Below are 115,343 nucleotides of genomic sequence, written 5' to 3' on the forward strand. Positions count from 1 at the left end.
CGCAGCAACCGGGCTGGCCACCGAGGACATGCCGTTCGCCGGTGAGCTTGTGGATATTGGAAGTAGGCACGGCGCATGGCGTCCCGCAGCCGAAAAGGTCCTGCGCTCTCTCGCCACAACGTTGCTCATCCGCAGTGATGATCTTGCGGCCGTCACCGCCGCCATTGACGGCCTGGAAGGCCTCGGCAAGCTGCGTTGGATCAACCTCGGCGTTCCGGCGCGCCCGGCCAAGGCCGGGAAGGGCCACCTTGTCAACAAGCTTGATTTCCATGATTCCGACGCCGGTGGCTGGCTGCGCGAGAAGATCACCGGAGATTTTGCCTACACCTGCGTTGAGAGCGACGCTGCTCTCCACGATCATGGAAAGGCACTCTCACTTGCGGGCACGGTCAAACTGAGCTCGGCAGTCTTTGAACGCGATACACGCACCATCAATCCGGCCGACTACCTGCTCGGATTCAACAACGTGGCCAAGATTGCGCAGCTGGAAGAACAGGCCCAGGCGCTAGCGGCAAAGCATGCCGAATCAGAGTCCTTGGCTACCCAAAGCAGTCTGGCCAAGGACCAATCCGCGCGGAGGTTGACGGCGCTGAAGCGAATTGCCGCTGACACCCGAATCTTCGAGAACTTGGATTCAGCGGCACTGTCCGCACAACTGTCCACACTTGCGGCCACGCTGGAACAAACCATTGCCGGCAGCGCCACCTTGGCACAGCTCAGGGATTCCTTGGCCCAAGCGAACGCGGACCTTGAAGCCGCAGTGGGCCGTGTTGCCGTGCTGCACCACGATCACTCCAGCATCGAGAAGGATCTGGCTCAAGTCCAGACCGTCCTGGCGGGCAACGAGAATGCGGTTCCCGCGGAGGACTGGGCCTTGGAAGCCTTTGGGCCCTACCTGATAGACGCCGGCGAACCCACCACCCTTGACGAGCTGGAAGTCCTGTTGGGCCACGTTGCCGTGGATCTTGGTGAGCGCATTGCCACAATCAAGGAACGCCAATTTCGCGCGGAAGGCGCCCTGAGCGAGATATTCAAGGCTTTCGCTCGTCAGTTTGGTCCCACCATGAGTGCAAGTCACGGAACAGGCGCGGACGCTGCAGAGCACTATGAGGAGCTGTTCTCGCGCATCGTTTCCGACGGCTTGCCGCAGCGTCAGGAGGAGTTCAAGGAGTACTTCAACAACCGCTCCTACGAACGCTTCTCGGACCTACTCCAACTCCTGGAAGAGGAACGCCGTTCCATTGAGGAACGCATCCTGCCGCTCAATCAAATCCTGGCCGATGTGCCGTTTGAAAAGGGCAGCCGGCTTCGCTTGGAGGTGCGGACCACCATTCCAGAGGAGGCTCGGGCTTTCCGTCTGGAACTGAAGGAAGCCCTTGGAAACGCCTACGCCAAGGCCTCCGAGGAAAGTATGGCCGCCAGCTATCAACAGCTGGAAGGTCTCGTCAACGCCCTGCAGGACCCTGCCCTGGCACATTGGGCCGATACCGTGCTGGACGTGCGCCAGCATGTCACCATCAGCTGCAATGAGCATCGCCCCAATGGCGAAGTGGAGATTGGGCTGGAACCGGGCACACTCTCCGGTGGTGAGGGCCAGCGTTTCACCTCGTTCATTATGGGCGCCGCACTTGCCTACCAGCTAGGCATTGACGTGCAGGGTTACAGCACCTACGGAACTGTCATGATTGACGAGGCGTTTATTCAAGCCAACTCCGAATATGCCGGCGCTGGAATCAACGCACTCCAGGAGTTCGGATTCCAGCTACTCCTGGCAGCTCCGGAGGACAAGGTGGATCTCTCCCGCCACCTCGGCTCTGTCACGGACATTATCAAGCACCCGCAGGCGAACGTCTCCGGCTTTGTTTCCACGGGCCAGTCCCCGGCAACGGCCACGGACATTATTCTGGGGTAGTACCACCATGGCCCCTGGGCAGCCGCTACCCGGCTGCTGGGGTGGCCATGGTGTGGTGTGGTGCGGGAAGGCTGCACCGTCCTGCCCTGTCCCAGCAGCGGTGCCCTGCGCGGTGCTGGTGATGGGGTGCCGTGCTGCTGCGCCGTGCTGGTGGTGGGGTGGCGGGATGTAGGTCTTTAAGCATGTGTGGCCACCTGGTGGGGTGGCCGTTGGGTGGTGGTGGGTTTGGTGTTTTGTTTGTTAAGTGAGGGAGGCCCCGCACCATTGCTGGTGTGGGGCCTCGACCTTCTTTTTACGTGTTGTCCGGCGGTGTCCTACTCTCCCACATCCTCACGAATGCAGTACCATCGGCGCTGTGGGTCTTAGCTTCCGGGTTCGGAATGGGACCGGGCGTTTCCCCCACGCTATGACCACCGTAACTCGTTCCCCTGAACCGTCAGCTGTTGCTGGGGTTGGGTGGCTTGTTGGGTGTTCTTGTTATGGAACAACAGTATTTTATTGTACAGGGTCCTGGTGATGGTCCTTCACCACTGATGTGGTGGGGGTTCTCACAGGGGTACCCTGTTTTTTTGGTTTCAACGAACAAACGCCTGGGTTTGTTGGTTGGGAACCACATAGTGAACGCGAGCAATCTTTGTGTATAAAGATGTGTGTGTTGTGTAAGTTATCGGCCTATTAGTACCGGTCAGCTTCACGAGTCTTTAGTCCTCGCTTCCACATCCGGCCTATCAACCCAGTGGTCTAGCTGGGGGCCTCTCACACTTACGTGTATGGAAATCTCATCTTGAAGCGGGCTTCCCGCTTAGATGCTTTCAGCGGTTATCCCATCCGAACGTAGCTAATCAGCGATGCACTTGGCAGTACAACTGACACACCAGAGGTTCGTCCGTCCCGGTCCTCTCGTACTAAGGACAGCCCTTCTCAAATTTCCTGCGCGCGCAGCGGATAGGGACCGAACTGTCTCACGACGTTCTAAACCCAGCTCGCGTACCGCTTTAATGGGCGAACAGCCCAACCCTTGGGACCTACTCCAGCCCCAGGATGCGACGAGCCGACATCGAGGTGCCAAACCATGCCGTCGATATGGACTCTTGGGCAAGATCAGCCTGTTATCCCCGAGGTACCTTTTATCCGTTGAGCGACGGCCATTCCACAATGTGCCGCCGGATCACTAGTCCCGACTTTCGTCCCTGCTTGAGGTGTCCCTCTCACAGTCAAGCTCCCTTGTGCACTTACACTCGATACCTGATTGCCAACCAGGCTGAGGGAACCTTTGGGCGCCTCCGTTACTTTTTAGGAGGCAACCGCCCCAGTTAAACTACCCATCAGGCACTGTCCCTGACCCGGATTACGGGCCGAAGTTAGATGTCCAAAGTGACCAGAGTGGTATTTCAACGATGACTCCATCACAACTAGCGTCGTGACTTCACAGTCTCCCACCTATCCTACACAAGCCACTCCGAACACCAATACCAAACTATAGTAAAGGTCTCGGGGTCTTTCCGTCCTGCTGCGCGTAACGAGCATCTTTACTCGTACTGCAATTTCGCCGAGTTTATGGTTGAGACAGCGGGGAAGTCGTTACTCCATTCGTGCAGGTCGGAACTTACCCGACAAGGAATTTCGCTACCTTAGGATGGTTATAGTTACCACCGCCGTTTACTGGGGCTTAAATTCTCAGCTTCGCTCAACAAGTTGAGCTAACCGGTCCTCTTAACCTTCCAGCACCGGGCAGGAGTCAGTCCGTATACATCGTCTTGCGACTTCGCACGGACCTGTGTTTTTAGTAAACAGTCGCTTCCCCCTGGTCTCTGCGGCCCACACCCGCTCATGAAGAGTAAATCTTCTTCACGGGGCAGGCCCCCCTTCTCCCGAAGTTACGGGGGCATTTTGCCGAGTTCCTTAACCATAATTCTCTCGATCGCCTTAGTATTCTCTACCTGATCACCTGTGTCGGTTTGGGGTACGGGCAGTTTGAACCTCACGTCGATGCTTTTCTAGGCAGCATAGGATCACCGAATTCCCCCCTACGGGGGTCCCATCAGATCTCAGAATCGTCATTGAAGACAACACGACGGATTTGCCTATCGTGTTTCCTACGTCCTTAGACCGGGACAACCATCGCCCGGCTCGGCTACCTTCCTGCGTCACACCTGTTAATACGTTTACCTCCCTAAGTCAGGTCCCACGCTCCCCACACAATCCTGGCCCGAAGGCACGCAATTAGTGGTTTGGGTGGTTAGTATCCTTAGTTCAATATGGGCGGTTCTTCACCGGTACGGGAATATCAACCCGTTGTCCATCGACTACGCCTGTCGGCCTCGCCTTAGGTCCCGACTTACCCAGGGCAGATTAGCTTGACCCTGGAACCCTTGATCATTCGGCGGACGGGTTTCTCACCCGTCTTTCGCTACTCATGCCTGCATTCTCACTCGTGTAGGCTCCACCGCTAGTTCACACTGCGACTTCAATGCCTACACGACGCTCCCCTACCACTCCAAACCCCTGAACCACAGGACGAACCTAATGGCTAGGGCAATGTTTGAAATCCACAACTTCGGCGGTGTACTTGAGCCCCGCTACATTGTCGGCGCGGAATCACTTGACCAGTGAGCTATTACGCACTCTTTTAAGGATGGCTGCTTCTAAGCCAACCTCCTGGTTGTCTAAGCAATCCCACATCCTTTCCCACTTAGCACACGCTTAGGGGCCTTAGTTGGTGGTCTGGGCTGTTTCCCTCTCGACTATGAAGCTTATCCCCCACAGTCTCACTGCTACGCTCTGACTTACCGGCATTCGGAGTTTGGCTGACGTCAGTAACCTTGTAGGGCCCATTAGCCATCCAGTAGCTCTACCTCCGGTAAGAAACACGCAACGCTGCACCTAAATGCATTTCGGGGAGAACCAGCTATCACGAAGTTTGATTGGCCTTTCACCCCTACCCACAGCTCATCCCCTCCATTTTCAACTGAAGTGGGTTCGGTCCTCCACGCGCTCTTACACGCGCTTCAACCTGGCCATGGGTAGATCACTTCGCTTCGGGTCTAGATCACGCCACTACACTCGCCCTATTCAGACTCGCTTTCGCTACGGCTTCCCCACACGGGTTAACCTCGCGACGTAACACTAACTCGCAGGCTCATTCTTCAAAAGGCACGCCATCACAAGAACAACTACACCAAGGTGCACGCTTGCTCTGACGGATTGTAAGCACACGGTTTCAGGTACTATTTCACTCCCCTCCCGGGGTACTTTTCACCTTTCCCTCACGGTACTTGTCCGCTATCGGTCATTAGGTAGTATTTAGGCTTATCAGGTGGTCCTGACAGATTCACACGGGATTTCTCGGGCCCCGTGCTACTTGGGATACTCACCTAAGGGAGTGCACTGCATTTCAGTTACGGGACTCTCACCCTCTACGGTCGGCCATTCAAAACCGTTCACCTATACATGCACCATTCCCCTCAACGAACCGGCAGATCCGTCACGGTAAGTCCCACAACCCCGCACCATGCAACGCCCGCCGGCTATCACACATGACACGGTTTAGCCTGTTCCGCGTTCGCTCGCCACTACTAACGGAATCACTTTTGTTTTCTCTTCCTGTGGGTACTGAGATGTTTCACTTCCCCACGTTCCCTCCACACATCCTATATATTCAGATGCGGGTCACCACCTGGTCTTGCAACCGGTGGCGGGGTTCCCCCATTCGGACACCCTCGGATCAAAGTTTGGTTATCAACTCCCCGAGGCTTATCGCAGATTCCTACGTCCTTCTTCGGCTCCTAATGCCAAGGCATTCACCGTGTGCCCTTAAAAACTTGACAACACACAAGTTGTCACTCTTACTTATCGAGAGAACCATGAAAACCGCTACCACCACACCCAAAAGGTGTACCAGCATCAGATCCAGGTTCTAATTATCTCAAAGAAATTGCTTCTTTATAAAGATGCTCGCGTTCACTATGTAGTTCTCAAACAACAACCCCACCACACACATCCCCACCCAACAACACGCAAAAGTGTTTCATCGGTGGATCCGTTGTGTGCGGGAAACCAGAAACACACCAACCCCTTCAACCACACACCCCACAGGGGTGCGGATCGAAACAGTTGTTGTTTCAGGACCCAACAGTGTGCCAAACACATAACAACCAGAAAACCCTCAACCCGAAAGGTTCGTTCCTCACACCCCCAAAAGAGGTGTTGTACTTGAACCAGGCTAAGCGTGACCGATCATCGGCTATTTTATTGATATTCCACCCTTGAGCAACTCACCCAGAAACATACGTTCTGGCAATGAGTCTTTACTCCTCACACCACCAACACAACCCATGCGGGCCATCTCGTGGCGTTTGGTGCTCCTTAGAAAGGAGGTGATCCAGCCGCACCTTCCGGTACGGCTACCTTGTTACGACTTAGTCCCAATCGCCAGTCCCACCTTCGACAGCTCCCTCCCCACAAGGGGGTTAGGCCACCGGCTTCGGGTGTTACCAACTTTCGTGACTTGACGGGCGGTGTGTACAAGGCCCGGGAACGTATTCACCGCAGCGTTGCTGATCTGCGATTACTAGCGACTCCGACTTCATGGGGTCGAGTTGCAGACCCCAATCCGAACTGAGACCGGCTTTTTGGGATTAGCTCCACCTCACAGTATCGCAACCCATTGTACCGGCCATTGTAGCATGCGTGAAGCCCAAGACATAAGGGGCATGATGATTTGACGTCGTCCTCACCTTCCTCCGAGTTGACCCCGGCAGTCTCCTATGAGTCCCCACCATTACGTGCTGGCAACATAGAACGAGGGTTGCGCTCGTTGCGGGACTTAACCCAACATCTCACGACACGAGCTGACGACAACCATGCACCACCTGTAAACCGACCGCAAGCGGGGCACTTGTTTCCAAGCGTTTCCAGTTCATGTCAAGCCTTGGTAAGGTTCTTCGCGTTGCATCGAATTAATCCGCATGCTCCGCCGCTTGTGCGGGCCCCCGTCAATTCCTTTGAGTTTTAGCCTTGCGGCCGTACTCCCCAGGCGGGGCACTTAATGCGTTAGCTACGGCGCGGAAAACGTGGAATGTCCCCCACACCTAGTGCCCAACGTTTACGGCATGGACTACCAGGGTATCTAATCCTGTTCGCTCCCCATGCTTTCGCTCCTCAGCGTCAGTTAATGCCCAGAGACCTGCCTTCGCCATCGGTGTTCCTCCTGATATCTGCGCATTTCACCGCTACACCAGGAATTCCAGTCTCCCCTACATCACTCTAGTCTGCCCGTACCCACCGCAGATCCGGAGTTGAGCCCCGGACTTTCACGGCAGACGCGACAAACCGCCTACGAGCTCTTTACGCCCAATAATTCCGGATAACGCTTGCGCCCTACGTATTACCGCGGCTGCTGGCACGTAGTTAGCCGGCGCTTCTTCTGCAAGTACCCTCAACCAGACAACGTCTGGCCTTGTTCCCTACTGAAAGAGGTTTACAACCCGAAGGCCGTCATCCCTCACGCGGCGTCGCTGCATCAGGCTTTCGCCCATTGTGCAATATTCCCCACTGCTGCCTCCCGTAGGAGTCTGGGCCGTGTCTCAGTCCCAGTGTGGCCGGTCACCCTCTCAGGCCGGCTACCCGTCGTCGCCTTGGTGAGCCATTACCTCACCAACAAGCTGATAGGCCGCGAGTCCATCCAAAACCAATAAATCTTTCAACCAATCCCCATGCGAGGAAAAGTCAATATCCAGTATTAGACCTCGTTTCCAAGGCTTATCCCAGAGTTAAGGGCAGGTTACTCACGTGTTACTCACCCGTTCGCCACTAATCCCCAGTGCAAGCACCGGTTCATCGTTCGACTTGCATGTGTTAAGCACGCCGCCAGCGTTCATCCTGAGCCAGGATCAAACTCTCCGTTAATAACTAAACAGACACACACATTCACACCGGAAAAAGGTAATGAACACATGCACTAAATTCGAAACCAGCTAAACGATCAGCCATCACCACAGGGGCGGCAACAACCAATCAAATAACCAATTCAATATAAATAAATTGGTATCAATAAAACTTGGCACACTATTGAGTTCTCAAACAACAACCACACCCAGCCACACACCAACAACAACCCGTAAACAACAGGTAAATCCTTGACGATCAGCACCAGGGCAACTTTGCAAGCTTACCGAACCAGCTTTCAAAAAGCAAATCCATAAACCCGCCGGCATTCACCCCATAAAGAGTAAAACAACCACCCAAGACATGAAAAACAACCGGAATAAACCGGCCGAAACAAACTCAGGATTTTCACACCCGCACCAAGCGGGGCAACTCAGAAAACAATACACACCTTTTCTCCACATATCCAATTGGTAGCCTGTGACCCCGAACACCTACTAAAGAATGCTGGCAACCACGGGATCAGTCGCTGTTTTTCGCCCCTGAACGGCAAGTATTTCGGCCTCCTGCTCGGAGCCAGTAGTGGACTGATCATGGCGACCGCATGGATACCCAGGCCAGCAACCTAGTATTTCCTGCGACCGGGCTATTGGACGTCAATGCCATCAACATATGGATTCGCCCCAACCTGCCATCAGAGGTCTACCTGGCTCCGGGGCATCTCCCAGGCCAAGCCAGACGAACATGAGGCACGGTCATGCTACCCGAGGCCGGTGTGGCCGTCACTGAAAGTTGGACATGGATACGTTTCCTGACCGGGATGCCCCGCATGGGAAGCAAATAGGTGCGCTAAAGGCTTCAGCCGCTTGGATTTGGTTGCCTTCTGGATTTGAGCATCCGCAGAGTCTCGGAAATTGGGATGGTTGCCATCTACGTTTTGGACTTGAACAGGATCCCGCATCTCAAACGAGCCTACGGTTTTCGCGGTCGGTGCTGCCGCCGCACGTTTCCGTGTGCCCGAATGCCGCCTCATCCCAATGACTGCATCCGCCGACGGACGCCGTCAAGACATTGCCAAAAGTAAACGGCCATTAGGAGGACCCAACCAGGGTCCGACAGCCGCACGCAGAAAGATGCCCGGTTCGTCAGATCCGAGGTTGTCACCGCCGCCGTGAGGATCGAGGTGCTGCGGCGAAAGGAGAGTTGGCATTTCCACGAGCTGGCGTGTGAACGGCAGCAATTCCTCGAGTCCAACCCTGGCGCCGGATCCTATGCCCAAGATCCCTGACCGCCACCATCCCGGCACCGCTCGTGGAGCCGGCATGATCACACGGCCTCCCCCTCTGACCAGGCCGGGCGCCCCCAGGGCTGTCGGGGAGATCCACGAGCGGGCTGACGCGGGGGGTGCACGAGCGGGTTAAACAGCGGTGCCCTACGCGGTGCTGGTGTTGGGGTGCAGTGCTGCTGCGCGCTGCTGGTGTTGGGGTGCCGTGCCGGTGGTGGGGTGTGGGTGTCTATTAGACAAGTGTGGCCACCTGGTGGGGTGGCCGTTGCGTGGTGGGTATGTCTTAGTGGTGGCGGGTGGTGCTGGCCGTTGCGTTGGGTGGTGGTGGGTTTGGTGTTTTGTTTGTTAAGTGAGGGAGGCCCCGCACCATTGCTGGTGTGGGGCCTCGACCTTCTTTTTACGTGTTGTCCGGCGGTGTCCTACTCTCCCACATCCTCACGAATGCAGTACCATCGGCGCTGTGGGTCTTAGCTTCCGGGTTCGGAATGGGACCGGGCGTTTCCCCCACGCTATGACCACCGTAACTCGTTCCCCTGAACCGTCAGCTGTTGCTGGGGTTGGGTGGCTTGTTGGGTGTTCTTGTTATGGAACAACAGTATTTTATTGTACAGGGTCCTGGTGATGGTCCTTCACCACTGATGTGGTGGGGGTTCTCACAGGGGTACCCTGTTTTTTTGGTTTCAACGAACAAACGCCTGGGTTTGTTGGTTGGGAACCACATAGTGAACGCGAGCAATCTTTGTGTATAAAGATGTGTGTGTTGTGTAAGTTATCGGCCTATTAGTACCGGTCAGCTTCACGAGTCTTTAGTCCTCGCTTCCACATCCGGCCTATCAACCCAGTGGTCTAGCTGGGGGCCTCTCACACTTACGTGTATGGAAATCTCATCTTGAAGCGGGCTTCCCGCTTAGATGCTTTCAGCGGTTATCCCATCCGAACGTAGCTAATCAGCGATGCACTTGGCAGTACAACTGACACACCAGAGGTTCGTCCGTCCCGGTCCTCTCGTACTAAGGACAGCCCTTCTCAAATTTCCTGCGCGCGCAGCGGATAGGGACCGAACTGTCTCACGACGTTCTAAACCCAGCTCGCGTACCGCTTTAATGGGCGAACAGCCCAACCCTTGGGACCTACTCCAGCCCCAGGATGCGACGAGCCGACATCGAGGTGCCAAACCATGCCGTCGATATGGACTCTTGGGCAAGATCAGCCTGTTATCCCCGAGGTACCTTTTATCCGTTGAGCGACGGCCATTCCACAATGTGCCGCCGGATCACTAGTCCCGACTTTCGTCCCTGCTTGAGGTGTCCCTCTCACAGTCAAGCTCCCTTGTGCACTTACACTCGATACCTGATTGCCAACCAGGCTGAGGGAACCTTTGGGCGCCTCCGTTACTTTTTAGGAGGCAACCGCCCCAGTTAAACTACCCATCAGGCACTGTCCCTGACCCGGATTACGGGCCGAAGTTAGATGTCCAAAGTGACCAGAGTGGTATTTCAACGATGACTCCATCACAACTAGCGTCGTGACTTCACAGTCTCCCACCTATCCTACACAAGCCACTCCGAACACCAATACCAAACTATAGTAAAGGTCTCGGGGTCTTTCCGTCCTGCTGCGCGTAACGAGCATCTTTACTCGTACTGCAATTTCGCCGAGTTTATGGTTGAGACAGCGGGGAAGTCGTTACTCCATTCGTGCAGGTCGGAACTTACCCGACAAGGAATTTCGCTACCTTAGGATGGTTATAGTTACCACCGCCGTTTACTGGGGCTTAAATTCTCAGCTTCGCTCAACAAGTTGAGCTAACCGGTCCTCTTAACCTTCCAGCACCGGGCAGGAGTCAGTCCGTATACATCGTCTTGCGACTTCGCACGGACCTGTGTTTTTAGTAAACAGTCGCTTCCCCCTGGTCTCTGCGGCCCACACCCGCTCATGAAGAGTAAATCTTCTTCACGGGGCAGGCCCCCCTTCTCCCGAAGTTACGGGGGCATTTTGCCGAGTTCCTTAACCATAATTCTCTCGATCGCCTTAGTATTCTCTACCTGATCACCTGTGTCGGTTTGGGGTACGGGCAGTTTGAACCTCACGTCGATGCTTTTCTAGGCAGCATAGGATCACCGAATTCCCCCCTACGGGGGTCCCATCAGATCTCAGAATCGTCATTGAAGACAACACGACGGATTTGCCTATCGTGTTTCCTACGTCCTTAGACCGGGACAACCATCGCCCGGCTCGGCTACCTTCCTGCGTCACACCTGTTAATACGTTTACCTCCCTAAGTCAGGTCCCACGCTCCCCACACAATCCTGGCCCGAAGGCACGCAATTAGTGGTTTGGGTGGTTAGTATCCTTAGTTCAATATGGGCGGTTCTTCACCGGTACGGGAATATCAACCCGTTGTCCATCGACTACGCCTGTCGGCCTCGCCTTAGGTCCCGACTTACCCAGGGCAGATTAGCTTGACCCTGGAACCCTTGATCATTCGGCGGACGGGTTTCTCACCCGTCTTTCGCTACTCATGCCTGCATTCTCACTCGTGTAGGCTCCACCGCTAGTTCACACTGCGACTTCAATGCCTACACGACGCTCCCCTACCACTCCAAACCCCTGAACCACAGGACGAACCTAATGGCTAGGGCAATGTTTGAAATCCACAACTTCGGCGGTGTACTTGAGCCCCGCTACATTGTCGGCGCGGAATCACTTGACCAGTGAGCTATTACGCACTCTTTTAAGGATGGCTGCTTCTAAGCCAACCTCCTGGTTGTCTAAGCAATCCCACATCCTTTCCCACTTAGCACACGCTTAGGGGCCTTAGTTGGTGGTCTGGGCTGTTTCCCTCTCGACTATGAAGCTTATCCCCCACAGTCTCACTGCTACGCTCTGACTTACCGGCATTCGGAGTTTGGCTGACGTCAGTAACCTTGTAGGGCCCATTAGCCATCCAGTAGCTCTACCTCCGGTAAGAAACACGCAACGCTGCACCTAAATGCATTTCGGGGAGAACCAGCTATCACGAAGTTTGATTGGCCTTTCACCCCTACCCACAGCTCATCCCCTCCATTTTCAACTGAAGTGGGTTCGGTCCTCCACGCGCTCTTACACGCGCTTCAACCTGGCCATGGGTAGATCACTTCGCTTCGGGTCTAGATCACGCCACTACACTCGCCCTATTCAGACTCGCTTTCGCTACGGCTTCCCCACACGGGTTAACCTCGCGACGTAACACTAACTCGCAGGCTCATTCTTCAAAAGGCACGCCATCACAAGAACAACTACACCAAGGTGCACGCTTGCTCTGACGGATTGTAAGCACACGGTTTCAGGTACTATTTCACTCCCCTCCCGGGGTACTTTTCACCTTTCCCTCACGGTACTTGTCCGCTATCGGTCATTAGGTAGTATTTAGGCTTATCAGGTGGTCCTGACAGATTCACACGGGATTTCTCGGGCCCCGTGCTACTTGGGATACTCACCTAAGGGAGTGCACTGCATTTCAGTTACGGGACTCTCACCCTCTACGGTCGGCCATTCAAAACCGTTCACCTATACATGCACCATTCCCCTCAACGAACCGGCAGATCCGTCACGGTAAGTCCCACAACCCCGCACCATGCAACGCCCGCCGGCTATCACACATGACACGGTTTAGCCTGTTCCGCGTTCGCTCGCCACTACTAACGGAATCACTTTTGTTTTCTCTTCCTGTGGGTACTGAGATGTTTCACTTCCCCACGTTCCCTCCACACATCCTATATATTCAGATGCGGGTCACCACCTGGTCTTGCAACCGGTGGCGGGGTTCCCCCATTCGGACACCCTCGGATCAAAGTTTGGTTATCAACTCCCCGAGGCTTATCGCAGATTCCTACGTCCTTCTTCGGCTCCTAATGCCAAGGCATTCACCGTGTGCCCTTAAAAACTTGACAACACACAAGTTGTCACTCTTACTTATCGAGAGAACCATGAAAACCGCTACCACCACACCCAAAAGGTGTACCAGCATCAGATCCAGGTTCTAATTATCTCAAAGAAATTGCTTCTTTATAAAGATGCTCGCGTTCACTATGTAGTTCTCAAACAACAACCCCACCACACACATCCCCACCCAACAACACGCAAAAGTGTTTCATCGGTGGATCCGTTGTGTGCGGGAAACCAGAAACACACCAACCCCTTCAACCACACACCCCACAGGGGTGCGGATCGAAACAGTTGTTGTTTCAGGACCCAACAGTGTGCCAAACACATAACAACCAGAAAACCCTCAACCCGAAAGGTTCGTTCCTCACACCCCAAAAGAGGTGTTGTACTTGAACCAGGCTAAGCGTGACCGATCATCGGCTATTTTATTGATATTCCACCCTTGAGCAACTCACCCAGAAACATACGTTCTGGCAATGAGTCTTTACTCCTCACACCACCAACACAACCCATGCGGGCCATCTCGTGGCGTTTGGTGCTCCTTAGAAAGGAGGTGATCCAGCCGCACCTTCCGGTACGGCTACCTTGTTACGACTTAGTCCCAATCGCCAGTCCCACCTTCGACAGCTCCCTCCCCACAAGGGGGTTAGGCCACCGGCTTCGGGTGTTACCAACTTTCGTGACTTGACGGGCGGTGTGTACAAGGCCCGGGAACGTATTCACCGCAGCGTTGCTGATCTGCGATTACTAGCGACTCCGACTTCATGGGGTCGAGTTGCAGACCCCAATCCGAACTGAGACCGGCTTTTTGGGATTAGCTCCACCTCACAGTATCGCAACCCATTGTACCGGCCATTGTAGCATGCGTGAAGCCCAAGACATAAGGGGCATGATGATTTGACGTCGTCCTCACCTTCCTCCGAGTTGACCCCGGCAGTCTCCTATGAGTCCCCACCATTACGTGCTGGCAACATAGAACGAGGGTTGCGCTCGTTGCGGGACTTAACCCAACATCTCACGACACGAGCTGACGACAACCATGCACCACCTGTAAACCGACCGCAAGCGGGGCACTTGTTTCCAAGCGTTTCCAGTTCATGTCAAGCCTTGGTAAGGTTCTTCGCGTTGCATCGAATTAATCCGCATGCTCCGCCGCTTGTGCGGGCCCCCGTCAATTCCTTTGAGTTTTAGCCTTGCGGCCGTACTCCCCAGGCGGGGCACTTAATGCGTTAGCTACGGCGCGGAAAACGTGGAATGTCCCCCACACCTAGTGCCCAACGTTTACGGCATGGACTACCAGGGTATCTAATCCTGTTCGCTCCCCATGCTTTCGCTCCTCAGCGTCAGTTAATGCCCAGAGACCTGCCTTCGCCATCGGTGTTCCTCCTGATATCTGCGCATTTCACCGCTACACCAGGAATTCCAGTCTCCCCTACATCACTCTAGTCTGCCCGTACCCACCGCAGATCCGGAGTTGAGCCCCGGACTTTCACGGCAGACGCGACAAACCGCCTACGAGCTCTTTACGCCCAATAATTCCGGATAACGCTTGCGCCCTACGTATTACCGCGGCTGCTGGCACGTAGTTAGCCGGCGCTTCTTCTGCAAGTACCCTCAACCAGACAACGTCTGGCCTTGTTCCCTACTGAAAGAGGTTTACAACCCGAAGGCCGTCATCCCTCACGCGGCGTCGCTGCATCAGGCTTTCGCCCATTGTGCAATATTCCCCACTGCTGCCTCCCGTAGGAGTCTGGGCCGTGTCTCAGTCCCAGTGTGGCCGGTCACCCTCTCAGGCCGGCTACCCGTCGTCGCCTTGGTGAGCCATTACCTCACCAACAAGCTGATAGGCCGCGAGTCCATCCAAAACCAATAAATCTTTCAACCAATCCCCATGCGAGGAAAAGTCAATATCCAGTATTAGACCTCGTTTCCAAGGCTTATCCCAGAGTTAAGGGCAGGTTACTCACGTGTTACTCACCCGTTCGCCACTAATCCCCAGTGCAAGCACCGGTTCATCGTTCGACTTGCATGTGTTAAGCACGCCGCCAGCGTTCATCCTGAGCCAGGATCAAACTCTCCGTTAATAACTAAACAGACACACACATTCACACCGGAAAAAGGTAATGAACACATGCACTAAATTCGAAACCAGCTAAACGATCAGCCATCACCACAGGGGCGGCAACAACCAATCAAATAACCAATTCAATATAAATAAATTGGTATCAATAAAACTTGGCACACTATTGAGTTCTCAAACAACAACCACACCCAGCCACACACCAACAACAACCCGTAAACAACAGGTAAATCCTTGACGATCAGCACCAGGGCAACTTTGCAAGCTTACCGAACCAGCTTTCAAAAAGCAAATCCATAAACCCGCCGGCATTCACCCCATAAAGAGTAAAACAACCACCCAAGACATGAAAAACAACCGGAATAAACCGGCCGAAACAAACTCAGGATTTTCACACCCGCACCAAGCGGGGCAACTCAGAAAACAATACACACCTTTTCTCGGACATGCAAATCCACAGGGCCCACAAGTGGGCTCGTGCAGAGGTGGTCCACCAGCAGACTTAACTGCCGGCGTTCTTGAGCAAGTACTTGGGTGCCAGGGTTGCGCAGAGTCCGGTAATGACCCACACAATAAGGGCTGCTAGAAGCCAGGTCACAAAGCCATGGATCCTGATGCCACCGAAGGGCAAGTTTGCAATGATCAAAGCCAGCAAGGTGGAGACCAATGAGGCTAGGCCCGCGAATGCCGGTACGTGCTTGCTTGCCAGCCTGGCCACCGCACCAGCTAAGAGTGACTGGGCAATCGTGAATATGACTACGGCCGTAAGGAACCCACCAATTCCCAGGCTGAACCGTGGAAGCAGTAGTGCAGCCACAATGATTGCAACCGCTGAGCTACCAAGCTGGACACCAACACCAATCAAGAGTTTCTTCATGCCTTGATCCTATGCTGCAGCTGGTCGTTTGGCTCAGAAAACGTGGTTCGACGACACTCACATAACTGCACCTATATATAGGGACGCATCCATCCCTCTATATAGGTGCAGTTGGGACCCAAATGCACCTGCGCTGCGAATCGCAGAGAAAGGGGGCAGCCCACGTTGAAAGGGAGACCTTGTACCGGTCGAGCATGTCGATTTCGTGGGTGCAAAGATGCACTCAGAAATAAAGAGGCTCCCAAGAATCAGAACCCCGCAGAAGGAGCGATCGGATTCCTCTGTACTGGAGAAGAGTACTAGCGTCACGGGAGCACCCGCCGGGGAAGTGCTTGCGGGCAACACTCACCGCCACATCCCGTGCCAGGCTCATTCTTCGTCCTACAAGCCGGGCCAAGACTTAAACCAAAAAATCCCCGGCAAACCAATGGTTTGCCGGGGAAATTTCAAAACGTGCGCGAGGGGGGATTTGAACCCCCACGCCCTTTCGGACACTGGCACCTGAAGCCAGCGCGTCTGCCGTTCCGCCACTCGCGCGTTTTTTTGCAATCCACCGATGCGTTGAGTTGTTTTCAACATTCAGTGGAACAGCGAGATCAAGCATATAGGACATTGTGCCAATTAACCAAAACGAGGTGTCCTGGGCCCCTGTTGGCCACCATTAAAGGCCCAAATTCCGCTAGAACATGCAGTTTTTTACTCAGCACATCCCACCAGTACACTCCCCTACCCTGGTAGGAAATTTGCCACATCGGTACCCACTGATAGGTATATTCAAAGACTCCGGCAGTAGTATCGACCTTGAACAGGGTTGCCCGCGGCGTGGACAACTTACAGGCTGTGCCCTCGGTTAGGGCAGTCGACACCGAGATCTAGCACAGCCTAATAACTGCTGCAGCCGAAGGAGAGGAGAGCATATGGGATTGTTTGACAACGTTGAGAAAGGCATTGAAAAGGCAGTCCGAGGCGCCTTCTCTTTGGGTTCAAAGACCCTGCAACCGGTGGAGATGGCCAGCGCCCTTCGCCGGGAGCTCGATGACAAAGCCATGACCTTGGATGCCGGGCGCACATTGGCTCCCAATGTCTTCAATGTAGATTTGGGCGACGCAGACTTTGAGCGGGCCCGCTCGTGGGGCGTCACCCTGGCTGAAGAGCTTTGCGATGTGGTGATTAACCATTCCCGCAGCCAGGGCTACGTACTTCAAGGTCCTGTCCGCGTTGCCTTCAACCATGACCAGAGCCTGCGTCCTGGCCAATTTGAGGTCCGCTCCGCCACGGAGAGGGAGAATGGCATGCCCGCACAGAACTTGCGCCCGAAGCCTCCCGTAAACCCGCCGGCCAAGCCAAGTCAGAACCCTGGCGCCGCACAGGCTCCCGCCCCTGTGTACAAAAGGCAAGCCACCCCTGCCGCAGTTAATGGACAGCCTGTTCTAGACATCGACGGACAGCGGTACTCTTTGAACGCCTCAACAATCGTTCTTGGCCGCTCATCTGAGGCCGATATCCTCATCGACGACACCGGCGTCTCACGTAAGCACTTGGAGATTCGCACGGCCGACGGCATCAGCACGGCGGTTGATCTTGGTTCAACCAACGGTAGTTATGTTGATGGCCGCCGAGTTCAAGGAACTGCAGATCTGCATGACGGGTCAAATATCACCATGGGACGCACCCAAATAGTTTTCCGCATTGTTCCCGCGCGCAACGGAGGCTCCCGATGAATGATCTAAGCCTTGTTGTAACCATTTTGCGCTTCGGATTCCTGGTTCTCATGTGGATCATGGTCTTCAGCGTTGTCGCGGCAATGCGCCGAGACCTAGTGATCGGCCGTAAGGCAAAGGTGGGTGAACCGACAGCCCGTCAGGCCCGTAAGCACCCGGAGCTGGTTGAAGAGGCGCCGCCCGCAAAGGTTCAGGCTCGAGCTTTGGTTGTCACAGAAGGCCCGCTTGCTGGCACCACGCTGGAGCTATCCGGCGTACCCATTCTGTTGGGCCGCGCCCAGGATGCCACCTTGGTGCTTGAGGATGACTATGCTTCAGGTCGGCACGCTCGTCTATTTCCGCAGGGCACCCGCTGGTTTGTTGAAGATTTGGGTTCCACGAACGGAACATTCCTAGGTGGTAGCCCATTGACGCGCGCCCTCCCCGTGGAACTCGGGGTCCCTGTGCGGATCGGCAAAACGGTCATTGAATTGAGGCCGTAACCATGGCCGAGTACCCGCTCATTCTGCGCTACGCAGCCCGCTCACATGTGGGGTTAGTCAGGGCGAAGAACGACGATTCAGCATACGCCGGTCGATATTTGGCAGTGGTTGCTGACGGTATGGGCGGGCACGCTGGCGGTGATGTCGCCAGCGCATCGACGGTCCTTGACTTGATTCACCTGGATCACAATCGGCATAAGGAGGACGCCGGAACCCATCTTGCAGACGAGATTCAAAGCGCAAATTCCCTCCTGTCAGAATTGGTCCATGTAAACCCTAAATTGGCTGGCATGGGCACCACCGTCACAGCCTTGCTGCTTTCCGGTAATAAGCTTGCCTACGCTCATATTGGTGACTCGCGAGCATATAGATTGCGTGACGGTGTCTTTGAACAACTGAGTACTGACCACACCTTTGTCCAGCGCATGATCGATGAAGGGCGAATGACCGAGGCTGAGGCTGAAGTTCATCCCCACAAGAATGTACTGATGCGTGTGTTGGGTGACGTTGATGCCTCGCCTGAACTTGATCTGAAGTATTTTGACGCCATCCCGGGGGATCGCTGGCTACTTTGCTCGGATGGCCTGAACTTTGTCCGCCATGCGATGGTGGAAGAGGTCATTCGCAACACCAAATCTCTGGCCACCTCCGCCGAAACATTGATTGATCTGACCCTAGCGGCCGGTTCACCAGACAATGTCACGGTGGTGGTTTTCGATATTGCTGAAGACGTCCCGGACCAGACAGCTGCACTCGAGACCGTTCCAGCCGCTGCTTTGGACGCTGAGGCCCCAGTCCTGACAATAGAAGACGAGGTGCCCGACGTCGGTGACCCGGCACGGTCTGAAGTTGAGACTTCCACAGATCCTGATTCAGCTGTTACAGCTGATGATGCGGACGCAGATGCAGAAGCCGACAATGAACCTGAAGCCCTCGATTCGTATGTTCGGGCGGACGCCGTCCGCCTGGAACTCGCTTCACGCGAACATGAGTTAGTCGGCGCTGCCGTAACGGCCAACGCCGAAGGTAAAATCCCTCAGCTGGCCCGGCAACCCGCCATTCCGCGGGCGGCCACGGTGCTGACTCACAAACCGGCAACTGAAGCACCCACAATTGTGGAAGACACTGAGGTCTCCCTGCCTCGCCTGCGTCGCCGTCCATGGTTGCTCACCATCATCAGTGTGCTTGTTGCCTTGCTGCTCATTGCAGGATCCTGGGCCGCCTACGCGTGGACCCAGACTCAGTATTTTGTGGGTGCTGCGGACGGAAATGTGGCTATTTACAAGGGTGTTTCCCAATCACTTGGTCCCATATCCTTGTCGCGCCTGCAACGGGAAACAAACGTCAGGGTCGACTCTTTGCCAGCATATTCCCAACAGCTCGTTGCCAATACGGTGCCCGCACCAACGCTGGGTGACGCTGAACAAATTATCAGCGACTTGCAGTTGGGAACCGGCACAAGCCTGCCTCCGTGCGAACTGCTCCCGACTGCTCCGAGCAGCACGCCGTCCACAGCAAAACCGTCCGCGACAACAGCACCCTCTACAAAAGCCACTGCGACAGCGTCAGGCACGGCTACGCCTTCAGTGAGCAGCACAGCACAGGCAAGCTGTACACCCGGAGGTGGAAAATGAGCCAGTTACTAACAGTGGCAAAGCCACGCCGCAATACCGAGTTTCTCCTGCTCGTCTTGGCCCTGGGTATGTCAGCTATGGCCAACGCGTTGGTGAATCTTAATCTGGGGCGTAGTTTCGACAATGACTTCTATACTCAGATCGCCATCTTGGCGGGGCTTTCGTTTGGCTTCCATGTAGTGTTGCGCCTTCGAGCAAAATATGCCGATCCGGTTATATTGCCAGTTGTTGTTGCATTGAACGGCCTTGGCCTCGCGGTCATTCACCGCCTGGACATCACCTCGGGGGACACTGCAGCAACCCGCCAGTGGATGTGGACCACCTTGGCTGTTGTTGCAGCCATTGTTGTGATGTGGTTCCTGCGGGATCATCGCATCCTGCGCCGGTATACCTACATTTCCCTCGTCCTTTCCGTGGTCCTTTTGATCCTTCCGCTGGTTCCTGGCATCTCAGCTGGAAGCGTCTACGGCGCCACGGTCTGGATTTCCATTGGGCCTTTCACCTTTCAGCCAGGCGAAATCGCCAAGATTACACTGGCTGTATTCTTCGCAGGGTACTTATCTTCCAATAGGGATCTGATCCTGCTCGCGGGGAAAAAGATCGGCCCCCTGCAGCTCCCCCGAACCCGAGATCTTGCTCCGATGATCGTGGCGTGGCTTGCCAGCGTTGGCGTGCTGGTGTTCCAGCGAGATTTGGGTTCCTCAATCCTGTTCTTTGGTTTGTTCATGGTCATGATCTATGTGGCCACCAGCCGGGTCAGCTGGATCTTCATCGGTGTGGGTCTTATTGCCGTGGGCGGCGTTGCCGCATACCAAATATTCCCGCATGTCGCTCGACGCATCGACGTTTGGGTGAACGCATTTGACCCCGAATATATTGGCGCCGCATTTGGCAGCTTCCAGGTCGTTGAAGGATTGTTTGGTCTAGCCAACGGTGGGTTGTTTGGCACGGGTCTGGGCCAAGGGACCTCTGAAAAACTTCCTGTGGCAAACAGCGACATGATCATCGCCGTGATTGGCGAGGAATTGGGCTTAATCGGGCTCTTCGCGATCTTGTGCCTCTATGCCATTTTGGTGGCGCGAGGATTCCGGGCAGCCCTGGGTACCCGGGATGCCTTCGGTAAACTTCTGGCGGTGGGCTTGTCCTTCGCGGTCGCACTGCAGTGCTTCATCATCATCGGCGGAGTCACCCGGCTCATTCCCTTGACGGGACTAACCACACCATTCTTGGCCGCCGGTGGTTCATCGTTGCTGGCAAACTGGATAATCGTGGCCCTGATCTTGAAGATCTCCGATGCTGCAAGGCGTCCCATAAATGTCAGCGGCCCGGAAGCCAACGGCGACTCCAAGCCCCATATCGAGCAAACGCCTAAGGAGGTGCCTTCACCATGAATCAAGCGATCAGAAATTCGTGGATTGTGGCCATTGCCTTGTTCGCGCTGCTCTTTGGTGCAGTTTCATATGTCCAGTTCTTTGCCGTCGATTCACTCAATGCGAACCCGCAGAATGATCGCCAACTTGTTGCCAGCTTCTGCAGTAACCGGGGCCCCATTCTTGTTGACGGTCAGGCCATTGCAGAATCCGTGCCCAGTGGCACCGACTGCAAGTATCAGCGCACCTACAACGATCCGGAACTGTACGCCGGGCTGACCGGGTTCTTTAGCAAGTTCTCCGGGCAGTATGGTTTAGAAGCACAGATGCGGGACGAATTGACCGGAAATTCCGATTCGGCCCTCTTCGACCGAATTGCCCAGGCATTCACTGGGGAGCAACAGCAGGGACGTTCGGTCGAGCTGACCATCGACTCCACAATTCAAAAAATGGCCTACGACATGATCCCGGATGATGTTGGCGGCTCCATCGTGGCCATGAATCCGAAGACGGGAGCCATTATTGCCATGGTCTCCAAACCTTCCTATGACACCAATTTGATGGCCACCCACAACAAGGCCGATTTTGACGCCTCTATGGCGAAGTTGGTGGATGTCCCGGGTATTAACTTGTTCGGCTCTCCTGCCTATACGAAGCTCTACGCGCCTGGGTCGGTCTTCAAGATCATCGATACCGCGGCCGCTCTGGAATCCGGGAAATACAACAAAGACAGCGTCCTGCCTAATCCTGCTGAACTGGCTTTCCCCGGCATCAACTACGCCCTGCCTAACTACGCGAACGGGCAGTGTTACACCAAGGACAAAGCCACTTTTGCCTTCGCTTTGGAAAATTCGTGCAACACTCCCTTCGCAAGCATTGCCCTGGATCTTGGACAGGACGCCATTACCGCCCAAGCTGAGAAGTTTGGCTTTAATGACAACTCCTTGAAGTTCCCGGACCGGGTTGTTGACAGCCGATTCCCTGGCAGCGACGGCACCCTGGACGATCCGTCTCTGGCGCAAAGTGCAATTGGGCAGAAGGACGTCTTGGCGTCGCCACTGCAAATCGCCATGATGACGGCAGCTATTGCCAATGGCGGCGAACAGATGGCACCAAACCTGGTGAAGACCATCCGGACACCGGATCTCAAAACCGTTTCCTCACTTACACCCGAAGTTCTCAGGCAGTCAACAACACCGGAAATCGCAGCCCAGATCAAGGAATGGATGGTCAGCGTTGTTGATAACGGAATCGGATCGGCCGCGGCTGTTCCAGGTGTCCAGGTAGCTGCCAAGACGGGGACGGCAGAACTCGGCCTGAACGAAAGTGGCGTAATGATGAATAACGCATGGTTTACGGGCTTCGCTCCGGCGAATGACCCGGAAGTGGTGGTCACCATCGTCATGCCGAAGGTTGACGTGGCCACCGGAGCACAATTGACAAGTCCCAACGCAAGTAAACTCTTCAAGGCGGTGTTGAACAAGTGAGGCCTATTTCTGGTATCACCTTAGGCGGCAGGTTCCAACTCACATCACGCATTGCCATCGGCGGCATGGGCGAGGTGTGGCGGGCTCAGGACCAGGTTCTGGGGCGCATAGTTGCCATCAAGATCCTCAAGGACGAATACACGGGAGACCCCGGTTTCCGGGCGCGTTTCCGTGCCGAAGCCAAACACACCGCATTGCTCAACCACGAGGGAATCGCCAACGTCTTTGACTACGGCGAAGAAGATGGTTCGGCGTATTTGGTCATGGAACTAGTTCCCGGCGAGCCGCTATCAACCTTGATCGAGCGTGAGCGCATACTCTCGGCCGATTGGACTCTGTCCATGATCGCCCAGACCGCCCGCGCCCTCGCTGTTGCCCACGCTCAGGGTCTTGTTCACCGCGACGTCAAGCCCGGCAATCTGCTCATCACGCCGGAAGACAAGGTCAAGATCACCGACTTTGGCATTGCCCGTCTAGCTGATCAGGTTCCGTTGACCCAGACCGGCCAAGTTATGGGCACGGCGCAGTACCTAGCGCCAGAACAGGCCACCGGACAGATCGCAACAGGATCCAGCGATATATATTCCCTGGGCGTTATAGGTTATGAATGCATAACGGGCCACCGGCCTTTCTCGGGCGAATCCCAGATTGCCATTGCCTTGGCTCAGGTCAACGACGCTCCGCCGCCGCTGCCTGACACTTTGCCCACACCCGTGCGCGCGCTGTTGATGTCAATGCTGTCCAAGGATCCGGCCAATCGTCCGGCAAATGCCTTGAAGTTGGCTGAAGCGGCCGAGGCCATCCGTGAAGGTGACATCAAGGCCGCTCATGCGGCCGTCCCCGGCATGCTGTTGTTCGAAGCAACCACAGGACCCATCACCGCTCCCGTGGACATCAACGCAACGGCTTCGACGTCGGTTGTTGGCAACGTTGCCGAGCCCACCACCACAGCACTCCCCGCCGTGACCGAAGATACCCAAGGGCAGAGTCCCACGCGCGCTGAAATTCTCGGTGCCGAACGTGCATGGCAGGCTGAGAATGAGCAGCCTGCATTGTTCGGCGCGGACGACGACGAAGCTGTGGAAGAGCCTGCCAAGAAGGGCCGCAGTCCCTGGACCTGGCCGCTGATCGGACTCCTGATTTTGTTGGTCTTTGCGGTTGGTGCTCTGCTTCTTCAAGGTGCTGGAGTTCTTGGAAACAAGGATTCTCCGGCGCCCACGACGTCCACCTCGCCCACCGCCAGCGTGCGACCCAGCACGGCGCCTCCGACGACGTCCGAGGCCCCTACGCCCACCGAAACGCCCGAGCCCACCACCGAGGCTCCCAAGCAATTCGATGTCATCAGCAACATGCTCGTCGGCAAGACCTTTGATGAGGTCAATGGGGTTCTGACCGGTGCAGAACTAGTAGTCAACCGAGTTGATGAGTTCAGTGCCTCGGTACCCGACGGCAACGTCGTGTCTGTGACGCCGACAGGACTGCAGACTGCCGGCTCCACCATCACCGTGACTGTTTCCAAGGGCACGGAAACAGCGCCGGTTCCCTCCTCCGCAGGCCAGGAGGGCAATGCCTACGATGCCGCTTTGGTCGCTGCCGGATTTATGCCGGCCCGTGTCGAAGAACCGTCGTCGACAGTTGCTAAGGGTCTGGTCATCCGCACCAACCCGGCTGCTGGCACCCAGACACCGAAAGGCTCGGTAGTTACCTACTACGTCTCCACCGGTCCTGCTGATGAGCCCGCACCAACGGCTTCGGCCACAGCTGGAGCCCCGTAATCTCGCCGGACGCCAACCATCTCACCATCTCCCTCCGATTGAAAGGACAAGCAGGTTCCCATGAATGTTCCGCGCGTTCTTAATGACCGGTATGAGATCGGTGAGTTGCTTGGCCGCGGCGGCATGGCTGACGTATATAAGGCTCAGGACCTGCGTCTTGGCCGGGCAGTGGCCATTAAGCTGCTCCGTGCCGACGTTGCAAGGGATTCACAGCTACAGGCCCGCTTTCGCCGCGAGGCGCAAGCTGTGGCAGGCCTGAACCATCCCTCCATCGTCGCGGTTTACGACACGGGCGAACATGTCATGGACGATCAGTTGCGTGACAGCGCGCACCTGCCCTACATTGTCATGGAGTACGTCCACGGGAAGACACTGCGCGAATTAATCCGCAGCAAGGACATGTCAACTGACCAGGCCATTGAATACACCCTGGGCGTCTTGTCCGCCCTGGACTATAGTCATCGCGCCGGCATCGTGCACCGGGATATCAAGCCGGCCAACGTCATGGTCACACTGGATGAACACGGCGTTCTGGGCCAGGTCAAGGTGATGGACTTTGGGATCGCAAGGACCATTTCCGACGCTGCGGCTACCATGACCCAAACTCAGACCGTTATGGGCACGGCCCAATACCTCTCGCCCGAGCAGGCGCTCGGTGAGAGCGTGGATGCTCGCAGCGACCTGTATTCGGCTGCCTGTTTGTTGTTTGAAATGTTGGCCGGGCGCCCGCCGTTTACGGGCGATTCGCCTGTCTCCGTGGCTTACCAACACGTTCGTGAACAACCTCCGGCGCCCAGCACTTTCAATTCAGAGCTTTCCCCTGCCCTTGACGCGTTGTTGAAGCATGCCTTGGAAAAGGACCGCGGGCAGCGGTTTCAAAACGCGGCATCCTTCCGCCGCGCGCTTCGGGCTGCAGGCACGGGCGTAATGCCCACCCTTGCCGCGGCGCCTGTCCCCGTTCCGCTTGTCGCTGTGCCTGAGACCCCGACTGATGCGATCCCCGTCACCGACGACGGCGGACCCTCCACTCGTGCGATGGCGAAGGTTTTGGCTGGCGGTGCGTTGACCACGGTCGACGGCGAACCAGAGGACTTGGGGGCCGTCCAGCCAGCCCAGAAACGCCGCCGCAGGGCTTGGATGGTGTCCTTGTTCGTGCTGTTGGCACTTATCTTGGGTGGTGGAGGCGTGTTGGGCTACAACCTGATCAACAGCAAACCACCGGCCGTGCAGCAAATCTCCGTACCGGCACTTTCCGGCCTCAGCGTTGACATGGCGATGTCGCAATTGCGGGACCTTGGCATGGTCCCGCATAGCACCGAGGAGTTTTCCGCCGAGCCCAAGGGCCAGGTCATTCGCTCTTTCCCCCAGGCAGGCGCCTCGGTAGATCCCGGCGCAGAGGTGGAGGTATTTATCTCCAAGGGCCCGTCAGAAGTTCAGATTCCCAGAGATATTGCGGGGAGAACCGACGGCGAGGTGCGCTCCATACTCACCGGTCTGGGACTGGTCCTGAATCTCAATGACATGGTCAATGATGGTCAGATCGGTGCCAACCTTGTGGTCACCTCCGATCCTGCTCCGGGTGAGACAGTGCCTGCTGGCACTGCTGTTACGTTGAAAATCTCCACTGGTCGGGTCCAGATCCCGTCCTTGTTTGACCTGACCAAGGACCCGGCAGGCGTCCAGGAAACGGTGACTGCGGCGCTCAAGAAGGTTTCACCTTTCCTGGAGGTGACCTTTGAGGAGGCGGAGAACTCCGTTGTCACGCCCGGCATGGTCACAAATCAATCGATTTCCGCCGGCACTCTCGTGGAACAACATACAAGCATTGTTGTGACTTTAGCCAAGGCGCCACCTTCCCCCCAGCCCACGGCCACCCCTACGCCGTCGGCAGATCCAACAGAGGAAGCGACCACACCACCTAAAAAGAGCAGGGGGCAGGACTAACCGCCAGTAAGCACTGGCCGTTACTCCTGCGAGAATTCCCTGCTAGCTGTTGATGAGCGGGCTTAGGGTTGCAGCCTTGGCGGCTGCGCCAGCCAAGCCCACGGATTCAAGCCAGTTACCCAACATTGTGTATCCGCCCTCGGTAAGGACGGATTCGGGGTGGAACTGGACACCGCACAGGGGTGCGCTCTTGTGCGCCAGACCCATGATCACGCCGTCGGACGTTTCCGCAGTCACTTCCAGAACCTCTGGAATACTGTCTGGAACGGCTGAAAGAGAATGGTAGCGGGTGGCAGTCACCGGGCTGGGCAGGCCCGCAAAAACGCTCGTACCGCGGTGGTGAACCTCGCTGGTCTTTCCGTGCATGAGCTGTTCGGCATGGGTAACCACACCGCCATAGGCTTCGGCCAGGGCCTGGTGACCAAGGCACACACCCAGCATGGGCTTGGCGTTCTCGCCACACCACTTGATTAGGTCGATGCACACACCTGCCTCTGCAGGGGTGCCCGGCCCGGGGGAGACTAGAACGCCGTCGCGCCCGGTGGCAAGTTCAATGGCTTCTTCAAGCGTGACGTCGTCGTTACGCACAACAGTTGTCTCGGCACCGAGCTGCTGCAAGTAGCCAACCAGGGTGTAGACAAAGCTGTCGTAGTTATCAATGACAAGAATCCGAACTGACATGTCAGACTCCACCGCCAATCGTTGAATCGGTAAGGGGGTTGAACTGGCTCAACCAAGGGAAAACAAACTGCATCAACACCAGAACCGCGGCAACGACGAAGAGGATGGCGGTGACGATGCGGAACCACAAGGGCCCTGGTAGATGCCTAAAGATCCAGCCGTACATGCTCAGCCTTTCTGATTCGCTGCGACTTGGTTCGCAATGGCGGCCGGGGGACCGGCACTGGCTGGCTGCCAGGATTCCATCACAGAGTAAGCAATGATGCGTTCCTCGGCGCCAAAGCGGGGATTGCAGCTGGTCATGGTCATGAACCGTTCCGTGGGCGTCACACCGGCTTGTGTGGGCACGGGCAGCAGAACGTCGCCGCGATTGGGCAATACGATCTGGTTGTTGCGGAACACATACGTGTAATAGCCATCCTTGGTTTGGACGTAAATCTTGTCCCCCGGAACCAGTGTGTGAATGGCATCGAGGACAGCGCCGTGAGTCTGTCGGTGGCCCGCCACGGCGAAGTTCCCAACACCTCCGGGCATGGTGGAACTGTCATAGCGCCCCAGCCCCAAAGTATCGAGTTGAGCCTGCTGGACGCCTTCAACGAGGGGGCGGCTGTAGGTGGGACCGAAGCGCGGGATGTAAACAACACCAAAAACGGAGCTGAGTTCCGTGGGTTCGTCCATAACAATCGGCGGTCCGAAATCCGCCGGGACATCCGGCGCGGGTGGAGTTATCGGCCCCTGGAACTCATGGGCAAATTGCGAAACGGCAGCCTGTTGCGCGGTATTGGCTTCGATATTTGTCCACCACAGTTCCCACACAACGAAGAGTAGCAAGATGACACCGGCGGTGATAAGAAGCTCGCCCATGACTTGAATTAGGGTGCGAAAGAAGCCCTGCTTGGGTTGTGCAGCGCGTCTACGCCGTTCAGACCGCTTGCGCTGGGTGCGAACCCTTGTATTCCCGGAGATCAACTCATCGACGCCCACAGCTTTTTCGGCACTGCTCGGCGAGTGAACCACGCGGGTCTCCTGACTGAAGTTGGGCGGTAAAGTCATGCGATCTGTGGCTGCGTTAAATACAGCTAGAATTACGTCAACAATAGCGTCAGTTCACTAGCCGGGAACAATTCGCTCAGCAATGACACAGCTAATGAACCGTCAGCCAACCCACCGAGTGGATCGTTGTGATCGGTCCCAATGTCAAGGAGCCCTTGTGCCCGAGTCAAAACCGCGTCGCCGCCCCACGAAGGCCCCGGTTCAAACACCGTCCGCAAAAACTCAGCAGCCCAACGCTGTTTGGTTCCTTCCCGTCATGGTCAGCTTGATGCTGATTGGCTTGGTCTGGATCATCACTTACTACATCTCCGATGGTAAGTTCCCGATTCCCAACATCAGCAACTGGAACATCGGCATTGGTTTCGGTATTGCCTTGGCCGGTTTCATGATGACCACGCGCTGGCGCAGCTAAGCCTCAGGGCTCACTTATCTTTTTTGCCTGAATTTTTCGGCTTCACCGAGGCGCTCTCAACGTAGCGGCCTTCGGCACCCCGAGCGGCGTGGCCCGGCACATCACCGGCCGTCCCATAGTCGGCTTCAACAAAAGTGCCGCTCTCGGCGTCCGTGAGGGGATCCTCGGTGCCGGCTGGGCCATAGTCACCTTCGATGTAGCGGCCCACCGGGTCACCGGGCTTACGACTGTCTTGAGTTCCGGCGCTCCCGTACTTCCCCTGCACATAACGTCCCCGGGCAGCATTTTCCTGCTGGGTATTCTCTGGGTTGGATTCATCCTTGTTGGACATTGCGCCGCCCTGCTCTCCATTTCAGCAAAATCGTCCGCCAATTTGGCCGACGAAGGTCCCCGTGTTTTCAGTCTAGCCACCCCTCGGTTTCGCGGACAGGGCAAGGTTGTTTCGATACCGACGGTGTTGGTGCCAAGAATGACCACACATGGGCTTCCTCCTAAAAGTGAGGCCGCTAACAGGTTCCGTGCATCATCAGGACAGCGAGGTCTTTGTGGGCACGACTCGCGTGGTGACTACCGATTTTTTGGCGTGCACGACCCTACCTGTGTTCATTCCGGCAGCTCACTACTTATGAGTGGTTAACCCTGACGCCGTCTTTTTCACCTTCGTAGTTCATGAGCCCCGACAATTGTTCACGAGACTGAATGTCCAGTTTGATGAAGGTCCTGTAGAGGTGGCCTTCAATGGTTCGTAACGAGACATTGAGCCTGCCCGCGATAGCATTGTTTGTCTCGCCTTGCGCCACCAAGAGGGCTATTTGGTGCTCTCGCCGGGTCATCTTTGGCTGGTCCATGGTTTGGAACACCGGTGACACCAGCCCGGGCATCTGTTCCCGCATGGCAACTACCTTGCTGGCAGTCTTGCGGCTCTTGTGAACTTTGCCGCTGTCATGAAATTTCTTCAGCGCATGTGTTGCCAGTTCAACAGCAATCAGTTCAAAGCCGAAGTCCATGGCCGTGGCGCTTGCCTGATCTAGGGTCGCAGGATCTTGGGAGCGCAGGGCCATTGACCAGTGGACAAAAAATTCCTTGCTGCCCGATTCCAGTTTTGCCGCTACCTCGGCAAGTCTGTCGATCGAGGTGGGATCTCCAATGCGCACCATAAGAGTAAGGACTGTCAGCTCAATTCCAAGATAGCCGTGGGACTGACATTCTCTCTGCAGACTTCTTAGCCGGGACATACCCAGATCCGTCTGACCCGTCATGAATTGAGCCGCGGCTGCGTAGGCGGCGCTTTCCAAGGCATAGAGCTTTCCGCTACGGCGTCCCAGAGATGCCATCTGTGCCAGGCAATCTTGCGAGCCTTTCAGGTCCCCGCGCATCACCTTGCAATAGGCCATGAGTCCCAGGCCGGTGGACAGCACAGACCATGGGTCGTAGTCGTTGAGTGCGCCCACAGCGGCTTCTAGGGAAATCAAGGCCTCTTCAATATGACCGCGCCGGCACTGCATCATGGCCGCGGCTAAATCACGCATGCCGCCGGCATAGAGCATCATGTCAGGATTAGTGAACGTTGCCGGGTCCAAAGCAACCCGCACGTGTTCCCATGCACCGTCATAAATGAATGCCGCAACCGCGCGAGTGTAGGCCAAAATGGCAATGTCCGGCCGAGGGAAGCCTTCCGGGCTCTCCAGATCGCCGATTACTTCCATCGCCAGCTTAACAGCGCCGCTCATTTGCCCCCTCGACCTGAGAATCTCACAGTTCAGTGATTTCAGCAGAACCCTGTCGCAGACATTTTGAGTTAGCGGATGTTCTAAGAGTGCTTCGATCCGTTCAGAGGCATGGTTGATGTCCCCCAAGGAGACTTCCTTGATGGCATGAATCATGAGCACATCGATGTCAGACCGGGTGGAGTTCTGGTTCAGGCCGACACTTCCGAAGCGGCGCACATAGCTGGCATAGACATCCTTAAATTGAGCTTGGTAATCCTGTTCAGAAATGTGGCTCAGGTTGAAGGCACGAAGGGCACTGGCTGCTACCTCGGGGGAGGCCGCGAGTTCAAGGGCCTGCCGGGCTGTCATCCTTGCATCATCCGGAGCATTTTGATTCAGCTGGGCGATGGAATGTTCGGCTAGCAACGCTGCGGCGTTCTCGTTACTAACTCGGGTCCCGCTAAATTGCAGCGCTTCTGTGGGGCGCATGAGCTGATTGGCCCAGACCGCAGCTTTCAAAATCCGTTCGTCGTCAACAGGCAAACCGCAGTCAAGGGACCATCGCGTGAAGTTGATCAACACTTCAGGATTTGAGGCGTCATCCACGGGCATGAGTTGTGAAACTTCACCGAGATATCCGCGGCTACGGCCTACGGGGATCATTCCCCGAATAGCCGGTGCCGTGACTTGGCGAGCTAGGCGCATGGTGAGAACCGTGCCAGGGACAATCTCCACCAAATCGCGTTGTTGTATGTCATCGATAGTTTCTGCCCCTGTCAGATCAAGCAAGACATCCAGGGGCACTGATCCTGCCAGCGCAAGGATTTCAAGAATCCGCCGGGTCTCCGCGGGCACGCGGTCGAGATCCATCTGCAGAAACTCCCACGTTTCAGCGCCCAATCTGTCTTTTGGATGGTCCAGGATCCACACGTTATTTACTTGTCGCAGGGAGCCTTCCTCCTGGGCTCCGGCTACCAACCCGTGGAGCACAAGCGGATTGCCGGAAGAACGGCTGGCCAGATAGTCGGCCGTGCCTACCGCCACTTTTCCGCCGAGGAGACTTTCCAGAAAGGATTGCACGTCACCAGGCTGCATGGGAGCTAGCTCAAAACGCGTCAGGTGACCATCGCGCCAGAGCTCCCGAAGGTAGCTGTGCTGACTACCGGGCTGGTCCACCAAGATCAATTTTGCATCCGATGACATGACGGTCTGAAGAATGATGGCGGCGCTTTGACTGTCAAGATACTCGGCGTTATCGACCATAAGGACAACACAGTTGGAGTTCGCCCTTGCCGCAGTTATTTGATCCAGCAACCCGTTGAGAACCTCGTAGTATTCACTGCTGCGCACCAATTTCGAGCCAACCCGAGCATTAACGGCACCAAAGGGGATGGCTGCCAAAGCCTTGCTTGCCGTTAGCCTGATGGTTACCGTGTCGGCACCTAAGGCAGCAAGAACCTGTCCCAGCATCCAGGTCTTTCCTGCACCTCGGGAGCCAACAATCAGCACGCCTCGAGTTGAGCTGGAGGTCAGCTCATTAACGATGTCCCCAACATTGGCACGTCGAGCCACACGTCCTCATTTCACGTCATGAAAACCCAAATTGCCGGGTATCAATGCCAACGGCTCCACCCGGTTATGGACGGTGCTCGTTCATGTAAACACTAAAGCTATCTTCAGTGTAGGGACACTGCGACGCTTCTGCCCGTGCCGGGACCACAAACTGGAAACTATCGTCCTGGATGTCATTCGGAAGTCATATTGGGGGAAGCCGCCCACTCGGAGTTTCCCCACGGCACCGCCACAATGTTGTGACTATTCTTTGAGTGGTGCTGCCTCGCTGACTGGCCGTAAGGCAACTTGTAGGATCCCGTACCGTCTGTCACCAGTGGACCGCTCTGACCTGCGGTGATGCTAGGACCTGGATCCTGGAAATTCCCAGTTTCGTGCCACTTGCCTATGAAATGGATCTAGACCAGGCAACATGCAAAGGTCAGCATGGGCAAACCACCAAGTGGATGATCCTCTCTGAGGCCTACTTGCGTCAGCCCAGCCGACTCGTACAAGCGGATCGCCTTGGTGTTGCCTTCTCGCACCTGCAACTCGAATCGCCTGTAGCCAGCTTCACTGGCCCTGAGCAGAGCATCAGCCAAGAGCGCACGGCCGCCGCCTTGACTTGATTTATGCGGTTGCAAGGCGAGCATCGCCAAACGTGCCACGCATTCCCCGCCATCGACGGTTAGCGCGAAGCCGTTCACCTCACGCCCGAGAACAGCAAATCGGACGATTTGTCTGGTGAACTTCTCGCGAGCACGGACTCCCACAGCTAAAGACTCCCCGATCCCGTCCCTCGCAGCCAAAGCTTCCAACCAAAGATCGACACAACGGTCTGCTTCACTTCCGAGCGCTCCAGCCCTAATTTCCATTCCCCAAAGTACCGGGGTGCCCCCATATACCCAACATCACTTTGGATGGACTCCTGGGTCCTGAATATGGACTTGATAAGGACCGGAGGAACAAGGGAACCAGGCGATTGGTGACAACGTGGTGACGCTTGGAACCGGAACCAACAGTGCCCGTTGGAGAGGCAAGATTAATCACTATCCCCAAGTTGTCCACAGTGTGGATAACTTTTTCCCACAACCCACAGTCTTATCCACCGCGGTTGACAACTTGTTCGAACTATCCACAACCCGTCTTCGAAGCTGTCGTTATCCCTAGTTGTTCACAAAGTTATCCACAGAAGTGGATAACTTTGTCTCGTCATCGCCCCGAACTCGGCAAAAATACCGTAGGAAAGTAATCCACAGCTGTGGAATTACATGTGTGTAACTTATACCCATTGTGCATAACCATGGGGATAACCACGTGTACGACGAACTTAAAACTACTAGAACTACATGCCTGTAAGTTATGCCCACATGTGGACATCGCTGTGGATAAGTCTGGAAACATGCGACGATGAACTCATGGAACTTGCCGGCACCCTAGATATCCACAGAGTTTTCCCACAGCCAACCACTCAGGATCAGGTTGACGAATACCGTCGTCTTAGTGCAGAACAGGCATCGGGTGTTGCTATCGTGAGCACCCGTCTTCGAGAGCGCGATTATGCCGCTACCGTGAGCTCGTACCTGTCAGTGTCCTATGACCCACCGACATTGTTGGTCAGCCTCTTTGCCGAAGCACGGATCGCCCACGCCGTGGCGGAGTCTGGTTCTTGGGCTCTGTCCATACTCACGGCGGAACAAAAGGGCCACGCCAATTGGTTGGCTAGCCCGGGTAATCCCGTCGAGGGGCTGCTCAATCAGGTTGATTTTCGGCGCGGACCAGCCACTGGCAACGCCGTGATTGCGGGCGCACTGGCTTATTTTGAGGTAACCACTACGGCCATACACGAGGCTGCGACGCATCTGTTGGTGGTTGGCAATGTGGTGTCTATGGGAGAAGACGCGCCATGGAACAAGGATCAGTCCCCCTTGATTCATTACGCAGGCGACTACCGGCGCCTGACGCCGTGACTGGAGCCTGGCTCCGAAGCAAGCCTGACTAGAGAATGAGGAATTCCGGGAAGGTCGAGACCTTGTAGACGGCCAGGGCCGCCAGGATCACCACAACGGCGACGATGCCGCCCCACTGAATCAGGTTGCGGTTCTTTGCAGGTGCGTAGGCAATAGCTGCCGTGCACAGGGCACCGGCGATCAGACCACCTAGATGGGCCTGCCAAGCAATGTTGGGGATGATGAATCCGATAGCTGCGTTGATGGCCAGCAGCACCAAGATTTGCCGCAGATCTCCGCCGCGCTTCTTCTGCACCACAAAGAGGGCACCGAACAGGCCAAACACCGCGCCGGAGGCACCCACCACGGGAATGTCTATGGAGTCCATGTTGGACAGCAGCAGGACGCCCACGGAGCCTGCCAGGGCGCTGACAAGATAAACAGCCAGGAAACGAACCCGACCGAAAGCAGGTTCCAAGGCGTTGCCCAAGATCCAGAGTGCGTACATGTTGAAGGCGATGTGCATGAAGCTCGGCGAATGCAAGAACGCGGAGGTCAGCATGCGCCACGGCTCCGATTCCGTGAGGAATGGGGCATAGGCAAAGTTCAGGAAAATAAAGTCACTGGGGAGTGCCAGTTCCAAAGCGTACGCAGCAACACAGATGACCATCATGATGATAGTGATCAAAGGCCGGCCGGCACGTGCTGCTCCGCCAAAGATGGTCCGCCTGCCGGGCGCTGACTTGCTGGCTTGCTGGACACAATCCACGCACTGAATTCCCACGGCTGCGCTGCGTTGGCATTCCGGACAGGTTGGCCGGCCACACCGCTGGCAGCTCACATAGGAGACGCGGTCAGGATGACGCGGGCAGACGGGGGCGCCAAGTGATGGCCCCGTGGCCGGGTATGCAGAACTCATGGAGTTGGGTCCTCAGTAAGAAAGATCAGCAGAAGAAAACAAGTATGGCTTCAGCCGCCGGGTCCACAAGAACCCGGCGGCCAAAGCCATGGACACTAAGAACAGGTGTTAGAGCTGTTCGACGGTAATGGAGTTGATGACAACGTCTTCGCGCGGCTTGTCGCCGGCGCCGGTAGCAACACCTTCGATGGCGTCGACAATTGCGCGGGAAGCCTCATCGGTGACGTCACCGAAGATGGTGTGCTTGCCCTGGAGCCAGCTGGTGTTCACGGTGGTGATGAAGAACTGTGAACCGTTGGTTCCACGGCCACCCTGGATGCCGGCGTTGGCCATGGCGAACTTGTAGGGGTCGTTGAAGTTCAGGTCGGGGTTGATCTCGTCGTCGAACTGGAAGCCGGGGCCGCCAACGCCACGGCCCAAGGGATCGCCACCCTGGATCATGAAGTCCTTGATGATGCGGTGGAAAATGGTGCCGTTGTACAACGGTGCGGTGGTCTTTTCACCGGTGGCCGGGTGGGTCCACTCGGTGGTGCCCGTTGCCAGGCCTACAAAGTTGGCCACAGTCTTGGGAGCGTGGTTTCCAAAGAGGTTCACCACGATGTCGCCGAGGCTAGTGCTGATAGTTGCTTTTGCGGTTGGGATAGCAGTCATGGCGATATTCTGCCATGCCAAGGTGGGAAATTGCCTCCCTTGTTCACCATTCCGCGCCCGGCGAACTGGCAAAAGATAGAAACAGTCCGATTGTAGACGTAGGCTGAAACATGAAACTGCCGACATCTGGAGGAAATGTGAAGAAGGTTGACCGCTTTACCCAAGGTTTGGAAGAATCGCTCAATTCAGGCGTGCAAAGCGCCACTGATTGGGCAACTCCCCATGTGGAAAATGCCAAGGACTGGACCACACCCCGAGTGGAAGCCGCCCTCGGATGGGCTGTTCCGCGCATAGAAAAGGGCATCGAGCACGCTTCACCTATTGTTCAGGACGGCCTACGCAGGGCTGCTCAGTACACGGCCGACGGCGTTGCTGCCGTTACGCCGAGACTCCAGGAAGGCCTCGAGAAGTTGGCGCCGCGCATTTCAGACGCCGTGGATGAAGCCGCCCCACACATTCAGGGTGCCTTGGACAAGGCTAGCCCGGCCCTGACATCGGCCAAGGACCGTGTGGTTCACGATTTTATCCCGCTCGTTTCGGACAGGATTGGCGACGCCGCGCACGCTGTCGAAAATGCCTTGGAGAAATCTAAGGCATCCCACCAGGCGGAGATTGCCGCAGCAAAGTTCACGGGCAGCAAGAAGGCAATTGCCAAAGCTGAGAAGGCTGCTTCCGAAACCGCCAAGAAGGTGGCTGCAGAACTTCACAAGGCGGCCAAGAAGGAAAAGAAGTCCGGCAAGGGCTGGATTGTGGTTGGCGTTGTAGTTGCCGCTGCGGCGGCCGGTGTGGCCGCTTGGAAGGCTTCCAAACCGGTTGCTGATCCTTGGAAGACCCCAGCTCCGGTCGCCCCTGCGCCGGCTCCTGTGGTTGTGCCTGCTCCCGTCCCCGCGGACGACGGCGCCAACACGAGTGCCTCCGACGTCGCAGAGGCCGTGGAGACCAAAGTGGATGACGCCACCGAGTCGGTCAGTGAGACAGTCACGGATGCCGTGACCACTGTCAAGGAATCCGCAGCGGAAGTGGCCGATGATGTCAAGGAAGCCGCAAAACACGCCAAGGATGCCCTCGTTGACGCCCCAAAGGAATCTACGCCGAAGCCCTCCGCTCCTAAGAAGTAGGAGCCGAGCACCAAAAAAATAGGCAGCTTCAATGATGGCCGGGATCGTTATGATCCCGGCCATCATTGTTTTCAGCTATCTACCTCGATGAACGTGGCTACTCGCCTCTGGACTTCTTAATGCTGCTGCGGCCTTGTTGAAGAATCACGATCGCAAGGCCGGCCAGGATGAGGCCCAACCCGGCATAGGTTCCAGCAGGGAGTTCTTGTTTCAAGAAGAATCCTGCCAAGAGAGCAGCGCCAGGGATCTCCACCAGGATCATCATTGAAACCACCAAGGGTGAGATGGTGGCCAATAGGTGATTGAAGATCGTGTGGCCGAAAATTTGGGCGGCCACGGTCACCCCGATGATTCCCCACCATGCCTCAGGCGGGATGTTGACGAAGGGCTGTTGGAAGGCCAAGCACAGCACCAGCAAGACGATTGAGCAGAATCCATAACAGAGGCTTGTGTAAACGCCCGTAGACAGCGTTTTACGGGCTTTGGAGCCCGCCAGGGTGTAAACGGCTGCCAGAGCACCGCCAACAACTGCCAGGAGATCACCCAGGAGCGCCTCCTTTGAAATTCCCATGTCGAAGCCCGTGATGACCACCACGCCTGTCAGCGCAGCTCCCAGACCAAGCAGCACGGGCTTGGCAGGCCTGGAGCCGCGCAACCATTGGAACAATGCGATCCATGCCGCCTGCAGGCAAACGAGGGCCGTTGCGGCTGCCACACTGGTCAATTTCACCGAGGTGACGAAGCAGGCGAAATGAAACGCCAGGGCAATTGCTGCAATGACGGTGTACTTCAATTCCTGTTTGGTCAGGGAGCCAAAGCGGCTAGGAGCCTTGATCAGAGTTGGGGTGCCCAGAACCACCGCGCCAAAAACATTGCGCCAAAGGGCAATGGTGAGCGCTGGTGCTGCGGTAGCAGCCATGATTGGCCCTGAAGCCGAGACGCCTAAAATACCCACGAGGGCCAAGAAGAATATCACTGCACAACCCGGAGATTATTTATCAGTCCAGCAGTTGCTCGGACTATTTATGAAAAACAAAAACAACCCTAGTCCGAAGACTAGGGTTGTTCTTTATGGTGGAGGCACGGGGACTCGAACCCCGAACCCCCTGCTTGCAAAGCAGGTGCGCTACCAATTGCGCCATGCCCCCATAAAGCTCATTCAGTATATATGAAACTAATCAAAAGATTCAAATTACAGAATCTGTTGCCTTGCTCCATGTTGTCTTCACAACTTTGGATTCCCGCCATTTCTTATTTAGGAAAACTGCAGCACCCAAAGTCACGATCAAGATCAAGAACTTCTTCACTACACACTTCCTTCCACAAGAACCAACAGGTTCCGTGGGCGTACCTGGACTTGAACCAGGGACCTCTTCGTTATCAGCGAAGCGCTCTAACCGCCTGAGCTATACGCCCTCAGTGACCCTCACCGGGCCGAGACAAAACTTTACCTCACAGAATCCCAAAGTCCAAAATCGGCGGGTCCCGGAGAACTCCAGGCCCGCCGATTCAAGGATTTTTTGGTGTAATTCCGTGATTTTTGCTGCTTAGTCGTCGGTCAACGTCACACCAATGCCGCCCACCAAGGTGGCAGAGATGTTGTACAACCAAGCAGAAAGCACCGAAAGTGTTGTCAACAACACAACGTTGACCACGGCAACAATGGTTGAGAACGACGCGACCTGACCCAATGAGGCGATGCTCAACAGATCGAAGGGCGTGCCGCCCTCCTTGCCCTGAATGTCATTGATGAAGGAGTTGACCTTGTCGAACAGACCGATGGTATCCAAGACCGACCACAGGACGATCGCTGCAACAACCGTGACAATACCCAGTGCTACGGACAGCAGGAAGGCCATCTTCAACACGGACCAGGGATCAACCTTGCTCACCAGAAGGCGGGCGCGGCGCGCCTTTGCCTTCGGGGCCGGTTTGACCAGCGCAGGCGGCGTTTTAGGCGCCGGCTTCTTAACCACAGGCTTCCCGGCGGGCGCCGATGCCGGTCGCTGCGCAGGACGCTGTCCGGGGCGGGCCGGAGCACCTACCCGTGGTGCGGAACCGGGCCGCGGGATGGGGTTATTGGTGCTCAATCGGTACCTCCAGATATTCCGTCATTTCCATTCAACGGTACTTCATCAACCTGTTTGTTTCCTTCGAGTTCAACCGATTCGGTTGATTCGACGTTTTCGGATTCAGCTACATCTTCATCCTCTTCAAGGCCTCGCTCGGTATTTCGCGCAATGCCAATGATGCGATCGTTCTTGTCAGGCTTTGCGAAAATGACGCCCATCGTGTCACGGCCCTTGGCTGGAACCTCTGACACATCCGAACGGACAACCTTGCCGCCGCTCATGACCACAAGCACCTCGTCGTCCTCTTGGACAATCAAAGCCCCGATCAAATCACCGCGGTCTTCCACAAGCTTGGCTACCTTGATACCCAAGCCGCCTCGTCCCTGCAAACGGTACTCCTCAACGGCCGTCCGCTTGGCGTAGCCACCCTCGGTCACAATAAACACGAAGGAATCATCCGTGACAACGGCCGCTGCGAGCAGCTCGTCAAAGTCGCGGAACTTCATGCCGGTGACGCCGGAGGTGGCGCGGCCCATGGGGCGAAGTGCGTCATTGGTGGCCGTGAACCTGATTGATTGCCCCTTGCGGGAGACCAGCAGTAGATCATCCGTATCGGAGACCAGTTGGGCGGACACAAGTTCGTCGCCGTCGCGCAGGTTGATGGCAATAACACCGGCCGAGCGGTTCGTGTCGTAGTCCTCGAGGGAGGTCTTCTTGACCAGACCGTTTTTGGTAGCCAGGACCAGGTAGGGGGACTGCTGGTAGTCCTTGAGCTCCATGACCTGGGCGATCTTCTCGTCCGGCTGGAACGCCAGCAGGTTGGCTACATGCTGGCCCTTTGCGTCGCGGCCGGCTTCGGCTAGTTCGTAGGCCTTGGCCCGGTAAACGCGGCCCAAGTTCGTGAAGAACAACAACCAATGGTGGGTGGTGGTCACGAAGAAGTGCTCGACGACGTCATCCCCGCGCAGCTGCGCGCCCTTGACGCCCTTGCCACCGCGGTGCTGCGTGCGGTAGTTGTCGCTGCGGGTGCGCTTGACGTAGCCGCCGCGGGTGATGGTGACAACCATCTCCTCTTCGGGGATCAGGTCTTCCATGCTCATGTTGGGGTCATAGCCCATCATGATTTCCGTGCGACGGTCATCGCCGTAGCGGGCAGTGATCTCGGCCAATTCTTCGCTGACAATGCCGCGCTGGACTTCCGGGTCAGCCAAGATTCGGTTGAACTCGGTGATCATGACTTCCAGCGTGTTGTGGCGGTCGGTGATCTTCTGGTGTTCCAGGGCAGCCAGGCGACGCAACTGCATGTCCAGGATCGCCTTGGCCTGAATCTCATCGATGTCCAGCAACTGAATCAAGCCGTCGCGGGCCTCTTCAGTTGTTGAGGAACGCCGGATCAGGGCAATGACCTCATCGAGTGCGTTAAGTGCCTTCAAGAGTCCGCGCAGAATATGCGCTTCTTCTTCCGCCTTGCGGAGGCGGAAACGCGTGCGACGAACTATGACATCCATCTGATGGGTGACCCAGTGACGGATGAACGCATCCAGCGGCAGGGTGCGCGGAACGCCGTCGACAATGGCCAACATGTTGGCGCTGAAGTTTTCCTGCAACTGAGTGTGCTTGTAGAGGTTGTTCAATACAACCTTGGCTACGGCGTCACGCTTGAGGACAACCACCAATCGCTGTCCGGTGCGTCCGGAAGTCTCGTCGCGGAGGTCGGCGATACCAGAAATCTTGCCGTCCTTGACCAGGTCGGCAATCTTGACGGCCAGGTTGTCGGGGTTGGCTTGGAATGGCAGCTCGGTGACGACGAGGCAGGTTCGGCCCTGAATCTCCTCGACATTGACAACAGCTCGCATCGTAATCGAGCCGCGGCCCGTCCGGTAGGCATCTTCAATGCCCTTACGGCCAAGAATCTGGGCTCCGGTCGGGAAATCTGGTCCCTTGATCCGTTCGATGAGTGCTTCGAGAAGCTCCTCACGACCCACAGTGGGGTTCGCGAGGTACCACTGGACACCTTCGGCGACCTCACGCAGGTTGTGCGGCGGAATGTTCGTGGCCATACCGACAGCAATACCGGAGGATCCGTTGACCAAGAGGTTCGGGAACCTTGCGGGCAGAATCTTCGGCTCTTGGTTTTTACCATCGTAGTTGTCCTGGAAATCGACAGTTTCTTCGTCGATGTCGCGGACCATTTCCATGGCGAGGGGTGCCATCTTGGTCTCGGTGTAACGGGGTGCTGCTGCGCCGTCGTTGCCGGGTGAGCCAAAGTTGCCCTGGCCCAGCGCCAGCGGGTAGCGCATGGTCCAGTCCTGGATCAAACGCACCAGGGCATCGTAAATGGAGCTGTCGCCGTGAGGGTGGTACTGGCCCATGACCTCGCCAACAACGCGTGCGCACTTGTTGAAGGCGCGTTCCGGGCGGTAGCCGCCGTCAAACATGGCGTAGAGCACCCGTCGATGCACGGGCTTTAGCCCGTCGCGGACGTCCGGGAGCGCTCGGCCCACAATGACGGCCATGGCGTAGTCCAGATAGGAGCGTTTCATCTCCTCCTGGAGATCAATTTGCTCAACCTTGTCATGGAGCAGATTGCCTTCGAGGATTTCATCCCCGGTGCCGTCCACAGTTGGTTCCTCGGGGTTCTGAGGTGTTTCGTCGCTCATAATCTTGTATATTCCATTCCCAATATATGTCTGGTTCGAATCATTTCTAGATGGCCATATTGGCTAGACCTAGATGTCGAGGAACCGGACGTCCTTGGCGTTTTGCTGGATGAAGTTACGTCGTGATTCCACGTCTTCTCCCATGAGGGTGGAGAAAACTTGGTCAACCTCTGCCGCATCTTCCATGGTGACCTGGAGCAGGGTCCGGTGTTCCGGGTCCATGGTGGTGTCCCACAGCTCGGTGTAATCCATTTCGCCCAGACCCTTGTAGCGCTGAATTCCGTTGTCCTTGGGAATACGACGTCCCGAGGCAGCGCCGGCGGCCAATGCGGCATCGCGTTCCTTGTCACTGAAGACATAGTCGTGCGGCGCGTTGGACCACTTGATGCGGTACAGCGGCGGCTGAGCCAGATAGACGTAGCCGTTTTCAATCAACGGGCGCATGTAGCGGAACAACAACGTCAGCAAGAGCGTGGTGATGTGCTGGCCATCAACATCCGCATCAGCCATCAACACGATCTTGTGATAGCGGGCCTTGTTGACGTCAAAGTCCTCACCAATGCCAGCGCCGAAGGCGGTGATCATGGCCTGAACTTCCGCGTTGCCAAGAGCTCGGTCAAGGCGGGCGCGCTCCACATTGAGGATTTTTCCTCGAAGCGGCAGGATCGCCTGAGTGGTTGGGTTCCGGCCGCGTACTGCCGAACCACCAGCCGAGTCACCCTCCACGATGTAAATTTCCGACAGTGCCGGATCCTTGGACTGGCAGTCCTTGAGTTTTCCAGGCATTCCTCCGGATTCAAGGAGACCCTTGCGACGAGTGCTTTCCCTTGCCTTGCGGGCAGCCAATCGGGCCATGGAAGCCTGGATGGACTTGCGAATGACATCGCGAGCCGGACCGGGGTTCCGTTCGAGCCAGTCGCCAAGCCCGTCCGTGACGACGCGCTGAACGAAGCCCTTAACCTCGGAGTTACCCAACTTGGTCTTGGTCTGCCCCTCAAACTGCGGCTCCGAAAGCTTCACGGAAATGACGGCTGTCAGGCCCTCACGGATGTCATCGCCAGTGAGGTTGTCATCCTTTTCCTTGATGATGTTCTTCTCGCGGGCGTAGCGGTTGATCAACGACGTCATGGCTGCACGGAAGCCTTCTTCGTGTGTGCCACCCTCATGTGTGTTAATGGTGTTCGCGTACGTGTGGACGCTTTCAGAGAAGGACGTGGTCCACTGCATGGCGATTTCCACGGCCATGCTGCGGCTGGAATCCTCGGTTTCGAAGGCGATGACGTCTTCGTGGACGGGCTCATATTTCTTTGAGGTATTCAGGTGCTTAACGTAATCAAGCAAGCCGTCGGTGTACTGGTAGACAACAACGCGCTTGCCGGTAACTACGTCCTTGCCTTCCGGAATGGCGTCCAAATCTGGATCTTCATCCGGTACTTCCAACACGGTTCGCTCATCGGTCAGCGAAATCTTCAGGCCCTTGTTCAGGAACGCCATCTGCTGGAACCGTGCACGCAGGGTCTCGAAATCGAACTCCACGCTCTCGAATATGTCCGGATCAGCATAGAATGTCTGGGTGGTACCGGTTTCAGTGGTCGTCTCGCCCTTGACGAGAGTGCCCTGGGGCTTTCCTCCGTCGGCAAAACTCATGCGCCAAACAAAGCCCTGACGGCGAATTTCAGTATTGACCTGGCGTGAAAGAGCGTTAACCACGGAAATACCCACACCGTGCAGACCGCCGGAGACGGCGTAACCACCGCCGCCAAACTTTCCACCGGCGTGCAGGATAGTCATGACTACCTCTACCGTTGGTTTGCCTTCTGTGGGGTGAATATCCACAGGTATTCCACGGCCGTTATCGATCACGCGCACGCCGCCATCGGCGGTCAGGGTGATGTCGATGTGATCGCAGTAGCCGGCAAGGGCCTCATCTACAGAGTTGTCCACCACTTCGTACACCAAGTGGTGCAAACCGCGTGGACCCGTTGAACCGATGTACATGCCCGGGCGTTTGCGGACGGCTTCCAAACCCTCCAAAACGGTGATATCGCTGGCATCATAGTGACCGTTGTCCGCAGCAGCGGGTGTTTCGGTGCTTGGTGCCGAGCTTGGCTGCGTGTCTTCCAGCTCTGGATTCACGGCACTATCCGAATTGTTCGTCGTCACAGGCGCGTTCGACCCCTCTTGTTGTTCAGCTCGATTGCCTGCATGGGAATGGGCACACGACTGTCACTTGCCTGTGCATCGATTCCTCTAGGAAGGCATATAAATACCGCTCTCAACTTAACCAAGGAAACCTGCCACAGCGCCGCGGAGAGACGGTTATGTTCTGATTCTACCTTGCAACTGGTTCAGATGGGTCCTCAACGTGTCCTGAAACGCCAAAAAAGCGGCATAGAACGCAATTGTTGATCCTTCTTTAAGGAGATGTACAACCTATGGGGTTTGAATGCCCCTACAGCGCGTTGACCACGTCTCCGACGAGCGTCTTGAGCTTATCCATAAGTGTCCCGAGGGCCCCGGCCCTTGACGTTGCGAAACCCTTTGCGCCAACTCGGTGCTGCCGGACCAAGAACAAGAATCTTTGTGACAACTCCCCGGCCCAAATCCTCATCGAACTTTGCCAACAGCGATGATGAAAGCAGCCGTAATTGTGTTGCCCAACTGGTTGAATCACACCTGACATGAAGCGTGGTGGCTTCAAAACTCTCAGGCTGGCAGTGTGCAGCGATATCCGGACCAACGAGAGTGTCCCATTGCGCCATCACGGAGCCAACGGCAAGCGGGGAACTCCAACCACGATCGGAAACGAGTCGGCTGACAACATTCCCCAGGCCTTGGGGGTCTCGGCCGCCGCCATACTTGACGTCGAGAAATGGTTTGCGCTTGGCCTTGGGTACGGATTTTTCGCCAAGTCGGTTTCTGGGAATTCGCAGTTCACCGCGACTCTTGGCGATTCGCCGCATGCGGTTCAGCGCTGCCTGCGCTGCGTCGATCTCAGTGCTGTGGTCCGTCTCGGCAGCCACTTTACGCCGCTTTTGACTTGTTGGGTCATCAGGTAAGGAGCCAAAAGGCTGCTCACTCATCGGGGACAACCCCGCCAGGGATTACCTGAATAGTTGACCCTGATAGTTCTTCGGGAATATCAGCCCCCACGGCGGCCGTCACCAAAACTTGTTCCGCGGATGCAACCATGGCGGCAAGTTTACGCCGGCGTTGAGCATCCAATTCGGCAAAGACGTCGTCAAGAATCAGGATGGGCTGATTCCCTTCCACATGCTTGTCCTCATCGAGCACATGGAAAGACGCCAGACGAAGGGCCAAGGCAATTGACCACGATTCACCGTGCGAGGCATAGCCGCGGGCGGGTGCAACGCCTAGAAGCAGCTCGACTTCATCACGGTGCGGTCCCACCAGGGACATTCCGCGTTCCAGTTCCCTGGTTCTGGAGTTGGTCAGTTCAAGTCTGTATTTTTCCGCCAGTTGATCAACGCTCAGCAATGAGAGGTCTTCTGTTTCCACCCCCACCAGAGGTTCGCCGAGAGTGTCAGGTGATGCGCCGTCGTACGTCCCTAGCCGGCCAGCACCGGTTGGCAGGTCAATGCTGCTGCGGTAAATAGCCCGCAAATCCTTGGATCCATCCGTCAACTGGGCGTATGCCTGTCCCATGTGGGGGCGCAGCCGGTTGAGTAAATCCAACCGTGCAGACAAAAGGTTCGCCGCGGCCACGGCCAGGTGCTGATCCCAAACATCGAGCGTTGAAAGGTGCGATTCGGAGACTCCCGCGCGGGAAAAGTGCTGTGATCGTGCGGATTTCAGCAGGGCATTGCGCTGCTTGAGGACACGGTCATAGTCACTGCGGGTACCGGCGTGCATGGGAGACAAGACAACCAGCAAGTCATCCAAAAAACGACGCCGATTGCCAGGGTCACCCTTGACTAGGGCCAAGTCTTCAGGGGCAAAAAGTACTGTCCGGCACAGCCCAAGAATCTCACGTGAACGTACCGGATTGGCTCGGTTTATCCGGGCCCTGTTAGCTCCCGTGGCATTAATTTCCAGCTCGACCATGACTTTTTGTTCTGCCCGGACCAATTGGGCACGGATCAGCGCCCGTTCGGTACCGAAGCGCAAAAGTGGCCCATCCTGGCTGACCCGGTGGGATGAAAGCGTTGCGAGGTACCCAATCGATTCCACCAGATTGGTTTTACCCAAACCGTTTGAACCCACAAGAACCGTGACGCCGGGTGTGAGCGTTAGATCCACCTGGGCATAACTACGGAAGTCGGTCAGGGAAAGATGTTCAAGATACATGGAGCCGAATTTTATCCACTGCTAGGAACCTGCTGGTTTTGTGGCATGCCCACCGAATTGGTGACGCAAGGCCGAAACCATCTTCATGGCCGGTGAGTTGTCTTCCCGTGAAGAAAAACGGGCAAACAGTGCTGCCGTAATTGCCGGAGCAGGTACGGCGTTGGCGATGGCCTCTTCCACTGTCCAGCGTCCTTCACCCGAATCTTCGACGTAGTCGTCAATGGATTCCAGTCCGGGATCTTCATCCAGAGCCTTGACCATGAGATCCAAAAGCCAAGAACGGACAACCGTGCCCTTTTGCCAAGCCCGGAAAGTTCCGGGCAAGTCCTGGATGATTTCCTTCTTGGCAAGAAGTTCATAGCCTTCTGCGTAGGACTGCATCAGGCCGTACTCGATCCCATTGTGGACCATCTTTGCGTAGTGGCCGGCACCAACATCGCCGACATGAACCAGGCTGTCGGCCCGTTCACCTTCCGGACGCAGGGCATCCAAAACAGGCAATGCCCGATTAAAGTTCTCCGACGAACCGCCAGCCATGAGGCCATATCCATTTTCAAGGCCCCAGACTCCGCCTGAAACGCCGACATCCATAAACCCAATGTTCTTGGACGCCAACATTTCACCGTGCTTTTGGTCTTCGGTGAACCTGGAATTTCCACCGTCAACCAACAAGTCACCGGGTTCGAGCAAATCAGATAGCTCGGTGATCACTGAGGTGGTGATAGCACCTGAAGGAACCATGACCCAGATAAGCCTTGGGGCAGGGATGGTCTTAACCAGTTCCGCAAGGGATGCAACATCCGTGACATCTGGATTCCGGTCAAACCCCGTAACCTCAATTTCGCCTGCCCGCATGCGAGCTTGCATGTTGAAGCCCATTTTTCCAAGTCCAACGAGTCCAATATGCACGTTCATATCTCTTTTCCGTGGTTGGGTCTGATACTGAGAAAGGCAGCCGGCAGGCGAGGGGAATTGAATGTTACTGGTTCGGCAACCTTACGGGCATGACCAAGTAGCGGTATTCATCGCGGCGTTCACCGTCAATGGTGTCCTGGGCACTGAGCATGGCCGGCTTGGGTGCCGAGGTGAAGGAGAACCTGACGTACTTGCTGTCAAAAGCACTCAAACCTTCGCTCAGGTAGTGCGGGTTGAACGCAACAGTGATTTCGTCCCCAAAGAGGGACGCTTCAAGGTTTTCCGAAGCTTGTGCGTCCTCACCAGTTCCGGCATCCAAGGTGAGCTGGCCGTCAGTGAAGATTAAGCGAACGGGAGTGTTGCGCTCTGCTACCAAGGAAACACGGCGAACTGCTTCAGCCAAGGCATGAGTCTCGACGGTGGCATGGATTGGTGTTGTATCCGGGAACAATGAACGGATCTTGGGGTAGTCACCATCAACAAGCAGTGACGTTGTCCGCCGTCCGCCACTTTCAAAACCGATGAGCTCGCTGTTGTCGGAGAGGGCAATGTTGATGTTTCCCGAACTGCCCAACGTTTTTGCTACTTCGCTGAGGGTCTTGGCCTTGACCAAGGCGCCAGCTGAGATGTTGGGAGAGGTGGGGTTCCACCTGATTTCCCGCAATGACAAGCGGTACCGGTCTGTGGCCAGCAAGGTGATGAGATCGCCTTCGATTTCCATCTTTACACCAGTGAGAACCGGAAGGGTGTCGTCCTTGCTCGAGGCAATGATGACCTGGGATACGGCCTGGGCGAAAGCTTCGCCATCCACGGTTCCACTGATTTCAGGTAGAGCCGGAAGTTCCGGATAGTCGCCGACCGGCATGGTTGCCAAGTGAAAGCGACTGCTGCGGCAGGTCAAGGTGACTTTGTTGCCGTCTGTTTCAACTTCTACCGGCGCTGCAGGCAGACTGCGGCAAATATCAGCCAACAAACGGCCGGAAACCAAAATGGTTCCCTCTTCTGAAATGTCAGCTGGGATCTGTAGTCGCGCTGAGATCTCGTAGTCAAAGCTCGCCAAGCTCAATGTTCCGGCCTCGGCCTTAAGCAGGAGTCCTGACAGAACTGGAACTGGTGGGCGTGGTGACAAGGATCGTGCGGCCCAGCTGACTGCTTCGGTCAGAACATCTCGTTCGACTCGGAACTTCACGGAAGGGTGCCGCCTTTCATGGTGCGAAAAAATTCAATATGCGTACTCGGTGGACTGTCCCGGAAGGCGTTTCACCAAGTTTGGAATTACATGCTTGATGACAGCTTATCCCCTTGAGATGACCATTTGGTCATTGACCAGAGCATCTGAGGACGGCCTGGATGAGTGGAGGGTAAATGTTCTTTGAAACGAAGAATTCTTGTAGTTCGTAGTGTTAATAAGTCCTGTGGATACTGTGGATAACTGCTTCTCACCGCGTGCCGCTGCCGAAGTTGCCTGTGCATAGCCTGTGAGGCTTCTTCGCTTGATGTTGTGAGGATCGGTGGAGAACTTTTTTGGTGACTTTAATGATCCACAGGTGACCACGGAGTTATCCGCAGGCTGTGGGTACTTGTACCCCTGTTATCCACAGGGATGTCCACAGCTGTTAATTTCTTAGATTTTTTTAATCCGCGCAGCGGATTAGCCTTCACGCTGCTGTTGCTTGATCTTGTTGGTGAGTTCCGTGACCTGGTTGTAGATGGCCCGGCGTTCTGCCATAAGCTCGCGGATTTTCCGATCCGCATGGATCACTGTGGTGTGATCGCGACCACCGAATTCTTGGCCAATCTTTGGCAGGGACATGTCAGTAAGTTCACGGCAGAGGTACATGGCGATCTGGCGCGCCGTGACTAATGTCCGTGTCCTTGACTTGCTGCACAGCTCTTCGAGAGAGATATTGAAGTAGGCCGCCGTCTGTCCCAGGATTGCCGTGGAGGTGATCTCTTGGGCGCCGTCGTCGGTGATGAGGTCCTTGAGAACCAGCTCAGCCAAACCAACGTCCACCGGCTGGCGGTTCAAGCTTGCAAACGCTGTGACGCGAATCAATGCCCCTTCAAGCTCACGAATGTTCGTGGAGATTTTCGAGGCAATGTACTCCAGGGCATCATCCGGGGCGGACAAGCCTTCGCCAATGGCCTTCTTACGCAAAATCGCGATGCGGGTTTCCAACTCCGGTGGCTGGACATCCGTCAGCAAGCCCCACTCGAAACGTGAACGCATGCGCTCTTCGAAACCCTGCAGGCGCTTCGGCGGAAGATCCGAGGTAATGACGACCTGCTTGTTGTGGTTGTGAAGAGCGTTAAAGGTGTGGAAGAACTCTTCCTGGGTGGCGTCCTTGTTGGCGAGGAACTGGATGTCATCGATCAAAAGGATGTCAACGTTGCGGTAGAGCTGCTTAAAACTTGCTCCTTCATCGTCCCGAATCGAGTTAATGAAGTCGTTGGTGAACTCCTCGGAATTCACGTACCTGACTCGAATGCCCGTGTAGAGCCTGCGTGCATAGTGGCCAATGGCGTGGAGAAGGTGAGTCTTGCCCAACCCTGAATCACCGTAAATGAACAAAGGGTTGTAGGCCTTGGCCGGTGCCTCAGCGACAGCCACGGCTGCTGCGTGAGCGAATCGGTTGGAGGAACCGATAACAAAGGAGTCAAAGACATACTTCGGATTCAGCCGTCCGAATTCCTGTGAAGTACTGGGGAGCGTCGGCGCCGGCTTGGATACGAGTTCAGGGGGTTCGCTGTGGTCGATCCGGTTGGCAAGTTCCGACCGTTCCGACCGCGCAGCCGCGGGAGCCTGAACAGGCTCTTCTTCCTTAACGGGTGGCACGAGGTCGGCGTTGACGCTAAACGCACAGCTGATGTCCTCTGAAAATACCTGCGACAAAGCATCGTTGAGTACGTTGTTGAGCTGATTCTGCAGGACTTCTCGTGTGAGCTCGTTGGGAACAGCCACCAACAAGGTGTTTCCGATCAGACCCTGGGGCTGCGTCAGGACAACAAAGCCGCGCTGCCGAGGAGAAACTCGCTCATCTTGCTCAAGGATCCGGATAACCCGCCGCCAGGAGCTTCCAACGTCATTGATGTCCTCAGTGCTCATTGGGAGTTCCGTCCTTACTGCCGGTTGGTTGACCGGAATGCTTGTGTTTGCGCGCCTACTGCACGTGACTTCGGTTACACATCGCGAAACTACTGTCGGGATGTGCAGACAACTGTCGAATCGCAGTAATCCACAGAGTTATGCACATAGGTGGATAACTTGCTACGGGCCTAGCCTAGAGGATGAAAACGCTAGAAGATAGCGAGGGAAAGGGGTTGTGGATAAATATCACAAGGGTATACAGATTTGGGCACCATCCACAGGCATTGTCCACGCGGTTGTACACAGCTGTGGATTACGCAACGCCCTGCTGTGGAGGGCCATGAATGGCCAATAACTTCTCGAAAGCTGCGCGCCCGGTGCACAAAAACGCTATCTGCAGTTTGACGTGAAGGCCTTGCGTGACCTAACGTAGTGAAGTCCCATGTGTCTGCTTTGCGCTCTGTGCGTGCGCTTCTTTTACGAGAAGCGAGAAGCGGGCATCCATATACTTAGCGTCGACCCCTTTCTTACCTGTTAGCTACGGGCAAGGCGCATCTTTGATTGTCTTGGAGTAACTACCGTGAGCAAGCGGACTTTTCAGCCGAACAACCGCCGTCGTGCCAAGAAGCACGGCTTCCGCCTTCGTATGCGCACCCGCGCTGGCCGCGCCATTTTGGCAGCCCGCCGCACCAAGGGTCGCGTAGAGCTGTCGGCCTAAACAATAACTGCTTGACGATTCGTCGAGCCTTACTGAAGTAGCGGTTGATCGCAAGGTGCTAGCCACCAAGAATAGAATGCGGACTTCCGCCAACTTCTCACATACTGTACGTTCCGGCGTCCGCAATGGACGCCGGAACGTAGTGTTATATATGGTGTCCACTTCTCCCGATGAGCCCAGCCAGATTGGGTTCATCGTGGCGAAAACTGTTGGGAACGCTGTGACCCGCAATCTCGTTAAAAGGAGACTGAGGGAAATAGTTGTCGAAACAGTTAGGCAGCATCCCCACGGAGTCAATGTGGTTGTGCGGGCTTTGCCCGTTTCAGCCACCGCCTCCTTCGGTGATCTTGTTGCGGACTATCGCAAGGCATTTTCCAGCGCTTCTTCCCGGCTAAAGGGGAAAAGCGGAAATGCCTCGCCGCTGGCACCAGCACCTACAGTAGATTAAGGTTCACGTGTCAAAAGGAGACGATGCTTTGTGACTTCCTCACAAACGCAAGGCGGGGCACCCAAGGGTCTCACCGCCGTCGCGCTTTTCTTGTGGCACGTTCCTCGCAACATTCTTATTATCGTTTTGAAACTTTACCGGCGCGTCGTCTCACCCATGTATGGGCAGGTGTGCCGGTTTTTTCCGTCATGTTCGGCTTACGCTCTGGAGGCCGTGACCGTTCACGGCGCTATTAAGGGCAGTTGGTTCGCCGCTCGGCGGATTGTTCGTTGCCACCCCTGGAATGCAGGCGGTCTGGATCCGGTACCTTCGCCGGCACGTGTTGATTGGGATGACCCTTCCACAGTGCCGCTGATTGTTCAGCTAAACCACCCGCATGTTTTTCTGGCCAAGCAACAGGAAACACAAAGCCGCAACGCGGCTTGAGGAGATTAGAAAAGAAATATGGGCTTCTTCGAAACAATTCTGTTCCCCTTCAAATGGCTCGTGTCATGGATCATGGTGCAATTCCACGATGGCTTGACCTTCCTTGGCCTGGATGCGGCCTCCGGTGTTACATGGACGTTGTCCATCATCGGGCTGGTGCTGGTTATTCGTGCCGCCTTGATCCCGGTCTTTGTAAAGCAGATCAAGGCTCAGCGCGGCATGCAGGCATTGCAGCCGGACATGAAGAAGCTTCAGGCCAAGTACAAGGGCAAAACAGACCAGCTGTCCCGCCAGGCCATGGGCCAGGAACAGATGGCACTGTACAAGGAACACGGAACCAACCCATTCTCCGCATGCCTGCCCATGTTGATCCAGATGCCGTTCTTCTTCTCCCTGTTCCAGGTACTTTCCGGCGTGGCCAAGGCCAACGCCGAAAGTAAGGGCATTGGCGCCATGACCCATGATCAGGTGGTCCAGTTTGATCAGGCCACCATCTTTGGTGCGCCGCTGTCCGCAGCTTTCCTGCCCCAGCTCCAGGGTGGAGATCTCAACGTCTCGGTTGTGATCCTCTCCATCATCATGATTATCGCGATGATTGCCTCGCAGTTCATCACGCAGAAGCAGATCATGTCGAAGAACATGTCTGAGGAAGCCATGGCCGGCCCGTTCATGAAGCAGCAGAAGATGATGCTTTATGTACTGCCGCTCGTATTCGGTATTGGTGGCGTGAACTTCCCCATCGGTGTCTTGATCTACTGGACCACCACCAACATCTGGACCATGGGACAGCAGTTCTTCGTCATTCGCCGCATGCCCACTCCCGGCTCACCTGCTTACAAGGAGTACCAGAAGCGCCGCGAAGCCAAGGGCTTGCCGCTGCTGGGTGCTTCGAAGAAGAAGGTCGAAGAAGAGGTCGAAGAAGTTCCTGAGGTCAAGGGCCAGCGGACCCAGCCACAACGCAAGAACAGGAAGAAGAAATAATGCCTGAAGAAACGCAGATTGTCCCTGAGGAAGAAACCGCGACGGTTGGCACCGGTGCCAGCCGTTTGGAAGAGGAAGGCGACATTGCCGCCGACTACCTCGAGGAACTTCTGGATATTGCCGATATCGATGGCGATATCGACATCGAGGTCCGCAACGGCCGCACCTACATCTCCATCGTCGCTGAAGAGGGTTCCGACTCGCTGGCGAACCTGGTTGGTGAGGGCGGAGAAGTACTGGATGCCCTCCAAGAATTGACGCGGCTCAGCGTGCTTTCCTCCACGGAAAGCAGGTCACGCTTGGTTCTGGATATTTCCGGCTACCGCGACCGCCGCAGCGCTGAGCTCGCAAAGATTGCAAGCGATGCTGCTGCGTTGATTGCAGCCGGCACCGAATCCGTGGCGCTTGAACCCATGGGCGCCTACGAACGCAAGATCGTGCACGACACCATCGCTGACCTGGGTCTTGAATCCGAGTCCGAGGGTGAAGGCGTGAATCGCCACATTGTGGTGACAGCCGCGCAATAACGCGCGCTGTAGAAAAGTTTTCAATTGGTCCCGGCCACTGCCTAAGGGGAGTGGCCGGGACTTGAAGTTAAGAGGATGCAAATAGTGGTTGAACTTACTGCTGAAGAAGCCGTTGCTGCGCAACGTATCTTTGGAGATCAGCTCGATTTGGCCAAGCGCTACGTTGAGCATCTAGCAACGTCGGGGATCGAACGAGGGCTGATTGGACCACGTGAAGTGCCCCGCTTGTGGAGCCGTCACGTGTTGAACTGCGCTGTCGTTGCCGAGCTGATTGCCGACGGCGCTAAGGTTGCCGACGTGGGCAGCGGCGCGGGCCTGCCTGGGCTTTGCTTGGCCATCGCACGCCCGGACCTTTATCTGACCCTGATCGAGCCGCTAGAGCGGCGTGTGACGTGGTTGGAGGAAGTAGTCATGGATTTGGGTCTGTCCAATGTTGAGATCATCCGTTCACGTGCAGAAGCTGCGATTGGGAAAGTCGAGTGCACGGTTGTCACCGCGCGGGCTGTCTCCGCTCTGAAGACCTTGGCGCCCTTGACGATCCCCCTTTTGGGCGGCGAGGGTGAGCTGCTAGCAATCAAGGGACGCAGCGCCGAAGAGGAAATTGCCACTGCAGGCAAGACCATCAGGAATTTGGGGGGCTACGAAACGTCAATCGTGATCGCCGGCCTGGATGTCCTGGAAGAACCCACAACGGTGGTCCGCGTGAAGGTGAAGCGGCGCTGATCCCCACGACCGTGCGTAGTAACCGATAGGCTAGAGGTTGGCAACCATAGCCACAGGAAAGTGAGAGTGTAAGCGTGACCAGTAGCGAAGCGGCTTCGCAACGGATCCCTCCGTTCATGACATTGGGGTCGGCACGTTCTAACGCCTCATATCAACCAAAAAAGGTTGATCATGTCCAAAGTAAGTCCAGTGTCGTTGTTTCACGTGAAACAAGCTCAACGGCAATAAGTTCAATCGATAACGATTTTGACGACAGCAGCCCCATCGCGAGTCAGCTTGTTAGTGAGACGAAGCGGCGTGAACGCCTGTTGGGACGTAGACTTCCGAGGCCGGGACGTACTCGAATTCTCACGGTTGCCAACCAAAAGGGTGGCGTGGGTAAAACCACGACAACCGTGAACGTGGCCGCAGCCTTGGCCTCGGCCGGCCTTCAGGTCATGGTTATCGATATTGATCCGCAGGGAAATGCCTCAACTGCGCTCGGCGTTCCGCACCACGCGGAGATCGACAGTATCTACGACGTACTTATTAACGACTTTGCCATGGCAGATGTCGTTGCTCAGTGCCCGGACATTGCCAATTTGTACTGTGCGCCAGCCACGATTCACCTGGCTGGTGCAGAAATTGAACTGGTATCTCTCGTTGCGAGAGAGCAGCGACTGCGCCGCGCGATTGACGACTACGTAAAGTTCCGTGAGAAGAATGGCCAGGAGCGCCTGGACTTCATCTTTATTGATTGCCCTCCCAGCCTAGGGTTGTTGACGGTCAATGCGTTTTGCGCGGCCAACGAGGTCTTTATTCCCATTCAGTGTGAGTACTATGCCTTGGAGGGACTGAGTCAGCTCCTGAAGAACATCGGGATGATTCAGAAGCACCTAAACTCAGATCTAGTAGTGTCTACGATCTTGTTGACCATGTATGACGGCCGAACGAATTTGGCGGCTCACGTTGCTGCCGATGTACGTGAGCACTTCCCTGAACAGGTTCTGCAAGCCATGATTCCGCGGTCCGTTAGGATCTCTGAGGCTCCAAGTTACCAGCAGACCGTCATGACATACGATCCTTCGTCTACAGGTGCCCTGTCCTATCTTGAGGCCGCTGCTGAGCTTGCTGAACGGTCTGTGTCCTAGGTGTTTGCACGGTCACGCAGTTTGCAACTTACAATGAAGTTCATCAGCCCCCTAGGCGGGGGTTCATTCAATGGAGGAAGTCTCAATGACTGACAAGCGCAGGGGCCTTGGTCGTGGATTGGGTGCCTTGATTCCCAGTTCATCTGGCGATGAGACGGGTAACTCTCTTCCAACTCGACCTGTTGACCTCTTTTTCCCTGAGCCCAAGGGGCGCAAGCCCGCTGCGACACCAACTAGGACGGCTAAGAAGGTTCCTGTGGCTGAGCCGCCCGAACTCGTTGAGGTTCCCGGGGCAACGTTCATGGAACTGCCGGTTGGGCAGATTCACCCGAACAGGAAGCAGCCTCGTACCGTCTTTGACGAAGACGATATGGCGGAATTGGTTCATTCAGTCCGTGAAATCGGTGTTCTGCAGCCGATTGTGGTGCGCAAGTCCACTGAAATCGGCGATCAGCCCTATGAATTGGTCATGGGTGAGCGCCGTTGGCGCGCGAGCCAGGCTGCCGGACTTGAGACCATTCCGGTTATCGTCCGCGAAACCACTGATGACAATCTCCTTCGGGATGCTCTGCTTGAGAATTTGCACCGCAGTCAACTCAACCCTTTGGAAGAAGCGGCTGCCTACCAGCAACTTCTAGAAGACTTCGGTACCACTCACGAGCAGTTGGCTGACCGGATTGGCCGTTCACGTCCGCAGGTATCCAATACGCTCCGCTTGTTGAAACTCCCTGCTGTTGTTCAGCGGCGAGTTGCTGCTGGAGTTTTGTCAGCAGGACACGCACGTGCACTTCTGGCTCTCCCAGAGCCCGCTGCCATGGAACAGCTTGCCCAAAAGATCGTGGCCGAAGGAATGTCGGTTAGGGCTACAGAAGAGGCCGTGCAGCTTTATCAAGCCGCCCCAAATGGACAGAAGCCCGCGGCAAAAACTCCGAGCCCGCGGCATGAACGCCTCGATTTCTTGGCTAGCTCTCTTGCGGACCGATTGGACACGAGTGTCAAAATCTCGCTGGGCGCCCGAAAGGGCAAAGTGAGTATCGAGTTCGCGTCGGTCGAGGATCTGAACCGAATCATGGATGTCTTGAGTCCGGGCAGCAATTAGTCCCACTCCGGTCGAAATGGCAGTGTTTCACGTGAAACACTGCCATTTGGCTTTTAAGGACATTTCTCCAGGATTGATCCTAAGATTTAAATAGTTGTAGTGGAATTCTCTCTGGGCGGGGGAACCCTGTTGAAATTCCAAGACTGGTAACGATGGTCTGGGTTTGGCGATGAACTGCCACAGCGACGCAGGTGGCGAGTATCCGTGAAGTTTGTCCGGACAATCCGAATGGCTACCAGGATGGAATCGTTCCGGCTACGGTTCGAACGGGCAAGTGTTGGCAGGTGGCTGGTCTTTCCGCAACGATTGTCAGACTCTGAGCCGAGTCAGAATTTATGTTTCACGTGAAACAGGTGTCCGTGGATTCGCTTCAATCGGACGCGTGCCCTGAGCGGAGATGCCGAGATGAAGGTTAACGGCCGGGGCACCCTATTTGGGGGAACGGTTCCGAGTTCATGATTGAGAAATGATCTTGTCTGCAATGAATCGTCCGCCAGGCGACGCTTTGATGATCGTACGTATTGAATTAATGGATCGCACTGAGTTAGATATTCGAACACGTTAGCAGCCGATGTCTCCGACATGTGACCGTCTGCCTGGCACGCGGCAGGCGCCTTTCGGTTCCCGCTACCGTGTCGTTGTGGGTCAACTTTCCACTCGTGCCCCTCATCAATCGAACTGTTGCGAGTGCCGTAGATGCACCTCCGTCCACCCAAATCTGGTACGAGACGTCTCACCTAGGAGTATGGCTGAATGCCCAGTTGAAAACTAAGTACAAATACGTGCTCTGTTCAGAAGGGCAATGTTTCACGTGGAACAAGTTCAAACGGAGCCACTCGAGGGCGTGTTGCTGGAATTCAATTCACAGATGGCAGCGACGGATCGACGTCGTAAGGTGACGATCCGGCACCGCGGCGAGTATTGCCCAGCTAGCCGGATGGCGGAACAGGGTCATTGAAGGGCGGGGTCACGGCCAACGGCTGGCAGGTCTCGGCGGGCCCGCATGATGGTTTCCGGACACTAGTCTGATCATCGAGCTAAAGGGGGAGAGTTGCGCCCACGTGAAGTCAATTGCGACCCATGGTGTGCGCGGACCTACTCATTCGCCTTGAGGGCGCCCGTGATGGGCCCGCCGGGGCTGAAGTGGCTTCGGGCAGTCAGTGCGCGACAGGATCGCCAGAGGCCCCTCTGGGCGCTTCGGCTACTCATTGTTGAGTCTCGTTCAGGACGGGCGGCTCCTATCTGTGTGGCAAGGCGGATTTGGGGCCAGATAACGAGGAGGGGACCTTCCGAATCATCGATTGACGGCCGGGGCTTGGGGACCTTGGGGGCCATTTTGTTTCGAATAGAGGCACTTCGGAATACCTGGCGAATAGGAGAAGTGAGCTCGTAGTTTATGCAGTGGAATGCGGCCTTGCTGAAATGCAACGCGTGACTGGCGTTGGTGAAACCGTTCCTGACTTCAGCCGACGATGCACCTCACCCAAGGCGACGAGCTGGTCATCGCCTCTTGTTGAGATTGTTAGGTCTCTAAACGCCGGACCGTGGGGCGGCAGGATCCTTTGAGGCTGGCGCGAGTCCCTAGGCGGCACCTCAGGGGCGAGTGTCATATTCATGCCCGATGGGCAAAGTCGCACCTCTTGACAGCTCGATACACCCGGACCGGGCATGGTGATGGAGCGCGGCCTGGGTACAGGGCGCCGTGCTGCCGAGCCGGCAGTTGGCAGCGAGTTCTATCCGATGTCCCTCCGCGCCTCGGACCTCTTGCGCCATGTCACGGCGGGGCGAACCAATTGAGCTGTGTCCTTTGGGTCGAGTCATCCAATGTGGCCGTCTGAAGAGAGGTTGCTGCGGAGCTCGGTGCGAGGAGGATAGTGGCCGTGAACGGCAAAACTAGGGATTCCCGCAGAGACCAAACGTGATCCTTGGCCATCAGCCTCCAAATTTTCTAGCGCGTGGATTGAACGCAGCGCGGACCAAGGGGACTAGTCAGGCCCGGCTTTTGGCGAATGGCGTGTGCACATCGCACGCGTGGGGTTTTCTGCTGTGGTACTGGGATTTGGGGGAGCAATGGACTCCCTGCCGAGATCAACGCGGAAATTCTCGGTGAGCGTCCCTCCGACGTTCTTCCTTTCAGCATGGCTCCGGCCATGTTGAGCCGGAAACCATTTTCTACCGGTCCTGTGTTGGGCGCACCCAATTGAAGTTCACTTCTGGATGTGGCGCCATAGCTACTAGCGGGGATGAGGCCTGCCCTGGGCTGGCATCTCGCAGAAGGTCACGTCGAAGAGGATCCCCAATTGGACGTTACTGCAACGCTGATCTGATGTGACCAGTGTCTGGTTGCGCCGGGTTTCCTCGGCGCGTTTCAGGACATAGTAGACCCTTGAGGCCGGATCATTCAGCGCCACGAGCATGGAGAGGAAGGACGCCAGCGTGGAGTTCCACTTTGAAGGGACGACCACATCGAATCGACGGCACGGACGGCTAGGCTATCGGAGACGAGATGGATGCAGCAGGTAAGAAGCCCCGCGCCTTTGAATTCCACTCAGGTGACTTTGAGGGCGGGGTTTGTTGTGGACCTCTCGTCAGCCGCTGGCACGGCGGTTGGGAACAGGTGGAGAGGGCCGGCCTCCACCAGACTTGGATCTGGGTGAGTAGCCGCGGATCCTGTTGGAATTGACCGTGGCTTGTTTGGGCTGGTCGTTGTCAAAACCGCACAGCACCGGGAGTTCGGCAGTTTACTCATCGGAGACGACGATGAACGTCAGTGGATTCGGAAGCGACTCCAGACAACTTTGGCACTGGTCGCAGCAGGTCTGCCCTCGGTCTTGACCCCGTCGGGGTCCCGGCCCGCGTTGAGGGCTGACCCACGAGTAGCAGCGCGAAGCCATTGCCCCTACCAGAACAGGCGTTGGCCTGTAGGGTTTCGTTGTCCAAAGGCAACGCGCGCTAGTGAATCCTGTGGCCGTTGCGGTCTATGGCGGTGGTAAGGCGATAGCTTTCCTGGCGCAAAAAACAACGAAGATATCGACATCCCCGTGACTCTTGATCAACTCGAATCTTCCAGGAATTGTCCTTTGAGATGTTGGCTAGCTAGTCCTGCGGCGACAGGGCCCTCGCATCTTTGGTCGCAGCCAACGTGCTCACGTCATTTGCCCTTGCCGGGACTCTGGTTTCGGTGCATTAGGCTGTTGGATCTTCAGGGTCGATGATCGGTGTTGTGGTCGCCAATCGTGATTTGTTGTTACCTCCTGTATCGCGCAGTTCCCGGGTCTGCGTCGTCGCACGGGGGGGGGGGGCAAGGCAGCTGGGATCAGCATCGAGTATGCGTCGGGGGATCCAGCGGATCATCGCTTGCACCAACCGAGGAGGACCACCCGTGTGATTTGTGGTCCGGCACCTAGGGCAGAGGTTGGGCCAAGGGAAGGCGGGATGAAGCCCTCCCGTACAACCGTAGACCTGCTCGGTGGGAGGTGGGTGCACTCCAAGGCGCGGCCGCGGTCCCTGCCTGGTTGCCCTGGGAAAACGCAACGGCACTGGGCGGGGGGAAGTTGCCTATGCGACCAGCGCGCTGGCCGACGCACCGGGCACTGAGATTCACTTGCTGTCGCCGAAGGATTCGGAGTCGAATGGCGTGGCGGAACGGATTGACTGGTTCTTCCTCCGAGGGGTCTTACCCAACCTGGACATCCTTGACCTAGATGACTTCAACGACCAGCTCGATGCCTCGCTACGAAGACCAACGCCCGCTGGACCAGATCCCGGCACAGAACGGACAAACGAGGGCTAGGTCCCAGATATTCACCGACCCGGCCCTCGTCGCCAGAGTGGCTGTGGTCCGTCGCGACAATCGTATTGTCCATACCAGGCCACCGGGGTAGGTTCTCTGGCAGGAACGTTTTCTCTCCGCCGAGGGCGATGTTTGCGGAGTCGTAGCCGCCAGCGACACCCGCAAGATCGCCGGGGTAGCCGGATGAGCACTCTGACGCCAAGGAGGGTAAGGACATTGAATATAACGCCCGCGCCCATCGGTCTCCACGGATCGAGACGGATACCGGGACCTCGCCGATACCTCGAGAGCTGCCGGGTGGACCACAAGGAGTACCTGATCACCCACCTAGGCCCCGCCTGAGTGGCCCGCAACTGGGGCAGAGAGCTGCCGAGCTGGCCAAACTACGCCGCCACAAACACCCGTCAGTTGATGAAGAAGCAACATTCCATTCGACCAGACCTACGCGACCCTGCACTTCCATCTCGTCTCCTCCCGGTAGGAGCGGGCCTTGCTGATCTTGGCCAGCAGCCAAGTCGTGGGCCGCTGGGCCGAGGTGAACGGTGATGCCACAATCGCCTCCTAGTTCTTACGGCACTTGAGAGCGGAGCTCCCACAGTGCGGATCCTGCCCAAGGGCAGAACCGTGCGTCGCGCTTACCTTGCACGGACACATAGTGGTGACACTTCATCACTTGGCGGGTAGGAGAACGTCCGTCGACGATGTGTCGTCACAAGCCAAGGAACGAGAGGTCATGAGGAGCACCAGCACTGGCGGTTACTGTGTGCCATTGCGCGCACATCAGATTCCCAGGGATACAGATCAGGAATGCCCCGAAGGTGGAGCGATGACGGCTGGCTCTGGCTGCAGATCTAGGGCCTTGGGATGCTGGCCGTCATCCGTGGTGCATGCCGGACTCGAAGGGATCGGTACCGATGGGGAACCGAGTCGTACCAAGATAGGGCCAGAGCTGCACTCAATGGGTGGGCTCACTTCGAGGGGAGTGGCTCGCACTTCACATTCGACGCCGGGACAGCAGTGATATCACAGCGCGACTACGCAGGTGCTTGTCTCCTCCGAAAGAGGGGCTACGGCTTCCAACCCAATAGAAGGCTCTGGAGGCCGGATGAATCACCATGCTGACGGCTGTCGGTGATGGTTGAAAAGTAAGATGCTCTGACGGCTGCGGAGTCCATTTGGGTCTCTTTCGAGGCTAGTTGCCAGGAGCTGGCGGGGTCGTAGAAACAGACAGGAATCGAAGTGCGCCGGGTGAAGTCCCGGTAACAGCCGGCTGGCGACTTCTGCCGTACGGTCTTTGATCATGATCATGGCGGGGAAGCGTTTCATACGGTGCCCTGTGTGGCGCCGTGGCTGGCGGCCTGTTCGTCCGGTGCGCAGTAAGAGGACAGGGCCGTTAGCCAGGTCCAGGCTTCGGCGACCGTACAGTGACTGATAAATGGTCTCCGGTACGAGCTTCACCTCGTGTCCACTAGGGTAATCAGCATGCAGCCGTTTGCCGATCTGGCGTGAGCTCCACCGTTGATTCAGGTGATCGCGCACTAGCCCCTGCAACGATGAGTTGCCAACAATCTTCCCTGCATGTTGACTGCAGCGTCGACGACCTGCACTCCGCTGGGCGGCATTTGCCGGAAGGCTCATGTAAGTTCCGCGGATCTTTCTGCTCACAGTCGACGGACTGAGCCCAGGCTCCCTGGCAACCGCGCGAATGCCAAACCGGGCATGCAATATGTCAGTGTTCGCGGCACGATCATCCTCAGACAGAAATTGAGCTGAGTCCACCGCTGGGCGATGTCCAGAGATGCGAGGGTACTTCTTGATGATCCCTGACGTGGAGATGACCCTGTGACCGTAGCGGCAGCGAGTGCCCGAACTACGGCTGATTCCTACAATCCTGCAGTCTTCGGAATTTCCCACCCCAGTTTCAATAAAAGATCATAGTGAGCACGCGCGGCGTTCTCAGCAGGAGCACCCCGCGACTTTCTTGCTCTCTTCATGTTTGCCAACTGCAACTCCTAAGGATGCGGGTGAAGTAATGACGACTGGACGTCAAGGAATGCGGCTGCAAATTTTCAGGACGGCGTGGGCACTTGAATTTCTGGGTACCGGTATTCGGGGGACGCAAGGATTCCTTGGGGTTTGCCCTTGTCGATGTAGTTAGTTCCCTTGAGCAGGACCGAGTGGGGTGGCTAGTGGAGTCGCGTTCCAGTCTTCTTGAAGTGTCGTGTTGCCCGGATGGTACTGGTAGACACGATCGGTGCCGGCGGCTGTTTGAGGAGGAACGTGTGCAGGGTGTGGCGGAAGCGTTAGTTCTTGCTCAGGGTGGTTGCTTTGTAGGGTTTGCGCGTGAACGGTTCCACGCCTGAGGGCTTCAACAATCCCACCAGCACTCCGCGTCTGCCACGCCTGCAGCGGCCCAAAGCCATGTCGTCGTCGGAGAGGAACTCTTGGGCTGCCCGTGGTGTTCCAGCACTATTCTTTGCGACCCTGATGGCCACCTCGCTGGTCTCGCCTGAGGCGACTAGCGAGGCCACCGTCAGGCGTGAATGGTCATCGATGATCTGAAAGGTCAGCACCTGGGCAGAGGTGAAAATCCTCCCAACGGTCGAGACGGAAGCGGTTTTCACTCCCTGGCGTTCGAGCGTGGCGACCACGCTCAGTGGACCGTGGTCCCAGCCCGATTTCCCTAGCGCCGCCCGGGTCGCCAGCAACAGCAGCACCCTGGGTCACTGCCAGGTCCCTGACTTCGCAGAACCGCGCCCGCGAGACCTTGTGCCTCCTGCAGAACATCGACACGGCCCGGGAGGGGGATCAGCACGCCAACTGACAACGGCAATGCGGTCTCTCGGAGCAGCATTCAATGCGGTCACGTACAGAGACAACGCTGGAACGGTCCACGATCTCATGAGATATTCGTGTCCAATACATCATGAGTCCTCACACCAAGGAATGCAGCGTTCAAGGCGAAAGCTGGTTGCTTGTGGCCACGATTACGCGGGCAGGACGCCTAATGGGATTTCACAGGGAATCGATGCGATGGACGAGAAAGGTGCCCAATGATGGACTGAAATGACGTCTCCAAGGACGGGGCGTTGGGATCTCTGCTCAGCGATTCACGCAAACGTGCTCGGCTCGGTTGTGGCTCCTCGGGCAGGTAAACCGATCGGGGGCTCGTTGGGTGTTTCACGTGAAACGATTGGCTGTCCAGCAACTTGGCTTCCTGCAATCTCAGGGATTCCTGCCGGTAGAAGGGCGTGCCCGGAATCTAGAACATGGGGATTCAAACGTTCCTACTCGACACTATCGGGGTAGTTACCAGCCGGAGGCTCTGGACAATTTGTCCCATTCGAGTACTCGTCAGGCTCCGGAAATTGATCTGAGCGTTACTCGCCGGCACGGATCTTGTCATCCTTGAAATGTCGGAGCAAATGATGATGAAGACATAGCGATTCAAGATTGTCGAAAGTGGTGCCGCCACTCTGGAAGTTCACAATATGGTCAACTTCTGAGGTTGCTGCCTTCGCCATGCAACCCGGGAATTGGCAATATTCACCCCTGATTCGCAGCATGGTCCGCATCGCCTAGGTGATTCTGTGGCGGCCCGGAGCCATATCGAGCGGCCGTTTGCTGATGGGATCTGTCAAGACCCTATACATAGACGCGTCTTTCTCAGTGAGGCGCGTGGCAACCTCCATGTTGCTGGGCCCGACGCCTTCCATCCAGGCTGGCTCGTTGCTCACCCCTAGGAGATACAAAGCGGATATTAGTACTACCGGCATGGCTTGTGGGAGCGGCCGGCCACACCACCCCCGTAGAAGCGGAGCCACGTGGTTCAGTAGATGTTAGTGGCGGTGACAGATCCGGCGGTTTGGAGGAGGGGTGCCAGTCGGGGAGGTTGCGAACGTCCGGATCCATGAAAGCTGGATCATCAAATACAGGGGTCTGCCACGAGTAAATGATGGTTCTGCCACGACAAGGACCGGAACCGTACTCGTCGTCAGGCGGTTCCTGATCCGTATGGACGGTGGGTGAGGCCTAATTGGATGTTTGCTGAGCACTAGCGTCGGCGCGTAGCTGGGTTAGTGTCCGCCGTTCGTGTGGCCCCTGAGATGCCCGGGCGGTGAGCGTACATTGATCCCAGATGCCTTCGAGTGTGGGGACGGGGCATAGAAACTGAGCCACGACATACCGTCTCGGGATCTGCTGACGCGCAGGGACCTGTCGGCGTAAGCTCGACGAGTGCGGTGGACTATGGTCTCCGGGTGTGCGCGTTCACGTCGACGTCGGGCCATTTCGCGGAAACTGTTGAGGTGAGCATCGCGAGCCTTGGCCATAAGTAGCTCGTCGAAGGCATCGATGCCTTCTTGGGCGGTTTCGGCTGCATGAAGCAAGCAGGTCTGTTCCGCGATAATGACCGCGAAGTCCCAACCGAGTTCGCCACATTCGATGGCAGCCAATGTAGAAGTCAGATCACGCACCAAGGCGCCGAACTGAACCTTGAGGCGCTCAGCGGCACCCTCGGCGACGTGGAGAGCGCCTGCCAGTTCAGCCTTGATTGCGGCGAGTGAGTTGGCCTGCTGCCAGGGGTCGAGCGTGAGGATCGATCCCTCGAAAGCCACGGATGATTGGAGATTCTCCACCAAGACGGCGACCCTGGCGGCACAGCGATTCTGATGTTTCTTCGAAGCTGCAATGGCGTCGGTGCAATCGTCGATCAGACCTCTGGCAGGAAATCCATTGTGAGGATATCAGCGGACAGCGGGCAACTATTGGGACTGCGATTCCAGCGATGCCCTCCGCCAGAGAAACTGTGGCGGTTGAACCTTCCCGATCGTTCGGGAAATTCAAAGAACTGCCCTTAGCTACCTTCCTGTCATTAGGTACTAGTAGTTAAATGTCAAGGTATTAATATGTGTATATATATTCCACCTGACTAATTGATGGAATGAAGCCGCCGTTCGAACACAAAGACGGCGCGCCGCCAACACGGTTTCACGTGAAACCGTCAAAGGGTGGTATTTCGACGACTTCAGCACCAAAGAAGAGTGAAACCACGGATACACAGCAAGAATTTTTGACGCTTAGAATCAATCTGGGAGAAGCCAGAAAGTACGGCTTAAAAAGCTGTGGACCGGACAATGTCCGATCCACAGCTTTTATGATTAGCAGCGGCCCATTGGGCCAAATGCGGCGTCTACTTCAAGACGTCTGCAAATTCCTTCTCGAAGTACTGCTTGGGGCGTGCACCGATAACGGTACCAGTGACCTCGCCACCCTGGAACAGGTATACAGCGGGGATTGAGGTAATTCCGTACTTGGCGGAGATGCCAGGATTGGCATCAACATCAACCTTCACGACCTCAACCTTGTCCGAGTACTCAACCGAGATCTCATCGAGGATGGGACCAAGTTTGCGGCACGGCCCGCACCACTCGGCCCAGAAGTCCACAATGACAGGCTTCTCAGAATTCAAGACGGTGTCGTCGAATGTTGCATCTGTTGCGCTCTTTGCGTTGCTCATAGCGAACTACTTTCTCTTAGGAATCCTGCTGGGCTAGGAAGTGCTCCACATCAAGGGCGGCGGCACACCCCGAGCCGGCGGCCGTAATGGCCTGTCGGTACGTGGGGTCGATTACATCGCCGGCCGCGAAAACGCCCGGGAGGCTGGTTTTGGAGGTGCGGCCTTCTACGGCGATTGTGCCGGCGTCTGTCAGTTCGAGTGCACCCTTGACGAGGTCAACGCGAGGATCGTTGCCGATCGCCACGAACACACCCGTTACGGCAAGTTGGCTCTTCTCGCCAGTCAACAGGTTGTTCAGTTGAACGCCAGTGACCTTTGCATCGCCTTCAACGGCAACAACTTCCGAGTTCCAGATGAACTTGATCTTGGGGTGGTTGAGTGCGCGATCCGCCATGATCTTCGACGCCCGCAAGGTATCGCGGCGGTGCACAACGGTAACCGATTCTGCGAACTTAGTCAGGAAGATTGCCTCTTCCATAGCGGAGTCTCCGCCACCGATCACGGCAATGTTGTGACCCTTGAAGAAGAAACCGTCGCAGGTTGCGCAGGAGCTTACCCCGTGACCTACAAGCCGCTTCTCACCTTCAACACCCAGCTCACGGTAGGCGGAACCGGTGGAGATGATGACGGTACGAGCCTTGAATTCCTGGCCGTCGGCCAGCGTGACAGTCTTAACGGCACCCTCAAGCTCGACTGACGTGACGTCGTCGTACATGATCTCTGTACCGAATTTTTCAGCCTGCTGGCCCAGGTTTTCCATGAGGTCAGGGCCCATGATTCCGTCAGGGAAGCCGGGGAAGTTTTCCACTTCGGTGGTGTTCATGAGCTCGCCGCCAGCGGTAACGGAGCCAGCTATCATGAGCGGCTTGAGATCCGCGCGGGCGGTGTAGATCGCTGCGGTGTATCCTGCGGGACCAGAACCTACAATGATGACATCACGGACATCGCTTGCGGGGGTGACTTGCGTGCTCACGGGTGGGTGTTCCTCTTCCTTCTTGATGGAACCGCACCAGGGCGGCCCACTGGGACCTTCGTTATCCACAACCGGCCCGAGGGCGCGGTTATTCCACCACGCCGGGCGCGGCACGAATATAGGCTACTTAACGCTGATTTCGGTGATCTTCAAACCGTACGGGTAAGAGTTGAACGGCTGAAGCTTGGGCAATTCGGCAAAACTGATAATGACGTACTTGGCCTTCACACCTGGCGCGGCAGTCAAGGTGAAATCAGGAGCACTGAACGAGCCGCTGCCGATCTTCGTGGCGCCCTCAAGCTCGGGCTTGCTGTTGGCCAGGATATTGAACTGTCCGCCAGTACCGGCAAGTTGGTTGATCGTCACGGAGCTGATGGTTGATTCTTCAGCAAGTTCCACCACCAGATTAATGCCCTCGGTGAGGTTGGCGAAGTCAGCGTTGGAGAACTCCACCGTGGGCCAGTACGTTGCCTTGTTGCCATCGAAGGCATCTTTCAGGCGCGGGTAATAGGCTTCGCTGTAGTTCTGAACGCCGTCGGCGTAGGTGGTGATGTCGGTGAGGTTCTTGACCACGGGAGCAACAGGGGCCGGTTCTGCCGGAGCATCCGAGGTCTGCTCCGCGGTGGCGTCCGGTGTAGTGGCGGCGGAGGTTGTGCCACCCGCTTGATTACTTGAACCGTCAAACAAGCTGCCGACGTGCTGGAAAGCGAAAATCAGCGCGCCAATCAACAAAACACCAACGATGGCACCGGTCAGGACACGACCACCGGTACGCGGAGCGTTTTCATCATCTTCATCGTCAAGCAATTCCGGCTCAGCATATTCATCGCCAGAGCCGCGCAATTCAGCCGGAAAGGTGCTCGCGCGGCGGGCGTCCGCGGCGTTTTCGTCATGATCCTCGTTGATGAATCCGTAGTCTTCCTCGTCCCAGAGAGTCACCTTCTCCTGTGCCGGAGGCGTTGCCGCGGCGGCTGCAACAGGAGGGACGACGGCGGCTGCCGGGGCGGGCGTGGAAGTGACCGCGGCGGTAGGCGCCGGAGTGGCTGCCGCTGGCCGCACAGGGGCAGCAGGGCGCACTGGTTCCCTAGTTACCTTGGGCAGTGCAGCTGAGGGAGGAAGCTGTGAATTGTCGTCATACACGTAGGCGCCACCGGCCGGCGCCGCATCGCGGGCCTTTCCGAAGATCTCGGTACCTAGGGTGTCGGTAAAGAACGGCTCTTGGTAGACGTCTTCGGCCGGTTCCGTGGGGACAACAAGATCCAGCAGGTCCGCCGGTGTAGTCCTGGAGGCAATGAGGTAGGTGCTGTTGTCCTGAACGCCAAGGTCCAAAATGGAGACGTTGGAGACGCGTGTGCCAATGGCCACCTCGCGTGAACTCTGTGTAAGGTTCGCGGAATTCTCAACAGCCGACACCAATATACTGACTGGTCGGTTTAGGACTTGGTCCAGTCCATCAAGGATGACGTCGTTCTCGGCTGAGGCCAAGATACGTCCGGTCACCTTGTAGCGGCCGCCCAGGATGGATCCCACATCAATAGGTTGTGGCACCAAATCCTCCTCTTAATGCACGGGGCTGGTGCGAGTTGTGCACGCGAAGCCATATTTTGACTGATTCTATAGGAAAATGCGGTAAGTTCCATGGTTGCGGTCTTGACAGGCCGCTACCACTTAAGGAAATTTTCTTATCTGGAAGGAAGGCGATTGCGAACCTTTGCAAGTAGGGGATTGAGTAGAGAGTCAACTTCGGCAACTCGCATTTGCTTCAGAACCACTATGTAGACCACGGCCATGAGGGTACCCACGACGGCGAGGGTGGCGGCGGCCGCGGGAATTGAGGACCACATGAATCCATTGGTCACGGAGCTGCCGAAGAGGCGCAACGCAAGTTCACCGATGATGCCGGCCGCAAGGGCTGCCACCAGGAAGCGCATGTGGGCGCGCATGATGAGTCCTCCGCCGTAATTCCCTAGCTTGGCGCGAAGGAAGAAATGGCTGACGATGGGCCCCAAGACATTTGTCAGGGTGTAGCTGGCCGCAAGCCCGTAGATGATGAACTCTTCGGGCAGCAGCGCCGCTGAGAGAGCCGAAGCCATGCCGATGCACACCATTATGCATTGGATGATGAACGGGGCGCGGGCGTTCTCCTGCGCATAAAACGCCCTGTTCAGGATGAAGTTAATGCTGTAGAACGGGGCTCCGATGGCCAGGATGGACAGCGTGATGGCGATCTGGCGACCCACGTTCTCGTGGCCTCCGCTGAAGAGCATGCCGAAGGGGCCGGAGAGGACCAATAAGGCGACAGCCGCAAAAACGGTGGCCATGCCCGTGGTTCGCAGTGCCGAGCCTAGAGAGCTACGCAGCGCTGACATGTCCTTGTCAGCGGCAGCATGGGCCATTGCTGTGAACATCACCGTGGCAATGGACAGGGCAATGATGGAGTGCGGCATGATGTACAACTCGGTGGCCCGGTTTAGCGCCCAGATTCCTGGGATGTTGGAACTGCTCCCGGGGGCATCGTCACCGCCGGCAGGGATGGTGGCAACTCGCATAATGATGATGAAGCTCAAGTTGCCAATGATCATGGTTCCCATGGTCCAGACGGCAACCTTGGCGGTGGCACCGAGACCGGTACCCTTCCACCCAAACTTGGGACGCAGGTTCAGGCCAAGGCGGTGCACCGGGATTAGCAGCACGGCCGACTGTACAACGATCCCGAGCGTGGCTGTCCCGGCCAACATCCAGGTCTGGCCCATGGTCCAGTTGTCTACAGTGTGCGAGGTGCTTGCGGAGCTGCCGGCAACAAGAATGAACACCAGGAGGCCAACGATGGCCACCACGTTGTTGACGACTGGCGCCCAGGCGTAGGCCCTAAATGAATTGTGGGCGTTGAGTACCTGACCAAGGAGGGAAAACAGTCCGTAAAAGAAGATCTGCGGCAGAAGGAACAAGCCAAAGATGATGGCCAACTCCAGCTTCTTGCCGGTGAATGAGGTGGACAACCCCATGATGGGTGCAGCGAGCAGCAAGACCACCGCAGTCAGGGCCAACAAGCCCAGAACACCCAAGGTCAGGAGCCTGGAGATGAAATCAGAACCCTTATCAGGATGCTTGCTGGCCTTGGCGATCTGTGGGATCAGAACCGCGTTGAACACGCCGCCGGCAATCATGAGGAAGATCAAGTTGGGGAGGTTGTTGGAGCCCTCAAAAATATTTGCGATGGCCGTGTCTGCGATCGCAATACCGAGAACGATTCCCTTGACGAAACCAAGAATGCGCGAGGCCAACGTACCGATGGCCATCGATGCACCCGAGCGGGCAGCGCTGGGCACACCCTTGCCTGATGCGGCCCTGCCCGGTTCAGGCTGACCGGAGGCAGCATTGCCGTGTTCCTCGTCCACCAAGCTGGCAATGGACGACGGCGCCCGGCCGGCATTGATGTGAGTGGCTGCGGGCTGCAGTTGGGTATGTGGCACTGCCTGCATGGCCGCCTGCGGGGAAGCTTGTACAGCTGTCAACATGGAAGTATCCAAACTGACTGGCGCAGAGGCAGACCGTGGCGCTGCATTGGGTTTCGGCGGGACGTTGACCCGTTCATGGCTAGACATTGTTTCCATCATCTCACTGGAGGCTCAAAGAGTGCTGGCAGCGGCCAATTCTTCGAGTGTGGGGACGAACACTGGTGCCAGTGGGTGGGCGCCAGACTAGAAGTGTTCGGGCAGCAATTCACGGGCCAGATCAGTGATGCGCCGCTCGTTGGGGAAAGAGAGCTTTTTTGCCAGCTCACCCAAGGGAACCCACGCAACGTCAACGGCCTCATGGTCCGGATCGTTTTCAATGGTCAGGTAGCCGCCTGTTGCGCGCAGCAGGAAGTGGTGAACGGTCTTGTGCACGCGGTGACCACTGACGGTGAACCAGTAGTCAATGCTGCCCAAGGTGGCCAGGACAACGCCAGCAATGCCGGTTTCTTCTTCAATCTCACGCACAGCGGCCTCAGCGTGCGTTTCCGCACCTTCCGGGTGACCCTTTGGCAGGCACCACTCGAGCCGGCCACCGCGATTGATGCGGGCAATGATCGCTACCTGGGGTACGCCGTCGTGCATCTCAATCACCACGCCGCCCGCGGAAACTTCTTCAACGGTGGGCAGCTGGCTCGGCGCGCTCGATGCTGCGGGCACAACCAGAGAACCCATTGCCGCTGGCAATGGATTCCTCTTCGGCGCGCGCGGCACGGGGTGAACCATGCAGTCCACTCTAGCTATCTTTGGTCATGGATGATGACAGGTGGCCGGGGTGGTTTCCGCAGAGTCCCCGCGATGGCTATGGGCGGGGCAATCGCACGAGTGCAAAAGTCTGGCATCCTTAAGGAACCATGGATTTAGCGCTCGATACCTCAAAATTTGACCCGGTGGTTCTTGAGCTCGGCCGGCTCTTTGCCGACGCCGGCTTTGAACTCTCTCTTGTGGGAGGACCCGTCCGCGACCTCTTCTTGGGGCGGACCTCACCGGATTTGGACTTCACCACCAACGCGACACCCGATGAAATTCTTCAGGTGGCCAAAAAATGGGCGGATTCGCACTGGGAGATGGGTCGCGAATTCGGCACCATCGGCTTCCGCAAACGCAACGCCAGTAAAGAGGTGTTGCTCATTGAGGTCACCACTTACCGAGCCGAGGCCTATGATCCCGATTCCCGAAAGCCCGTCGTGGCATTTGGCCGGTCGCTGGTTGACGATTTGCAGCGCCGTGACTTCAGCGTCAATTCCATGGCTTTGCGCCTGCCCGAGATGGAACTCATTGATCCCTTTGGTGGCGCCAAGGACTTGGCCGCCGGGCTGTTGCGCACGCCTGGGGCTGCCGTGGACTCCTTCTCGGATGACCCCTTGCGCATGATGCGGGCAGCCCGCTTTGCGTCCCAGTTGGGCTTCTCGCTCCATCCTGAGGTCCTGGCGGCCATGAAGGGAATGGCCGAGAGGATCAGTATTATCTCGGCGGAGCGGGTCCGGGATGAGCTGGTCAAGCTGATCTGCGGCGCCCATCCCCGAGCTGGCATCGACATCCTGGTTGAGACCGGGCTGGCCGATCTGGTGCTGCCTGAAGTTCCTGCACTGAAGCTGGAAAGCGATGAACACCACCGCCACAAGGACGTGTACCAGCATTCCCTGCAGGTACTGGAGCAGGCTGCTGCCCTGGAGACCGGCCCGGATGGTCCCGTTCCCGGCCCTGACTTCGTGTTGCGCTTCGCGGCCCTCATGCACGACGTCGGCAAGCCCAAAACCCGCCGTTTTGAACCCGGCGGCGGGGTCAGCTTCCGGCACCATGACCTGGCCGGGGCTAAGCTCACGGCAAAGCGGATGAAAGCGCTGCGCTTTGACAATGACTCGATCAAAGCGGTTTCCCGCCTGGTGGAGCTGCACATGCGCTTCTATGGGTATGGAGAAGCGGGGTGGACTGACTCAGCCGTTCGCCGGTACGTCACAGATGCAGGCCCCGTACTGGAGCGACTGCACCGATTGACGCGATCGGACGTCACTACGCGTAACCAACGTAAGGCCGACAGGCTGTCCTTTGCCTACGATGATCTTGAACAACGTATTGCTGTTTTGGCTGAACAAGAAGAGCTTGACTCGATTCGACCGGACTTGGACGGCGGGGCCATCATGGCCTTGTTGAACATCAAGCCCGGGCGGGTTGTGGGCCGGGCATACAACTTCCTGCTCGAACTTCGCATGGAACGCGGACCGTTGGGCCCGGAAGAAGCAGAAAAAGAACTTCGGACGTGGTGGGTCGAGCAGCCCGAAGCTGCAGCACCCGAAGGCGCTGGGTCTAAAGACCAGGAACTCGAATCCAGCGCTCCGCGTGACGCGGCGGAAACTCCCTAGACCAAACAGCACCCCTAGATACATGCATTGATTGGAATATAAGACCATGAGCCAAACTGGATCCTCACCCGCTGCAGCCGCACCCATTCCGGGTGGTCCCAAGCTGTGGCTGTTGCGCCATGGAGAAACCGAATGGTCGCGCAGTGGGCAGTACACGGGGCTGACGGATTTGCCGTTAACGGAGGTTGGGGAGACTCAGGCCCGGTCCGCACAGGCCACGCTTGCCGGCGTCGACTTTGATCTGGTCCTGACCTCCCCGTTGCAGCGTGCGCAGCGTACAGCCTCCTTGGCTGGCTTCCCCGATGCCCAGCAGGAGCCCAACGCCGTGGAATGGGATTACGGTGACTACGAAGGCATTGACAGCGCCGTAGTACGCGCTGAAAACCCGGGCTACCTGATCTGGGACAGTGGCGTGCCGAACGGCGAGGCACTTGAGCATGTTGGCGCGCGTGCCGATGAGATCGTCAAGCGGGTTCGCGCAGTCAAGCGGGAAGATGGTGCTCCCGCCAACGTCCTGCTGGTGGCCCACGGACATTTCCTGAGGATCCTCACCGCGCGCTGGTTGGGTCTGCCTGCTGGCGAAGGGCGTCACTTCATCCTGGGCACGGCCAAGGTTTGCACTCTGGGTTGGGACAAGAAAACCCCCGCCGTTGAACAGTGGGGTCTGTGACGGGCTTTCCGCCTGCACCCTTGAAACAGTGCTCATAACGCGATAAAGCCGCGGTCGGGTTGCCGGTGGGAAGCGGTAGGCTCGTGGTCATGCAGGATTCACAGGCTTCGGGGACTTCATCCCGGCATCCCATTGTTGTGCCTTCGCGCAGCGATTCCCTACTGCGCACCCTGACGGAACCTGTGGGTGGTCCGCTGGGCAAGCGCACGGCGCCGGGAATCACCAATCCGGGGTTCTTCACGGTGGAACGGGTCCTCATTCTCATGGCGGCGGTGTCCGCGTTCATCGCTGTCATGGCAAAGTCTCATTGCCGCACGATGGGGTGGACCACTCCGGATCAGCAATCGACCGTGTGCTGGTCAGTTTTCCCCAATGCATTTGTGGAGGACCGCTTAGCCACCCACTTCCCGTTCTTCAGTGAGGGTTCACCCTTTAGCCAACCGGTTATAGCCGGGTGGATCGCGGGAATTACGGCCTGGATGACTCGGGCCTCCGGGGATGGGGCACTGCGGCAGCTAGCTTTCTTTGACCTCAACGCCATTTTGATTGCCGCGCTGTGGATCGCCACCGTGGTTATGGTGGCCCGTACCGCGGGCCGGCGGCCGTGGGACGCGGCCATAGTCGCGACCAGCCCCGTTCTGGTGCTGATGGCCTATGTCAGCTGGGATTTCTGGGCGGTGGCACTGGTGAGCCTGGCGCTTTACCTTTTTGCCCGGCGTCGTACACTCTGGGCGGGTGCGGTACTAGGGATTGCCAGTTTGGCGGCACCCTACCCGATTCTCATTCTGCTGGTTCTGTTGCTGCTGGGTATCAGGGCGGGCCGGGCCACCAGGATGCTTGAAATGATCGCCGCTGCGGCGATTGCCCTCCTACTGTTTTTGGCGCCCATCATGGCGACGAATCCGCCCGCGATCCCAGAGTATTTGAAGGCGTTGATTGCGGCCGAGTCGTCTGAATCGTCCATCTATGGCGGGTGGAACATCCTTGCAGCACAAGTAGGCATGCCCGTCATGGGAATTGGAATGGTCAATGCGCTATCTGCGATTCTGCTGGCGGCGCTGCTTCTGGCGGTGGCCTACCTTGCCCTCTACACGCCCAGGCGACCCCGGGTGGGGCAACTTATTTTCGTAGCCGTGGCCGGTTTCGTGGTGATCAACAAGACCACTGAACCGTGGCACGCGCTGTGGTTGGTGCCCTTGGTGGCGCTGGCAATGCCTCGATGGCGTCCGGTGCTCCTGTGGCAGGCGGCGGTCTTGACGCATTTCATCGCACTGATGCTGTTCCGCAGCAAAACCTTGGGCAACATCAGCAACCAGCACGCCATCGATGCCCCGTACTTTGTCATGGCTGCGGTGCTCTCCGGCGCTGCCACGTGCGTATTGATTGGGCTGACCATCAGGGATATATACGTTACCGGGCATGATGTGGTGCGCCGTGGACCAATTGCCGATGCTCAGGGCGGTGCCTTCCTTGACGCTCCGGGGGATCCGGCGGTTGCGCTGCTGGACGAGGCCGAGGAGTCCTTCCGGGGTCCTTCCGCAGAGGCTGCACCGCAGGACGCATCCGTACCGAAGGACTCCCAGGATGGTTGACGTGGCCGTAGTGGGTTCCGGCCCCAACGGACTGGCGGCAGCCGTCACGATGGCCCGCGCGGGGCTTTCGGTGCAAATTTTTGAGGCCGCCGACTCAGTTGGCGGAGGCACCCGGACCAAGGAATTGACGCTACCGGGATTCCATCACGACGTGTGCGCCGCCGTGCACCCCATGGCGCTTGCATCGCCTTTTTTCAATGCCTTTGAACTCAGCCGCCGGATTGAGTTGATTGTTCCGGAAGTTTCCTACGGTCACCCGCTCGACGGCGGCCGGGCCGGGATTGCCTACCGCAGCCTGGAACGCACCGTTGATGCGCTCGGTGTTGACGGACGAGCCTGGCGAACCCTCATGACACCACTGCTCAATCGTTTGGAGGGCGTCATTGATTTCACGCAGGGAAGCCTCTTGCGGCTCCCCGCGGACCCACTCGCAGCGATCCAGTATGGCGCGCGCACGCTCTTGCAGGGCACTCCGGCCTGGAACCTAGGCTTCAGGGAAGGCACGGCACCGGCCATGTTGACGGGCGTTGGTGCGCACGCCATTGGGCGGCTTCCTGCACTGTCCACCGCGGGGGCGGGCTTGCTTCTGGGAGTTCTGGCACATGCCGGCGGATGGCCCGTGCCACGGGGAGGTTCGCAGGCTATTGCCCAGTCCATGGCTGAGGACCTGCAGGCTCATGGCGGCCGGATTGAGCTGGCGCACCGCGTGGACAGTCTTTCCGAACTCAAATCAGCAACGGGCGCCAAGGCAGTCATCTTCAACACCACGCCGCGAGCCCTGGTGGCAATGGCAGGCAAAGAGCTGCCCGCCAACTATGTACGCAAACTGGATTCTTTCAAGTACGGGGCAGGGGTGTGCAAGGTTGATTTTGCTCTTTCCGGTCCCGTTCCGTGGACGGCCTCGGAACTTCGCAAGGCCCCGACACTTCACCTTGGCGGGACCCGGGCATCCATTGCATCCGCCGAGAATCAAGTCTTGGCCGGAAGGCATCCTGAGAACCCCTACGTGCTGGCCGTGCAGGCGGGGGTGGTTGATGACAGCCGCGCACCGGAGGGGCACCAAACATTCTGGGCCTACACCCATGTACCTGCAGGGTCCACCCGCGACTGCACGGACGCCATCATTCGAGCCGTGGAAAGGCAGGCCCCAGGCTTCAGGGACCTGATCCTCGCCACCCATACGCAAACCGCACAGGACGTAGGCCGCTACAACCCGAACTACATCGACGGCGACATCAGCTCCGGGGCCGTCACCATGATGCAGCTGTTGAAACGTCCCGTGATTTCCCCTGATCCGTGGCGAACCCCGGTGCCCGGGGTGTACCTCGGCTCTGCGTCAACAACACCAGGGCCCTCGGTGCACGGGATGGGTGGCTGGCTGGCGGCCCGATCGGCACTGAAGAACACCTTCGGCCTTCCGGCGCCGGCGTTGGGGCTGTAGCCAAAATGATTCGAGAGTTTGGGCCCACAGCTCCGAGGGGCCCCAATTCAAGGCGCGTCAGCGGCTTGAATTGGGGAGGAGCTGGGGGCTAGTTGCGCCGGTCCAGGGTGCCGATGACGGCGCCACTGGCGTCCGTCAGGGTCAGTACATCACCCTCGAGGGTGGCGCCTGCCGTCTTGGAGAGCCAGGTGTCGATGTCTTCGCACGCCTTTGTGGTGCTGCCAAATTGCGAGAAACTGAGCTTGCCCTGAGCCAGGAACCACTGACCGGTCAGACGGTTGCAACCGTCGCTGCCGGTAATGAATCCTGCCTGATCGAAACTCGGGTCATGTTCGGCGGCCAGTGACATCTCCAGGTACGGCAACTTGTCAGTGTTGTAGCCGTCACCCCAAGTGCCAACGGGGCCGGTTGTGGCACCGCAGGAAGAGATGGTCAAGGCAAGAAGCAAGCTGCCGGCAAAGGCTGCAAGGCGTTTCATGATGAGGGTGGCTCCGATCGCGCTGGTCTAAACGTCCATTTCCTTTATGCTATTGCATCCTTCGACATTCTCTGCCTTCCCCGTGCGTCCCTTAGCGGAAGCCAAGGCTTGGTAACGCAGCCACGGGAGCTGCCAAAACGCCGTCGCGCATGGAGGCCATGGCATCGGTGAGCGGGACGAACTCGGTGTCGTGGGTGACCATGACTGTTGCTACGTTGAATTCGTCGCAGACCTCCCGCAGCAACCGCACAATGGACTCGCTGCGCTCATGGTCCAGGGCAGCGGTGGGCTCATCAACTAGCAGGACCTTCGGTTGCGCCATGAGAGCGCGAGCAATGTTGACGCGTTGGCGCTGGCCCCCGGAGAGCTGATGCGGACGTTTTCCGGAGGAGCCGCCCAGCCCCACCAGCTCCAGCAACTCCGCGGCTCGTGTTCCCGCTGCGCGCAGCGAGCCTCCGCGCAGGTGGCTGGTCATGATGAGCTGCTCAGCGGCCGTCAGGGACGCCAACAAGTTCGGCTGCTGGAAGATGATGCCGATCTTGTTGCGGCGCAGGGCGGCCAGCTCCTTCTCGCTCAGCGCGGTGGTGTCGACGCCGTCGATCATCACCAGCCCCGAGGTGGGTTTGATGAGAGTGGCGGCCACGGCCAGCAGGCTGGACTTTCCCGATCCGGAGGGACCTACCAGGGAGATAAATTGGCCGGGCTGAACAGCGAGGTTGACCGAGTCCAGGGCCGTCATGATCCCTTCGCCGTCGGGGTAGTTCAGTGTCACGTTGATGAGGTTCAAGGCTGTCATGGGATTTCCTTACTAGTTAGTTGCCGCCGAGGGCAATCATGGCGTCGACTCGGGTGACCTTGCGAACAGCAATCGCCGCGCCAGCCAGTCCGAGAACTACGATTCCGATCACGGGCGCCAGAGTTGTTGCAGGCGTCAGGAGGAAGGGGGCTGCCTGTCCGGCAAGAAGCCCGCCAGCCACGCCCACCAGCCCGCCAAGTCCTGCGCCGGCGATCAGGACCAGAGCTGCTTGGGTTAGGGCGTCACGCAGGAGATATCCGCCGGAAGCGCCCATGGCTTTGAGTACTGCGATGTCGCGGGTGCGTTGCACGGTCCAGACCGTCAGGAATGCGACGATCACCAGAGCTGAAATTCCGTACAAGAACGCCTGCATCATCAGTAGCGAACCATTCTCACTCTTGTAACCGCCCAGCCCTTGGAAAGATCCACTGCGGGTTGCGCTGACCGTTCCGGCGGCTGCGTTGGCGGCGTCCGTGTCGACGTTGGCGCCCGGCTGGAAGGTCACGGCCAGAACCGTGGCCAGTTGCGAGGGATCGCTGAGGTGGGCGATCTTGGTCCAGCCGCCCAGTGTGGTCCAGACAACTGAGCTGTGTGAATACCACTGGTCCGGCACTATCCCGGCAACAGTGAACTCGATTCCGGCGATGGTTACGGCATCTCCACTGGCCAAGGTGAGTTCTTTCGCGATGCCTTCACCGATCACCACTGTTGTATCGCTAACGTCCGACGGCGCGATCCCGTCTGCCGTTTCCGGCCCGCCTGGGCCTGAGTTGCCAGGGATGGCCTTGCCCACACCAAACACGGCCACATTGGCAATGCCTTTGCTGTCTCCGGCGCCCTGGAAGCGGCTTTGGCTGATGCCTAGGGGAACCGCAGATTGCACGCCTGGGCGGCCCGACCACGAGTCGAGCTGTTCCTGTGTCACCTGACTCTCCGTATAGGACGCCTTGGCATCGTTGCCCGCCGGCGCCCCAAAAACCACCTGGCTGACCTTGTCACCCGCTTTACCACCACCTAGCTGCTCAATGGCTGACGTTGACTGGTTGCCCAGACCCGCGGTCAAGCCGGAGAGCAGCACCAACAGCAGGGAAATCAGGGCCACAACAGTGCCCATGAGGGCAAACCGCCCTTTGGCAAAACGGATGTCTCGGATCGCGAGGAACATGGAGAACTTCTTTCATGATGCAGAGATTTTTCTTGGTACTTCCACTCTCTCGTTCAAGCGTTCCCGAGCCATCGCGGGGATGGTTGATCCTGGTACTTCCACACGGTTGATAGTGCAATCAACCATTTGGTTGATTCGCCATCCACAGCTGGGTTCCGGAGGGGGCGGGGCCTAAGCTGGTGGCATGTCTGCTGTCGAAGCCTCTCCCGTCACCAGTGGCTCGATCCTGCGCTTCCTGCGCGTTGCGCTTCACGTGGGCTTTGCGGTCTTGTTGGGCGTGGGCGTCATCCGCCTGCTCATCACCACGGGGGAGCAACACGGACGCCTTTTCTTCCTGGCACTCGCCGTCCTTTTGGCCGTAACGTATCTGGCGGGAACCGTCGCGGAGAAACGGTTTTCTTCGGGTTCTCTGCAAGTAAATCCACGACGTTTCGCTGTGGGCTGGTTGGCCGTGATCACCATCCTGTGGGCCGTTCTGATGGTCGGGTCGGTGGATTTCTCGTGGCTCGTTTTCCCTTTGTTCTTCTTGCATCTGCACCTCTTGCCACGCTGGGCGGGGCTGGGCACCACCATCTTGATGACAGTGGCCGTGATTGTGGCGCAGTGGATCTCTGCCGGAACGAGCCTGCCGCAGCTACCCGTCATAGTGGGGCCGCTGTTCGGGGCCGCTTTCGCCGTGGCAACCTCAAAGGCGTATCGGCTCCTGTATGAGGAGGGTGAATACCAGCGGCTTGCTGCGCAAGAACTCCGGCGTACCCGTACCGAGCTCTCTGCCTCCCAGCACGAGGCTGGCGTACTTGCCGAGCGGGCCCGGCTGGCTCGCGAGATTCATGACACCTTGGCCCAGGGCTTTTCCTCGATCATCCTGGTCTCCCGTGCGGCCCGGCGCAGCTTGGCGTCCGGCGATCTGGAGTCAACCGAAGGGAGCCTGGCCATGGTGGAGGCCACCGCGTCGGAGAATCTGGCCGAGGCCCGCAACTTTGTGCGTGGGCTTTCCTCCCCGGAGCTTGCTGAATCCTCTTTGGTGGAGAGTTTGTCGCGGCTCTGCAGTAAGACGCAGCGAGAAGCAGCGGCCAGGAGCGGGAACTTGAAGTGTAGTTTCCGGCTCGACGGTGAGCCCATTGAACTTCCGCAGCCCTACCAGGTGACCCTGCTGCGGGCTGCCCAGGCGAGTTTGGCGAATGTCTGGCTGCACGCCAAAGCCCGGTCCGCCGTCGTCAGTCTGGCTTTTCAGGGCAGCGAGGTGACCCTGGACGTGTACGACGACGGACGTGGCTTTGAGCCGGAAAAACTCGCCGACACCGTAGCAGGGAGAGCGGATGGGAGCGGCTTTGGGCTCCGCTCGCTGCGCGAACGGGTGGTTGCCCAGGGCGGCACCTTCACCGTGGAATCGGCTCCGGGAAATGGCACCGTTGTGGCCGTCCGACTGCCGTTGAGGCAGGGAACGAGTGCGATGCAGGGGGGGAAAGATGCATGAGATTCGGATTTTGCTGGTGGATGACCACCCCGTGGTGCGGGCGGGGCTGAGGGCCATGTTGTCCGAGTTTGAGGGGTTCACGGTAGTTGCCGAGGCGACCGAAGGTGGAGCTGCCATTAGGGAGATTCAACGTGGTCAGGCTCTGGGTACAGCGATCGACATGGTGCTGATGGACCTGCAAATGGGGGAAGGAATGGACGGTGTCAGCGCCACCAGGGCCATCAAGGCGATGGCCGACGCACCGCCGGTCCTGATTCTGACCACCTATGACACCGATGCCGACATTTTGGCGGCCGTGGAGGCAGGGGCCAGCGGATACATGCTCAAGGATGCGCCACCGGAACAAATTCGCGCCGCGGTGCAGCAGGCCGCTGCCGGGCAAACGGCCTTGGCGCCCGAGGTCGCCGCGCGCCTCATGGGCAGGATTCGCAACCCTGCGCCTGTCTTGTCCGCGCGGGAGGTGGAATTGGCTCAGCTGCTGGCCACGGGGATGAGCAACAAGGCGATCGCGAAGGACCTTTTCATCTCCGAGGCAACCGTAAAAACCCACCTGGTTCACATCTACGACAAGTTGGGTGTGGACAACCGGACCGCGGCGATTTCCGTGGCTCGCGCCAGACGGATCATTCGAGAGGCCGGTTGAGGGTGACGTGGTGCCGGTCAAGGCCACAGAACGTACTGGCCAAGTGATTGCTTGCGTCATGTGGACTCCAACAGAACGCCGACATATTCGATGGGATTTGCATAACAAATGTGTGAATACGTTCGCCTGATTGTTTGATTCGGGAATGTTGATTTCTTTTGGAAATTAACCCGCAAGTCAACCGGAACCGGCGTAGGCTCACCTATACCGCGTGCGAGGGAGCAGGAGGACTACCTAGTGACGTTTTCGATAGGCAAATCACGGCCGTACCAGCTGAGCATGGCCGCCGTCTGTACCTTGCTAGCCTCCGGCGGATTCGTAGCGGCCGGGTATGTCGACACGTCCGCCGCAGATGCTGCAGCTGCACGCGCTGCTCAAGAATCCATTTACACGGCCAGCAGCCCCGGCACCATGGAGCCGGCTGGATTTGATGCCTTGGCGGGTCAAGATTTTGGGGTGAAGATTTCCTTCGCCAACACGCTAGTCCTATCCAAAAAGTCCGCGGCCAAAGAGCTCTTTGACCTTACCGATCCCAATGGGAACACCTCGCAGCTGGCTCGCTCGGTCGACGCCATGCGTGGTGACATTCCAGAAATCTCAGCTGAGTTGATTTCACAAGTACGCAAAGACATTTTGATAGCTGCCTATCAGGGCCTTGGCCACCGCTACGTTTGGGGTGGCACCAGCTTTGAAAACGGTTGGGACTGTTCGGGGTTTGTGCAATGGGCCTACCGTCAGGCGGGGGTGGGTCTGCCTCGAACTGAACAGTGGCTGCCCATGGTGGAAACGAAAAACCCGCAGCCTGGCGACATCGTGGTGCAAAACCCGGACGGGCCCAATCACTGGTCGCATATTGGCATTTACATTGGCAAAGGCAAGATGATCAGCGCCCTGAACCCCTCCGTCGGCACTATTCTTCATGCACCGGCGGACGTGAGTAGTTCATCCACGTACTTCACCATGCCGGCCTTCGCCACGGCGGATGAGTTGGCCCGGGCAAAGGCCTCCGCCTCGGCGACCGCCACGCCAACAACAGGGCCGACCGCCACGGCTGAACCCAGCCACGCTCCCTCGGCCAGTCCGGGATCAACCTCGCCAGGAACCACCCCGCCAACTACCAAACCGGCAACCACGAGCCCGGCAACGACGGCGCCGGGTACAACCAACCCGGCAACGACGGCGCCAGGTACAACCAACCCGGCAACGACGGCGCCAGGTACAACGAACCCCGCTACGACCAGCCCGGCAACTACAAACCCGGCGACGACGGCGCCAAGTACGACTAACCCCGCCACAATCAGCCCTTCCACTTCGGAGCCGGATACGGCGGAACCGAGCACTGCACCCCCTGTTGCTACCGAACCAGCCACAACCGAGCCTGTCAGGACGGCTTCCGAAACCACAGCATCGGCTACTGACGACCCGGGCGTGAATTCTGTAGTGCCCAGTCAAAGCGCCACAGTTGCGCCCCCTTCATCGGCAAGCGCAAGTGAAAGTCAATTGGGCGTGAATTCTGTAGTGCCCAGTCAAATCGCCACAGTTGCGCCCCCTTCATCGGCAAGCGCAAGTGAAAGTCAATTGGGCGTGAAGGCCACGGAGTCGGCTCGCTCAGAAAGTGCTGTGCCCTCGCCATAATTCGTTGAGAACCACAAGAAGCCCTGCCAGCCGTCAATCTTGACGCTTGGCAGGGCTTCTTGTGTTTCTGCAGATTTTTGGACAGTTACCGTCTACTGATGCTCGTCACAAACGTATGGCATGGATCACTTTTGGTCATTTGCTTGACCTGGATCACATGATTAAGTGATTCTTAATGCGTGTTTCATCATGCATTCAGTCATTAACTATCGTAAATAGGCGAAAGCGAGCCAGAATGTCACTGCTCCACGAGAAGCATCCAGCGAAGTTGAGGCAAAAACCACCGGGCCGTAGCGCCATGGGCTGGCGCGCCACGGCTGTGACTTTGGCTGGCCTGCTGGCCGTAGGGTCACTGCCGGCCCTGGCACTTTCTCCCGCGGCACTCGCCGCCTCCGGTACGCCGATTGCGGCGTCGAACATTAAGCCCGAAGTTCCTGTCGAAAACGGGGCTACCTTGGGTGCCATCGGCTCCTTCACGAAGGCCGGCAACGTGGTCAGCCTGGCCCCCGCCACCGGCGCCATCCGCGTGACCTTCTTGGACGACGGAAACTTCCGCCTCGAGGCCACCCCCACGGGAACCTTCTCGGATCCGGCCAACACGCCCGAATCACCTGTCGACGCCACGCGCACGGCCAACATCGTGGTGGGTGCTGCCGACTTTAAGGCAGGCAGCGTCAACGTCACCGACGCCGGCGGTGACATCACGATGGCCACGGCCAAGGTGAAGCTGGAAGTCAACAAAGCCTCCGGTGCATTTACGCTCAAGCGCGCCGACGGCAGCGTCGTATGGACGGAAGCGTCCGCCCTCAGCTTTGGCGCCAACTCCACCACCCAGCACCTTGCCCCGCTGGCCGGGGAGCAGTTCCTGGGCGGCGGCATGCAGAACGGCCGCGTGGTCCACACGGGCTCCACCGTCAACATCTCCAACAACTTCGACTGGGACGACGAAGGCCACCCCAACGCGGTCCCGTATTACATGACGAGCGCCGGCTACGGCGTCCTGCGCAACACCTTTGCTCCCGGCTCCTACACGTTCACGGCCAACGAGACCACGACCCACAAGGAAAAGCGCTTCGACGCCTACTACTTTGTGGGCGACTACAAGCAGAGCCTTGACGGCTACACCAAGCTGACAGGGCGCCCCAACCTGCCCCCCGTGTACGGCCTGGAATACGGCGACGCCGACTGCTACAACCGCGCACTGCGCGGCGAGGCTCCGCCGGCCGACCCCAACGCCACCAAGAAGCAGCACACCTACGACTCCGTCGAAACGGCCAAGGAGTTCAAGGACAACAACATGCCCGCGGGCTGGATGATCGTCAACGACGGCTACGGCTGCGAGTACACCGAGGATGCTGCGGGCTTTGACAAGAACGCCCCGTACGACCCCAACAGCGCCGACAAGGGCCTGGGCAACACGGTCAAGGCCATCGAGGCCGAGGCCAACCTCAAGACCGGCCTGTGGACGCAGCGTTCGCTGAGCAACCAGGAAAAGGAAGTTGGCACCGACGGCATCGCCCTGCGCAAGCTCGACGTCGCCTGGGTCGGCGCGGGCTACCGCATGGCGCTGACCGGCTGTGAAAGTGCCAAGAGCGGCATAGAGAGCTATTCCGAGGGCCGCGCCAACACCCTCATGGTTGAGGGCTGGGCCGGTGCCCAGCGTTGTGGTGTGCCGTGGACCGGCGATCACTCCGGCAACCTGGACGCCGTCCGTTGGGCTGTACCGGCCATGGCCGGCGCCACCAACTCGGGCCAGGCCTTTACCGCCTCCGATGTGGACGGCATCTTCGGCGGCAGCGCCGAAAGCTACGTCCGCGACCTGCAGTGGAAGGCCTTCGCGCCCGAGCTGTATTCCATGAGCGGCTGGTCCAATGTGGACAAGCGCCCGTGGCTCTACGGCGAGGCGGCCACCGAGATTAACCGCAAGTACCTGCAGATGCGCCAGGAACTCATGCCCTTCATCTACTCGCTTGCCGTTGATTCCAACACCAACGGCGTGGGCATGATGCGCAGCATGCCGCTGGAATTCCCCAGCGACCCGTTGTCCTACACCAAGGAAGCCGAAACCCAGTTCCTGCTCGGTTCGGACTATCTGGTGGCCCCCGTTTCCACCTCCACCCCCGTCCGTAACGGCATCGTCTTGCCCGCCGGCTCGCAGTGGATCGACTACTGGACCGGGGCCATCCACCAGGGCGGCCAGGTCCTCAACGGCTACAGCGCCCCGTTGGAAACCCTGCCGATCTTCGTCCGCGCTGGCGCAGTGGTGCCCAAGGGCCCCATTGCCCGCAACGCCTCTCTGGTTGCGGAAGACTCGGCCCTGACGGTTGACGTCTACCCTGCCGGAGCATCTTCCTTCACCCTGAAGGAAGATGACAAGGTCAGCCGCGAATACAAGAACGGCTCCACCAGCGTCCAGGAATTCAAGGTGGCCGCACCGGCCAAGAATGGCGGCGACGTAAGTGTCACCATCGGCAAGCGCGACGGCGACTACGCCGGCAAGGCTGCCGCCCGTCCTTACAATCTGGCCGTGCACAGCGGCTCGGCACCGTCCTCGGTCACCGTGGGTGCAACCACGGTGGCCAAGGTTCCCGACGCGACAGCCCTCGAGGCTGCCGCAACGAGCTGGTACTACGACGCCGCAGATGCTGGCGGAACCGTGCACGTCAAGGCCGGCGCAGTTGCCTCCAACGCAACGGCAACCATCACGCTCAAGGCCACATCCGCCGTCGGCGGTACGGACTCGGACGCCTTGGCGGCCGCAGTGGCCGTGAACCTGGAAAACAAGGTGTTCCAGGGCAGCAAGACCGCTGCCTCGGCAACGTTCACCAACACCGGCAGCAACGCCAAGACAAACGTGGTCATCACCCCCGTGGTCCCCGCCGGCTGGACTGTGAGCAACGCACAGGGCGCAACGGTGGCCCAGGTGGCCCCCGGCGCAACCGTCCAGGCAACGTTTGACCTGCTCCCCGGGAGCGCCTCGGCTGCCGGACTGCAAAGCATCGGCGCCAAGGCGACATACAACGACTCCAAGGGTGCCACCCAGGAAGTCTCAGGCTCCAACCAGATGTACGTGGCCTATGGATCGCTGGCGGGCGCGTTCAACAACATCTCAGTCACCACCGCCAGCGGCGCATTCGTGGACAAGCTCGGCAACTTCGACGGCGGCGGCGCCTCCTTCAACTCCGAGCAGCTTGCGAACGCCACTGTTCCGGCCGGCGGTGTGACTCCGGGGTCCACTGTCACCGTGGATGCGGGCCTGCCCACCGAGGTCAACTACACCTGGCCCGAAGCAGGCGCCAACAAGAACAATGCCGTCGCGCTGAATGGGCAGACCATCGCCCTGGCCGGAAAGGGCACCGACCTGGCCGTTCTCGGCTCGGCCGCCGCCGGAGCGGGCGTCAGCCCGGAACTGACAATAACCTACAAGGACGGAACCGTTCAGAAGGGTGCTCCGTACTTCCCCAACTGGCTGCCCCAGGGCGACACCCGGGGCGCCAAGGTGGCCGTCAAGGCCATGGGCCGCAACAGCCAGGCCCAGGCTGCCAACCCGGAATACACAAGCACCGGCTACCAGATCTACTCAGGCACTGTACGCCTGCTCCCCAACAAGGAGCTTGCCTCGGTGCAGCTGCCGGTTGCCGAGAACGTCAAGATCTTTGATTGGCAGGTTGTGGACTTCCCACTGCCCACGGCACCGGAGGCAGACACCTTCATTTCCGATGTGACCCCCGTGAGCGCCACCAACGGCTACGGCGTCATTGGCAAGGACGTGGTCAACAAGGACTCGGCAGCTTCACCCGATGTTCCACTGACCATTGTTGACCGTACCGACCCGGCCAACTCGAAGACCACCACGTACGAGAAGGGCATGGGCGTCCACGCGGCCTCCAACCTCACGTACTACGTGGGCGAGCAGTGCTCCCGCTTCACTTCCGAGATCGGGCTGGAAGGCGACTTCGGCGGCACCATCATCTTCACGGTGGTGGGTGACGGCAAGGTGCTTTACCAGAGCCGCACGCTGGTCAAGGGCTTCGCTCCGGAAAAGCTGGAGATTGACCTGACCGGCGTCTCCTATGTGGAACTGAAGGTCGACCCGATCTCCGGTGGCAACATCAACGGCGCCCACGGCGTGTGGGGCAACGCCAAGTTCCTCTGCGCGCAGGCTCCTGCCGCCGATGACCAGGCTCCGGTTACCACGGCTACCATTGCACCGGCGACACCCGCCGCCAGTGGCTGGTACACCACGGCACCGAGTGTCGAACTGGCCGCAACGGACAACGTGGGAGTCGCCAAGACTGAATACCAGATTGGAAACGGCCCCTGGAGCACGTACACCGAGACGCTCGCACTGCCCGAGGGTGTCAACGGTTTCAAGTACCGCTCCACTGACGCCGCCGGCAACGTCGAGGAAGCCAAGGCAACAGCCGAATTCAAGGTGGACACCCAGGTTCCCACCGTGAAGGCGAAAGTCAACGGCCGCACGATCAAGCTAACGGCTGCCGATTCCGGCTCCGGCGTCTCCTCGGTGGAGTACTCCACCGACGGCGGCACCACCTGGCAGGCCTACAAGGCCGTCATCAAGGCAGGGAAAAATGGCATGTCCGCCGCCTACCGCGCCACTGACAAGGCCGGTCTGTCAGTGACATCCACTGTCAATGCAGTGGTGCCCCCGGTGGGGAAGCCGTAGCCGCACCCCGTCCGTCACCGGCGGCCAATAACCTGGCCGCCGTCGTGCATAAGACGCACAACCTGACGTAGAGAAGGACCCGTCCGCAAAGTGCGGACGGGTCCTTCTCCACGTGTTGACTCAGCCGCCGTGCTGAAGGAAGCTCAGAACAGCCAGAACGCGGCGGTGGTCGTCGGCGCCCGGCTGCAGGCCGAGCTTGATGAAGATGGCGCTGATGTGTTTTTCGACGGCACCGGCGCTGATGACGAGAGTCTTGGCGATGCCGGCGTTGGTCAGGCCCTGGGCCATGAGCCCGAGCACCTGCGACTCCCGCGGGCTCAGCGTGTTGAGGGGGTCCGTGGCCGTGCGGTTGGTCAGCAGGGTGCTTACCACTTCTGGATCAATGACCGTGGCGCCTGCCGTCACGCGGCGGATGGCGTCGGCGAAGTCCTCAAAGCGGGCCACCCTGTCCTTGAGCAGGTAGCCCAAGCCGGCGCCGTTGGATGCGCCGGCCAGCAGCTCACTGGCGTAGCTCAGCTCCACGTATTGGGAAAGCACCAGAATCGCCACGGAGGGGAATCGCGCCCGAACGTCAAGGGCCGCCTTGAGTCCTTCGTCGCGGTGGGAAGGTGGCATGCGAACATCCGTGATCAGCAGATCGGGGACGTGTTCCTGAACTGCCGCGAGTAGTTCGGTTCCGTCCCCAACGGCCGCGCAGACCACGGCTCCGGTCTCCTCGAGTAGTCGAACCAGGCCCTCACGGAGCAGGACGGAATCTTCGGCAAGGACAACACGCATGGTTCCACAGTAGTGCCCGACGGCCGGTGGCCAGGCCCGGGCGTGAGAACTGGGGGCGAGTACTGGCTCAGGCACGAAGCGGAATACTTGCCCGCAATGAGGTGGGGCCGCCTGCTGGGCTGATAACCTCCAGCGAGCCGTCGACGCCGGCAAGCCGATCAACCAATCCGGCCAGACCGTGGCCTTTCCCCGCATGGGCGCCGCCGACTCCATCGTCAGTGACCTCGACGTATAGCTCGGTGGGGCCCATTTGAACCGTGAGCCTCGCGTGGGTGGCACCTGAATGCTTGGAAACGTTGGCCAGGGCCTCGGATGCCACAAAGTAGGCGGCATTTTCGGCGCTTTCAACGAGCCTTGCGCCGTGCTCCAAGTTGCCGGATACGGTCACCGGAACCGTTGATCTTGTGGCCAGTGACTCTATGGCTGTCCGAAGCCCGCGATCGGCCAACAGGGGAGGGGCAATGCCGCGGGACAGCTGCCGCAATTCCGTGAGGGCCTCACGGCTTTGTTCAAGGGCTCCATTCATGAGCTCCCGGGCGGCCTCTGGATCGCTGAGCATGCGCCGCTGGGCGGCTTCAACGTCCATCTGCAATCGAATGAGGCGTTGCTGCGGGCCGTCGTGGAGGTCCCTTTCAATCTTGCGCAAGGTGCTGGCCTCCTCAGATACTATCTGGGCCCGGCTGGTGGTCAACTCTTCGCCGCGGGCGCGCAGGGCAGCGTTTTCATTCGTGAGCAGGGCCCGCGTCATGGCGGCATCGGCCGTGGCCAACAAGTGCGTTATGAAGGGAAGGAGTAGTAGAAACAGTGCACCGTAGACCAACCCAAACCAAGCCTCCGCGGTGTTGGGGCTGACTCCCAGGAACGTATCGAGCCCGATGTATTCCGCAAGTGGAGTATTTCCCGGCGGCAGGAACCACAGCCAGATCCACTGGGTCAGTCCACCCAAGCTGACGCCTAAGACCGTGATGGCTATGCAGAACGATGCGGTCCGGTAGGTAAAGGACACGAAAACGCCGTGAATAAGATCCTTCCACGGCTGTGGATCGGCCAGAGTCCTAAACATGCCACCAATGGTATATTTTTGTGGAGTTCGGTAGTGCACGGGCGGAATGCTGCCAGACCAGCGCCGCAGCGCGGATCGATTAACAGTTGCAAACCACCTGGCCGTAGCGAGGCAGGCCACGAGAACCGGCAGGCCAACCCAGATGACGATCGTGGACAGGCCCACCGAGAAGAGGGTAATCAGGACGATGAAGGAAACGAGTGAAATGAAGAAGCCGGGCAGGATGTAGGCCAGGTCCGATCCGATCTGCCGCCATGTTTGCGGGCGCACGATCTGCCAGGACTTTGGAGCCGGTGTGGCGTATGGGTTGCTCATAGTTCAATCCTTGCCGTGGCGGGGTCCTTGAACCATCATGCCAGCCGGTGAATACAGGGTGGGGATATCCCCACCGACTACCCTGAGTGCCCATGGCGGATGGCACTGGTCATGGGAGATGGGAGAATTAGTGTGTGGGACACATTGACGTTGCAAACATTGACTACTTTCTCTCTGACGGCCGGCAGCTGCTGAACGGGGTGAACTTTCGCGTCTCCGATGGCACCAAGACGGCGCTGATCGGCCCCAACGGCACGGGCAAGACCACGTTGTTGCGCATCATTTGCCAGGATATTAAGGCCGACGAGGGCGCTGTTTCGCGCTCGGGCAGCATGGGTGTCATGCGCCAGTTTGTGGGGCAGGTGCGTGATGAAAGCACCGTCCGTGATCTGTTGCTGTCCGTTGCCTCACCCAATATTGCAGCCGCCGGAAAGGCAGTTGACGAGGCCGAAGTAGCCATGCTGGAACGCGACGACGAACCCAGCCAGATGGCGTATGCCCAGGCCATCGCCGACTGGGGCGATGTTGGCGGTTATGAGATGGAAACCACATGGGACGAAGTCACCATGGCCGCAATGGGAATGGATTTCTACACCGCCCAGTACCGCAAAGCCGCAACCCTTAGCGGTGGCGAGCAAAAACGCTTGGTCCTTGAGGCGCTGTTCTCCGGCCCCGACGAGGTGCTGCTGCTGGATGAGCCCGATAACTATTTGGATGTGCCTGGCAAGCGCTGGCTTGAAGCAAAAATGGCTGAGTCGAAGAAGTCCGTGTTGTTTGTTAGCCACGACCGCGAGCTCCTAGCCAATGCCGCAAACAGAATTGTCACACTCGAACCCGGCATCAACGGCGCCTCCAGCTGGACTCACGGTGGCGGTTTTGAGTCGTATGTGAAGGCCCGAGAGGACCGTAACGCCCGGTTCGAAGAATTGCGGAAGCGGTGGGACGAGGAGCACATCAAGCTCAAGGAACTCGTCAACATGTACAAGACGAAGGCCGCCTTCCGCTCCGATATGGCCAACCGCTACCAAGCCGCCCAGTCGCGCCTGGCCCAGTTCTTGGAGCAAGGTCCGCCGGAAGCACTGCCCATTGAACAAAACGTGAAAATGCGCCTCAAGGGCGGGCGGACGGCCAAACGTGCAGTCATCGCCGACAAGCTGGAATTGACCGGTCTCATGAAACCATTCAGCACCGAGCTATGGTTTGGGGACAGGGTGGGTGTCCTGGGTTCCAATGGATCAGGCAAGTCTCACTTCCTGCGGCTTTTGGCCGCAGGCGGCTCGGACCCGGACAAGGAACATGAGCCGGTGTCCGACGTCGAAATTGCGCCTGTGCCTCACGAAGGCTCCGTCAAACTCGGTGCCCGCATTCGCCCGGGCTTCTTTGCCCAGACCCATGCCCGTCCAGACCTTTTGACGCGAACGTTGCTGGACATTCTCCACCGCGGGGATGAGCACCGTTCGGGAATGGGGCGCGAGGCGGCCGCTGGCGCCCTGGATCGCTATGGACTGGCTTCGAGTTCAGAGCAGAAGTACGATTCCTTGTCCGGCGGGCAGCAGGCACGGTTCCAGATTCTGCTGTTGGAGCTTTCCGGCGCCACATTGTTGCTGCTGGATGAGCCCACCGACAACCTCGATCTGCACTCGGCCGAAGCCCTGGAAAGGGCCATCGACTCCTTCGAAGGAACCGTCCTGGCCGTAACCCACGACCGTTGGTTTGCCCGCTCCTTTGACCGCTTTCTGGTGTTTGGCTCAGACGGCAAGGTCTACGAGTCAGACGAGCCTGTCTGGGACGAGAAACGTGTGGAACGGGCCCGTTAACCAGCGGATTTTCCAGTCGTACGGTTGGGACGTCACCGTACGGCAGTTTTGCCGCGGAACTTGGCAATAACAGCCAGCACTGCAACCGTGACCGCAATCAGGACCAGGGTGTTGGCGGCCGCGTCAAAAAGGGCTCCGCGGTCTGTCAGGGTGAAGATCGTGACAGGCAAGGTGCGCCAACTGGCCGGGTAGAGCATGACTGTGGCGCCCAATTCACCCATGCACAAAGCGACGGCCAACCCTGTTGCTGCTGCAATGGAAGGCAGCAGCAGCGGCAGCTTGATGGTGAGGAGAACCCGCAACCGGGATGCCCCTAAACTTGCCGCGGCCAAGGGAATCAGCGGATCTGCGCCCCGAGCGGCGGCCGAAACTGTGCTGTAGGCGAAGGCCAGAACCAGGAGTGTCTGCGCCAGAATGACGATCGCCGCCGTGCCGTTGAGTAGTACCGGGGCCTTGCTAAAAGCCGTCAGCATCCCTAGCCCGACGACGACGGACGGCACTGCTGCAGGCAGGTGAAACACCGCGTCGCTCACCCTTGAAACCGCCGAGTTTGTCGGTGAAGAGGCGGCGCACAAAGCCGCCCACGTGCCAAGGAAGACAGCCAGCAGGCTGGCGAATACAGCGGTTTGCAGGCTCACGATCAGCGAGGAAAGGTTGTCGGCAGCCAGAGCGCCAACCACGTGTCCCAGCGTGGGGTTGGACGGAAGAACTCCATTCCAGCTGCCGGCAAAAGCAGCCATCAAGGTGACCAGTAGCGGTGCGCCGATGAGAAGCAGCAGTGCCAACGTGAGGAAAGCCCAGACGGTGAACTTGGAAGATTTAGTGTGCAGCAGCATGTGAAGCTCCGGAAAGTTTCTTGGTGGTCCAACGGTAAAGGCAGTAAACACCCAGCGACAGGGAGACCTGCACGCAGGCTATGACGGCTGCGGAGGGGAAATCGAAGGTGACGATACTTCGCGTGTAGATCAGCATGGGCAGCGTCATGACGTTCTTAGCCCCGGTGAACAAAATAATTCCGAATTCATTCATGGTCAGCAGGAATGTCAGTCCTGCTGCTGCAGCCAAGGCAGGCACCGCTGCAGGGAGAATGACGGTGCGGACAATGGCCCACGGGCTGCTTCCCAGGCTTCCAGCGACGTCGATGAGTTCACGCGGAACTTGGGAAAATATTGCCAGCAGGGGGCGCACCACAAATGGGGTGTAGAAGGCGATCTCGGCCAGCACCACGCCGGGTACCTCGTTGACGAAGTTCAGGGGAGGGATGCCAGGGGCTACGGACTCCATGACCGAATTAACCACTCCGGTGCGGCCGTACAAGATGCTAAAGGCCAAGGGAATCAGAAACGACGGAAAAGAAACCACGGTTTCAATGAGTCGGGTGATGAATCCTGCGCCGCGAAACGGAACAAAGGACAGCGCCAAGGCAATGAAAGTGCCCAAGACGATGGCCCCAAGTGTGGACATGGCGGCGATTTTCAAGGTGGTTCCCATCGCCGCCTGAACCGCAGGCGAGGCGAGTTCATAGCGCCAGTTCTCCAGCCCGACAGGTTCCCCGGACTTGTCCAGAAATGACTGTGCACCGATCTGGATGAGGGGGTAGACAAAGAAGGCAGCGACAAAGAGCAGGGGAACAGCCAGCCACAGCCACGCAATGCGCGTCTTGCCAGAGGGCATCGTGGGGGCTTGGGCTGGCATGGACTTGGTCGAGGTAGCGGAACTCATGGGGTATCTCCGGCCGGGACCAGCACGGCATGCTGCGCGTCGACGCTGAGCACCACAAGGGCTCCTGGTGTGGGCACAGCCGATAGTGCCGGCAGATCCACGGTTACTCGTTCAGCGATGCCAATCAAATCGACCTGGACCCGGTGGCCAGCACCGCGCCACTGCACGGACTCCACTCGGCCGGGTAGGCTGTTTTCGATCGAAACCACGGCGTTGTCGGCACCGGTCTCCAGCTGCCAAGCGTGTGGGCGCACAGCCAATTTTGCCCGGTCCCCGGGAGCCAGGACAAAAGGGGCCACGGCTCGCATTCGATGTTGGCCCACCCTGACGGTGGCAACTGCGCCGCCGCCACGCGCAACCGTAGTTGAGACGGCTGGAAGCAAGGACGCGCCGCCGAGGAATTTGGCGGTGAATGCGCTCCTGGGCCGGTTGTACAACTCGTCAGCGGTGCCAATCTCCTCCAGTCGTGCATTGCGCATCACGGCGATCCTGTCAGCCAGTGTCAGCGCCTCTGATTGATCGTGAGTCACATAGACCATGGCAATATCGGGAAGCTCCGCACGCAGGGCTTGAAGTTCGATCAGCATCTCGGCGCGCAATGAGGCATCGAGCGCGGACAGCGGCTCGTCCAACAGCAAGAGCTGGGGTTTGATGGCTAGTGCGCGGGCAATTGCCACACGCTGCTGCTGCCCGCCCGAGAGCTGGCGGGGCAACTTGTGTGCATGTTCCTCCATGCCCACCATCTCGAGCATCTTCTTGACCCGGGCAGCAACCCGTTCCTTGGGGAGCTTGCGCGCCTTGAGCCCGTACGCCACGTTTGAGTCAATGCGCATGTGCGGGAAGAGAGCATATGACTGCACTACGACGCCGATTCCGCGTTGTGCCGGCGAGGTTCCCGTGACATCGCTGCCATCGAGCAGGATCTGGCCGCTGGAGGGTTGTTCAAAGCCGGCGATGGCCTTCAACGCAGTGGATTTTCCGGATCCAGAGGGACCAAGCAACGCCACGGTTTCCCCGCGCTCCACGTGCAGGCTCAGCCCTTCAAGGGCAACTGTGGTCCCGTACGTGACGGAGACGTTGCGCAGCTCCACCGCCTTGACCGGTGGCTCGGTGTTCTGGGGCACGACGCCGGGACCTTCGGTTGGGTGTTGAGCGCCCGGATGGGCGTGACGGGACTTCTTGGTTATGGACAGCATGGTGCTCCTGTTGGGAGGGTGGCGGATATCGAGCGCGGGACGATTACTGGCCGGTGGCCGTGTTGTAGTCCTTGAGATCGGCATCAAGGTCGGTGAGGACCTCATTCCACTCCGGTTGCAAGACAGTGACACCGTCCATGGTCTTCTTCAGCGCCGTGAAGTTTTCATCGCCCGGGGTGACGTCCGATCGGACGGGTAGACCGAGTGCTGAGCCGGAGATGGTTTCCTGGACTGGCTTGGAGATTAGGTAGTCCATGAGCTGTGCGGCGTTGTCCTGGTGCGGTGCATCTGCCGCCAGCCCCATGACGTACGGCAGTGCAAGGGTGGCCCGGGCGCCGTCGTTGTTCTTGGGGAAGAATACTTCGAAGGCAGACTTGTCGGCCTTGATGGACTGCAGCGCCATCTGGACGTCACTGTTGGCCACGCTCAGTTCGCCTTTGGAAACCTTTGGGCCGAGCTTGCCGGTTGACGCGCTGGGGCCAACGTTGTTTTTCTGAAGGGCACTGAGGTAGTCAAGCGCCCCGTCCTTGCCCTTGATTTTCTGGAGCACGAGCAACATGGCCGTACCGTCGCCAGCCTGGCCGGGAGTGGAATACTGGATTTTTCCTTCGTACTTTGAATCCAGCAGGTCCTGCCATGTGTCGGGCTTGTCGGCGGCTGTTGTGTTGCGAATCATGGCTGCGTAGTTGTTCACCACAGACACATACATGCCCTCCGGCGACTTGGATTCAGCAGGAACACCGGAAAGATCCAGAGAGTTCTTCTGCAGCAGGCCATTCTTTTCTGCCTGCTGAATGAACGGAGGCAGGGTGACGATCACATCGGCCTGCGGGTTGGACTTCTCCTTTTGTGCCCGGGAGATCACCTCGCCGGAGCCGGCCTCAATGAGCTCTACCTTGATACCAGTGTCCTTCGTGAAATTCTCGAAGGTAGCTCCGTACCAATCAGCCAGGCCGTCGGCGCTGTAGACAGTGACCTTTTGTTCCGAGGCGCTGGCGGTGTTGCCAGTGGCTGTGCCACCACAACCTGTCATAAGCATGGTGCCGGCAGTGGCCACAGCGAGCAGGGAGAGAAGGCGAAGAGACTTTTTCAAGATGGAATCCTTAGCGAGTTGCCGTGGTTGCGGACGTGGTTTCGAGCTGTTCAAATGTCTTGCGGGCCAAGCCAAAGGAGATGGTCATGCCAATACCTGAGGTGACTGAGACGGCCGTGACGTTGGGCGCCAGCGCCTCGATGAGGAAGTCTTGGTGCGGACTGGTGGCATAGATGCCCTGCCAGCGCTGGAGGATCTGAAAGTTGCCAGCACCCAATAGCTTGGTGGCGGCCGCGAGCAGGGTGTCCGAGGTTTGTTCCATCAGGAACGGATCCACTGTTGTTTCGGTGTGGTGGCTGTCGCCGATGATCAACGTGCCGTCGGGGCGCTGCGTCAGCATGAGATTGGCATCGATGGCCATGAGTTCCGGGCTGCCAGCTGCCAATTCTTTCCGCAGTTGAACCGCGGCTGCGGTTTCGGCAAATGCCGGGTAGCGAAGCATTGAGGTGCCGGTGAGTACCGCTCGTCTGATGGACAACGAGGCGGCCGGGCGGACCAAGGCCATCTGCAAAGCGCAGCGGTCCACGGCAAGTGGTTCAGCCATCTCAGGATGGACGTAGTCCAGGTCGTGCCCAACGCAGACCAGGACCCGAGATGCCGTGAGCGTGCCCCGGGAAGTCCGCACGGAAACGGAGTCTTCGGTTGCCTCGGGGTCAGTGCCAAGGTAGGAGGTGCGCCACAGGAAGGAAACCCTGGGCTGCCGGGCCAGCCAGGCAGCCAACTTCCCGACTGCTTCACGGGGGTCGACCCGGATGTCGTCGCGGAGCAGCGCGCCAGCTTGAATCGCGGGATCACCATGGCCGGAGAGTTCTTGGCGGACCTGGGCTGCATTGATGAGCTGGACTTCGGAGCCGCCACGCGCCTGGGATAGTTCCTCCAGCACGGCCACTTCCTGGCTGCTGCGGGCAATCGCCAAACCGCCGGATTCAACGGAAAAGAAGCCGGCCATTTGGCTGTGTCTGAGCCAGCCTTCGCGGGCAACGGTGGCCAATTCCAAGAGCTCACCGGATTGGGCGGTCACACAGCAGTGGCCGAAGTTGCGAACTGAGGCGCCCACTGCCCGGGTGTCGCGGTCAATGATGCGAACGCTCAATCCGCGGGCTACGGCCTCGGCGGCATGAGCCAGTCCGGTGATCCCGGCTCCCACAATCAGGACGTCGGTGTGGGGAAGTAAAGCATTTGAATCGGTCATGGCATTCACTGTGTCGCGTTCAATGCGGCTAAATCAAGCCACAACGGCACTTGTATTGACAAGTTCTCAAACGATTCACTTACGCTCCCAACTGTTTACCTTTTGTTCAACTGAGACTGCGAAATTTCAGTATTCTTGCCAATTTCGACTTGTATACTCAAGTCATGAAATTGGCTAGGCATGAACAACTAAGAGACGAGTTTCTGCACAGGATCAACTCCGGGAGCTGGCCTGAGGGCTCGGCCGTTCCGTCGGAAGCGGCCCTCAGTGCGGAGTTTGGTGCCTCACGTGGACCTGTCCGTCAAGCATTGGCAGCATTGCGGTCCGACGGGATTATCTCTGGGGGCCGAGGCAAGCCACCTGTTGTCCGTTCGGCTGTTGTTTCGCAGTCCGTGGAGACCTTCATGTCTTTCACTGAGTGGGCGGAATCCCTTGGCAAGGTGCCAGGACAAAAAACCCAGGAGATTGCCCGCCGGGCAGCTGGGGCCCTGGCCGCCGCGCAATTGGGACTACAGCCACAGGATCCTGTTGTAACGCTCTTGCGGTTGCGTTCCCTCGACGGCGAACCCGCCATGGTTGAGCGTTCCTACTTTGTGCCGTTGGCAGGGCAGCCACTTTTTGACTTTGATACGGACTCCGGTTCAACGTTCCGCCATCTACTCGGCGCCGGTGTGGATCTGCACAGCGCCAGGCACACCATTGACGCCATAGCCGCCGAGGCGCAAGACGCCGAACTTCTGGGGATTGTCGTAGGTTCTCCCTTGTTGCGTGAGCGTCGCGTGACATTTTCCAGCACTGGGGAACCGCTGGAGTACGCCGATGACAGGTACCGGCCCGAACTTGCCAACTTCATGATCAGCAACACCCTGCATGGACGGGCGCCCGTAGCCCGCGTGCAGGGCACAACCACACCCTAAGGAAAACACCATGATTGAACTTGCCGTCTTTGATATGGCCGGAACCACCGTCGATGACCACGGCATTGTCTACATTGCCCTGAAAGATGCCGTTGAGGAAACAGGGGCAACCGTAGCCACTGCCGATCTGCAGGAATGGATGGGGGCCGACAAGATTAGTGCGATCACTGCATTGATGCGCCTCGGAAACCAGAAACCCACAGAGCAGCGGGTGGCCGCCGCATTTGTTCGATTCCGCGAGATCCTGGCTGAACGCTATGCCGCAACGCCACCTGTGGCCCTGCCCGGCGTCGAGGAAGCCATGGCCATATTGCGTGGTCGGGGCATCAAGGTTGCCCTGACTACCGGCTTTGACGACGCCGTGGCCTACCCTCTGCTGGAATCTTTGCGGTGGGCGGTGGGCGCGGGTACGGGCACTACCGTCGATGCAGTTGTAACCACAAGCGACGTTGTAGCCGGCCGCCCGGCCCCCTTCATGATTCACAGGGCCATGGAGAAAACCGGTGTGCACAATGTCCGCAAGGTGCTCGCTGCCGGCGATACGGTAGTGGATGTGCAGGCTGGGCGCAATGCCGGCGGAATCTCCGTGGGTGTCCTGACGGGGAAATTGAGTGCCAAAGAACTTGCCGCGCATTCGCACGACTACATCCTTGCGGGGGTTGTGGATATCCCGGAACTGGCTGAGACACAGTCAGCCTAGCCAGCCAGCCAGCCAGCCAGCCAGTCAGCCTAGCTAGCCAGCCAGCCGGGCACCGTGCACAAGTTGCCCAAATTGTGGACGTAGCAATTAATCTCTTTCTGCTTTGTGGATCAAGAGTTGGAAGGTTTCATCTACAGTGGTTTCAACCCCCTTTCGGCCCACTTTCGTAAAGAGCGTCCTCCACTATGAATAAGCAAGCGGTCCGTGCTGCGACCATTGCCACCTTTGCCGTTTTCGCTATCAATGGATTCGTGTTTGCCAGTTGGGCCGCACGCATTCCGGCGGTCACCCGCATTCTGGAGCTGACATCGGGTGAAATGGGGCTGCTCCTACTGACCATTGCCGCGGGATCTGTCATTGCCCTCCCGATGGCGGGCTCTGTTGTGGGCAGGATCGGAACGGCAAACACTATTCGGACCGGCGGTTTCAGCGCTGCTTTTGGTGGAATGATTGTGGCGATCGCTTTGTCCCAGCACAGCGTCCCGCTGACGGGTGTTGGCCTATTCTTCTTCGGCATTGGGATCGGCCTCTGGGACGTGGCCCAGAACATTGAGGGTGCCGACGTCGAACGGCACCTTGGCCGGACTATCATGCCGCAATTCCATGGCGGATTCAGCGGCGGTGCGTTGATCGGTGCCCTCGTGGGCGCTGGACTTTCGGCGATGAATGTCAGCATGTCCGCGCACCTGTTCGCGATCGTGATCGGTGTCAGCATTTCCATGATCTTTGTGCCGAGGTACTTCTTGCCGGAGACACCAGCGAGCGGCAGCCACCAGACGCATATCACCACGGCGCTAAAGGGCCGCAGTGCGTGGACCGAAAAACGCACGCTCCTTGTGGGATTGGTTGTGCTCGGTGCCGCCCTGACCGAGGGGTCCGCCAATGACTGGATCGCCAAGGCAACCGTTGACGGCCTGGGTGCAACGGAATCTGGCGGCGCCATAATGTTCGCGGTATTTGTGGCTGCCATGACCCTGTTCAGGTTCTTCGGCGGCGGATTCGTGGACAAATTTGGCCGCGTTCCGGTGCTTTACGGCAGCCTGGGCTCGTCCCTGGTGGGATTGGTCTTGTTCGTCATGGCGCCGAATGTCTTCCTGGCGGGTGTGGGCGCTGTCTTCTGGGGCGCCGGCTCTGCCATGGGGTTCCCCATGGGAATGTCTGCGGCCGCGGACGATCCGAGCCGGGCCGCAGCACGCGTCTCCGTTGTCTCAACAGTGGGCTATGTGGCGTTTCTGGCCGGGCCGCCGCTTCTCGGCTTCCTCGGCGACCACGTCACGATCAGATGGGCACTGTTGGCCATCGCCGTCGCCATTGTGGCTTCCATCCTGACGGCTCCCGCCGCCAAGCCCTTGCCTGCCAGCGAGTTTCAGGATGCCCAATCTCACTAGGCAACTTACGGAGCCGCGCTGGTGAACCCTTGTGTCAAGAATTCTTGGGGTCCAGTGAGTGAGCGTTTCGAGTTTGACGCCCATTGGTGATGCGGCGGCGGGAAGTGTAGAACGCGGTCCAGATCAGTAGTGTGAGGCCTATGCCTAGAAGTGCTCCGGCGATGGTGTCACTGATCCAGTGCGCCCCAAGGTAGGTGCGGCTGTAGATCATGGCGGCACTGAGTATGGACCCGCTCACCCACATCCACAGCCGTCCAAGTATCAGCGCGGTCACGAGCATCGCTGTCACCGTACCGCTTACATGCCCCGACGGGTACGAACCGGAATCGACCGCTACCAGCCTGTCTTCGGGCCGGGGCCGGGCCACCAGGAACTTAATCAGGTGGGTGAGTCCCAGAGCCGCCAAATTAGCGGTCGCCAAGAACAATGCGATCCGCCGGTGCCGTCGCAACAGCACCAAGAAAACCGCGGAACAGTAGATGACCATGCCGGAGTTGCCAACAAAGTTCAGCACGCGGTTGACGTCCGTGAGCCACGGCGTGCGGGAGGCCAACATGGTGCGGTACCAGGCGTCGTCGACCCCTTGAAACGGCGGGTTGTTACCGGTCAACCAGAGGATCGCCGCCCCGCCAAGCAGCAACGCCAGCGCAGGTAGTGAGACCCACAAGAGGCGCCCGCGCGAGAATTTCACGGGGCGCAAGACAGTGCCAACGGAGGTGCTGAGAAGATTGCTTTGCGATGGCATCAAGCCAGTCTAGAGCTAGTCCCTGAGGACAGCCTCCGGACCCGCATCATCCGTTCGGACTACCCTGACTGAACCCTGAATCATCCCTGAGACAGACGAATTCGCCGCCAACCTTGCGTACGGTGGTAATAGACACGAAAAACCGGGCCATCAGGCCCTGGAGATCATCCAAAGGGGATGTCCATGATTGAGGCAGTAAATCTCGCCAAGCACTACGGTGCCAAGACGGCTGTTGGTGGTGTCACATTCACGGTCAAGCCGGGAATGGTGACCGGATTTCTGGGGCCAAACGGCGCCGGCAAGTCCACCACCATGCGCATGATCATGGGGCTCGACAAGCCCTCGGCCGGAACAGTGACGGTCAACGGCAAGCCGTATGTCAAGCATCACGACCCGCTGCACCAGGTGGGTGCTTTGCTCGACGCCAAGGCCGTGCACACTTCGCGCAGCGCCTACAACCACTTGCTCGCCATGGCGGCCACGCACAACATCCCCACCAAGCGCGTCAACGAGGTCATCGACATGACCGGCCTTGCCGCTGTGGCCAAGAAGAAGGCCGGTGGATTCTCGCTCGGCATGGGGCAGCGTCTTGGCATTGCCTCGGCGCTGTTGGGCGATCCTCAGACCCTGATCCTGGATGAGCCGGTCAACGGTCTTGACCCCGAAGGCGTGCTCTGGGTCCGCAACCTGGCCAAGCACTTGGCCAGCCAGGGCAAAACAGTTTTCCTGTCTTCCCACTTGATGAGCGAAATGGCGCAGACCGCCGACCACCTCATTGTGATTGGCCGCGGACGGATCATCGCCGACGCCCCGATCGACCAAATTATCGCCGGTGCCCAGCAGGCAAAGGTCCGTGTGCGGACCTCCGAGGTGACTCGTCTGAGCCAGCTCCTTGGCAGCAGCGGGGTCAAGGTTGAATGCAACGAGAACGAGACTCTTGAGGTTTCCGGGCTCGATGCCCGCCAAATCGCTGCGGTGGCCATGGACAACCGGGTGCTGGTATACGAACTGACCCCGCTGACAAGTTCACTGGAGGACGCCTACTTCAATCTCACCAAGGACGCTGTGGAATACCACTCCCAAGATTTCAACACCAACGAACCGGTTGCCGCCGCCGCGAAGGGACTCTAACCATGAGTACGACGACGATTTCCTCACCCCAGCGCTCGGCCCGGGGCTCGCTCACCTTTGCAGGTGTGCTGCGCAGCGAATGGATCAAGTTCCGCTCCTTGCGTTCCACTCGCCTTCTGCTGATCTTTACATTTGTGGCAGTGGTCGGTGTTGGCGCCATGACCGCCTGGGTACAGGGCATGACCCTTCAAGGGATCATGAAGAGCGGCATGGGAATGGGAATGCCGGGCGCACCGGCCGAGCCGATGACCTTAAGCCAAGCCACCGAGGCCATGGGCGTAAACCTTTACGCAATTCCCAACGCCGGCCTGCAGATCGGCATTTTGATCCTCGGCGCCCTGGCCGTTCTGTTGATTTCCTCCGAATTTGGCACGGGCATGATCCGCTCCACCATGACCGCCGTACCCAAGCGGCTGCCGGCATTCTTTGCCAAGGCCGTGGTGCTGGTTGTTGTCTCATACGTGCTGACCCTGCTGGCCGCCGTGGCCACGACCCTCATCGCCATGCCAATCTTCAGCGCCTACGGGATCGATATTTCCTTCGGCCTTGACGGAGTGGCCTATTCCCTCCTCATGGGCGGACTGTATGTAGCAGGTGTGGCCCTGATCGGGTTGTCCCTGGGCACGCTGCTGCGCAGCTCGGCTGGCGGCATCATTGTGCTGGTCGTGGTCTTCTTCCTGCTCGACCTGGGTACCCAGCTGATGAGCATGATGCCCGGTGAATTCTGGAAGTACCTCAACCAGTACGTTCCCAGCGTGGCCGGTGGGCGCATGCTGGAGATCAATGACAAGGTAGCGTTCATCAGCCCCTTCGCTGGCGGCATGATCTTCCTGGGCTGGATCCTGCTCTTCATGATCCCTGCCGTTATCTCCCTCAAGACTCGTGACGTCTAAGTACAGCTGGGAGTCCTGACTTTTCAGTCGGGAATCTAAGCTCGAACTTATGCGCACATTTGACCAGGCGGGGGACGCGGAACGAACGGCCGCGAACCCCGCCGACATACCCTCCGTAGAGCGGCGGGCCGCAGAATTTACGGCCCGCCGCCGCGGCATTCTCAGGCGATACTTCCACCGTCACCCCCGCATCATGGATCTGGTGGTGGTGGCCGCGTACCTGCTGGCAGGTTCCGGGGTTTTTCTCAACGGCAACTTCCAAAGCAACCTGGCCGAACACGTGGTCATTGTCCTGGCCTCCGCCACGGTGCTCATGTTCCGGCGGGACAAGCCACTGGCTGTGCTGGTGATCGTTTCAGTTTTCGAAATACTCAACATCGCGGTGGTACCAACAGCCAGCAACATGGGCGTCAGCATTTGGTTCGCTCTCTACGCCGTCGCCATTCGGTACCGGACCGTAGTCAGCTTTGCGCTGGCGGTGGTGTCCGCAATACCGCTGGCCTTCTACATGTTGTTCCTTTACCAATACCCTGCCGAATTCTTGACCGACAATGGTCCCAGCGCCGCAGCAAGTACAGTCATTTCCTCGGTCGTGATTTTGCTGGCAAACATCATCTCGGCTGGCATTGGCGCCTCTGTCCGGCGCAGCCGCACACATGAAGCGGAACTGCGCCAGTGGGCGGTCCGAAACTCGCAATTGGCCTCGGTGGCCGAACGCAACAGGATTGCCCGAGAAATGCACGATGTCGTGGCCCACTCACTCACCGTCATGGTGGCACTGTCCGATGGTGCCGCCGTCGTGGTTAAGAAGGACCCTGCCAAGGCGGCAGAGGTGCTGGATCAACTCTCCCAAACCGGACGTACGGCACTGGCGGATATGCGCCGAGTCTTAGGAGTTTTGCGGGAGGGCGCTGGACCAAACCGTTCCCCGCAACCGGATCATGCGGACATGGGAGCCTTGATTGAAGGTTTCCGGCAAGCGGGCCTGCCGATCACTTTTTCTCAGTCGGGGCCGCCCGTGCCCGATGACCCCGCTCTGGCCCTGACCGTGTACCGGATTGTCCAGGAGTCGCTGACCAATGTACTCCGTTACGGCACGGCGGTCTCCCGTGTTCAGGTCAGCGTTGTGAACAGGTTGTCCGAGGGGGAACTTTCTGTGCGTGTTTCCGACGACGGGCATGGCACCTTGAATGAATCGATCGGCACCGGCCGTGGCATTGTGGGGATGCGGGAACGTGCCGGTATCTTTGCCGGAACAGTCGACGCCGGACCCGTTCCCCGCGGTGGGTGGACCGTGGAAGCGGTTCTGCATCCGGCTGAAGGCCCTTAACCAATGGAGGAAGCAGTGGAAGAGACAGTTGCAACGGGCGCTCCGTCCATCAGGGTTTTGCTGGTGGACGATCAGCCCCTGTTGCGGATGGGCTTCCGGTTGATCCTTGAGGGCGAGGACGATCTTGAGGTTGTTGGCGAGGCCTCGAACGGGGTTGAAGCCCTGGCCGAAGTGGACAGGCTGCGACCCGATGTTGTGTTGATGGATGTCCGCATGCCACTCATGGACGGGATCGAGGCGACCGGCAAGATAAGTTCCTCGGACTCCCAGGCCAGGATCATCATTCTGACAACCTTTGACCTGGACGAGTATGCGTTTGCCGGCCTCCAGGCCGGTGCCAGCGCCTTCCTGCTCAAGGACGTGGCGCCACAGGATTTGGTCCAGGCCGTGAGGTTGGTGGCCAGCGGAGACGCCGTGGTGGCTCCGCGTGTCACCCAAAGGCTTCTGGAGAATTTTGTGCGCAGCGGGCACCCCCGTCCTGTGCATCCGGTTGATCCGTTGCTCGAGGACCTCACCCCGCGTGAACTTGAAGTTGCCCAAAGCATTGCCCAAGGCCTCTCCAATGCGGAGATTGCCCACTCCTTGTTTCTTTCAGAAGCCACCGTCAAGACGCACGTGCGGCGGATCCTGACAAAGCTGCATTTACGGGACCGGGTGCAGGTTGTGGTCTATGCCTATGAAACGGGCATGGTGGTCCCGAGCAATCCGGACTACTAAGCCCCTGTCCGATTAGCTAGTTCTTGGCGAAATTATTGCGGTTTTTAGTCTTTCCAAAAGGCATCCCTTGTAGCCTCTTATGTAGCAAGTTCTTACGGCATGGGGGATGTCGGTTAGTTTGTTGCCCTCTGCGTCTGGCGGATCTTGAGTCCAAGAAACACCTTCATAGAGAGCAGAACTAGTTATGAACACTTCCATGACATCCCGGCTGGCGGCGGAGTTCCTCGGCACCGCCGTGCTGGTCTTTGGCGGCTGTGGCAGCGCCATTTTCTCCGCTCAGGTTCTTGCCGGCAGCGACGGCAACGTTGTTAACATGGGCATCGGTTTCCTTGGTGTCGCGCTGGCCTTCGGCCTGACCGTCCTTGTTATGGTCTACGCCGTGGGCCACATTTCCGGCGGCCACTTCAACCCGGCTGTCACTCTCGGTGCAGCCATTGCAGGCCGCGTTGAATGGAAGGCCGTCCCGGCCTACATGGTCACCCAAATTGTCGGCGCCTCCGTTGCGGCCCTGGGCCTTTTCGCCATCGCCAGCGGCAGGGACGGCTTTGACGCGGTTACCTCCGGCTTTGCTTCCAATGGCTACGGAGTCCGTTCACCCAATGGCTACACCATGATCTCCGCCCTACTGGCCGAGATCATCCTGACCGCCATCTTCCTGTACGTCATCCTGGGCGCCACGGACAAGCGCGCACCCAAGGGGTTTGCCGGTCTCTCGATCGGCCTCACCCTGACGTTGATCCACCTCGTGTCCATCCCGATCACGAACACCTCCGTTAACCCGGCACGTTCCATCGGCGTGGCCTGGTTCGCGGGCCCCGAAGCGCTCGGCCAGGTGTGGTTGTTCATTGTTGCCCCGCTCATCGGAGCAGCCATTGCTGGCCTGAGTTACCAGAGCCTCTTCGGCGACAAGAACGTGGCCGTGACGGAAGCTGCCGCAACCGAGGTTGTCGCATCGAAATAGTGGCCAGCGGTCGGCATCGGCCGCTTCATGATTGAATCGATGTATGACTTCTGCTGAACACATCCTGGACCTTCGAGACTTTATTGAGGCATCGCCGTCAAGCTTTCACGCGGCGCAAGCGGCCGGAGAAAGGCTGGCGGCGGCGGGGTTCACACAGCTGGCGGAGGAGGAGCACTGGCCTGTTCATGGCAAGTTCTTCATGATTCGAGACGGGGCCATCATCGCCTGGGTTGTGCCGAAACAGGTCACCGCCACTACGGCCTTCAACATTCTGGGGTCACACACGGATTCGCCGTCGTTCAAGCTCAAGCCCAAGCCCACCACGGGACGCTTCGGGTGGCTGCAGGCCGGGGTGGAGGTTTACGGGGGGCCGCTGATCAACTCCTGGCTGGACCGTGAACTGCAGTTCGCCGGCCGTTTGGTGGATCTGGACGGCACCGAAACGCTGGTGGCCACCGGCCCGCTGCTGCGTTTCCCGCAGTTGGCCATCCACCTGGATCGCAGCACCAATGATGGCCTGAAGCTGGATAAGCAGCAGCATATGAACCCCATTTGGGGTCAGGGCAAGCCCGCGGATGAGGACCTGTTGGGTCTGCTGGCCGAACGGGCTGGTGTTGACGCAAAGACGATTGGTGGCTTCGACATAGTTGTGGCCGACACCGCCCCGGGCCAGGTATTTGGTGCGAAAAATGAGTTCTTTGCGGCTGGCCGCATGGACAACCTCACCTCGGTGCATGCAGGCCTGGTGGCGTTGATCGCCGCTGCGGACCCTGTTGAAGCCGGTGGAGACCAGGCGATTCCGGTACTGGCCGCCTTTGACCATGAAGAAATTGGTTCCGGCTCCCGCTCGGGCGCGTGCGGACCCATTCTGGAAGATGTCTTGACCCGGGTGTCGGATGGTTTGGGTGCTTCGGTGAGTGAACGTCGTCGTGCTTTTGCGAACTCGGTGTGCATCTCTGCTGACGCCGGCCACGCGGTCCACCCCAACTATTCCGAACGCCACGACCCGGCGAACCTGCCGGTGCTCAATGGCGGCCCGCTGCTGAAGATTAACGCCAACCAGCGCTACGCAACTGACGGTGTGGGTGCGGCGCTGTGGGCCAAGCTCTGCGCCACAGCGGGTGCGCCGTACCAAGAATTTGTCTCCAACAACAATGTCCCGTGTGGTTCAACGATTGGCCCGCTCACTGCCACGCGTCTGGGCATCCGGACCCTGGATGTGGGCACGCCACTGCTGTCCATGCACTCGGCTCGGGAGCTGTGCGGCGTCAACGATCCGTACTATCTGGCCCGGATCACGCAGGCGTTCTTTTCTTCTGCGGTCTAGTTGCTAGGCGGCGAGGCTGACAACAAGGTTAATCGTGGTGGCCAGAATGCCTGTGCCAAAGACGAATGCCAACAAGCTGTGCCGCAGTACTGCCGAGCGCATGGCCCGCGTGGTGATGTTGGTGTCGGAGACCTGATAGGTCATTCCAACGCTGAACGCCATGTAGGCAATGTCTGTGTACTGCGGCGGCGCGTCCTGGTTGAACTCGATGCCGCCGGGTTCCTCGCTATAGTAAATCTCCGTATAGCGCAGCGTGAACAAGGTATGGACCATGAGCCAGGACATGGCCGTGCAGCTCAGCGCCAGCAGCGCCAACAGGAAACGCCCGGTTCCGCTCACGCCTGTACTGCCCACCATGACAAGCACGACGGCGGCCAGCGAACCTAGCGCCGCCAACAAGATCAGCAGGTCAGAAATGCGGCGCCCGGGATCCTCCGCCACGGCGTGGGTGGCAGTACGTTCGGCATCCATGGGAATGATCTGCAGCCACACCGAGGCGTTGTACACGAGCGCGGCCGATGCCCAGCCGACGGCCGGGGCATAAATCCAAGCTCCCAGTACACCTGTCAGAACAGCCGCGAGGGCACCGCACGCAATCATGGCCAGTATGCGCAGCCGCCGGTGCCGGGCCCGCGGTGAAGGTGCAGGGTTCATGGTGTGATCATGCCACGGCTGCGGACTGTTGTCCCGCCGCACACAGCCCAATGAAGGCACCCAGTTCGGCCATGCCAACAGGGGTGGACGGCATGAAGTTGCTGAGCGTGGGGGATCGGATGATGACAGCACGCCACTGTCCGCGGGACACGGCCACGTTGATGCGGTTGCGGTTAAGCAGGAATTCCATGCCACGAGGGGCCCCGGTGGGATCGGCGCACGCCATGGTCACCAGCACCACGGGCGCCTCCTGGCCCTGGAACTTGTCCACGGTCCCCACCTTGACCCCGGACAAGCCCGCGTTGTCCAGGATTCCGCGCACTAAATGGACTTGGGCGTTGTAGGCTGCCACCACCAAGATGTCCTCCTGAGCCAGTGGGCGGGGTGCCTTATCGGCATCGGGCGTCCACATCAGGCCGATGTGCGCTTTAGCCTGTGCCACCACCTCCGCGGCCTCCTCGGGGGAGGACTGCATGTTCTCCTTCTCGCTCTGCGGGTCCTGGCTGATGTACACGGTTTCCACGCCGGGAGCCCTGCCCTCCAGGTAGCGGAGCGAAGCGGCGGGTGCCGATTCCAACTTCCCTTCGTAGCTCAGGGCCGACACTGCCGCGCACAGACCCGGATGCATCCGCCATGAGTCGGCCAGGAAGTAGCCCAGCTCCACCGGCAGGGTGGCATGCCCGGCGGACAACCAACCCAGCGCCGACTCGTCCACGGGAGCTGGGTGCGAACCCTGCGTGACCTGCGGCAACTGCTGCGGATCGCCCAGCAGGAGCAGGTTCTTTGCCGCCCGGGAAACGGCCAGCGTGTTGGCTAGCGAGTATTGCCCCGCCTCGTCAATCACCAGCAGATCCAGCGATCCCTCGGGCAGATTGGCGCCCGTCATGGTCCACGCCGTGCCGCCGATCAGCGCGCCCTCGGGGCCATCCAACAACTTGCCAAATTGCTTATCGTCGATGATTTTCCACGGCACGTCATGAGGACTGCCCAGTTTTTTGCCCACGCGCTCCGGATCCACGTCAGCCTTTTCAATTGCTGCGCGCAGCATGTTTTCCACGACGGCGTGCGATTGCCCCACCACGCCAATCTTCCATTTGTGGTCCTTGATCAAGTTAGCGATCACATGGGAACCCACGTGGGTCTTTCCGGTCCCGGGAGGTCCCTGAACGGCAAGGTAGGAGTGATCTAGCTTGAGGGCAGCCTCGGTGATGGCGGTGACGTAGTCGTGTTCCTGCAGGCTGTGCCCGTCTCCGGGAACTACTGCGGACGGAAGGTCACCGCCGCCAGCCAACCGGGGCTTGGCCTTACGCAGGATCTCAATGCCCGGGTGCTTGGGCAGGTGCGGGAGATTGCTGCCAACCTTGGTGGCCAGTTCCGAGAGCGCCGCGCGGATGCTTGCCGTGGGGACAGGCTTATTGGGGGCCAAGGCAATGGGCTCCTTGTTGTGGGGTTGCACCTTGGTTGTGGATTTTTCCTCCACGAGCAAGGTGGTCAGTTCCGGAGTGGCCGGATCTGACACGTCTTCAAGCACGGTGACATTGAATAGGCCACCACGCGCGGCCGGCGCCTTGTCAGATTCCGCGGAGTCTTCTTCCATTCCTTCAGGCAGCGGGGCGGTGTACATGCCAAACCAGGTGGTTCCCGGACGGAAGTCCGATCCTTCGGTGGCGGTCCCCGTGATCTTGAGGGTGCGGGATTCTGTCCGGGCCCGGGGCTTGTCGGCCGGCTTGGCCCATCCCTCCACCACGTCAACGTGCTCGATGCGGAGCATGTTGCGTTCCTCGGTCCAGGCTTCCGGACCCTTTTCCAAGCGGTCAAAATGGCCCCACCAAAACTGCTTGTCCTCGCGTCGGTGATAGCTGGCCGCGGCCGCCACCATGTCGACCGCGTTTTCCTCGGCGCTGAGATCGCAGCCCTTTTGTTCCTTGAGCGCGGCAATGTAGCTGGCCAGCATCGCTTCCTCGGGGCTCAACTCGTAGCCGTCCTTCTTTTCCTCTGAGAGCTTGAGCTTTCCGCTCCCTTCGGTCCAGGTCTCCACCTCCACGGCTGCGCCGATGGTGAACAGCCAGTCCCGAAGGCGCAACGTGGAGACGCAGTCGTAGCGGTTGTAGTCGCTGATCGAGGCCAGGGTCCGCTCCGCCTCAGCGGCCATGGCAGCGTCACCTGCCAGTCCGGCGTCGTGCTGTTCACAGTAATCGGCGTAAGCCACCACGGAGGCGCCGGCGTCCGTCACATCGCCTGCGCGGCCTGCGGACATGTAGAAGGGCTCGAGCTTCTTGATGGAGTAGGAGGATTCCGAGATCCGCACGGACTGCCGCACGGTGTCGAGCAGGTCAACAAGCAAGCCCATGCGCAGCCAATTGTCAATGATTTCCTCGGCCTCGCTGTCACTGTGCATGACGGAAAGGTTCCGCAGCGCCGACTTCTCATACGGCGCGTAATGGTAAACATGCATGTCCGGCCATATTTCCCGCCGAGCCTCTACATAGTCCAAGAACGCCCTGAATGCTGCGCCTTCCTCACTGCGGGAGTGCGCCCAGAACGGCTTGAAAACCAGCCCCTCATCACTCACAGGGGCGGCGCCTGGCAGTGGAGCCTCGATGGAGCCGAAAAGGTACTCGATGCCCCACTTTTCCGTGGCCGGGTCCTGCCAGAGCGGGTCACCTTCAAAGTCAAAGAAGATGTCGCCGGGGCTGGATTTGGGCAGCTTGCTGACGGTGGGCAGAACTTTGAAGCTGATCTCATGCGCGGTGCTGCCCTTGCCGGCAATGGCCATGCCCGTGGGTTTTTCCAACCCGAGCTGCATGCGGGCCTGGTCCCGCAAGCGGGCCAGTGGCCCTGTGGCCGTGGCGGGTGACAGGTCCGCCAACCCCTGAACGGAGTTGATGCCCTGCGCCATGAGCTTGCGGCGCTGGGAAGAGCTCATGCCGTTGACCAGCAGCAGATCGCCGTGCAATTTCACCTGCTCCGAGCAGTAATCGCAGCGCCCGCAGTAACTGATTCCGTCCTGGAGCCAGGCCACCGGCGACGGTTGGGCTCGGTGAGCGGCAGTCAGCGCAAGGAAGTTGTCCCGGCGTTCCCGGAACACGGGCAGGAGATCCGGCATGGGATGGTTGCTTTCGCTACGGTCACCCAGCTTCAACGTGGCCACCGGTGCTACGGGAATCCCATAGTGCTGGAGCTGATCGCCATAGGCGGCCAGCTGCAACAGCGCACTGACCTTGGCATGACGGGCCAACTTGGTGTCCCACACCGCGTAAGAACCGTCCGGCTGCTTCATGAGAAAATCGGCGAAACCCACGAGGGAACCGTCAAAAAAAGTCGCCTGGAAAACCACATCGGCGCCGGCCCGCAAGGCCTCAAGGGTTTCCTCGCGCTTGGCCTCGAGGCCGGCCCAGGAAAGCTCACCGCGGTCCACGGACTTCACTCCCTTGCCCATGGCCGGGTCCCACTCGCCATGCTCGGCAATCAGCTCGTCCAAAATCTTGTGCTCAAAGGCATCACCGAGCTTGGCTGCCCGCTCAAGCATTTCGTCCTTGGCAAAGCCCGGCTTCGCCGTCCGCCCCAGCTTCTCGTCCAGGATCCGCAGCGTCCGGTACTCGCATTCGCTGGCCGTCACCAGGTCCGAAGCCGAGAAGATCAGTGGCGTGCCGCCCGAGCCCGCTGTGGCATGGCCGGGGGAGTCAAGCAGAAACATGTCAGTGCCTTCCGTGCTGGTGGGGTGCAGCACCTCGAATCTAGCAAGCGACACCGACATTACTGGCACCCAGCATCCGCACACGTCGGTGGGGGAAGATGGAAGCACCACCCAACAAGGAGGCACCATGAGCACGTTCCGTTACGAAACCACCCTGCCGTATCCGCGCGCCGATGTGTTTGCCTGGTTCACCCGGCCCGGCGCCTTGGTGCGGCTCACGCCGTCGTTCTTTGGGACCATCCTGGCCGAGCCAAGTGACGGCATCAATCCTGGTTCGATGGCGGCCATGGGCGTGGGTGCCCCCGGCGGTGCCGGGATGTGGCTGGGATCCGCTGCAGGGACTGTGCGCGGTCTGCTGCCGGCGGCCATCGCGGGCAAGAAGTGGGCGCGGCCGGAAATCCGTTGGGATGCGCTGCACACCGAATTGGTGCCCGGAGTGAGCTTCACCGATGTCATGGACAAGGGCCCGCTGGCCTCGTGGACACACAAGCACAGCTTCACCGACGGCGCCGAGCCGGGCACCACCGTGATGATCGACGAGGTGGCGTATGAGCTCCCCTCGTTGGCCCGTGGGGATTGGGCGCGCAAGAAATTGGACGCCGAGCTCACGCGCATGTTCGCGTTTCGGGAGCGGCAGCTGCTGGGTGATCTGGCCTTTCACGCGACACATTCCGGACCACCGCTGACCATTGCCGTGAGCGGCGCCTCCGGCCTGGTCGGGCGCCAGATATGTGCGCTACTGGGCGGCGGCGGGCACACTGTGCTCAAGCTGGTTCGTCGCGCTCCGAAATCGACTGACGAAATTTTCTGGGATCCGGACGCCGGTGTGCTGGATTCCGCTGGTTTGGCGCGCGCCAACGTGGTCATTCACCTGGCCGGGCACCCCATTGGCGGGCGGTTTACTGAGACCGTGAAGGATGCCATTTACGTGAGCCGCGTTCGTGGAACCCGGCTGCTGGCGCAATCACTGGCAGCCTTGGCGTCCGACGGCGTGAACCGCACCTTGGTTTCGGGTTCGGCCGTCGGTTATTACGGCGCGGATCCGCATGCCGGTGCTGATGCGCTCCGTCCGCCGCGGGCACTGGTGGAAACTGATCCGCCCGGCACCGATTTCCTTGCTGGTGTGTGCCGCGACTGGGAAGCATCCTGTGCCCCGGCGGCGGAGGCTGGTGTGCGGGTGGTGAACGTCCGCACCGGCATTGTGATGTCGGCTGCCGGCGGCGTTTTGCAACGGCTGCTTCCCTTGTATCTCTCCGGGGCTGGCGGACCGTTGGGGAGCGGGCAGTGGCAAAGCTGGGTAGGGATTGACGACATTGCCGGAATCTTCGCCCACGCGGCGCTGACCTCTTCCGTTCACGGGCCCGTCAATGGTGTGGCCCCGCAACCGGTCACGGCGGAAGGCTTTGCCCACACGTTGGGTTCGGTGCTGCGCCGGCCGTCGAAGCTCAAGGTGCCCGAGCTGGGCCCACGACTTTTGCTGGGTGATCAAGGAGCAGCCGAACTGGCGCTCGCGAGCCAACGGGTTTCAGCTGCTGCGGTGCTGGCAAGCGGCTATGAATTCAGGAACCAGGATTTGGAATCGGCTCTGCGGCACATCCTCGGCGAGCAGCTGCCTGGCTAGGCTGCTGTGGCGGGGTCCGGCGCCGAGCCCAGTGCGCGAACAATGAGAACCACCATGGGGACCAACACGGCCAGGGCCATCATGTTGACCCAGAAAAAACCGCCTGCCGCAAGGACGGGTCCGGCCAGGGCCGCCATTCCGGCGGCCGCGAAGTTCATTAACATGTCATTGGCGCCCTGGAGCGGGACGCGCAACTCGGCATCTGCGGACTGGTTGAGCAGGGAAGAGCCACCGATAAGGCACGCCGACCAGCCCAGGCCCAGCATGACGAGAGCGGCGGACATCAGCAGGGGGTCGCTGCTGTCCGAGACGATGGCGCCGAGGGTGATGGCCGCCAGGAAAATGCAGGAACCGGCCAAAATCACGGCCACGGCTCCGAGTCTGTCTACAAGCCAGCCAAACAACGGGCTGGCGGCGTACATGCCCAAGATGTGCAGGCTGATGACGATCCCGATGATTTCCAACGAATGGCCGTGGGAGTTCATGGCAACAGGTGTCATGACCATGACGCCCACCATGATGGCGTGCCCGCCGGTGACGGCCGCCAGTGCCGCCAACGCTCGCGGGTTGTGACTGGCCAGACGCAGCGCCCGCCACGCCCCGTGCCGCTTGGCTGGAACCGCGGGTGGCTGCGTGAGACGCACATCCGCCGTCCCCGCCGTGGCCGGCGGCGTCAGGAAGAACACCGCGATAACCAATGCGGCTGTAGCAAAGGCTGTCAGCGAGAAGACGAAGGGCCCCGACAACGGCACCAGTCCTAGCCCAATGCCCAATATCCGGCCGGGTTCGGAGAGGTTGGGGCCAGCGACCGAGCCTACCGTCGTGGCCCAGATGACGATGGCCATGGCGCGACCGGCCTTCTCTTGCGGGGCGCCGTCGACCGCCGCGTACCGCGCCTGCAGGCCGGCCGCAGTGGCGGAACCAAAGAAGAGCATGCCGACGGCCATCAGCCAGAACTGGCCAAGAGCGGAAGCCAGCAGTACCAGCGTTGCGCCCACGGCGCCCAAGGCAAAGCCAGTGCTCAGGGCCCTGCGGCGACCGGTCCGTACAGCTAGGTTGGCCAGCGGCACGGCCACCAGCCCCGCACCCAAGGCCGCGGCTGTCTGTACGAAGCCGGATGCCGCCGTGGTGCCGGCCAATTGGGCAGCCAGAATGCCTCCTACGGCAACCCCGGATGCCACGCCAACCCCGGAGAGCAGTTGACCGATGACGAGCACCGTTTGATTGCGGCGCTGGAGGGACAGGGAACTCATGCGGGGGTCCTTCGATGTGTTGGGGTGTTGCCGGGGGCAAGCATCCTTGCGGCCGCACTCGTCACGGCGGTCGTGAGCTGGTCCAGCGCCGTTGATTGAATCTTCCACCGCTGCCAATAGAGGGGAACATCAGAAACGTGCCCTGGAAGCAATGCCAGCAGTTCCCCTGATTTCAGGCCGTCACTGCAATGCGCTTCCGGCATGAGTCCCCACCCGAGCCCAAGTTTCACGGCTTCGGCGAATTGGATCGTGTCAGGAATGAAGTGTTGGATGCCGCGTAGCTCGGTTCCGGTCACGGCGCTGAAGAAGTTGTTTTGCAGGGTGTCATTGCGATCAAATTGGACGGCGGGTGCCGCAGCGAAAACTTCGGCCGAAAACCCTTGCGGAAACCAGCGGGCCATAAAACCGGCCGAGGCCACGGCTCGGTATTCCATGGCACCCAACGGGACAACGGTGCACCCTTGAACCGGAAGAGCTGTGGCGGTCACGGCGGCCATGACTTCCCCGGAGCGCAGCAGCGCAACGGAATGATGCTCGTCCTCGCGCACAATTTCATAGGCGACGCTCCCCTGAGGGGGAATTAGGGCGAGGGCGTCCATGAACCACGTTGCCAGGGAATCGGCGTTAACCACTACGGCCAGTGTCCCTTGAGCTGCACCAGCCAACCCCAAATCCGCTGCCGCATCAGCCTCGAGTTGCCGTAGTTGGCGCGCCAGCCTGTGCACCACGGTGCCGGCCGCAGTGGCGGCGATGGGCGTGGAACGCTGCAACAAGACCTGACCTGCTGCCTGTTCCATGGCCTTGATGCGCTGTGAAACCGCCGATGCCGTGACGTGCAATGCGCTGGCAGCAGCGTCAAAGGTGCCGTGTTCGAGTACCGCAAGAAGAGTGCGGAGCTGTTCCGTTTGAAACGCAACCATAAGATTTCCTTAGGTATCAACAAAATAATTAGCTGTACTGATCATAGGGCGACTAGTAGTTTCAAGGCGTGACATCATTGGATATTTTCTCAAGCACGGGCACGGGCCTCGGCGCCGGGTTGGCCCTCATCATCGCCATCGGCGCCCAGAATGCCTTTGTGCTCCGGCAAGGCATTCGGGCAGAGCATGTGGGCCTTGTTGTGCTCGTCTGCATGCTCAGCGACATCGTACTCATCGCTGCCGGCATCCTGGGGATCGGTGCCGTTATTACGGCCGTGCCCGCGGTGGTGGTGGCGATCAGGCTGGCCGGTGCCGCGTTCCTGGTCGGCTACGCCATTCTCGCCGCAAGACGGGCACTTCGGCCCGGTGCGTTGGTGGCCGGGACGCAGAAGGGCTCGTTGGGCACCAAAGCCGCTCTCGTGACGGCCGTGACCCTGACCTGGCTCAACCCCCATGTCTATCTGGACACTGTGCTGCTCCTGGGCACACTCGCCAACCAGCATGGAGAGTTGCGCTGGTGGTTTGGGGCAGGGGCCGCGCTTGGCAGTGTTGTCTGGTTCAGTGCTTTGGGATTCGGGGCACGCTTCCTGCGGCCAGTGTTCGCCAAGCCTGGCGCGTGGCGCGTGCTCGACGCCCTGATCGCCGCCGTCATGCTTTTCCTTGGCGTCAAGATGGCTCTAGGAATCTAACCGCCTGGGGTTGACGGGGCCGACGTCGATTCACGCACTACCAAGCGTGTCGGCACCCAGTTCGAATCCGGTGCCTGGCCTCCGGCGATTTGTGTCAGTAGCAGCTCAAGACCGAGCCTGCCAACGGTTCGGAAGCTCTGGTGGACGGTGCTCAGGGGCGGCCAGAAAGACGATGCTTCGTCAAGATCATCAAAACCCACAACGCTGACATCGCGGGGGATCTTGCGCCCCAGCTCATGGAGGGCACGCATGGCACCGAGCGCCATGTGGTCATTGGCAGCAAAGATGGCCGTCACTTCTGGACGAGAGCCCAACTCGAGTCCTGCCTGGTAGCCGGACTCGGTGGACCAGTCGCCGTAGATGACCTCCGGCGGAGTGACGCCCGCTGTATTCAGTGTCAGGCGCCAGGCACCAGCTCGGTGTGAGGCAGAGAAGGAGGCCTGCGGGCCGCCGATATGCCAGACGTTTGCATGGCCCAGGCTCAGCAAATGTTCGGTTGCCTGCTGGGCGCCGCCCCCTTGGTCGGTGTCGACCATGATGTATCCGCGATCGGGCTTGGAATCGATCACCACGGTAGGCAGGTCCTCGGGCAAGATGATGTCTGCTCGATCGGTGAGATGGGCGTCAAAGACGATTATCACGCCGTCGACCTGTTGCTCACGAAGGCGGTTGTAGGCGGCCGGGAATTTGCTGCTTGCCGGGTCGGGCATGGGGATCAGGCTGATTGAGTAGCCAGAGTCCGAGGCGGCCCGCGCAATTGCATCCAGTGTTTTCATATTGCCGTGGCTAGATAGCGTGAACATGATGACGCCAATGGACTTGAACTGCCCGCTCTTGAGTGCTCTTGCAGCCCCGTTGGGACGGTAGCCAAGTCGTCTCATGGCGTCCTGGACCTTAATCCGTGTGCCATCTTCGACGTTGCTGTGACCGTTGGATACGCGGGAAACCGTTTGTGCGGATA

The 115,343-nt window shown here is 58.5% G+C and carries 83 protein-coding genes, 3 tRNA genes, 6 rRNA genes and 1 pseudogene (2 of these 93 running past the window's edge); 39 read left to right on the forward strand and 54 right to left on the reverse strand.

The window, feature by feature from the left end:
* On the forward strand, nt 1–1,912 hold the 3' portion of the coding sequence (locus BLV41_RS15490) for an ATP-binding protein (protein ID WP_074712385.1). It extends 1,385 nt beyond the left edge of the window; the window shows 1,912 of its 3,297 coding nt (coding positions 1,386–3,297); its start codon lies off the left edge, out of view; it ends in the stop codon at nt 1,910–1,912.
* Between the two features lie 301 nt (nt 1,913–2,213).
* On the opposite strand, the gene rrf (BLV41_RS15495) is transcribed toward BLV41_RS15490, so the two are convergent.
* From rrf (BLV41_RS15495) to BLV41_RS15530, 8 genes are all read right to left on the reverse strand, one after another.
* Nucleotides 2,214–2,330: ribosomal RNA gene (rrf, locus tag BLV41_RS15495) — 5S ribosomal RNA — on the reverse strand.
* Nucleotides 2,331–2,568: 238 nt separating this feature from the next.
* Nucleotides 2,569–5,739: ribosomal RNA gene (locus BLV41_RS15500) — 23S ribosomal RNA — on the reverse strand.
* A 542-nt stretch (nt 5,740–6,281) separates the two neighbouring features.
* Nucleotides 6,282–7,819 (reverse strand): 16S ribosomal RNA (locus BLV41_RS15505).
* Nucleotides 7,820–9,489: 1,670 nt separating this feature from the next.
* Nucleotides 9,490–9,606: ribosomal RNA gene (gene rrf / locus BLV41_RS15510) — 5S ribosomal RNA — on the reverse strand.
* Between the two features lie 238 nt (nt 9,607–9,844).
* Nucleotides 9,845–13,015: ribosomal RNA gene (locus tag BLV41_RS15515) — 23S ribosomal RNA — on the reverse strand.
* 541 nt (nt 13,016–13,556) lie between these two features.
* Nucleotides 13,557–15,094: ribosomal RNA gene (locus BLV41_RS15520) — 16S ribosomal RNA — on the reverse strand.
* Together the 16S, 23S and 5S rRNA genes form the textbook arrangement of a ribosomal RNA operon.
* Nucleotides 15,095–15,592: 498 nt before the next feature.
* Complete coding sequence (locus tag BLV41_RS15525; RefSeq protein ID WP_074712386.1) at nt 15,593–15,967, reverse strand: phage holin family protein; 375 nt, start codon at nt 15,965–15,967, stop codon at nt 15,593–15,595.
* A 454-nt stretch (nt 15,968–16,421) separates the two neighbouring features.
* Nucleotides 16,422–16,504: transfer RNA gene (locus tag BLV41_RS15530), tRNA-Leu, on the reverse strand.
* Between the two features lie 380 nt (nt 16,505–16,884).
* On the opposite strand from BLV41_RS15530, the gene BLV41_RS15535 reads away from it, so the two are divergent.
* From BLV41_RS15535 to pknB, 7 genes are read left to right on the forward strand one after another with little or no spacing between them, the layout of a single operon-like run.
* Nucleotides 16,885–17,688, forward strand: coding sequence for an FHA domain-containing protein (locus tag BLV41_RS15535; RefSeq protein ID WP_074712387.1), 804 nt, complete (start codon nt 16,885–16,887; stop codon nt 17,686–17,688).
* Nucleotides 17,685–18,170: an FHA domain-containing protein FhaB/FipA gene (locus tag BLV41_RS15540; RefSeq protein ID WP_074712388.1), complete on the forward strand. Its 486-nt coding sequence runs from the start codon at nt 17,685–17,687 to the stop codon at nt 18,168–18,170. The genes BLV41_RS15535 and BLV41_RS15540 overlap by 4 nt, the downstream gene beginning before the upstream one ends.
* Before the next feature lie 2 nt (nt 18,171–18,172).
* Nucleotides 18,173–19,804: a PP2C family protein-serine/threonine phosphatase gene (locus BLV41_RS15545; protein ID WP_074712389.1), complete on the forward strand. Its 1,632-nt coding sequence runs from the start codon at nt 18,173–18,175 to the stop codon at nt 19,802–19,804.
* The gene (locus BLV41_RS15550; protein ID WP_074712390.1) at nt 19,801–21,195 is read left to right on the forward strand and encodes an FtsW/RodA/SpoVE family cell cycle protein; all 1,395 of its coding nucleotides are present in this window, start codon (nt 19,801–19,803) and stop codon (nt 21,193–21,195) included. The genes BLV41_RS15545 and BLV41_RS15550 overlap by 4 nt, the downstream gene beginning before the upstream one ends.
* Entirely contained in the window at nt 21,192–22,661 is a 1,470-nt protein-coding gene (locus BLV41_RS15555; protein WP_074712391.1) for a peptidoglycan D,D-transpeptidase FtsI family protein, read from the forward strand. The genes BLV41_RS15550 and BLV41_RS15555 overlap by 4 nt, the downstream gene beginning before the upstream one ends.
* Entirely contained in the window at nt 22,658–24,436 is a 1,779-nt protein-coding gene (locus tag BLV41_RS15560) for a protein kinase domain-containing protein (protein WP_074712392.1), read from the forward strand. The genes BLV41_RS15555 and BLV41_RS15560 overlap by 4 nt, the downstream gene beginning before the upstream one ends.
* A 60-nt stretch (nt 24,437–24,496) precedes the next feature.
* Nucleotides 24,497–26,380: a Stk1 family PASTA domain-containing Ser/Thr kinase gene (gene pknB, locus BLV41_RS15565; protein ID WP_074712393.1), complete on the forward strand. Its 1,884-nt coding sequence runs from the start codon at nt 24,497–24,499 to the stop codon at nt 26,378–26,380.
* Nucleotides 26,381–26,422: 42 nt separating this feature from the next.
* Here the strand turns inward: pknB and BLV41_RS15570 are convergent, their stop codons facing one another.
* Genes BLV41_RS15570 through BLV41_RS15575 form a run of 3 tightly spaced genes read right to left on the reverse strand, consistent with a single transcriptional unit; the run spans nt 26,423 to nt 28,030 of the window.
* Nucleotides 26,423–27,061, reverse strand: coding sequence for an anthranilate synthase component II (locus BLV41_RS15570; protein ID WP_074712394.1), 639 nt, complete (start codon nt 27,059–27,061; stop codon nt 26,423–26,425).
* A 1-nt stretch (nt 27,062) separates the two neighbouring features.
* Complete coding sequence (locus BLV41_RS22135; RefSeq protein WP_044569763.1) at nt 27,063–27,227, reverse strand: hypothetical protein; 165 nt, start codon at nt 27,225–27,227, stop codon at nt 27,063–27,065.
* A gap of 2 nt (nt 27,228–27,229) precedes the next feature.
* Nucleotides 27,230–28,030, reverse strand: a complete 801-nt coding sequence (locus BLV41_RS15575) for a class E sortase (protein ID WP_425284297.1) — start codon at nt 28,028–28,030, stop codon at nt 27,230–27,232.
* Between the two features lie 241 nt (nt 28,031–28,271).
* Here BLV41_RS15575 and BLV41_RS15580 point away from each other — a divergent pair, with 241 nt between their 5' ends.
* The gene (locus BLV41_RS15580; protein WP_044569764.1) at nt 28,272–28,526 is read left to right on the forward strand and encodes a cell division protein CrgA; all 255 of its coding nucleotides are present in this window, start codon (nt 28,272–28,274) and stop codon (nt 28,524–28,526) included.
* Nucleotides 28,527–28,536: 10 nt separating this feature from the next.
* Here the strand turns inward: BLV41_RS15580 and BLV41_RS15585 are convergent, their stop codons facing one another.
* The 3 genes from BLV41_RS15585 to BLV41_RS23065 all read right to left on the reverse strand — a co-directional run bounded on the left by BLV41_RS15585 (nt 28,537) and on the right by BLV41_RS23065 (nt 32,661).
* Nucleotides 28,537–28,857, reverse strand: coding sequence for a hypothetical protein (locus BLV41_RS15585; RefSeq protein WP_074712395.1), 321 nt, complete (start codon nt 28,855–28,857; stop codon nt 28,537–28,539).
* 292 nt (nt 28,858–29,149) lie between these two features.
* Nucleotides 29,150–31,807, reverse strand: coding sequence for a LuxR C-terminal-related transcriptional regulator (locus tag BLV41_RS15590; protein ID WP_074712396.1), 2,658 nt, complete (start codon nt 31,805–31,807; stop codon nt 29,150–29,152).
* A 398-nt stretch (nt 31,808–32,205) separates the two neighbouring features.
* The gene (locus BLV41_RS23065; RefSeq protein ID WP_074712397.1) at nt 32,206–32,661 is read right to left on the reverse strand and encodes a GNAT family N-acetyltransferase; all 456 of its coding nucleotides are present in this window, start codon (nt 32,659–32,661) and stop codon (nt 32,206–32,208) included.
* A gap of 474 nt (nt 32,662–33,135) precedes the next feature.
* On the opposite strand from BLV41_RS23065, the gene BLV41_RS15600 reads away from it, so the two are divergent.
* Entirely contained in the window at nt 33,136–33,756 is a 621-nt protein-coding gene (locus tag BLV41_RS15600) for a flavin reductase family protein (protein ID WP_244516936.1), read from the forward strand.
* A 28-nt stretch (nt 33,757–33,784) separates the two neighbouring features.
* Here BLV41_RS15600 and BLV41_RS15605 read toward each other — a convergent pair whose 3' ends face one another.
* Both BLV41_RS15605 and BLV41_RS15610 read right to left on the reverse strand, forming a co-directional pair.
* Complete coding sequence (locus tag BLV41_RS15605) at nt 33,785–34,654, reverse strand: rhomboid family intramembrane serine protease (protein ID WP_074712399.1); 870 nt, start codon at nt 34,652–34,654, stop codon at nt 33,785–33,787.
* Nucleotides 34,655–34,762: 108 nt separating this feature from the next.
* Nucleotides 34,763–35,305, reverse strand: a complete 543-nt coding sequence (locus BLV41_RS15610) for a peptidylprolyl isomerase (protein WP_044569773.1) — start codon at nt 35,303–35,305, stop codon at nt 34,763–34,765.
* Nucleotides 35,306–35,415: 110 nt separating this feature from the next.
* On the opposite strand from BLV41_RS15610, the gene BLV41_RS15615 reads away from it, so the two are divergent.
* Nucleotides 35,416–36,423, forward strand: a complete 1,008-nt coding sequence (locus BLV41_RS15615) for a hypothetical protein (protein WP_139244345.1) — start codon at nt 35,416–35,418, stop codon at nt 36,421–36,423.
* A 97-nt stretch (nt 36,424–36,520) separates the two neighbouring features.
* On the opposite strand, the gene BLV41_RS15620 is transcribed toward BLV41_RS15615, so the two are convergent.
* From BLV41_RS15620 to dnaA, 12 genes are all read right to left on the reverse strand, one after another.
* Complete coding sequence (locus BLV41_RS15620) at nt 36,521–37,399, reverse strand: DMT family transporter (RefSeq protein ID WP_074712401.1); 879 nt, start codon at nt 37,397–37,399, stop codon at nt 36,521–36,523.
* A 96-nt stretch (nt 37,400–37,495) separates the two neighbouring features.
* Nucleotides 37,496–37,571, reverse strand: a tRNA-Ala gene (locus BLV41_RS15625).
* A 39-nt stretch (nt 37,572–37,610) separates the two neighbouring features.
* Nucleotides 37,611–37,730, reverse strand: a complete 120-nt coding sequence (locus BLV41_RS22825; RefSeq protein WP_211481637.1) for a DLW-39 family protein — start codon at nt 37,728–37,730, stop codon at nt 37,611–37,613.
* Nucleotides 37,731–37,765: 35 nt separating this feature from the next.
* A tRNA-Ile gene (locus BLV41_RS15630) sits at nt 37,766–37,839 on the reverse strand.
* 131 nt (nt 37,840–37,970) lie between these two features.
* Nucleotides 37,971–38,513 carry a DUF3566 domain-containing protein gene (locus BLV41_RS15635; protein WP_074712402.1) on the reverse strand — a complete coding sequence of 181 codons (543 nt, stop codon included), beginning with the start codon at nt 38,511–38,513 and terminating at the stop codon, nt 37,971–37,973.
* The gene (gyrA, locus tag BLV41_RS15640) at nt 38,510–41,155 is read right to left on the reverse strand and encodes a DNA gyrase subunit A (protein WP_074712403.1); all 2,646 of its coding nucleotides are present in this window, start codon (nt 41,153–41,155) and stop codon (nt 38,510–38,512) included. The genes BLV41_RS15635 and gyrA overlap by 4 nt, the downstream gene beginning before the upstream one ends.
* A gap of 69 nt (nt 41,156–41,224) precedes the next feature.
* Entirely contained in the window at nt 41,225–43,318 is a 2,094-nt protein-coding gene (gyrB, locus tag BLV41_RS15645) for a DNA topoisomerase (ATP-hydrolyzing) subunit B (protein ID WP_074712404.1), read from the reverse strand.
* Between the two features lie 329 nt (nt 43,319–43,647).
* Entirely contained in the window at nt 43,648–44,178 is a 531-nt protein-coding gene (locus BLV41_RS15650; RefSeq protein ID WP_074712405.1) for a DciA family protein, read from the reverse strand.
* A gap of 52 nt (nt 44,179–44,230) precedes the next feature.
* Nucleotides 44,231–45,463 (reverse strand): DNA replication/repair protein RecF, encoded by a 1,233-nt coding sequence (gene recF / locus BLV41_RS15655; RefSeq protein WP_074712406.1) that lies wholly within the window; start codon nt 45,461–45,463, stop codon nt 44,231–44,233.
* Nucleotides 45,464–45,484: 21 nt separating this feature from the next.
* Nucleotides 45,485–46,372, reverse strand: coding sequence for a phosphogluconate dehydrogenase (NAD(+)-dependent, decarboxylating) (gene gnd / locus BLV41_RS15660; RefSeq protein WP_074713375.1), 888 nt, complete (start codon nt 46,370–46,372; stop codon nt 45,485–45,487).
* A gap of 70 nt (nt 46,373–46,442) precedes the next feature.
* Nucleotides 46,443–47,567, reverse strand: a complete 1,125-nt coding sequence (gene dnaN, locus BLV41_RS15665; protein ID WP_044569790.1) for a DNA polymerase III subunit beta — start codon at nt 47,565–47,567, stop codon at nt 46,443–46,445.
* A gap of 462 nt (nt 47,568–48,029) precedes the next feature.
* Entirely contained in the window at nt 48,030–49,484 is a 1,455-nt protein-coding gene (gene dnaA / locus BLV41_RS15670) for a chromosomal replication initiator protein DnaA (protein ID WP_074712407.1), read from the reverse strand.
* 562 nt (nt 49,485–50,046) lie between these two features.
* Here dnaA and rpmH point away from each other — a divergent pair.
* The 8 genes from rpmH to BLV41_RS15710 all read left to right on the forward strand — a co-directional run bounded on the left by rpmH (nt 50,047) and on the right by BLV41_RS15710 (nt 55,518).
* Nucleotides 50,047–50,184, forward strand: coding sequence for a 50S ribosomal protein L34 (gene rpmH, locus BLV41_RS15675; protein ID WP_044569795.1), 138 nt, complete (start codon nt 50,047–50,049; stop codon nt 50,182–50,184).
* Between the two features lie 55 nt (nt 50,185–50,239).
* Complete coding sequence (gene rnpA / locus BLV41_RS15680) at nt 50,240–50,632, forward strand: ribonuclease P protein component (RefSeq protein WP_074712408.1); 393 nt, start codon at nt 50,240–50,242, stop codon at nt 50,630–50,632.
* Nucleotides 50,633–50,662: 30 nt separating this feature from the next.
* The gene (gene yidD / locus BLV41_RS15685; RefSeq protein WP_074712409.1) at nt 50,663–51,058 is read left to right on the forward strand and encodes a membrane protein insertion efficiency factor YidD; all 396 of its coding nucleotides are present in this window, start codon (nt 50,663–50,665) and stop codon (nt 51,056–51,058) included.
* An 18-nt stretch (nt 51,059–51,076) separates the two neighbouring features.
* Entirely contained in the window at nt 51,077–52,039 is a 963-nt protein-coding gene (gene yidC / locus BLV41_RS15690) for a membrane protein insertase YidC (RefSeq protein ID WP_074712410.1), read from the forward strand.
* The gene (locus tag BLV41_RS15695; protein WP_074712411.1) at nt 52,039–52,566 is read left to right on the forward strand and encodes a Jag family protein; all 528 of its coding nucleotides are present in this window, start codon (nt 52,039–52,041) and stop codon (nt 52,564–52,566) included. Before yidC ends, BLV41_RS15695 begins: the two co-directional genes overlap by 1 nt.
* A gap of 84 nt (nt 52,567–52,650) precedes the next feature.
* Nucleotides 52,651–53,289, forward strand: coding sequence for a 16S rRNA (guanine(527)-N(7))-methyltransferase RsmG (gene rsmG / locus BLV41_RS15700; RefSeq protein WP_074713376.1), 639 nt, complete (start codon nt 52,651–52,653; stop codon nt 53,287–53,289).
* Nucleotides 53,290–53,363: 74 nt separating this feature from the next.
* Nucleotides 53,364–54,419, forward strand: a complete 1,056-nt coding sequence (locus tag BLV41_RS15705) for a ParA family protein (RefSeq protein ID WP_244516937.1) — start codon at nt 53,364–53,366, stop codon at nt 54,417–54,419.
* A gap of 85 nt (nt 54,420–54,504) precedes the next feature.
* Nucleotides 54,505–55,518, forward strand: a complete 1,014-nt coding sequence (locus BLV41_RS15710; protein ID WP_074713378.1) for a ParB/RepB/Spo0J family partition protein — start codon at nt 54,505–54,507, stop codon at nt 55,516–55,518.
* A gap of 2,234 nt (nt 55,519–57,752) precedes the next feature.
* On the opposite strand, the gene BLV41_RS15715 is transcribed toward BLV41_RS15710, so the two are convergent.
* The 9 genes from BLV41_RS15715 to BLV41_RS15760 all read right to left on the reverse strand — a co-directional run bounded on the left by BLV41_RS15715 (nt 57,753) and on the right by BLV41_RS15760 (nt 70,043).
* Complete coding sequence (locus BLV41_RS15715; RefSeq protein ID WP_139244347.1) at nt 57,753–57,983, reverse strand: hypothetical protein; 231 nt, start codon at nt 57,981–57,983, stop codon at nt 57,753–57,755.
* A 3,631-nt stretch (nt 57,984–61,614) separates the two neighbouring features.
* Nucleotides 61,615–62,028, reverse strand: coding sequence for a hypothetical protein (locus BLV41_RS15720; RefSeq protein WP_074712413.1), 414 nt, complete (start codon nt 62,026–62,028; stop codon nt 61,615–61,617).
* 663 nt (nt 62,029–62,691) lie between these two features.
* On the reverse strand, nt 62,692–62,886 hold the full coding sequence (locus BLV41_RS23070) for an HNH endonuclease signature motif containing protein (RefSeq protein ID WP_083360826.1): 195 nt from the start codon (nt 62,884–62,886) through the stop codon (nt 62,692–62,694).
* Nucleotides 62,887–63,387: 501 nt separating this feature from the next.
* Nucleotides 63,388–63,948, reverse strand: a complete 561-nt coding sequence (locus tag BLV41_RS15730; protein ID WP_244517033.1) for a DUF222 domain-containing protein — start codon at nt 63,946–63,948, stop codon at nt 63,388–63,390.
* Nucleotides 63,949–64,502: 554 nt separating this feature from the next.
* Nucleotides 64,503–64,829: a thioredoxin gene (gene trxA, locus BLV41_RS15735; protein ID WP_044569813.1), complete on the reverse strand. Its 327-nt coding sequence runs from the start codon at nt 64,827–64,829 to the stop codon at nt 64,503–64,505.
* 16 nt (nt 64,830–64,845) lie between these two features.
* The gene (gene trxB, locus BLV41_RS15740; protein WP_074712415.1) at nt 64,846–65,802 is read right to left on the reverse strand and encodes a thioredoxin-disulfide reductase; all 957 of its coding nucleotides are present in this window, start codon (nt 65,800–65,802) and stop codon (nt 64,846–64,848) included.
* Between the two features lie 123 nt (nt 65,803–65,925).
* Nucleotides 65,926–67,350: a hypothetical protein gene (locus BLV41_RS15745; RefSeq protein ID WP_074712416.1), complete on the reverse strand. Its 1,425-nt coding sequence runs from the start codon at nt 67,348–67,350 to the stop codon at nt 65,926–65,928.
* 134 nt (nt 67,351–67,484) lie between these two features.
* A complete protein-coding gene (murJ, locus tag BLV41_RS15750; RefSeq protein ID WP_170835485.1) occupies nt 67,485–69,320 on the reverse strand; it encodes a murein biosynthesis integral membrane protein MurJ in 1,836 nt (611 codons plus the stop codon).
* Nucleotides 69,321–69,503: 183 nt separating this feature from the next.
* On the reverse strand, nt 69,504–70,043 hold the full coding sequence (locus BLV41_RS15760) for an NUDIX hydrolase (protein WP_170835486.1): 540 nt from the start codon (nt 70,041–70,043) through the stop codon (nt 69,504–69,506).
* Nucleotides 70,044–70,171: 128 nt separating this feature from the next.
* Between BLV41_RS15760 and BLV41_RS15765 the strand changes: the two genes are divergently transcribed.
* From BLV41_RS15765 to BLV41_RS15780, 4 genes are all read left to right on the forward strand, one after another.
* Complete coding sequence (locus tag BLV41_RS15765; protein WP_074712419.1) at nt 70,172–71,680, forward strand: CCA tRNA nucleotidyltransferase; 1,509 nt, start codon at nt 70,172–70,174, stop codon at nt 71,678–71,680.
* A 46-nt stretch (nt 71,681–71,726) separates the two neighbouring features.
* Complete coding sequence (locus BLV41_RS15770) at nt 71,727–72,350, forward strand: histidine phosphatase family protein (protein WP_074712420.1); 624 nt, start codon at nt 71,727–71,729, stop codon at nt 72,348–72,350.
* An 89-nt stretch (nt 72,351–72,439) separates the two neighbouring features.
* Nucleotides 72,440–73,942: a glycosyltransferase 87 family protein gene (locus BLV41_RS15775; RefSeq protein ID WP_074712421.1), complete on the forward strand. Its 1,503-nt coding sequence runs from the start codon at nt 72,440–72,442 to the stop codon at nt 73,940–73,942.
* The gene (locus BLV41_RS15780; protein ID WP_074712422.1) at nt 73,935–75,383 is read left to right on the forward strand and encodes a phytoene desaturase family protein; all 1,449 of its coding nucleotides are present in this window, start codon (nt 73,935–73,937) and stop codon (nt 75,381–75,383) included. The genes BLV41_RS15775 and BLV41_RS15780 overlap by 8 nt, the downstream gene beginning before the upstream one ends.
* 88 nt (nt 75,384–75,471) lie before the next feature.
* On the opposite strand, the gene BLV41_RS15785 is transcribed toward BLV41_RS15780, so the two are convergent.
* From BLV41_RS15785 to BLV41_RS15795, 3 genes are all read right to left on the reverse strand, one after another.
* Nucleotides 75,472–75,861, reverse strand: a complete 390-nt coding sequence (locus BLV41_RS15785) for an META domain-containing protein (protein ID WP_074712423.1) — start codon at nt 75,859–75,861, stop codon at nt 75,472–75,474.
* A 91-nt stretch (nt 75,862–75,952) separates the two neighbouring features.
* The gene (locus BLV41_RS15790) at nt 75,953–76,657 is read right to left on the reverse strand and encodes an ABC transporter ATP-binding protein (RefSeq protein WP_074712424.1); all 705 of its coding nucleotides are present in this window, start codon (nt 76,655–76,657) and stop codon (nt 75,953–75,955) included.
* A gap of 16 nt (nt 76,658–76,673) precedes the next feature.
* A complete protein-coding gene (locus tag BLV41_RS15795) occupies nt 76,674–77,822 on the reverse strand; it encodes an ABC transporter permease (RefSeq protein WP_074712425.1) in 1,149 nt (382 codons plus the stop codon).
* A gap of 184 nt (nt 77,823–78,006) precedes the next feature.
* Here BLV41_RS15795 and BLV41_RS15800 point away from each other — a divergent pair, with 184 nt between their 5' ends.
* The 3 genes and pseudogenes from BLV41_RS15800 to BLV41_RS22595 all read left to right on the forward strand — a co-directional run.
* Nucleotides 78,007–79,299: a sensor histidine kinase gene (locus BLV41_RS15800; RefSeq protein ID WP_074712426.1), complete on the forward strand. Its 1,293-nt coding sequence runs from the start codon at nt 78,007–78,009 to the stop codon at nt 79,297–79,299.
* Nucleotides 79,292–79,942 carry a response regulator transcription factor gene (locus BLV41_RS15805; protein ID WP_074712427.1) on the forward strand — a complete coding sequence of 217 codons (651 nt, stop codon included), beginning with the start codon at nt 79,292–79,294 and terminating at the stop codon, nt 79,940–79,942. Before BLV41_RS15800 ends, BLV41_RS15805 begins: the two co-directional genes overlap by 8 nt.
* A 573-nt stretch (nt 79,943–80,515) precedes the next feature.
* A pseudogene (locus BLV41_RS22595) lies at nt 80,516–80,824 on the forward strand (C40 family peptidase); the annotation flags it as partial.
* Between the two features lie 35 nt (nt 80,825–80,859).
* On the opposite strand, the gene BLV41_RS22600 reads toward BLV41_RS22595, so the two are convergent.
* On the reverse strand, nt 80,860–81,345 hold the full coding sequence (locus BLV41_RS22600) for a hypothetical protein (RefSeq protein WP_170835387.1): 486 nt from the start codon (nt 81,343–81,345) through the stop codon (nt 80,860–80,862).
* Between the two features lie 467 nt (nt 81,346–81,812).
* Here BLV41_RS22600 and BLV41_RS15815 point away from each other — a divergent pair, with 467 nt between their 5' ends.
* Nucleotides 81,813–86,264: an NPCBM/NEW2 domain-containing protein gene (locus BLV41_RS15815; protein ID WP_083360829.1), complete on the forward strand. Its 4,452-nt coding sequence runs from the start codon at nt 81,813–81,815 to the stop codon at nt 86,262–86,264.
* Between the two features lie 120 nt (nt 86,265–86,384).
* On the opposite strand, the gene BLV41_RS15820 is transcribed toward BLV41_RS15815, so the two are convergent.
* Together BLV41_RS15820 and BLV41_RS15825 are read right to left on the reverse strand one after the other, a co-directional pair.
* The gene (locus BLV41_RS15820) at nt 86,385–87,041 is read right to left on the reverse strand and encodes a response regulator transcription factor (RefSeq protein ID WP_074712430.1); all 657 of its coding nucleotides are present in this window, start codon (nt 87,039–87,041) and stop codon (nt 86,385–86,387) included.
* Between the two features lie 67 nt (nt 87,042–87,108).
* Nucleotides 87,109–88,419: a sensor histidine kinase gene (locus BLV41_RS15825; RefSeq protein ID WP_074712431.1), complete on the reverse strand. Its 1,311-nt coding sequence runs from the start codon at nt 88,417–88,419 to the stop codon at nt 87,109–87,111.
* A 134-nt stretch (nt 88,420–88,553) separates the two neighbouring features.
* Here BLV41_RS15825 and BLV41_RS15830 point away from each other — a divergent pair, with 134 nt between their 5' ends.
* A complete protein-coding gene (locus BLV41_RS15830) occupies nt 88,554–90,236 on the forward strand; it encodes an ABC-F family ATP-binding cassette domain-containing protein (RefSeq protein ID WP_074712432.1) in 1,683 nt (560 codons plus the stop codon).
* A gap of 32 nt (nt 90,237–90,268) precedes the next feature.
* Here BLV41_RS15830 and BLV41_RS15835 read toward each other — a convergent pair whose 3' ends face one another.
* Genes BLV41_RS15835 through BLV41_RS15855 form a run of 5 tightly spaced genes read right to left on the reverse strand, consistent with a single transcriptional unit; the run spans nt 90,269 to nt 95,439 of the window.
* A complete protein-coding gene (locus BLV41_RS15835) occupies nt 90,269–91,072 on the reverse strand; it encodes an ABC transporter permease (protein WP_074712433.1) in 804 nt (267 codons plus the stop codon).
* On the reverse strand, nt 91,056–91,958 hold the full coding sequence (locus BLV41_RS15840; RefSeq protein WP_074712434.1) for a 2-aminoethylphosphonate ABC transporter permease subunit: 903 nt from the start codon (nt 91,956–91,958) through the stop codon (nt 91,056–91,058). The genes BLV41_RS15835 and BLV41_RS15840 overlap by 17 nt, the downstream gene beginning before the upstream one ends.
* Nucleotides 91,955–93,154: an ABC transporter ATP-binding protein gene (locus BLV41_RS15845; RefSeq protein WP_083360830.1), complete on the reverse strand. Its 1,200-nt coding sequence runs from the start codon at nt 93,152–93,154 to the stop codon at nt 91,955–91,957. Before BLV41_RS15845 ends, BLV41_RS15840 begins: the two co-directional genes overlap by 4 nt.
* A gap of 43 nt (nt 93,155–93,197) precedes the next feature.
* The gene (locus tag BLV41_RS15850; RefSeq protein WP_211481638.1) at nt 93,198–94,247 is read right to left on the reverse strand and encodes a 2-aminoethylphosphonate ABC transporter substrate-binding protein; all 1,050 of its coding nucleotides are present in this window, start codon (nt 94,245–94,247) and stop codon (nt 93,198–93,200) included.
* 10 nt (nt 94,248–94,257) lie between these two features.
* A complete protein-coding gene (locus BLV41_RS15855) occupies nt 94,258–95,439 on the reverse strand; it encodes a TIGR03364 family FAD-dependent oxidoreductase (protein WP_074713382.1) in 1,182 nt (393 codons plus the stop codon).
* Nucleotides 95,440–95,603: 164 nt separating this feature from the next.
* On the opposite strand from BLV41_RS15855, the gene BLV41_RS15860 reads away from it, so the two are divergent.
* From BLV41_RS15860 to BLV41_RS15870, 3 genes are all read left to right on the forward strand, one after another.
* On the forward strand, nt 95,604–96,356 hold the full coding sequence (locus tag BLV41_RS15860) for a GntR family transcriptional regulator (protein WP_074712435.1): 753 nt from the start codon (nt 95,604–95,606) through the stop codon (nt 96,354–96,356).
* Nucleotides 96,357–96,366: 10 nt separating this feature from the next.
* Nucleotides 96,367–97,056: a phosphonatase-like hydrolase gene (locus BLV41_RS15865; RefSeq protein WP_074712436.1), complete on the forward strand. Its 690-nt coding sequence runs from the start codon at nt 96,367–96,369 to the stop codon at nt 97,054–97,056.
* 185 nt (nt 97,057–97,241) lie between these two features.
* Complete coding sequence (locus tag BLV41_RS15870) at nt 97,242–98,444, forward strand: MFS transporter (protein WP_074712437.1); 1,203 nt, start codon at nt 97,242–97,244, stop codon at nt 98,442–98,444.
* Between the two features lie 34 nt (nt 98,445–98,478).
* On the opposite strand, the gene BLV41_RS15875 is transcribed toward BLV41_RS15870, so the two are convergent.
* A complete protein-coding gene (locus BLV41_RS15875; RefSeq protein ID WP_074712438.1) occupies nt 98,479–99,189 on the reverse strand; it encodes a phosphatase PAP2 family protein in 711 nt (236 codons plus the stop codon).
* A 183-nt stretch (nt 99,190–99,372) separates the two neighbouring features.
* Between BLV41_RS15875 and BLV41_RS15880 the strand changes: the two genes are divergently transcribed.
* From BLV41_RS15880 to BLV41_RS15905, 6 genes are all read left to right on the forward strand, one after another.
* The gene (locus BLV41_RS15880) at nt 99,373–100,320 is read left to right on the forward strand and encodes an ABC transporter ATP-binding protein (protein ID WP_074713383.1); all 948 of its coding nucleotides are present in this window, start codon (nt 99,373–99,375) and stop codon (nt 100,318–100,320) included.
* 2 nt (nt 100,321–100,322) lie between these two features.
* Nucleotides 100,323–101,213 carry an ABC transporter permease gene (locus tag BLV41_RS15885; protein ID WP_074712439.1) on the forward strand — a complete coding sequence of 297 codons (891 nt, stop codon included), beginning with the start codon at nt 100,323–100,325 and terminating at the stop codon, nt 101,211–101,213.
* A gap of 49 nt (nt 101,214–101,262) precedes the next feature.
* A complete protein-coding gene (locus BLV41_RS15890; protein ID WP_244516938.1) occupies nt 101,263–102,543 on the forward strand; it encodes a sensor histidine kinase in 1,281 nt (426 codons plus the stop codon).
* Nucleotides 102,544–102,546: 3 nt separating this feature from the next.
* Nucleotides 102,547–103,260: a response regulator gene (locus BLV41_RS15895; RefSeq protein WP_074712440.1), complete on the forward strand. Its 714-nt coding sequence runs from the start codon at nt 102,547–102,549 to the stop codon at nt 103,258–103,260.
* A gap of 196 nt (nt 103,261–103,456) precedes the next feature.
* On the forward strand, nt 103,457–104,221 hold the full coding sequence (aqpZ, locus tag BLV41_RS15900; RefSeq protein ID WP_074712441.1) for an aquaporin Z: 765 nt from the start codon (nt 103,457–103,459) through the stop codon (nt 104,219–104,221).
* Nucleotides 104,222–104,264: 43 nt separating this feature from the next.
* The gene (locus BLV41_RS15905; protein ID WP_074712442.1) at nt 104,265–105,548 is read left to right on the forward strand and encodes a M18 family aminopeptidase; all 1,284 of its coding nucleotides are present in this window, start codon (nt 104,265–104,267) and stop codon (nt 105,546–105,548) included.
* Between the two features lie 3 nt (nt 105,549–105,551).
* On the opposite strand, the gene BLV41_RS15910 is transcribed toward BLV41_RS15905, so the two are convergent.
* Together BLV41_RS15910 and BLV41_RS15915 are read right to left on the reverse strand one after the other, a co-directional pair.
* Nucleotides 105,552–106,202 carry a DUF1345 domain-containing protein gene (locus BLV41_RS15910; protein WP_074712443.1) on the reverse strand — a complete coding sequence of 217 codons (651 nt, stop codon included), beginning with the start codon at nt 106,200–106,202 and terminating at the stop codon, nt 105,552–105,554.
* A gap of 7 nt (nt 106,203–106,209) precedes the next feature.
* Entirely contained in the window at nt 106,210–109,959 is a 3,750-nt protein-coding gene (locus BLV41_RS15915) for a TM0106 family RecB-like putative nuclease (RefSeq protein ID WP_342028205.1), read from the reverse strand.
* A 67-nt stretch (nt 109,960–110,026) separates the two neighbouring features.
* On the opposite strand from BLV41_RS15915, the gene BLV41_RS15920 reads away from it, so the two are divergent.
* On the forward strand, nt 110,027–111,520 hold the full coding sequence (locus BLV41_RS15920; protein WP_074712444.1) for a TIGR01777 family oxidoreductase: 1,494 nt from the start codon (nt 110,027–110,029) through the stop codon (nt 111,518–111,520).
* Here the strand turns inward: BLV41_RS15920 and BLV41_RS15925 are convergent.
* Both BLV41_RS15925 and BLV41_RS15930 read right to left on the reverse strand, forming a co-directional pair.
* Entirely contained in the window at nt 111,517–112,773 is a 1,257-nt protein-coding gene (locus BLV41_RS15925) for an MFS transporter (protein ID WP_074712445.1), read from the reverse strand. The genes BLV41_RS15920 and BLV41_RS15925 overlap by 4 nt on opposite strands.
* Entirely contained in the window at nt 112,770–113,693 is a 924-nt protein-coding gene (locus tag BLV41_RS15930) for a LysR family transcriptional regulator ArgP (protein WP_074712446.1), read from the reverse strand. The genes BLV41_RS15925 and BLV41_RS15930 overlap by 4 nt, the downstream gene beginning before the upstream one ends.
* 68 nt (nt 113,694–113,761) lie before the next feature.
* Between BLV41_RS15930 and BLV41_RS15935 the strand changes: the two genes are divergently transcribed.
* Nucleotides 113,762–114,382 (forward strand): LysE/ArgO family amino acid transporter, encoded by a 621-nt coding sequence (locus BLV41_RS15935; protein WP_074712447.1) that lies wholly within the window; start codon nt 113,762–113,764, stop codon nt 114,380–114,382.
* Here the strand turns inward: BLV41_RS15935 and BLV41_RS15940 are convergent.
* Nucleotides 114,379–115,343: the 3' portion of a LacI family DNA-binding transcriptional regulator gene (locus tag BLV41_RS15940; RefSeq protein ID WP_074712448.1), read on the reverse strand. 127 nt of this gene lie beyond the right edge of the window; only the last 965 of its 1,092 coding nucleotides appear in the window; its start codon lies off the right edge, out of view — the gene reads right to left on this strand; it ends in the stop codon at nt 114,379–114,381. The two genes, BLV41_RS15935 and BLV41_RS15940, sit on opposite strands and share 4 nt — an antisense overlap.

This window comes from Arthrobacter alpinus (genome assembly GCF_900105965.1).
In the GTDB taxonomy this organism is placed as follows: domain Bacteria; phylum Actinomycetota; class Actinomycetes; order Actinomycetales; family Micrococcaceae; genus Specibacter; species Specibacter alpinus.

Bases quoted from the DNA above. Each gene is read 5' to 3' on its own strand.
- BLV41_RS15525 (WP_074712386.1), bottom strand. From the start codon at position 15,967: ATGAAGAAACTCTTGATTGGTGTTGGTGTCCAGCTTGGTAGCTCAGCG.
- BLV41_RS15535 (WP_074712387.1), top strand. From the start codon at position 16,885: ATGGGATTGTTTGACAACGTTGAGAAAGGCATTGAAAAGGCAGTCCGA.
- BLV41_RS15540 (WP_074712388.1), top strand. From the start codon at position 17,685: ATGAATGATCTAAGCCTTGTTGTAACCATTTTGCGCTTCGGATTCCTG.
- BLV41_RS15545 (WP_074712389.1), top strand. From the start codon at position 18,173: ATGGCCGAGTACCCGCTCATTCTGCGCTACGCAGCCCGCTCACATGTG.
- BLV41_RS15550 (WP_074712390.1), top strand. From the start codon at position 19,801: ATGAGCCAGTTACTAACAGTGGCAAAGCCACGCCGCAATACCGAGTTT.
- BLV41_RS15555 (WP_074712391.1), top strand. From the start codon at position 21,192: ATGAATCAAGCGATCAGAAATTCGTGGATTGTGGCCATTGCCTTGTTC.
- pknB (WP_074712393.1), top strand. From the start codon at position 24,497: ATGAATGTTCCGCGCGTTCTTAATGACCGGTATGAGATCGGTGAGTTG.
- BLV41_RS15570 (WP_074712394.1), bottom strand. From the start codon at position 27,061: ATGTCAGTTCGGATTCTTGTCATTGATAACTACGACAGCTTTGTCTAC.
- BLV41_RS22135 (WP_044569763.1), bottom strand. From the start codon at position 27,227: ATGTACGGCTGGATCTTTAGGCATCTACCAGGGCCCTTGTGGTTCCGC.
- BLV41_RS15585 (WP_074712395.1), bottom strand. From the start codon at position 28,857: ATGTCCAACAAGGATGAATCCAACCCAGAGAATACCCAGCAGGAAAAT.
- BLV41_RS23065 (WP_074712397.1), bottom strand. From the start codon at position 32,661: ATGGAAATTAGGGCTGGAGCGCTCGGAAGTGAAGCAGACCGTTGTGTC.
- BLV41_RS15600 (WP_244516936.1), top strand. From the start codon at position 33,136: ATGCCTGTAAGTTATGCCCACATGTGGACATCGCTGTGGATAAGTCTG.
- BLV41_RS15605 (WP_074712399.1), bottom strand. From the start codon at position 34,654: ATGAGTTCTGCATACCCGGCCACGGGGCCATCACTTGGCGCCCCCGTC.
- BLV41_RS15610 (WP_044569773.1), bottom strand. From the start codon at position 35,305: ATGACTGCTATCCCAACCGCAAAAGCAACTATCAGCACTAGCCTCGGC.
- BLV41_RS15615 (WP_139244345.1), top strand. From the start codon at position 35,416: ATGAAACTGCCGACATCTGGAGGAAATGTGAAGAAGGTTGACCGCTTT.
- gyrA (WP_074712403.1), bottom strand. From the start codon at position 41,155: ATGAGCGACGAAACACCTCAGAACCCCGAGGAACCAACTGTGGACGGC.
- recF (WP_074712406.1), bottom strand. From the start codon at position 45,463: ATGTATCTTGAACATCTTTCCCTGACCGACTTCCGTAGTTATGCCCAG.
- dnaA (WP_074712407.1), bottom strand. From the start codon at position 49,484: ATGAGCACTGAGGACATCAATGACGTTGGAAGCTCCTGGCGGCGGGTT.
- yidC (WP_074712410.1), top strand. From the start codon at position 51,077: ATGGGCTTCTTCGAAACAATTCTGTTCCCCTTCAAATGGCTCGTGTCA.
- BLV41_RS15695 (WP_074712411.1), top strand. From the start codon at position 52,039: ATGCCTGAAGAAACGCAGATTGTCCCTGAGGAAGAAACCGCGACGGTT.
- BLV41_RS15710 (WP_074713378.1), top strand. From the start codon at position 54,505: ATGACTGACAAGCGCAGGGGCCTTGGTCGTGGATTGGGTGCCTTGATT.
- BLV41_RS23070 (WP_083360826.1), bottom strand. From the start codon at position 62,886: ATGCGGACCATGCTGCGAATCAGGGGTGAATATTGCCAATTCCCGGGT.
- trxA (WP_044569813.1), bottom strand. From the start codon at position 64,829: ATGAGCAACGCAAAGAGCGCAACAGATGCAACATTCGACGACACCGTC.
- murJ (WP_170835485.1), bottom strand. From the start codon at position 69,320: ATGTTGACAGCTGTACAAGCTTCCCCGCAGGCGGCCATGCAGGCAGTG.
- BLV41_RS15760 (WP_170835486.1), bottom strand. From the start codon at position 70,043: ATGGTTCACCCCGTGCCGCGCGCGCCGAAGAGGAATCCATTGCCAGCG.
- BLV41_RS15765 (WP_074712419.1), top strand. From the start codon at position 70,172: ATGGATTTAGCGCTCGATACCTCAAAATTTGACCCGGTGGTTCTTGAG.
- BLV41_RS15770 (WP_074712420.1), top strand. From the start codon at position 71,727: ATGAGCCAAACTGGATCCTCACCCGCTGCAGCCGCACCCATTCCGGGT.
- BLV41_RS15775 (WP_074712421.1), top strand. From the start codon at position 72,440: ATGCAGGATTCACAGGCTTCGGGGACTTCATCCCGGCATCCCATTGTT.
- BLV41_RS15780 (WP_074712422.1), top strand. From the start codon at position 73,935: ATGGTTGACGTGGCCGTAGTGGGTTCCGGCCCCAACGGACTGGCGGCA.
- BLV41_RS15785 (WP_074712423.1), bottom strand. From the start codon at position 75,861: ATGAAACGCCTTGCAGCCTTTGCCGGCAGCTTGCTTCTTGCCTTGACC.
- BLV41_RS15790 (WP_074712424.1), bottom strand. From the start codon at position 76,657: ATGACAGCCTTGAACCTCATCAACGTGACACTGAACTACCCCGACGGC.
- BLV41_RS15795 (WP_074712425.1), bottom strand. From the start codon at position 77,822: ATGTTCCTCGCGATCCGAGACATCCGTTTTGCCAAAGGGCGGTTTGCC.
- BLV41_RS15800 (WP_074712426.1), top strand. From the start codon at position 78,007: ATGTCTGCTGTCGAAGCCTCTCCCGTCACCAGTGGCTCGATCCTGCGC.
- BLV41_RS15805 (WP_074712427.1), top strand. From the start codon at position 79,292: ATGCATGAGATTCGGATTTTGCTGGTGGATGACCACCCCGTGGTGCGG.
- BLV41_RS15815 (WP_083360829.1), top strand. From the start codon at position 81,813: ATGTCACTGCTCCACGAGAAGCATCCAGCGAAGTTGAGGCAAAAACCA.
- BLV41_RS15820 (WP_074712430.1), bottom strand. From the start codon at position 87,041: ATGCGTGTTGTCCTTGCCGAAGATTCCGTCCTGCTCCGTGAGGGCCTG.
- BLV41_RS15825 (WP_074712431.1), bottom strand. From the start codon at position 88,419: ATGAGCAACCCATACGCCACACCGGCTCCAAAGTCCTGGCAGATCGTG.
- BLV41_RS15835 (WP_074712433.1), bottom strand. From the start codon at position 91,072: ATGCTGCTGCACACTAAATCTTCCAAGTTCACCGTCTGGGCTTTCCTC.
- BLV41_RS15840 (WP_074712434.1), bottom strand. From the start codon at position 91,958: ATGAGTTCCGCTACCTCGACCAAGTCCATGCCAGCCCAAGCCCCCACG.
- BLV41_RS15845 (WP_083360830.1), bottom strand. From the start codon at position 93,154: ATGCTGTCCATAACCAAGAAGTCCCGTCACGCCCATCCGGGCGCTCAA.
- BLV41_RS15855 (WP_074713382.1), bottom strand. From the start codon at position 95,439: ATGACCGATTCAAATGCTTTACTTCCCCACACCGACGTCCTGATTGTG.
- BLV41_RS15860 (WP_074712435.1), top strand. From the start codon at position 95,604: ATGAAATTGGCTAGGCATGAACAACTAAGAGACGAGTTTCTGCACAGG.
- BLV41_RS15865 (WP_074712436.1), top strand. From the start codon at position 96,367: ATGATTGAACTTGCCGTCTTTGATATGGCCGGAACCACCGTCGATGAC.
- BLV41_RS15870 (WP_074712437.1), top strand. From the start codon at position 97,242: ATGAATAAGCAAGCGGTCCGTGCTGCGACCATTGCCACCTTTGCCGTT.
- BLV41_RS15875 (WP_074712438.1), bottom strand. From the start codon at position 99,189: ATGCCATCGCAAAGCAATCTTCTCAGCACCTCCGTTGGCACTGTCTTG.
- BLV41_RS15880 (WP_074713383.1), top strand. From the start codon at position 99,373: ATGATTGAGGCAGTAAATCTCGCCAAGCACTACGGTGCCAAGACGGCT.
- BLV41_RS15885 (WP_074712439.1), top strand. From the start codon at position 100,323: ATGAGTACGACGACGATTTCCTCACCCCAGCGCTCGGCCCGGGGCTCG.
- BLV41_RS15890 (WP_244516938.1), top strand. From the start codon at position 101,263: ATGCGCACATTTGACCAGGCGGGGGACGCGGAACGAACGGCCGCGAAC.
- BLV41_RS15895 (WP_074712440.1), top strand. From the start codon at position 102,547: ATGGAGGAAGCAGTGGAAGAGACAGTTGCAACGGGCGCTCCGTCCATC.
- aqpZ (WP_074712441.1), top strand. From the start codon at position 103,457: ATGACATCCCGGCTGGCGGCGGAGTTCCTCGGCACCGCCGTGCTGGTC.
- BLV41_RS15905 (WP_074712442.1), top strand. From the start codon at position 104,265: ATGACTTCTGCTGAACACATCCTGGACCTTCGAGACTTTATTGAGGCA.
- BLV41_RS15910 (WP_074712443.1), bottom strand. From the start codon at position 106,202: ATGAACCCTGCACCTTCACCGCGGGCCCGGCACCGGCGGCTGCGCATA.
- BLV41_RS15915 (WP_342028205.1), bottom strand. From the start codon at position 109,959: ATGTCGGTGTCGCTTGCTAGATTCGAGGTGCTGCACCCCACCAGCACG.
- BLV41_RS15920 (WP_074712444.1), top strand. From the start codon at position 110,027: ATGAGCACGTTCCGTTACGAAACCACCCTGCCGTATCCGCGCGCCGAT.
- BLV41_RS15925 (WP_074712445.1), bottom strand. From the start codon at position 112,773: ATGAGTTCCCTGTCCCTCCAGCGCCGCAATCAAACGGTGCTCGTCATC.
- BLV41_RS15930 (WP_074712446.1), bottom strand. From the start codon at position 113,693: ATGGTTGCGTTTCAAACGGAACAGCTCCGCACTCTTCTTGCGGTACTC.